This is a genomic window from Aeromonas sp. 603404 (assembly GCF_049171775.1).
Taxonomy (GTDB): domain Bacteria; phylum Pseudomonadota; class Gammaproteobacteria; order Enterobacterales; family Aeromonadaceae; genus Aeromonas; species Aeromonas veronii_A.
On the sequence record NZ_JAAKPE010000011.1, the window covers coordinates 1 to 113,131 of the forward strand.

Genomic DNA, 113,131 nt, shown 5'->3' on the forward strand with positions numbered 1-113,131 from the left:
TTAGAATACCGGCCTGTCACGCCGGGGGTCGCGGGTTCGAGTCCCGTCCGCTCCGCCACTAATTTAAAGGCCTTCCCTGATGGGAAGGCCTTTTTGCTATGGGCGTTTTTTACCCAGTGGCCCACAGATTTGCACGCTTGGCGAACACAAAGCTCGGCCTCACGACCGGGTTTTGATGTTTTTAGCGTGTTAGACAGCCAGTGTTAGCATTTATCTGCCGGAAGATAACCAGACAGCCTGTTCTTATCACTATTTTCTAGTTATATCAGAGCGTTATCAGCTCAATTTACAGCCATTCGAGTGGTGCTATGGCCAACCAACTCAGGCTTTATCTGCATGCTGGCTACAAGGCAGCTCCATATTGCCCCCTCTCTTCTATCTTGGAGGCCAAGCTGCTTGGCTAGGTTGGGAATACCGAGATTGCCGGATTAATCAGGTACCGTTCAAGCAAAGAGGCCTTCCCGACGGGAAAGCCTCTTTGTTTTATCTATCAGCTGATTAGCATCACTCGGTCTATTTATCAGGGCTTCTCTTTGTTGCCAATGCTCAGGCCGAGCTTGATGGAGAGGGCCGCCAGTAACAGCAGCATCATGATCAGGGAGAAGAAGTTGCTGCCAAGCTCCGGGTATTGCACCTTGAGCAGCGCGGAGTGGCCGAAGACACCGATAAAGAAGCAGAGCAGAGTGCAGATGGGGGTGTTGCCCATCATTGGTTCATGGCGATAGTGCTGGAACAGCTGATAGGCCGCCAGCCAGAGGGCAATCAGCGGGAAGAAGGAGAAAGGCACAACCGAGTTGGTCAGTACGGCCAAAGAGGCATCGCCACAGATACCAATCAGCATGGCCATGGCGAGCGGTTTTTTCGGGATCATAAGCTGTTCAGTCATATCGTTCTCCATCCTGTGGTCATGGGTGAGGTTCACGGCGCTTCTGGTTTTGTACCTCGGCGCCCATGGCGATCATCCGCAGTTGGCGAATTGTTCGGTCAGAGAGTGCGCGGCACTCTTCGCTGGTCATGTCGAGTGCATCGGCACCGGCACTGAAGACGATGGTGACCATGGCTTCTGCCTGGATGTAGGCATCTTCCCGTGGTGCTTCGGTGGTGGCTTCCAGATAATCGGTCAGCTCTGCGATAAAGTGCTGGATTTCGCGAGCCACCGCCTGACGAAAGGCGGCCGAGGTGCCGGAGCGTTCCCGTAGCAGCAGCCGGAAGATGTTGGGGTTGTTCTCGACGAACTCCATAAAGGTCTGCACCGAAGTGCTGATGACACTGCCGCCACCGGCAATGCGCTGGCGTGCCTGGCGCATCAGTTGGCGCAGGGTGAGACCTCCTTCGTCAACCAGGGTCAGGCCCAGCTCCTCCATATCGCGAAAGTGGCGATAGAAAGAGGTGGGCGCGATACCCGCTTCACGAGCGACTTCCCGCAGGCTGAGATTGGAGAAACTGCGATTGGCGCACAGTTGGCTGAATGCAGCATCGATCAATGTACGCCGGGTTTTTTCTTTTTGTTGAGCGCGAATACCCACGAAATCAGTCACCTTCAGCTTAACGAGGACAAATGATAACCCGAAGGCGCCTCAGGATCAGGTTTGTATCCTACTTTTTTACCATTGACCGTGAGGAAATCACCATAGAAAATGGCTAACAGCTGTTCGCTGAAAGGATGCAATGAGATGGCCAGACCCCCCATTATTTTCACCAATACCCTGCTGTTCTCCCTCTCCGGGATAGTGGCGTTGATTGTCGTGCCCTGGTACGGCATGAGCCACGGTTACGATCTCTGGCAGTGGGCCAGTTTCCTGTTGTTGTTCTGCCTGAGTGGTCTCTCCATCACCGCAGGCTATCACCGGCTCTGGTCGCACAAGGCCTACAAGGCGCACCTCGCTTTGCAGTGGTTGTTTGCCATCGGCGGTGCGTTGGCGCTACAGAATTCGGCCCTGCACTGGTCGGCCGATCACCGCCGTCACCATCGTCATGTGGATGACAACGATAAAGACCCCTACAGCGCGGGGCGCGGCTTCTGGTATTCCCACATCGGCTGGATGTTGCGGGAGCATCAAGGAGATCGCTATGGCGATTACAGCAATGTGCGTGATCTGCAAAACAACCCGGTGGTCGCGTTTCAGCACCGTCACTATCTGACACTGGTGCTGGCGACCAATCTGGGCCTGCCGCTGCTGCTCGGCCTGTGGCACGGGGACTTGCTCGGCATGTTGCTGTTGGCGGGCGTGCTGAGGATGGTGATGACTCACCACACCACCTTCTTCATCAACTCGCTGGCCCATATCTGGGGCAGTCAGCCCTATACCGATCGCAATACCGCTCGCGATAACGGCATCCTGGCTTTTTTCACCTTTGGCGAGGGGTACCACAACTTTCACCACCTGTTCGAGAATGATTACCGCAACGGCATTCACTGGTGGCAGTTCGATCCGACCAAGTGGTTGATCCGGCTCGCCTCTTGGTGTGGTCTGGCGGGGGATCTCAGATCCTCGCCGGAGGAGCGTATCGAACAAGCCCGGCTGCAGATGCAGCTGAAACGGGCACAAGCCAAGTTGCGCAAGCAGGAAGATCGTGAACTGTGGCAGGCGCTGCTGCAGGAGGAGTACGACAAGCTGAGCCAGCAGTTGCAACACTATTACGCCAGTCGCAAGCGGCTGCTGGAGCTGCGCAAGCGCAAGGCGCTGGCGCGCTATGACCGCCTCAAGCTGCAACTGGAGTACCGGGCCCTGCGGGACGGCTTCATCGCTGGTAAACGCAACTGGAGTCGTTTGCTGGCAGGTATTGCATGATGCCGTCCGATTATCACAGAGACTAAAAGAGAAGACCGCCTGCTGGCGGTCTTCTCTTTTATGATTCAACTCAAGCTAGTTGGCTTGGCTCTGCTGTTGCTGCAACTGATCCAGTGCCTGTAGCTCCTGCTGGCTAAGACCCAGCTGTTCGCAGGCCTGCTCAAAGCTGATCCCCAGATGGCACATCATGATATCGATGGCGGGCAGATAGTTCTTCATAGCTTCTTCCATGGTGATCCTCCAGACCCGTCACTTATGCCCTGAACCACTCGGTGCGGCAATTAGACTTTAGGCTTAGTCTGTCCATTTGATAAGCACCCCTGCCACTGGGGGAGGGAATTTGTTACCCTGCACCATGATAAAAACGGTTGCCGTATGACTGCGAGCAACAGGTGAGGAGCAGGGCATGTTATTGAGTTTCTTGATCATCGCTTCAGGTTGGTGGCACATCCGTGCTGCCTACGGTTCAGACAGCCGCCAGTTCTATATCAGCAAGCCGCTGACCATGCTGCTTATCATCGCGTTGGCGTTCGGCTACCAGAGTTATGACCACGACGGTTCACACGCCTGGATCCTGCTCGGCCTTTGTCTCTCGCTGGCGGGCGATGTGCTGCTGATGCTGCCAAGCGATCGCTTCATTCAGGGGTTGGCGGCATTTCTTGTCGCGCATCTCTGCTATATCGTCGGTTTTGCCCAAGGGCCATTGCTGCTCAATCTGGTGGATGGTTTGCTGCTGTTGCTGATCGCCGGCATGGTATTCGGCCTGTTGTGGGGCAAGCTGGGGGAGATGCGGATCCCGGTCTTCTGCTACATGCTGGTGATCATCGGCATGGCCTGGGTGGCTGCCGGTGCCTGGCACGCCTCTCTCACTGCCGGTTCGGCCGCCGCTCTGGTGGGGGCGCTGATGTTCCTCTTCTCCGACAGTATGCTGGCGCTCGATCGCTTCCGTCGCCCCTTTCCCCACGCCCGCGCCTGGGTGATGAGCAGCTACTTCGCGGCGCAATTCCTGATTGCAGGGTCGCTGGCGGGATAACGCCATGCGGTTGAGTGCAGGCAACAGATAACGAAAAACGGGCTTTGGCCCGTTTTTCGTTTTATGCCCCGGCGGTTTTTCACGCCTCTAGCGGTTCGGCATCCGCTGCCCGTGGGGTGGGGGATTTGAGCAACAACATCAGGCCGCTGGCGATCAGCAGGAAGATCCCCATGATGTAGAACACCTGGTTGTAGGCCATGATGGCCGCTTCCCGGTTGATAGTATTGGCCAGTATGGCGTGGGCTTGCTGCTGGGCTATCTCGGGGCCTGACCCCTGCGCCATCATGCTCTGGGCCAGCTGCAGCAGATAGCTCTGCCCCTCGATACTGCTGGCGGCCAGAGTGCTGCCAATCTGCAGCACATGGGTGCGGGTATCGTTGTCGAGCAGGGTCGCGATGATGGCGATACCGAACGCACCACCGAGGTTGCGCAGCACGTTGAGCAGAGTCGAGGAGGAGGGGATCTCGTCGTGGTTCAGGCTGGCGGTGGCGACCAGGGAGAGCGGCACCATGATGAAGGGCTGCCCCAGCGCCCGCACGATAAGCGACTGGATCAACTGCGGCCCGGCGTAGTCGGCACTCATGTTGACGTTCATAAAGCAGCTGACGGCGAAGATAAGGAAGCCGAAGCTCACCAGATAGCGCGGGTCTATCTTGTGGGTCAGTTTGGGCACCAGCGGTAGCACCAGCAGTTGCGGCAGCCCCATCCACATCAGGACTTCGCCGATCTCCAGCGCGTTGTAGTTGTGGATCTGGGTCATGTAGAGCGGCAGCACATAGATGGAGCCCATCAACGCCATGCCGAGGATCAGATAGGCGAAGCAGGCCAGCGCGAAGCGCGGGTTGTGCAGCAACCGCAGATTGACCAGCGGGTGACGGCGGATCAGCTGGCTGATGACGAAGAACACCAGCGCCACTGCCGAGATGACCGCCAGTCGCACGATGAAACTTGAGCCGAACCAGTCTTCCCGATTGCCCTCTTCCAGTACCACCTCCAGCAGGCCGAGGCCAAGTGCCATGGTGACAATCCCGATGAGGTCTACCCGCTTGATCACGGCCCAGTCCACCGGTTTTTTATCCAGCCCGTGGGCCAGCATGGCCATCACCAGCAGTCCCGGCGGCACGTTGAGATAGAAGATGTAGTGCCACGACATCTGCTCGGTGAGCCAGCCGCCGAGGGTCGGACCGATGGCGGGGGCGAAGGTGGCACAGAGGCCAAACAGCGCCATGCCGGTGGCCCGCTTTTGTAGCGGCAACAGGGTGACGATGAGGGAGAAGGCCATCGGGATCAGCGCCCCGCCGGTGAAGCCCTGCAGCGCCCGGAAGACGATCATGCTGGTGAGGTTCCAGCTGAACGAGCAGAGCACGGAGGCGGCGATAAACGCACTGGTGGTCCAGAGTAGGTAGCGGCGCACGCTCAGCCCCCGGCTCAGCCAGCCGCTCAGGGGGATGGCGATCATCTCCGCCACCAGATAGGAGGTGGAGATCCAGGAGCTTTCGCTCAGGGTGGCCGACAGGGCCCCCTGAATATCCTTCAGGGAGGCATTGGTGATCTGGATATCGAGGATGGCCATGAAGGCGCCGATAAGCCCCCCCATGACCGCGATCCAGTTGCGACGTGGAATGGGTTCCATCAGTTGGCAGCCACCACGGGCTCAGGAGTGCGGGTATCCACGATCACTTCGGTGGAGAGACCCGGCAGCAGCTTGCCTGCCAGCGGGCCTGGCTCGGGGATGCGGATCTTCACCGGTACCCGCTGCACGATTTTGGTGAAGTTGCCGGTAGCATTCTCCGGTGGCAGCAGGGCGAACTTGGCACCGGTGGCCGGGGCCAGGCTGTCGATGATCCCCTCGACCGGTTGATCCGGGTAGGCATCGAGCACCACTTCGACCTTCTGGCCCGGCTGCATATGGGCGAGCTGGGTCTCCTTGAAGTTGGCCTCGACCCACACCTGCTGTAGCGGCACCAGGCTGGCGACCTGCATACCGGACTGGACGTAGAGCCCTTCCCGCAGGCTGCGCTTGCCGATGATGCCGTCGGCCGGTGCCCGCAGTTCGGTGTAGCCGAGCTCCAGCTTGGCCTGCTCCAGTTGTGATTCGCTCAATGCCAGCTTGGCCAGATTCTGTTTGCGCTCGGCATCCAGTACCAGCAGTCGTTCACGTGCCGCCTGCAGGGCGGCTTGGGCCTCCCGGGCTTGCGCCTGATTGACCTGCAGGCCGGCACGCACCTCGTCCAGACTGTCTTGCGAGCTGTAGTGGCGCTGGTTGAGCTGACTGATCCGGTTGACCTGCTGGCTGGCGCGCAGCTGTTCGGCGTTGGCGGAGGCGAGCTTGGCCTCGGCCTGCTGGATCAGGCTCAGTTGTTGGGTGCGGGTGGCGGCCAGATTTTCGGCCGTCGCCTGATTGAGGCGCAGGTCGGCTTCGGCCTCCGCGACCCTGGTTTTGTATTCGCGATCATCGAGACGGGCTATTAGTTGGCCCGCTTTGACCGGCTGGTTGTCGGTGACCAGCACTTCGCGGATATAACCGGGCAGTTTGGAGCTGATCCCGGTCACTTCACTTTGCAGATAGGCGTTGTCGGTGCTTTCAAAATAGCGGCCGTGAAGATACCAGTAACCGGCGAACAGCAGACCGAGCAGCGCCAATATCATGGCTGCCAGCAGGGGAATTTTTTTGTGTTGACTCATTTTTGTGATTCCTGAACTTAAGGGGCGCAGGCTAACACTGGTCAACTGTTTCGATTAGTATTGGTTCACGAGATATACAGTTTCACTGGTGCAACAATGGACCTCAATGCCGCGTTAATTTTGGTTCGTATCGTCGACAAGGGCTCGTTTACGGGGGCCGCCCGCGAGTTGGGGATGACCAAGGCGATGGTCAGCCGCCGCATCGCCGAGCTGGAACAGCGGCTCGGTGTGCGTCTGCTCTATCGCTCCACTCGTCAGCTCACGTTGACCGAGGAGGGGGAGAAGTACTACCTGCACTGCAGCAAGGCGGTCGATGCCCTGACCGAAGCCGAGCTGATGCTGAGCGCCAGCCAGCAGGAGGTGACCGGTACCCTCAAACTGGCGGTGCCTATCGAGACGGGGCAACTGGTGGTCGGGCGCCTGGTCGCCAAGTTTTTGCAGGCCTATCCCGCCTTGCAGGTGGAGCTGGAGCTGACCAATCGAGTGGTGGACCCTATCAGCGAAGGGCTGGATGCGGTGGTGCGGATTGGCGACATGAGCGACTCCAATCTGGCTGCGCGCCGACTCTGGAGCACCGGAAGGTTGCTCTGTGCCAGTCCGGACTATCTGGCCCGCAGCCCGGTCATCGAGCGGCCGGAGGATCTGGCCAACCACGAGCGGGTGACGGTGAGCAGCGGGTTTCTTGCCTCTCACTGGTGCTTCGAGCTGGATGGCAGAGAGGTGCTGGTTGACCCCCCCTCCCGTTTTCGGGTCAATAATATTACCTGTGCCCGGGAGGCTGCGAAGGCGGGGCTGGGGTTGGCTTCGTTACCCGCTATGCTCTGTCAGGATGAGCTGGCCAGCGGCGAATTGGTGATCCTGCTGCCAGAGTGGCAGCAACCCAGGGTGCCGATTTATTTGTTGTTTCCGGAGCGGCAACTGATGCCGCGCAAGTTGCGGGCATTCATCGATTTCATGATTGAGAACGGCGCCGAGTTTGGCATCGACAAGTTGTTGTAAGGGGGAGCTATGGATAACTGGATCAATCTCTATCGCGCCTCACACACCCTGGAGGCGCACGCGTTGAAAGGGGCGCTGGAGGCGGAAGGGGTGCTGGTGCGCCTCAATGGCGAGGGGCTGTCAGGCGCCCTTGGCGAACTGCCGGTCGACATGTTGCAGGTGACCCTGATGGTGCGGGCCGAGGATCGCAGCAAGGCGGGACGGGTCATCGAGCGTTACCAGCAGCGTCAGGGTAACGGCTGGCTGTGCGGCCAGTGCGGGGAGGAGAACGGCGCCAACTTCGACGTCTGCTGGCGCTGTCATCACGATCCCCACGACAGCTGATCTTTCTTCCGCTAGCGCGGCGGGAACTCGATATCTTCCCCTGCGCTGGCATCGTGATAGGTCGCCAGATCCAGCTCGTTTTCGCTGCGGGCGATCAGCACCGACACCAGAATATCCCCCGATACGTTGACCGTGGTGCGTGCCATGTCGAGGATCCGGTCAATGCCTGCAATCAGTGCCACCCCTTCCAGCGGCAAGCCCACCGCCGTCAGGGTCAGGGTCAGCAGCATCAACCCGGTGCCCGGGGTGCCAGCGGTGCCGATACTGGCCAGGGTGGCGATGCTGATGATGGTCAGGTAATCGACCATGTGCAGATCCACCCCGAATGCCTGAGCCACGAACAGCGCAGTCACTCCCTGATAGAGGGCGGTGCCATCCATGTTGATGGTGGCGCCGATGGGCAGCACCTTGGCAGTGATGGCGGGGGAGACTCCCAGCCGCTTCTCGGCGCAGGCCAGACTGATGGGCAGGGTACTGCTGCTCGAGCTGCTGGTAAACGCAACCGCCTGGGCATCAACGATGCTCTTGAAGTAGTGCAAAGGATTGAGCCGTGCCAGCAGGAGCAGCAGGCCGCTGTAGACCCCGAGCACGTGCAGCAGACAGCCGAGGTAGACGGCGCCGATCACCTTGAGCAGCGGCAGCAGCAGGTCGAGGCCGTATTTGCCGGTCATCCAGGCCATCAGGGCGCAGACACCGTAAGGGGCGAGCGCCATCACCATCTGGGTCAGCTTGAACATCCCCTCGGCCAACGAGGTGAAGAAGAGGATGGCGGGGCGGCCACGGCGACCGCTGGCGTTGAGGGCGACCGCCAACGCCACTGCAAAGACGATCACTTGCAGGATCTTGCCATCCACCATCGCCTGTACCGGGTTGCTCGGCACCAGATGGCTCAGCACGCTGGCCAGGGTGGGTTGGGTTGCCACACCGAGTCGCTGATGGGGCCCCATGTCGGCACCCATGCCGGGCTCCAGCAGCCAGCCCATCATCAGGCCGATGCAGATGGCGATGGCGGTCGAGAAGAAGTAGAGACAAATCGCCTTGCTGCCGATGCGGTCGAGGGCCTTGCCCTTGAGCAGCGAGGTGAGGCCGGCGATGACCGAACAGAAAATGAGAGGCACCATCAGCATCTGGATGGTGTTGACGAACAAGACGCCAAGGGGCTTGAGCAGCAGGGCTTGCTCTTCAAAGCCGACGCCCAGACCCACCCCTGTCAGCATGCCGATCAGGATCTTGAGCCAGAGTGGTCGGCGGGTCCAGATCTGCCAGGGCTTGAGAGCCTCTCCATGGAACAGCATGACGCCAATATCCTTATACATTGTCTGCGATGGCCAAAAAGGGGCGCCAGTGTAGCGATCCCTGACGCGGGTTGCCACATTATCGACAAAGCAGTGGCGGTGACCACTCCCCTGACCAGGAAATGCGCAATTTATTGGCCTATATCAAGATCCCTCCGGGCGGGGAGATATTTAATTGGCATTAAATATGTTCATTATTGAGGTGAGAGATGTCGCAATCGGTTCATGGTCACGAAGTGATGGAGATGATGTTGGCACAAGGGGGGCAATTTACCCGTGCCAGCTTGAAACAGGCGATGGCCGAACGGTTCGGTGCCGAAGCCCGTTTTCATACCTGCAGCGCCAGCGAGATGGATGCGGAAGCGCTGATCGACTTTCTGGCTACCCGCGGCAAATTCATCGACTCGGCCGAGGGTTTCCAGACCCGCGCCGACAAGATCTGCAACCACGGTTAATCCCGCTGCGAGCGCATCATGGCGCTCGCTCAATTCTTCGCCCTTTGCTATATTTCGCCCCCTCTCTTTTCCCTATTCAGGGCGTAGCCCGGGCGTTGTATGGATACTTTCTCTGCCGCAGTCATGCTGTTTCTGATCATGGACCCGCTGGGCAACCTGCCGGTCTTCCTCTCTATCCTGCGTCATATCGATCCCAAGCGACGTCGCAAGGTGATGGTGCGCGAGCTGCTCTTCTCGCTGGCCATCATGATGCTGTTCCTGTTCGTCGGTCAGCAGATCCTCGGCTTCCTCAACCTGCGGCAGGAGGCGGTCAGCATTGCGGGGGGGATCATCCTGTTCCTGATCGCCATCAAGATGATCTTCCCGAGTGAGGGGGGCGTGACCGGGCTGGCGGCGGGCGAGGAGCCCTTCCTGGTGCCGATGGCGATCCCGATGATCGCCGGTCCTTCGATCCTCGCCTCTTTGATGCTGCTGGCCAATCAGGAGCCCGCCCGGATGGTGGACTGGTCGCTGGCGCTCTTTATGGCCTGGGCTGCCAGCGCGGTGATCCTGATGTTCTACGAGGTATTCAACAAGCTGCTGGGTGAGCGGGGACTCACTGCGGTGGAGCGGCTGATGGGGATGCTGTTGGTGATGATCTCGGTCCAGATGCTGCTGGATGGGGTACATCACTATCTGGCAGTGACCGGCCAAGGCTGAGTGGGTTACATGTTGAAATGAATGAAACGGGGCTACGCAGAGCCCCGTTCTTTTTTGTTGCCGAGAAGGCGTGCCGTCAGCCGTGAGTGGTCGCTGCGGGTTCCAGTTTGCTCATGATGAGGGAGAGCAGCAATTCCCGCAGCCAGCGGTGGCCCGGATCCTCGCTGTGACGCTGATGCCAGATCAGCAGGTGGGAGATGCTGTCCAACCCGATGGGTAGCGGCAGCTGCAACAGCGGATAGACCTGGGTAGCGTGGCGGGCGTAGAGCCTGGAGAGGGTCACTATCATGTCGGAGTGCATCCCCATCCGCAACGCCGCCTCGAAGGAGGGCACGGTTGCCTCGATACGCCGGTAGAGATCCTGCTCTGCCAGCTTGTGATCCAGCATCCAGCGGTCCCGCCCCTCGCAGTAAGTCTGCACATGGGGATAACTGAGGTAGTGCTCCAGATTCCAGTTGGGCTCCCGCAGCGCGGGGTGGTGCTGCTGCACCAGACAGGTGAGATCATCGACCGCCAGCACTCGCTGACAGATGCTGTCGGGCAGGGTATCGAGTCGATAATCGGAGCTGATGCAGTTCTCCCGCACCGCGAAGGCGATGTCCACCTGTCCCTGACTCATCTCGGTCAGACTGTTCTCGGTCCACTCCTCGTAACGCAAGCGGATCCGTGGTGCCTGCCGCTTCAGCTCGCTCAGGTAGAGCGGGGCAAACAGGGTAAAGGCGCTGTCCATGCTGGCGATGACGAACTCTCGCTCCGAGCTGGCGGGGTCGAACTCGGGCGGCTGGATCAGGTTATCCAGCGACAGCAGGATGGGTTGCAACTGCTGCTGCAGTGCAAGGGCACGGCCGGTGGGTTCCAGCCCGTAGGCAGATCGGATGAAGAGGGGATCATTGAAGGTATCGCGCAGACGGCCGAGGGCTTTACTGACCGCGGACTGGCTCAGATGAAGGCGGCGTGCCGCCTTGCTGCCGTTGCGCTCTTCCAGCAATACCTGCAGGATAATCAGCAAATTGAGGTCGATGCGACCCAGTTGTTCCAGCAGCATGATATGAATCCTCTTCAATTCTAAGATGAATTTATACCATTTGTTTTCATATCTTGGCGATCTTATCCTCGAATGGTCTCAGGTTCGCATGAACCACTGGTACAGGATGTAGCGGTTGAGGGGACATGTAGCACAATCAATATGGCGACCTCAGGGTCGCCCTATTTTTTGGCTATGATTTATTTGCTCACTTGCACCTGCCTTGATTTTGCCCAACAATCCCTGCGCTCTATTTTGATACAAGTAACAGATATCTCTTTGTGAGGGAGTATCCCTATGGGACTCGGTGGAATTCATATCTGGCATATGCTGATCCTCTTGCTGGTCGTTGTGCTGGTCTTCGGCAGCAAGCGTCTTGCCAGTGCAGGTGAGGATCTGGGGACCGCCATCAAAGATTTTCGCAAGGCGATGCGTGACGACGCAAATCATCCGAAATAAGCAGTAGGAGTAGAAAATGTCTGTAGACGAGAAAGTTGAACTGAACGAAACCTGTGACAGCTGCGGCTGTTTTGCCGAGATCGGCACCATCATCGGCGAAGGCGACGATGTGATGGAGCTGGTTATTGAAGCCGCGGCCGAGGCGGATGCCCGCGCCAAGCTGGCTGCCTATGAAGCACTGGCCAAACAGGTCACCGCCGAAGCTCAAGTGAGCAGCGAACTGACCCAGGGCGCCAACGGCGTGATCCTGAAAGCCCGCCTGCAATTCACCTGCACCGCCGAAAAACTGATTTTCGAAATGCGGGCCCGCTCTATCTGAGTTGTCTGATAACGCGGCAGGTTTGCCTGCCGTGTTGACCCTTCTGCTGTGGGTCGGCGTTCTATAGTTACTCTATCCCACAGACGTTTGCCCGGCGCGAGTCGGCCAACAGAAGGCGTAAATATCATGACGCAGCGATGGATCTCTGCCCCCAATCCCACCCTCTATCGTGATCCGTGCTGCCAACAGGCAGCAGGCGTGACCTCAGCACAGGGGCAGCCATCGTGATGCGACGCTGGATTTGGGCTCTGCTGGCCCTCTGCTGTTTTTCCCTGCTGGCGGCTGAGCTCAAGCCGGTGCGTTTGCCCCAACCCGGGGACCTCGAAAGCATTCTGCAAAAGCGCGAACTCAGGGCTCTGGTGGTCTATGAGCGCGGTTTCTATTTTCTCGATCGCGGCACCCAGTACGGCATTCTGGTCAATCAGCTGCAAGGATTCGAGCGCTGGCTGAACAACACCTATCTCGCTAAAGAGAAGGTCAAACTCAAGGTGGTCTACATCCCGGTGCGGCAGGACAAGCTGCTGGACTATCTGACCGAGGGGCGTGGGGATCTGGTGGCGGCGACCATGACGGTGACCCCGACCCGGCGTGAACAGGTGGCCTTCTCCCGGCCTCTCATCTCTTCCATCGAGGAGTGGGTGGTTAGCCAGAACAGCCTGCCCGCCTTCAGCCGCATTACCCAGCTCTCCGGCAGGCGGGTCTGGGTGCGGGCCAGCTCCAGCTACTACGAGAGCTTGCGCCAGCTCAACTGGTTGTTTCGCGAGTTGGGGCTGCCCCCCGTCTATATCGAGACGGTGCCCGAATATCTACAGGATGGCGATCTGCTGGAGATGGTGGCCGCCGGCATTATTCCCCTGACGGTGACCGACAGCTACAAGGGGCGGATCTGGCTGAGTGGCATGATCTCCGGTCTCAAGGCTCACAAGTTGATCCCCCTGCGCAGCAACGGCACCAGTGGCTGGGCGCTGCGCAAGAACAGCCCCGAGCTGCTGAAAGCGGTCAATGGCTATCTGGCGAGCGTCAGCCGCAACAGCCTCTACAGCGACATGACCCTGCGCCGCTTGCTGGTTCGCAGCGATCAGATGAGCAATATCCTGGCGCCGGATCCTATGGGGCGCCTCGCGACCATTCGCAAGGTGCTGGAGAAGTACGCCAATCAATACGATCTCGACTGGCTGATGCTGGCGGCGCTTGGCTACAAGGAGTCCGGCCTCAATCCCAAGGCGCGCTCGCCCAAGGGGGCCGTGGGCCTCATGCAGTTGCTGCCCAGTACGGGGCGGGAAGTCGGCATCAACGGCGCCAGACTCACCACGCTGGAGGGAAATGTGGAGGCCGCCTGCCGCTACATGCGGTTGATCCTCGATACCTACTTCAATGATCCCAAGCTGGATCGGCTCAACCGCCACCTGTTTGCCCTCGCCGCCTACAACGCTGGGCCGAACCGGGTGCAGGCGCTGCGAGGCAAGGCGGAGAAACTGGGACTCGATCCCAACGTCTGGTTCGGTAACGTGGATCAGCTGGTGGCCAACGAAGTCGGACAGGGGCCGATCAACTATGTCGGCACCATCTACAAGTACTACGTGGCCTATCGTTTCAGCCTGCCCCAGATCGAGGGCAAGGCTGCCGCTATCGAAGCGGCTCAGCCCTGAGCCGGTTGACCGGCAGGGTCGCCTGCACGGTCGGCAATTGCCAGCCACCGTCCCTGTGTTGCAAAAACCAGTGAGCAGGGCCGGTGGCCGGGATGAGATCTGGCTGGCTGAGCTGGCCCAGATAGCGCAACATCGGGGTATCATGCAGTTCCATCAGCAACTCCTTTTGAATATGTGAAGAGGCTCGCCAGCGTTATGACACCCGGCCATGACAGCAGGATGACACCATGATCCCCGGATCCTTTGCCCTGATCGACGATCCCCAGCTGGCGCTCAAGGTGCGTTGTCACTGGATCCGCCATGCCCGCGAGCGGATCCAGGCGCAGTACTACAGCTGGGAGGAGGACAGCAGCGGCAAGCTGCTGCTGAGCGAGCTGCTTCACGCCGCCCAGCGTGGCGTCAAGGTACAGCTGCTGGTGGATGATCTCTATGCCGGTGACAACCGCTTTCTGGAGATGGTGGCTCACTACCCGGGGATCGAGGTACGGCTGTTCAACCCCTTCTGGCTGCGGGGCTGGCGCCCGCTGGCACTGCTGCTGGAGGGACTGCTCAGCTTTCGCCGCATCAACCACCGGATGCATAACAAACTGCTGCTGGTGGATGGCAAGCTGGCGCTGATCGGCGGGCGCAACATCGGTGATCGCTACTTCGGTCTGGATCCGCAAGCCCCCTTCGTGGATCTCGATCTCGCCTGTCAGGGGGGACTGTGCCAGCAGATGGTGCAGGGGTTCGAGCAGTTCTGGCACAGCCGCTGGAGTCACCCCATCCGCCATCTGTTGCGCCGCGAGCTGCTGCCCGCCGAAATAGAGGTGGTCAACGACTTCCTGTTCACCATGACGGATCCGGCGGTAGCGACGGTCTACGATCTGCCCGCGGCGCTGTTTGACGAGCGCGATGTGCCGCTGCAATGGCATGAGGGGCGGGCCGAGGTGTGGTTCGACCGTCCCGGCAAGGGGCTTATCTCCCGTCCCACCACTGCCCGTCAGCTCTGGCGCCAGCTGGCTGACAATCCCGGCTCGCTGGGGTTGGTGACCCCTTACCTCATCCTGACCCGCGGGTTCCGGCACCGTCTGGCGCGGCTGCGCCAGCAGGGGATCGCCATCGACATTCTCACCAACTCGCTGGCCAGCACCGATGTGCCACTGGTCTATGGTGCCTATCAGCGTTATCTCGGCTGGTTGCTGCGCCAAGGGATCCGGGTCGCCGAGTTTGACCATGGCCACGGCAGCCTGCACGCCAAGTTGATCCTGCTGGGGGAGGAGCGGGCGCTGTTCGGCAGCCTCAACCTCGATCCTCGCTCACTCTTTCTCAATACCGAACTGATGCTGCATCTGCACTGCCCGCCGATCTGCGAGGCGCTGCGAACGTGGCTGGCTCGCTGGCAGGAGCAGGCCGGTGGATTGCCGCGCAAACCCGAGGGGTGGCCAAGGCGACTGATAGCCCGTCTGAGTGACTGGTTGCCCCTGCGCCGTTGGCTGTAAGGCAGCCATTTTTTGTGCGAGATCTCGCAAAGCCTTGTAAGCCATTGCTGATGCCCTTTGCGGGTGAATAACCATGCATGAATCTATCTTTCTGTTTTATAACAATTTAGTGGTGATGATAAGGCTGTTTTTTGTACTCTGATGTGAATGGAATTAGCATAAAAACGTTTTTTATTTTGTTTTTATGCGTAATATTTCAGTTGCAAGGACAAACACGGCGGCTTGTCTGCCGTGTGGACGAAGGTTGTAACGGGTAGCTGGCCGGTTGCATTGCTGCAATTGGCGCGCACTTAAGATGGGTCGCGAACTATCGGAAAGTGAAACAGAGACCTGGCGTGGCCGGACTCCAATATGGAACATGCTATTTGCGAGGGGGTGACATGGACATGTCACCCCACTTTTTTGGTTCTTTGGCGAGTCTCGAGCCAATGAACGTTGGCCGCCAGGGGGCTGGTAAATAGCCTGACACGATATGGACCACTCTCGACCGCATTGAATCTCGGCAGCCCAGATGAATGTAAAAAGGCCCCCTTGCATTAGCGAGGGGGCCTTTTTATCGGCCTGCGATCAGGGAGATATCAGCCCTTGATGCGCTCGATGCGGCCACCCAGACCCTGCAGCTTCTGCTCGATGTTCTCGTAGCCACGGTCGATGTGGTAGATGCGGTCGACGATGGTGGAGCCTTCGGCGACGAAGCCGGCCAGCACCAGGCTGGCAGAGGCGCGTAGATCGGTCGCCATCACCTGAGCCCCCTTGAGCTGAGCAGTGTCGCGGCAGATGGCCACATTACCCTGCAACTCGATGTCTGCGCCCATCCGTACCAGCTCGGGAACGTGCATGAAGCGGTTCTCGAAGATGGTTTCGGTGATCATGCCGGTACCTTGTGCCACCGCGTTCAGTACGGTGAACTGTGCCTGCATGTCGGTCGGGAAGGCCGGGTAGGGGGCGGTCTTGATGGTGACCGGCTTGAGGGTGCGGCCAGTCATGTCGAGGGTGATCCAGTCTTCACCCTTCTCAATCAGTGCACCAGCCTCTTCCAGCTTGACCAGTACCGCTTCCAGCAGGGTCGGGTCGGTCTTGCGGCAGGTGATCTTGCCGCCGGTGACCGCTGCACCCACCAGGAAGGTACCGGTTTCGATGCGGTCAGGCTGCACGCTGTAGTTGCCGCCGTGCAGACGCTCGACACCGTCGATGGTCAGGGTGTCGGTGCCCGCGCCCTGGATCTTGGCGCCCAGGGTATTGAGGAAGTTGGCCAGATCGACCACTTCCGGCTCGCGTGCGGCGTTTTCGATCACGGTGCGGCCATCAGCCAGGGTTGCGGCCATCATCAGGTTTTCGGTACCGGTCACGGAGACCATATCCATCAGGATGTGAGCGCCTTTCAGGCGGCCATCGACACGGGCCTTGATGTAACCTTCTTCGATGGTGATATTGGCACCCATCAGCTCCAGGCCGTGGACGTGCAGGTTGACCGGACGGGCACCGATGGCGCAGCCGCCGGGCAGGGAGACGTCGGCAGCGCCGAAACGGGCGGCCAGCGGACCCAGCGCCAGAATGGAGGCGCGCATGGTCTTCACCAGCTCGTAGGGAGCGACATGGTTGTTCACCGCACCGGTCAGCACGGTGACGTTGCCGTTGACCTTGGTGGTCGCGCCCAGCATCTCCAGCAGCTTGATGGTGGTGCCCACATCTTTCAGTCGCGGCACGTTGGAGAGGTGTACCTCTTCATCACAGAGCAGGGTCGCGAACAGGATCGGCAGCGCGGCGTTTTTGGCGCCGGAGATGGTCACTTCGCCGTTGAGAGTACAACGACCATCGATTTTGAATTTGTCCATTTTTACTTCGTTACCAAATCAGGAGGGCAATAGGAATTTACGTTCGCGTTTCCACTCGGCGTCGGTGAACGCCTTGATGGAGAGGGCGTGAATGGCGTTGCTGGCGATCTTGTCCATCAGCGGGGCATAGATGGCCTGCTGCTTCTTGACCCGGCTCATGCCGTCAAACATGTCACCGACGGCGATCACTTGGTAGTGACTACCGTCCCCTTTGACATGGACTTCGGACAATGGCAGAGCCTCAAGGAGTATCGCTTCAATTTCAGAGACTTGCATTATGCGTCCTCAGTTGTGAGCGGGGTAGATTGAAACAGCCCAGCCACCCCGTAGAGGTTGGCCAGGGTATAGAAATCACTGGAGGCGCCCACCAGTTGCGGTGTGGCGCCTCGCGCTAATACGGCTTTGGCCCATTTGACCAGCAGGGCCAGTCCGGCAGAGTCGAGGGTGGTGACGCCGCCGAGCTCGAGCTGGTCGTCCTGCCACCATTCGGCGCGGCGTTGCCACAGGTCATTGACCTGTGGCGCCTGCAGCTCACCGCTGAGAGTCATGGTTTGAGTACCAGCGGCTTGGCGTTGTGCTCGCGCAACTGGGCGATCACCGCATCGATGCCGTTCTGGCGGATCAAACCGCCCAGCTCGCTCTGCTTGGCGGAGAGCAGGCTGATCCCCTCTGCCACCATGTCGAAGGCTTTCCACTCGCCGGTCTTGTTGTTCTTGCGCAGCTTGAACTCGAGGAAGATGTCCGGCTTGCCGGCCTCTTTCACGCTGACGTTGACGGCGGTGATATTGCCGCTGGGAGCCTTGCCCGGCTCGACCTTGACGGTCTGCTTGTCAAAATGGGCCAGCGCATCGGCGTAGGAGCTCACCATGTACTCGGTGAACACCTCGACGAAGGCATTGCGCTGCGCTTCGGTGGTCTCTTTAATCTGGTTGCCAAGCACCTTGTAGGCGGCGAAGCGGTTGTCCACATAGGGCAGCAGCTCTTCGCGGATGATCACCCGCAGGTGATCCGGATTGCTTTTCACCTGGGCCTGATCGGCCTTCAGGCGGGCAAAGGTCTGCTTGGCCGCCTGATCCACCAGCGCGTTGGGGTCGGTGGCATCGACTGCGGCCTGGGCAGACAGGGAAAAGAGCATGCTGGTCATCAGACCCAGCAGCAGGGCGATTTTCTTGAACATGATTACTCCTTCTTGCTGTCTGATTTGCTGTCGGAGGATTGGCTGTAGAGGAACTTGCCAATCAGATCTTCCAGCACGATGGCGGATTTGGTGTCTTCAATCAGGTCGCCATCCTTGAGCATCTCGGTGCCCATCTCCTCATCGCTGAAGCCGGGGGCCAGACCGATGTACTGCTCGCCGAGCAGACCGGAGGTGAGGATGGAGAGGGAACTGGTATCGGCGAACTCGCCAGCGCTCTTTTGCATCATCAGGGTCACTTCGGGCACCTGGGTTTTCGGGTCCAGTACGATGTCGCTGACCCGGCCTACCACCACGCCGCCGACCTTGACCGGCGAACGGACTTTCAGGCCGCCGATATTATCGAAATGCGCGCGCAGGGTATAGGTTTCTCCTTCCGGTTTGAAGCTCAAACCGGCCACTTGCAGGGCCAGCGCCAGAATGGCACCGATGCCAGCCAGCATGAAGGTGCCGACCAGGAATTCTACTTTGCTGAACTTCATCTTTACCTTATCCAAACATGACTGCAGTGAGTATAAAATCCAGGCCGAGCACGGCGAGGGATGAGTGGACCACAGTTCGGGTCGTGGCCTGACTGATCCCGGCCGAGGTCGGCTTGGCATCATAGCCGTTAAAGAGCGCAATCCAGGTGACCACTAGGGCGAAAATCAGGCTCTTGATGGCGCCCTGCATGATGTCTTCATGCCAGTCGACGGAGGCCTGCATGGCAGACCAGAAGCCCCCTTCGTCCACGCCGAGCCAGTCCACACCGACCAGCTTGCCGCCGAAGATACCGATCAGGCTGAACATAAAGGCCAGCAGCGGCATGCTGATGACGCCAGCCCAGAAGCGGGGGGCAACCACCCGGCGCAGTGGGTCGACCGCCATCATCTCGAGGCTTGAAAGTTGCTCGGTGGCCTTCATCAGGCCGATTTCAGCGGTCAGGGCCGAACCGGCACGGCCGGCAAACAGCAGCGCAGTGACCACAGGACCCAGCTCCCGCAGCAGGGAGAGGGAGACCAGCGGCCCCAGGCTCTGCTCGGCGCCGAAATCCTTCAATACGTTGTAACCCTGCAGCGAGAGCACCATGCCGATGAACAGGCCGGAGACCAGAATGATGGCCACCGACTGTACGCCCACCACATACAACTGCTGGACAAGCAGCGGGAAGTGCTTGCGCGGCTCGGGTTTGCCCGCCAGCGCATGGAACAACATGATGGTGGCGCGACCGACGGAGCTGATAAACCGCACTCCGACCCGCCCCAGCTTGCTTATTTGACTTATCAACATCAGAGATCCTGTAGCAGATCGCCTGCCGGAAAATGAAACGGAACAGGACCATCGGGCAATCCTTTGAGGAACTGCTCGACTTCGGGATTGTGCTCCTCGCGCAGCTGATCCGGCGTACCGTGCGCCACCACCTTGCGATTGGCAATGATGTAGGCGTAATCGGCGATGCTCAGCACCTCTTTTACATCGTGGGTGACGATGACGGAGGTGATACCGAGGGCATCGTTCAGCTCCTTGATCAGCTTGACAAGCACCGCCATGGTGATGGGGTCCTGCCCGACAAACGGCTCGTCATACATGATGAGGTCGGGGTCAAGGGCGATGGCCCTAGCCAGCGCCGCCCGGCGCGCCATGCCGCCGGAGAGCTCGGAGGGCATCAGTTTCGCCGCGCCGCGCAAGCCCACCGCTTGCAGCTTCATCATGACGATGGTGTGGATCAGCTCCTCCGGCAGGCCGGAGTGCTCCCGCAGCGGGAAGGCCACGTTGTCGTAGACCGTCATGCCGGTAAACAGGGCGCCACTCTGGAACAGCATGCTCATCCGCTTGCGCACTTCATAGAGGCGCGAACGGGAGAGGGTGGGGATGTCTTCCCCGTCAAACAGAATGTGACCGGACTCCGGCTTGAGCTGGCCACCGATCAGCCGCAGCAGGGTGGTTTTACCGATGCCGCTCGGGCCCATGACGGCGGTTACCTTGCCACGAGGAATGGTCAGGTTGATCCCGTCATACAACAGCCGATCTCCGTGACTGAAGGTCAGATCGGAGATGGTGATCAGGTCATTGTTCAAACAATTGTCCATCCGGTGTAAATGAGGTGCGAATTTTATGGGGTAGTCTAGGTCTAAGCAACAGCAAGGAACAACTATTGAACAGGCTGCAAGCCCATTTGCACGACAGTTTTCTGTAACAAAGTGCGTCATCGAGAGCGGGACTTGCCATCCGATTCGCTTATCCGGGCAGACTTTTTTATAATCCCGCAGCTAATTTCGGCCCGGAGCTGTGTCTTTATGTCTGTAAAGCCTGAGAAAGTGTCTGAACTGTTCGATTTTCGTCGCAGTGCCCGCGCGGTGCTGGACACAGAAAAGCAAGCCATTGATGGACTCTATCAGTATCTGAACGACGCCTTCGACAAGGCGTGCGAAATGGTGCTGCGCTGTGGTGGCAAGATAGTGGTCACCGGCATGGGCAAATCGGGCCATATCGGCAGCAAGATCGCCGCCACCCTCGCCAGCACAGGCACACCGGCCTTCTTCCTTCACCCGGGAGAAGCGAGTCACGGCGATCTGGGGATGATCTCCAGTGGCGACCTTATCATCGCTATCTCCAACTCCGGTGAGAGCGATGAAATCCTGGCCCTGCTGCCGGTACTCAAGCGCCGCGGCATTCCGCTCATCTGCATGACCGGTAATCCGGCCTCCACCATGGCCAAAGAGGCCAACGTGCACCTGTGTATCAAGGTGGAGAAAGAGGCCTGCCCGTTGGGTCTGGCACCCACTTCCAGCACCACGGCAACCTTGGTTATGGGCGATGCCCTGGCGGTCGCCCTGCTGGAAGCGCGCGGTTTTACCGCCGATGACTTCGCCCTCTCTCACCCGGGCGGGTCGCTCGGCAAGCGTCTGTTGCTGCGGGTTGGCGACCTGATGCACAGTGGCGAGCTGTTGCCCCGGGTGGGGATAGATGCCACCATCAGCCAGGCGCTGCTGGAAGTGAGCCGCAAGGGGCTCGGTATGACGGCGGTGGTCGATGGCAATGGCCTGCTGGCCGGGCTCTTTACCGACGGCGACCTGCGCCGCATTCTCGACCAGCAGATCGATATCCATCACACCCCCATCAGCCGTGTGATGACGGCCAACTGTGTTACCGTAGGTCCAGAGATGATGGCTGCGGAAGCCGTCAAGCTGATGGAAACGAGAAAAATCAACGGATTACTGGTCGTGGATGAAGAGAAACGCCCGCTCGGCGCCTTCAACATGCACGACCTGCTGAAAGCCGGAGTAATTTGATGCAAAACGTACCGACCCTCTATGGTCCGGTGACGCGCAGCCAGTTCGACAAGGCGGCGCAAATCCGCCTGCTGGTGTGCGATGTGGACGGGGTGCTCTCCAACGGCCTCATCTACATGGGAAACAACGGCGAAGAGCTGAAAACCTTCTGTACCCGCGATGGTGCGGGCATGCGAGCGCTGCTCAATGCCGGGATCGAGATCGCCATCATCACCGGGCGCAACTCCCGAATCGTCAGTGATCGGATGAAAAGCCTGGGGGTGGCTCATGTGGTGCAGGGGGCTGATAAAAAGCTGCCTCACTTCGAAGCGCTGCTGGCCAAGCTGGGGCTGACTGCTGAACAGGCCGCCTATATGGGCGATGACACCATCGATCTGCCGGTGATGGCCGCCTGCGGCCTGGGTATCGCGGTGGCCGATGCCCATCCGCTGGTGCTGAGTCGTGCCGATATGGTGACCCGGCTTGGCGGTGGCATGGGCGCGGTGCGCGAGGTGTGTGACCTCATTTTGCAGGCGCAGGGCCACGACGATTATCAGCACGAGGCCTCGGTATGAGCAGACAGACCCTGTTGTTTGCCCTGCTGTTTCTGGTCGCGCTGGTTGCCTGGCAGTTGGGCAAGGTTGAGCTGGTGCCGGAGAGCGCCGTCAAAATCGAAAACTATCAGCCGGATTTTGTCGCCAAAGATCTGGTGACCACCCGTTTTGATATCAATGGCAAGCGCACCGAGCGGTTGGAGTCGACCTACGCCGAGTATTATCAAATCCTCGAGCAGGCCACCTTCGACAAGCCGGTGGTCTACATGTATGACGATCAGGGTGCCGCCGAGTGGAAGGTGACCGCCGAAACCGGCGTGCTCAACACCGGCGACAACGTCATCCTGCGGGACAAGGTGCATCTGGATGGTCTGCTACCTACCTCTTTCATCTCCACACTGGATACTCCCTATCTGGAGCTGGATCTGGTGACACAGGATGTGCGCAGCAACCGGGAAGTGAACATTCTGGGTCGGGATTTCCAGACCCAAGGGGTTGGCCTCAAGGGCCATCTGGACCGCAAATATTTTGAGTTACTGGATCAAGGCCATGCCATCTATTTCAATGAAAAACGCTAATCTGGCCCTCGCAGCCCTATTGTTGTGTGGTGCGGTGACCGCCAAAGAGTCCGACTTTGCCGAGAAGGTCTACGTCGATGCCGTCAAACAGGTGGCCGAGATGCAGGACAACCGCATCACCTTCGAAGAGGATGTGACCATCAATCAGGGCACCATCCGGATCAAGGCTGACAAGGTGGTAGTGACCCGCTCCGGCGAGAAAGGGGCGGAGGTGATGACTGCCTACGGCAAGCCCGCCACCTTCTTCCAGATCCTGGATAACGGCAAGCCGGTCAATGCCCACGGCAATACCATCCGCTACGAGCTGAAGAACCGTCTGGTGACCATCACCGGCAATGGTCAGCTCAAGCAGGAAGATAGCCAGGTCAATGGCGATCTGATCCGCTACGACATCGTCAAACAGAAGATGATTGCCGAGAGCAAGAGCCCGAGCCAGCGGGTCAAAACCGTGTTCCTGCCGGATCAGGTAGAGAATTTCGACAAGCCCGCCGACCAGAAGAAGCAGGGAAAATAAGCCATGGCAGTGTTAAAAGCAGTGGGCCTGCAGAAGAGCTACAAGCGCCGCATGGTGGTGAGTGACGTCAGCCTTGAAGTGGGCACCGGCCAGATTGTCGGCCTGCTCGGCCCCAACGGGGCGGGCAAGACCACCTCCTTCTACATGATCGTGGGGCTGGTGCAGCGCGATGCCGGTCTCATCACCATCGACGATCAGGACATCAGCCTGCAGCCCATGCATGTGCGGGCGCGCAATGGCATCGGTTACCTGCCGCAGGAGGCCTCCATCTTCCGTCGCCTGTCAGTGTTCGACAACCTGATGGGCGTGATGCAGACCCGCAAGGGGTTGAGTCGCGAGGAGCGTGAGGACAAGGTTCAGCAACTGCTGGAAGAGTTCAATATCACCCACATTCGCGACAACCTGGGTCAGAGCCTCTCCGGCGGTGAGCGCCGTCGGGTAGAGATCGCCCGTGCGCTGGCGGCCGAGCCGCGTTTTATTCTGCTGGATGAACCCTTTGCAGGGGTTGACCCGATTTCTGTGATAGACATCAAGAAGATCATTCAGCATCTGAAAGATAGAGGCCTTGGCGTCTTGATTACCGACCACAACGTCAGAGAGACTCTGGACGTATGTGAGAAGGCCTATATCGTCAGCCACGGCAAGATGATTGCCGAAGGTGCACCGGCTGACATCCTTGCCGATGAGCAGGTCAAGCGCGTCTATTTGGGCGATCAATTCAGTCTATAGTAAGGGGGCATGCCTTCATTTCCTTTGACGAGTGCCTCGCTGAACATAAGGATATCCCGACGTAGATGAAGCCGACATTACAGTTGCGTCTCGGTCAGTCCCTGACCATGACGCCGCAATTACAACAAGCGATTCGTCTGCTCCAGCTCTCCACTCTGGAACTTCAGCAGGAAATTCAGCAAGCGCTCGAAAACAACCCTCTGCTGGAGCAGGAAGAGAGCGAGGCGCAAGAGACCAGTCCGGAAGCGCCGGTCGATGCCAGCCAGCTGGATTCCAGCGATGCCATGGCTCAGGAGCAGATGCCGGACGAGTTGCCGGTGGATACCACCTGGGACGAGGTTTACTCTGCCGGCACCGCCCAGAGCGCGGGCCCCATCCACGATGGGGAAGATAGCGTCTATCAGGGTGAAACCACCGAAAACCTGCAGGATTATCTGCTGTGGCAGATGCGGCTCACACCGTTCAGCGATGTGGATGCCGCCATCGCGCTCGCCATCATCGATGCCATCGACGAATCCGGTTATCTGACCGTTGCGATGGAGGATATCCAGGCTGCCGTCACCAGCGATGACGTAGAGGTGGAACTCGATGAGGTCGAGGCGGTACTCAAGCGGGTGCAGCACTTCGATCCGGTCGGCATTGCTGCCCGTTCTGTGCAGGAGTGTTTGCTCATCCAGCTGGATCAGTATGACCCGCAGACCCCCTGGCTCAACGAGGCCAAAGAGGTGATCCTCGAGCACATGGAGCTGCTCGGCAACCGGGATTACCGCACCCTCGCCCGCAAGACAAAACTCAAAGAGAGCGACCTCAAGGAGGTGCTGGATCTGATCCAGCTGCTGGAGCCACGTCCCGGTAACGGCATCATCCAGAGTGACTCTCAGTACGTGATCCCCGACGTCTCCGTGGTCAAGAAGGGCAGCAAGTGGGTGGTCGAGCTCAATCCCGACTCCGCCCCCCGCATCCGGGTCAACGAGACCTATGCCGCCATGGCCCGCAACGCCCGCAGCAGCACCGACACCCAGTTTATCCGCTCCCATTTGCAGGAAGCCAAGTGGTTCATCAAGAGCCTGGAAAGTCGCAATGACACCCTGCTGAAAGTGGCCAGTTGCATTGTCGAGCAGCAACAGGGCTTTTTCGAGTATGGTGAAGAGGCGATGAAGCCGATGGTGCTCAATGACATCGCCGAAGCGGTAGAGATGCATGAGTCGACCATCTCCCGGGTGACGACCCAGAAGTACATGCATACCCCCCGTGGTATCTTCGAATTGAAGTTTTTTTTCTCCAGCCATGTGAACACCGAAGGAGGAGGAGAGTGCTCATCGACCGCAATTCGCGCGCTCATCAAGAAGCTGGTCACGGCAGAGAATCCTGCCAAGCCGTTAAGTGATAGCAAGATCGCGGATTTGCTGGCCGAACAGGGTATTATGGTGGCGAGACGCACGATCGCTAAGTATCGCGAATCCTTGTTTATCCCACCTTCCAATCAGCGCAAACGCCTGGTTTAGGCAAACAAAAGGATGATGTTATGCAAATTAACCTGACCGGACACCATGTCGAGATCACCGAAGCTCTGCGTGATTATGTGAATAACAAATTTGCCAAACTCGAGCGTCACTTCGACCACATCAACAATGTTCATGTGGTGCTTAGCGTGGAAAAACTGAACCAGATAGCGGAAGCCAAATTGCACGTCAGCGGTGGCGAAGTGTTTGCCAACTCTGAACATGCCGATATGTATGCTGCGATAGACACCTTGCTCGACAAGCTGGACAGGCAGATCATCAAGCACAAAGATAAGTTAAATAAAAAATAACCATGCAACTTGAACACATACTGAGTCGGGACTGCACCAAGAGTGCAGTCCCTTGTACCAGCAAGAAACGCGCCCTCGAAATCATCAGCGAGCTGGCCGCCGAACGCCTTGGCACCTCCCGTCAGGCACTGTTTGAATGCTTGCTGGCCCGCGAAAAAATGGGTAGTACCGGGATCGGTGCCGGTATTGCGATCCCCCACGGTCGCATTGACGATGAGTTCCCGCCAACCGCGATCCTGATGACCTTTGCCGACCCCATTCCTTTCGACTCCATCGACAATCAACCGGTTGACCTGCTGTTTGCCTTGCTGGTGCCGGAAAGCGAGTGCAAGCAGCATCTCAAGACCCTTTCTCTGATGGCTTCCAAGCTGGGTGACAAGGCGGTTTGCCGCCAGTTGCGTCAGGCAACCAGCGACGAAGAGCTCTATCAGATCATGACCTCGGCCTGACAGCAGGCCAAGGATGAGACACCCGTTTTGGCGTGAGGGAACAAGATGCAGTTAATCGTGGTAAGTGGACGTTCGGGCTCCGGTAAAACGGTAGCCCTGCGAGTGCTGGAAGATCTGGGTTACTACTGTGTGGACAACCTGCCGGTCAATCTGCTGCCCCAGCTGATTGTCTCGGTGGAGAGCCAGTATGACAAGCTGGCGGTCAGCATCGACGTGCGCAACCTGCCGAGCGATCCGGAGAAACTGGAAAATCTGCTGGCTCAGGTGCGCAATGAGGGGCGGGTAGAGTTCTCCAGCTTCTTCTTCGACGCCGACAACGGCACCCTGCTCAAGCGCTATGGCGAGAGCCGCCGTTTGCACCCCCTCTCACGCAACAAGCTGTCGCTGGATGAGGCGATTCGGGAGGAGACCCACCTGCTGGCGCCTATCTCCTCGACCGCTGACCTGCGCATCGACACCACCACCCTCAGCATTCACGACCTGAGCGAGCTCATCAAGACCCGGGTACTCGGCAAGAAAGAGAACGAGCTGGTGCTGGTGTTCGAGTCGTTCGGCTTCAAGTACGGCATTCCCAAGGATGCCGACTTCGTGTTCGATGCTCGCTTCCTGCCCAATCCGCACTGGATCCCCGAGCTCAAGCCTTTTACCGGCAAGGATGAGCCGGTCGCCAACTACCTCTCGGCGCAGGCTGACGTGATGCTGTTTACTCAGCAGATCGAAAACATGCTGGCGACCTGGTTGCCCCATCTGGAGCGCAACAATCGCAGCTACCTCACGGTCGGCATCGGTTGCACCGGCGGTCAGCACCGCTCGGTCTTTATTGCAGAACGGCTGGCCAGTGCATTCCGTTTGCTTGGCAAGAACGTGCAGATCCGCCACCGCACTCTCGACAAGAGTGCCCCCCAATCCTGACGGACCAATAGGACGACCCGATGACTGTTTCCGCCTCGGTTGAAGTGAAAAACAAGCTGGGTATTCATGCCAGACCAGCCATGATGCTGTTCGAGCTGGTGCAGGGTTTCGATGCCCACGTGCTGCTGCGCAATGAAGATGGTGTGGAGGCCGATGCTGACAGCATCATCGGCCTGCTGATGCTGGATTCGGCGCAAGGGCGGCAGGTGGAAGTACAGGTTGAGGGCCCCGAAGAGGTCGAGGCCCTAGCCGCCGTGGTGGAGCTGTTCACCTCCGGCTTTAATGAGGAGTAGTCACTCCTCGTTCTTCTTCTATTCCTTTCACTTGTATTCGGTCGCGCTATTGCGGCATGACATGGCTGACTATGTAGTTCCATGGAGAAATGAGAGTTAGGCGCAGCCTAACAGGCTGCAGGCTGATGCAATAGACCGTTGCCGCGTTAGCTGGCCGATGAGACATTGCTGACTCCAGCCCGGTTCTGATAGCGCACATCCTCTTCAATGGTGACCACCACTTCCAGCGGCTTGCCGGAGCGTAACACCGATATGGTCAGCTTGGTGCCGGGGCGGCTCTCGGCGATCTTGTCCAAGGCGGCTCTGGGACCGCTGATGGCTTCGTCGTTGATCTTGAGCAGCACATCCCCTCGTTGCAGACCGCCTTTGGCTGCTGGACCGTAGGGATCCAGACTCTTCACTACCAGACCACGCAGATCGCCGAGATTCATCATCCGCGCGATTATCGGGTTGATCTCGACGCTGGATATCCCAAGGTAGCCGCGAATGACCCTGCCGTTGGTGATCAGCTCATCCATGATCCGCTTCGCCAGCCGGTAGGGGATGGCAAAGCTGATGCCGTAGCTCTCCTGATTGCCGTTGAGGTGATAAGTGGCGGTGTTGATGCCCACCAGATCGCCACGACCGTTGACCAGCGCGCCACCCGAGTTGCCCTCGTTGATGGCGGCATCGGTTTGCAGCAGATCCTGCCGGCCATTGCTGTCCGGCCCCATGCTGGAGAGACCGGTGCGGCCAGTCGCGCTGATGATGCCCTGGGTGATGGTCTGGCCGACGTTGTAGGGATTGCCGATGGCGAGTACTACATCGCCCACTTCTGGCAACCGCTCCGGATCTTGCGGGATTACCGGCAGGTTATCTGACTCGATATAGAGCACGGCAAGGTCGGTAAGCGGGTCTGTGCCGACCAGCTCGGCACTGAAAACCCGGCCATCCTGCAGGGCTACGATGATCTGGTCGGCGTCAGCGATGACGTGGTAGTTGGTCAGCACGTAGCCGCGCTGGGTCATGATGACGCCGGAGCCCAGTCCTTGTGGACGCAGTTCCCCCTGATTGCCCTGGTTGGGAGCAAAGCTGCGGGTGTAGATGTTGACGACGGCGGGGCCGGCCCGATGAGCGGCATAGGAGAAACTCAGTTCTCGGGCATTGGTGATGAGCCCCGGGAGTTGGGCGCCACCGCGAAAATTGGGAAACAGCAGCAACAGCAGCACCGCGACGGTCAATCCAAAACCGACAGACTTGCCCAAGTAACTGACTAAAGGGGAAATTTTCATGTCATTCTCATCCGTACAGGCTGCGGGCAGAGAATAACACTATCGATGGATAAAAATCACCCGCGGCGAAGGCCGCGGGTGATAGAGAGGTTGTTGAACCATCAGGGGGTTAGCGGATCACCAGATAGAGCGAGGAGTCGCCGCGCTGGATATTGAGCGCCAGTACGTCAGGCTTGTTCTTGAGCGCCTTGCTCAGCTCGCCCAAGGTGTTGATGCGCAGACGGTTGACCCCGATGATGATGTCCCCCTTCTGCAGGCCGGAAGCGGCTGCCGGAGAACGGGGATCAATGTCGGCCACGGCGACGCCGGAGACCGGATCGGTAGTGGTGCTCAGCTTGGCCCCTTCCAGTGCCGGATGCAGCGCGCTGGCGCGCACTTCGCTGTCATCGGCCTGCTTCAGGGTCACTTTGGCCGTTTGTGACTTGCCATCGCGGATCAGTCCCAGCTCGACCTGCTTGCCAGCGCCCATGGTGGCGATCTTGGCACGTAGCTCGCCGAAGGAGCGAACCGGCTTGCCATCGATGCTGACGATGATATCGCCCGCCTTGATGCCCGCCTTGTCTGCGGCGGAGTCAGGCATGACCTGGTTGACGAAGGCGCCATCCTTCTTGTTGTAGCCGAAGGTCTTGGCGATGTCTGAGGTGAGTTCGGTACCGGTAATGCCCAGCTGACCGCGACGCACTTCACCGTACTTGACGATCTGCTCGGTCAGATCCCGCACCATGTTGGAGGGGATGGCAAAGCCGATGCCGATGTTGCCGCCGTTCGGGCCCAGAATCGCGGTGTTGATACCGATCAGCTCGCCACGCAGATTGAGCAGGGCACCGCCCGAGTTACCTGAGTTGATGGCCGCATCGGTCTGGATGAAGTTTTCCAGATTCTCGATGTTGAGGCCGCTGCGACCGAGCGCGCTGACGATACCTGAGGTAACGGTCTGACCCAGACCAAACGGGTTGCCGATTGCCAACGCATAGTCACCCACCCGCAGCTCGTCGGAGTCGGCGAACTTGATCTGCACCAGATCCTCGGCCTTGATTTGCAGCAGGGCGATGTCGGACTGCTTATCTTCACCGATCTTCTTGGCCGCATATTCACGACCATCCTTCAGAGTGACCTTGATCTCGTCCGCCTCGTGAACCACGTGGGCGTTGGTGATCACGTAACCCTTCTTGGCATCGACGATGACACCGGAGCCGAGTGCCTGGAACGGCTGCTCGCTCACCTGTTCATCGGGCATATTGGGACCGAAGAAGAAACGGAATTGTTCCGGCAGACGCTGGCGGGTGATCTTCTTGCCGGAGACAGAGATATTAACTACGGCAGGAGTGACCTGTTCGAGAACGGGGGCCAGACTTGGCATCTCCTGATTAGAGCCTAACAGGGAAGGCAGTGCGGCCTGAGCAGGGGCCGCAGACATGGCGATACCGACGCTGAGGGCTAGCACACTGAGCATGGAAAGAGGTTTACGCATATGAAAAACAGCTCCCAGAAAAAGTTGCATTGCAATCGTCAAGGTCAGACCACAGGGCTGGCCAATTAGTTCCGCGAGGAACTAATTTGGTTGTTTGAGCAGTCCGGAAGAGGCGCCGGCATAGTCGCGAGGCGGTACGCCCGGCTCATCTGCTTCTTTGGTTGGGGCTTCTTCTACCAATGATTCACGGAACAGCGGTTCCTGTGCCTTGGCCAGGAATTTGCTCTGCTCGGCCATGTGGCGATAGAGGGTCTGATACTGCTCGGCCAGTTGCTCCATCAGCGCGGCGCTGTCGGCGAAGTGGGTATTGATTTGGCCCTGATAGCTTTCAAGCTCCTTGTGGGCCTTTTTCAGTTCCTGTTCCAGACGGCCGGCATCGCGGCTGCGTACCGAAAAACGGCCGAGAACGATACCGATAATCAAGGCCGCGACAGCCAGCAGGATCCCAGTTAACAGACTCATAGATGCTCCTTGTTACAGCTAAAACAGAGTGGGTTTATGCGGTCGTCATAACCGCCATGCCTTGATGGCACTATACCGTGCGTCCTGAGGCCGTGATACCATTTTGTCCTCGATTCAGGGACTTGGAGAGGCGCTCAAGGATGACACCGCAGCAAAAATACCAGCAGGATCTGCTGCGCCCCGGCTTTGTGGCCGACCCCGCGCAGGGGATGGCCATTAGCAGGCTGGAGCGACTGTATCAGGATTTGCTACGGCGCCCGACTCCGACCAGATCTCGAGGGTTGCTGGGTTGGCTGCAAAAGCCCAAGCAGCCGGAGCCCGTCCTCGGTATCTATATGTGGGGCGGAGTGGGCCGAGGCAAGACCTGGCTGATGGATACCTTTTTCGACAGCCTGCCGGGGACGCGCAAGATGCGCAGCCATTTCCACCGTTTCATGCACCGCATTCACGATGAATTGCAGGGGTTGAGCGGGCAGTCCGATCCCCTCAAACTGGTGGCCAGCAAGCTTGCCAGCGAGACAGACATCATCTGTTTCGACGAATTTTTTGTCTCCGACATCACCGATGCCATGTTGCTGGGCACGCTGTTTCAGGAGCTGTTTGGTCACGGTGTTGTGCTGGTCGCCACTTCAAATATTCCGCCGCAGGATCTTTATCGCAACGGGCTGCAGCGAGCCCGTTTTCTGCCAGCTATCGAGCTGATCGAGCGTCATTGCGAGGTACTTAACGTAGATGGCGGTATCGACTATCGCCTGCGTACGCTGGAACAAGCGGAGATTTATCACTGCCCGCTGGACTTGCAGGCAAAAGCCAATCTTGACCGCTATTTTCAGCAATTAACCGGTGGGCACACGGCTTGCGAGGGGACGTTCGAGGTCAATCATCGTCAGCTGACGTCGCTCGGAATGGGGGAAGGGGTGCTCTATATGGAATTTGAGCAACTTTGCTGTACTCCCCGCTCCCAGAACGACTATATCGAGCTGGCCAGACTGTTCCATACTGTTCTGCTGGCCAATGTGCAGCCAATGGGCACAGGCACGGATGACGCGGCTCGCCGCTTCATTGCCATGGTCGATGAGTTTTATGAACGGCACGTCAAGCTCATCATGTCGGCGGCGGTTCCCATGGCAGAACTCTACGGTGAAGGGCTGCTGAATTTCGAATTCCAACGCTGTCTTTCACGGCTTCAGGAAATGCAATCGCACGAATACCTTGCCAGAGTGCACCTTCCTTAGTCACAATACCGCGCCTGCCAGTCGGATGGGCATCTGCGGCAGGTAGGGCCGGGCGACATTTGCTGGTTTCATGGCAGTGAAATTAGCAGGTGATATTTAAGGCAACTTCACTTATAATCGCCCGGCCCACGTTACAGCTGTCGATAAGACAGCAACACTTTAAGCTTTACTTGTATTCGAAGGGGTACAGGTAGGCCATCGTTTGTTGTTTGTGGGAGAGCCCCCATAAACAATTGGGTCTGTAACAGGTAATTGGGTTTAACTTAATGAAAACTTTCGTTGCCAAGCCAGAAACCGTAAAACGTGACTGGTACATTGTGGACGCAGAAGGTAAAACTCTGGGTCGTATCGCAACCGAGATCGCTGCTCGTCTGCGTGGTAAGCACAAAGCTGAATACACTCCGCACGTTGACACCGGTGATTACATCATCGTTGTAAACGCTGAGAAGGTACGTGTTACCGGTAAGAAAACTACCGACAAAATGTACCACGCTCACTCCGGTTTCCCGGGTGGTATCAAGTCAATCAGCTTCGACAAGCTGATTCAGCGTAAACCGGAAATGGTAATCGAAGCTGCTGTTAAAGGCATGCTGCCGAAAGGTCCTCTGGGCCGTGCCATGTTCCGTAAACTGAAAGTTTACGCAGGCGCCGAGCACGCTCACGCTGCTCAGCAACCTCAAGTACTGGATATCTAATCGGGAACTGGCAACATGGCAGAAAATCAATACTACGGTACCGGCCGTCGCAAAAGCTCCACTGCTCGCGTATTTATCAAAGCGGGTAGCGGTAAGATCGTAATCAACCAGCGCTCCTTGGAGCAGTACTTCGGTCGTCCGACTGCCCGCATGGTAGTTCGTCAGCCGCTGGAACTGGTTGAGATGACCGAGAAACTGGATCTGTACATCACCGTTAACGGTGGTGGCATCTCCGGTCAAGCTGGTGCGATCCGCCACGGTATCACTCGTGCTCTGATGCAGTACGATGAAACCCTGCGTTCCGAACTGCGTAAAGCAGGCTTTGTTACTCGCGATGCCCGTAAGGTTGAGCGTAAGAAAGTCGGTCTGCACAAAGCTCGTAAGCGTCCGCAGTACTCCAAGCGTTAATTCGCTTTCGGTGCTCACTCTTTCGAGTGTCAAAAAAGCCTGGCAACCGCCAGGCTTTTTTTATTAGTAATATTACCGACATCAATGCTAACCACGCGTCACAAAAGACAAAAAATTGTTTCTTTATTGTTTTTATTGCTCACCGCTCTTTCTTGTCAAGTTGTTATCTTTTCTTTAAAATTTCCCCTGTTTTCTGTGGCAATTGTAAATCCAGCTTCCGCCGCTGTTGTCACGGGAAAAATGGGGAACAGGGACACTATAAGAATGTGCGGAGTCCACATGGGAGAGTTTTTGGATGAGCAATGCGCCAGTTGATACCGGTCGCCGCAGATTTCTTACCTGGTCAACGGTTGCCGTTGGTGGGGTAGGAGCTGCGTTTACCGCAGTGCCGTTTATAAAGTCATGGAATCCGAGTGCCAAGGCCAAAGCAGCCGGTGCACCGGTTGAAGTCGATATCAGCAAGTTGGAACCGGGTCAGCTCATCCGTGTCGAGTGGCGTGGCAAACCCGTCTGGGTGGTGAAACGCACCAAGCAGACGCTGGATGCCCTGGCAGCACATGATGACAAGTTGCGGGATCCCTCATCAGAAGAGCCGCAGCAGCCTGACTATGCCCATAACGGGTACAGATCGATCAAGCCCGAAATTTTTGTCGCGGTCGGTATCTGCACCCATCTCGGGTGTTCACCTTCTTATCTGCCTGACAGTTTTGGTGAGCAGGTGCAGGGGGTTGCGTCCGGCTTCTTCTGCCCGTGTCATGGCTCCAAGTTCGATATGGCTGGCCGTGTGTTCCAGGGGGTGCCTGCACCACTGAACCTGGTTATTCCGCCGTATCAATTCATTAACGACACCACCATTCTGGTCGGTGCCGATGGCAAGGAGGCCTGATCATGTTGAGCAAACTGATGGGCTGGATTGACGATCGCTTTCCGCTTACGGCCATGTACAACGACCACATGGCCAAGTATCCGGCTCCGAAGAACCTGAACTTCTGGTATTTCTTCGGTTCGCTGGCCATGTTGGTGCTGGTTAACCAGATCATCACCGGCATCTGGCTGACCATGAACTACAACCCCTCTGCGGAAGGTGCGTTTGCCTCCGTCGAGTACATCATGCGGGATGTGGAGTATGGCTGGCTGCTACGTTACATGCACTCTACCGGTGCCTCTGCCTTCTTCGTGGTGGTCTACCTGCACATGTTCCGAGGTATGATTTACGGCTCTTACCAGAAGCCGCGCGAGCTGCTGTGGATTTTCGGCATGCTGATCTTCCTGGTGCTGATGGCGGAAGCCTTTATGGGCTACTTGCTGCCCTGGGGACAGATGTCATTCTGGGGGGCCCAGGTCATCATTTCGCTGTTTGGTGCCATTCCGGTCATCGGTGACGATCTTACCCTGTGGATCCGTGGTGACTACGTTATCTCTGGTGCGACCCTGAACCGCTTCTTCGCGCTGCACGTCATCGCGTTGCCGCTGGTTTTGGTGATGCTGGTTGCGATGCATATCCTGGCGCTGCACGAAGTGGGCTCCAACAACCCGGATGGCATCGATATCAAGAAGCACAAGGACGAGAACGGCTGGCCGCTGGATGCGGTGGCATTCCATCCTTACTTCACCGTCAAGGATATGATCGGTGTCGCTGGCTTCCTGTTCTTCTTCTGCGCCATCATTTTCTTCAAGCCGGATATGTGGGGTTACTTCCTCGAGAAGCCGAACTTTGAAGTGGCCAACGGCCTGAAGACTCCGGCTCACATCGCGCCTGTGTGGTACTTCACCCCCTTCTACGCGATTCTGCGTGCGGTACCTGACAAGCTGCTTGGCGTCATCATGATGGGCCTCTCTATTGTGGTGTTGTTCCTGCTGCCCTGGCTGGATCGCTGCAAGGTGCGTTCAGTACGCTATCGCAGCAAGCTGCACAAGCTGAACATCGCCCAGTTTGTGGTCTGCTTCATCATTCTGGGGGTGCTGGGTGTACTGCCGTCGACGCCGACTCTGACGCTGGTTGCCCAGATCTGTACCTTGGGTTATTTCGGTTTCTTCGTGCTGTTGTTCTTCTACAGCAAAAACGAACGCACCAAGCCGCTGCCGGAGAGGGTGACATTTAAATGAAAAAAATAATATTTGCAGTGCTGACCCTGCTGCCCTCTCTGGTGTTTGCCGCTGGAGGTGCGGTTGCACTGGACAAGGCCAATTACGATCTGAGTGACAAGGCATCCCTGCAACGCGGAGCTGCCACCTTCATGAATTATTGTGCCGGCTGCCACTCTACCCAGTACCAACGCTACAACCGGGTTGCTGCCGATCTGGAGATCCCTGAGGATCTGATGAAGGAGAACCTCATTTTCACCGACGCCAAAGTGGGTGATCTGATGAAGAGTGCCATGTCCGAGAAGGATGCCGCCAAGTGGTTTGGTGCGCCGCCTCCCGACCTGACTCTGGTTGCCCGAGTACGTGGTGCGGACTGGATTTACACTTATCTGCGTTCTTTTTACGTGGATCCGACCCGTCCGTTTGGTGTGAATAACGTGGTGTTCCCGTCAGTGGGCATGCCCCATGTGCTGGAGCCGCTGCAGGGGACTCCCCGTGCCGAGTTCGCGACTCACATGGTCGATGGCGTCGAGACCCAGCAGGTTGTCAGCATCAAATCTGACGGCAACGGTGAAATGGATGACGAAGAGTATGATAAGACGGTACTGGATCTGGTAAACTTCTTGGTCTACTCGGCTGAACCGGTACAACAGGAGCGTGAACGCATGGGCTTCTGGGTGCTTGGCTTCATCGTGATCTTCTTCATCTTCACTGTGCTGTTGAAGAAGGAATTCTGGCGCGACGTTCACTAAGCGACCAGATCCGGGTAATATAATGCACGGCAATGAAGACCAAGATGCTTCATTGCCGTTTCTGCTTTTTTATGACGGGAGGGTTCAATGGCTGTAGCTGCCAATAAGCGTTCGGTAATGACGCTGTTTTCCGGTGCCAACGATATGTTCAGCCATCAGGTGCGTATTGTCCTGGCGGAGAAGGGTGTTAGTGTGGATATCTGTCAGGTTGACCCAGCCAATCTGCCGGATGAGCTGGCCGAGCTGAACCCGTACAACTCTGTACCGACCCTGGTTGATCGTGAGCTGGCGCTCTACACCTCGCGCATCATCATGGAGTATCTGGATGAGCGCTTCCCGCATCCGCCCCTGATGCCTGTTTACCCGGTTGCCCGCGGTAACAGCCGTCTGATGATGCACCGCATCGAGCTGGACTGGTACTCCCTGGCCGACAAGATCATGGCCGGTACCGATGCTGAAGCGGCACGCAACGAACTGCGTGACAACCTGCTGGCCATCGCGCCGATCTTCGGTGAAATGCCCTATTTCATGAGCGAAGAGTTCGGTCTGGTGGATTGCTACATGGCACCGCTGCTGTGGCGTCTGCCGAGCCTTGGCATCGACCTGACCGGTCGTGGTGCCAAAGAGCTGAAGGCCTACATGGTTCGTCTGTTCGAGCGTGAGTCCTTCCAGGCTTCCCTGACCGAAGCCGAACGCGAGATCCGTGCTGGCGTATGAGCATGGAACCGACAATGACACCGAGCCGCCCGTACTTGTTACGGGCGTTCTTTGACTGGTTGCTGGACAACGATCTGACCCCTCATCTGGTGGTCAACGTCAACATTCCCCATGTGATGGTGCCGATGCAGTTTGCTCAGGACGGGCAAATTGTACTGAATATCGCGCCCCGAGCCGTGATGCAATTTCACATGGATAACGAGGCTATCAGCTTCAGTGCCCGTTTTGGCGGGGTATCCCAGCAGGTCTATATCCCGATGGCGGCCGTGCTGGCTATCCATGCCAGGGAGAACGGCGTGGGCACCATGTTCCCGCCTGAGCCGGGTTACGATATCTGGCTGGAGCAGGCTGAAGCGCCGGTGGAGCCTGAGCCGGAACCGCCGCGTCCAAGCGGTCGTCCGACCCTGAAGGTGATCAAATAAAAAACGCAGCCGATTGGCTGCGTTTTTTTATGTGCGGTCGGGCTTAGTTCTGGGCGAATTCGAAGGCCTTGATCACGCGCTTCACGCCGGTGACATGGCGGGCGATGTTGACTGCCTGCTCTCCCTCCTGGCGAGTCACCAGACCAATCAGGAACACCTCGCCGTTCTCGGTGACCACCTTGACCTTGGTGCTGTCGAAGTTCTTGGTGCCGAACATGTCGGCTTTCACCTTGGAGGTGATCCAGGAGTCATTGCTGCGGGTGGTGAAACTGGCAGGTTGGCCGATGCGCAATTCGTTGTAGACGTGGCGGACCCCTTCGATGCGACTGACAATTTTGCCCGCCTCAATCTTGTAAACGTCAGAAGGTGTCTGGCCGACCAGCAGGACGCGGCCATTGTTGCTGTAGACGCTGATCTTGCTGGCTGCGCTGAGGGGTTTGTTGTCGGCCAGCAGATTGGCCGCTTTCAGCTCGATGGTCTGGTCATCCCACTGCGCGCCCAGGGTTCGGCGATCGCCAGAGGCCTTGGCAGTCCCTGCGGCGCCGCCAACAACCAGGGCTGCGCAGCCTTGCAGCAGCAGGGTGCTAACCAGCAGACCGAGCAGGATAGTGTGCTTTTTCATGGTTTCAATCTTCCTGTTGCGGGAAAAGTGTCTGGTCGATGAGATCACACAGGCAGTGCAGGGTCAACAGGTTCACTTCCAGAATGCGAGGGCGACGGGCGGAGGGAACACGGATCTCCACATCGTTTGGGCCGAGCAGACCTGCCATTTCGCCACCGTCACCCCCGCTCAGCACCACTATGGTCATGTCGCGGGAGAGGGCAGCCTCGGCGGCCTTGATCAGGCTGCGGCTGTGGCCGGAGGTGGTGATGACCACCAGAATGTCGCCAGGCTGGCCCAGCGCGCGGATCTGCTTGGAGTAGACCTCTTCAAAACCGTGGTCGGTGGCGATGGCGCTGATGGTTGCCATGTCCGGGGTCAGGGCCATGCCGGGCAGGGAGGGGCGCTGGGTCTCGTAGCAGTTGACCAGCTCGGAGATAAACAGTTGCGCCAGTGCGGCAGAAGGACCGTTACCGCATGCCAGCACCTTGTGGCCATTGAGCAGGCAGATGGTGATCATCTGGGCTGCAGTATGGATGGCATCCGGCAACGCCTCGGCGGCGGCTATCTTGGTCTGGATGCTTTCGGTGTAGTTCTCTTTGATGCGGTCAGTCATAGGGTCCTCTTAAAATGCGTTCTGGATCCAGGCTGGCTGGTCGCCCTCGAACGCAATCACATCGAATCGGCAGGCCTGATTGGCCTCGTTGATGGCATGTTGCTTCAAATAGTGGCGCGCTGCCAGCATGATCTTGTGCTGTTTGCTGCGGGTGACCGAGCTGGCGGCCCCGCCATGGCTGCCGGTGGCCCGGTAGCGCACCTCAACAAACACCAGGGTCTGGCCCTGGTGCATGATGAGATCTATTTCACCGCCACGACAGCGGTAGTTGCGAGCTACCGGTTGCAGGCCCCTAGCCTGCAACCAGCGTTCAGCGACTTGTTCAAAGTGCTGTCCCTTGCTCGTTGGTGAGGGGAACAGGCTCGGCAACTGCTGGCGTATCCGTTTCCATAGTTCCTTCATTGGAGGGCTCCTCCAGTTGCTGAACGGCGTTCTCGTCGACCAGTTTGCCGTTCTGGTAAGTACCCCAGCTCAGCATCCGCACGATATTGCCCTGGGTATCCACGCTCAGCTGACCGCTCATGCCGGCCTGCTGCATGCCACCCACCTTGCGCATCTGCTGCAGGTTCTCAGCCAGGCTGACGGCATCGTAGCCCATGGCAAACAGACGCAGCAGGTCACCCTGAGTCTGCGGCCAGAGCAGGGCGATCTGCTCGCGCTGTTTCTCGTAGCCACCCAGCAGCAGCGGCATATCGGCGATATGCATGCCGTTGAGCTCGGAGGCGACCTCGGTGGCTGCGCTGTCGTAGCCGCGGGAGCTGGTGTAGATGGGCAGGCTTCCCATCGGATTGACCGAGACATCCACGTAGGGCTTGATCATCCGGGTTTCCAGGCTGTTGGCCACCACATAAACGGCATCGATGCTGCGCGGTGCGGCATCAGAGAGTTGCACTACCTCGCCAGCACGGGCGGTAGAGCGGCCGCTCAGGGCATTCTTGACCATCCCCTGTACTTCGTTGCGGGCACCGAAGGTGGCAACGACTGGCTTATCCTGGCTCAGGGTGGCCCAGCTTTGCTCAAACGCTTTGATACTGCTGTAACCGATCCGACCCTGGGCGGCGATCAGCAGCGGTTTACGGTAGCCCTGGGTGTAAAGGTACTGGGCTGCCTGCGCGGCATCTGCGGCGGCAGAGAGGGAGAAGTAGTAGGTGGTGTCGTTGACGACCGGCTTGTCCAGCTCGTTGAGTGCCAGCACCGGCACGGTCGGATTGGCCTTGAGTAGCTCCTCGACCCGATCTTTCAGCAGCGGGCCGATGATCATGTCTGCCCCTTCCTGAATCGCCTGCTTGTAAAGGTCGCCGGTCGACTTGCTCTGGGTGTCGTAGAAGTTCAGGGTGAATTGCCCCTGATTTTCCTTATAAGACATCAGCATACCATTACGGATGGCTGCGCCCTGCGGCTCCAGATTGCCGGAGAGGGGCAGCAGCACAGCGATCTGTTGCACCGAGGTGCTGGCAGTGGCCGCCAGATCGCCCAATCCTGCCGGCATATCTTTCTGGGCCGGATGGTTGGGGAAGTCACGCTTCCAGCCTGCCAGTTGGCGGGCCAGCAAGTTCGGCTGGGCGCCAAACTCGTTGACCAGTGCCGCCAGTCGTAGCCAGCCGGTGGTCACATCAGGGGCCGGAGCCTCTTCCAGCGCTTGCAGGGTGGAAGGGGTCATGCTTTTGAGCAACGACCAGATTTGCTGATGGTTGGTCGCCTGCTCGCTCTGATTGAGGTAGGGCTCCAGTGCAATCAATGACTTGGCTGCGCCAAACTTGTTATTGATGTCGAGCTGCAGCACTACGCGCTGGCGATACCAATCCTTCTGGGTATCGGCATCCAGCAGCACCTCAGGTTTGCCTTCCAGCAGGATCAGCGCCTGATTGGCGTGGCCTTGCGCCAGCAACAGATGGGCTTGCAGTAGTTGCAACTGCGCCTTCTGAACGGGATCCTTGGCCTGCTTCTGCAATTGCTGGAACAGCGCCGAGGCCGGTTTGGCCTGGCCCAGCGCCAGATAGCTGCGTGCCGCCAGCATCTGCCAGGTAAAGGCCTCGGCCGGCTTGGCGGGATCCACCTGCTCAAGATACCACTGGGCATTCTTGGTCAGATTGGAGAACGCAGAGGGCATGCCTGACTGCCCTGACGGTTGAGTGGGCTCCGACGCACAGGCGGCGAGCAGTACTGCCGCGAGTATGATGCCGAAGAGTCGTGATACACTTAGCTGCTTTGTAACCCGGTTCAAGTTCATTCCCCGACCAGTGTTGAAGTTCCCCATAGTGTAAACGGGCCAATATGGCGACACAATTGTCGGGGCACTCGGAGATCCCATGAGTGACATCCCAACCCTGTATATAGTCCCCACTCCGATCGGCAATCTGGCGGACATCACCCAGCGTGCATTGGACATTTTACGCAGTGTCGATCTGGTGGCCGCCGAAGATACCCGTCATACCGGTATCCTGCTCAGCCACTACCAAATCTCGGTGCCGACCTTCGCCCTGCACGATCACAACGAGCAGCAGAAAGCCGATGTGCTGATCGGCCGGATCAAAGAGGGCAAGAGTGTTGCGCTGGTCTCCGATGCCGGCACCCCGCTCATCAGCGACCCCGGTTATCACTTGGTCACCCGCTGTCGTGAAGCCGGGGTAAAGGTGGTGCCGCTGCCCGGTCCCTGTGCTGCCATCACCGCGCTAAGTGCGGCCGGTCTGCCCACCGATCGCTTTGCCTTTGAAGGCTTCCTGCCCGCCAAGAGCAAGGGGCGTGACGATCGCCTGCAAGCCGTTATTGAAGACACCCGCTCGCTGGTGTTTTACGAATCGCCGCGCCGTGTGCAGGATACAGTAGAAGCGATTGCTCGCATTCTCGGCGAGCGTCAGGTGGTGGTGTGCCGCGAGCTGACCAAGACCTTCGAGTCAATTCATGGTCTGCCTGCCTCTGAAATGCTGGCCTGGCTTGGTGAGGATGACAACCGTTGCCGCGGCGAGATCGTGCTGGTCGTGAGTGGTGCCTCCAAAGATGAAGAGGATCTGCCAGCCGAGGCGATCCGTACTCTGGGTCTGCTGGTGACTGAGCTGCCACTGAAAAAAGCGGCTGCCCTGACCGCCGAGGTCCACGGCGTGAAAAAGAATGCCCTCTACAAATATGGTCTCGAGCACTATTGAGCGGATGAAATAGGCTGGCAGACTGCTTTTTGACCTGTGCAATCCCCCGAACCGTCGAGCATTCAGCATGTAAACGGGGGGCAAAGCGCGATAAATGACTGTAAACGGGAATTGCCGGTTTACCCCGTGCGTATCGCAAGGCTATAATCCGCGCCTCGGAGTTGGCTAGGCAATCGCTGCTTCGTCGTTGTGTCCCTCGGGACAGACGGGCGGAGGGGAGGAAAGTCCGGGCTTCACAGGGCAGGGTGCCAGGTAACGCCTGGGGGGCGTGAGCCTACGACCAGTGCAACAGAGAGCAGACCGCCGATGGCCCGCAAGGGATCAGGTAAGGGTGAAAGGGTGCGGTAAGAGCGCACCGCGCGACTGGCAACAGTTCGTGGCACGGTAAACTCCACCCGAAGCAAGACCAAATAGGCCCCTATTGGCGCGGCCCGCGTTGGGGGCGGGTAGGTTGCTTGAGCCAGCGAGCGATTGCTGGCCTAGAGGAATGATTGCTACCCGGGGCAACCCGGTACAGAACCCGGCTTACAGGCCGACTCCGACCTCATTCCGAAGAGCCCCGCGATTTATCGCGGGGCTCTTTTTTATGCATGAGAAAATATGGCTTCGTTGGCAAGATATTTTCGACCTTGTCATTTTGCATGAAAATATATGTTTTAAATCAATCGAATAGTTTTGTATTTGGCACGATGGCAGCGATAGATGGTGATAGAACCCAGGATGGTTGTTCGCACCCACATATTGTGTGTGTTCTCAGTTCATTCACTTATTTCAATTAATCACCAGAGTTTAACGCCAAATAACTTGTGGAAAATCAACCCACTCAATCCGCAGCATGCAATTGCTGCGTCAATATGTTCCCTCTGCCTCATCTCCTTGCTTGAAAAGCCCCCTGCACGTCCTTAAACTTCAAGGTGGGGAAAAGTGGATCAAAGTGGTTTTTAGAGGGGCAATCTGCCTGCTCACTCACCTTCAGGGACTGCAATTTGTTGCGTGGCGCTCATGCCATCAGCCTGGACAGTAAAGGGCGGCTGGCAATTCCGACCAAATTTCGTGATTGGCTGCGCGATGAAAGCGACGGCCAGCTGGTCTGCACCATCGATATTGCCCATCCCTGTCTGCTGCTTTATCCCCTGAATGAATGGGAAGAGGTCGAGCGCAAGCTCAAGACTCTCTCCAGCATGAATCCGCAAGAGCGCCGTTTGCAGCGCCTGCTGCTGGGACATGCAACTGAATGCGAGCTGGATGGCAATGGCCGTCTGCTGCTCAGTCAGCCACTGCGCAACCATGCGGGGCTGGACAAGAAAATTATGCTGGTGGGCCAGCTCAACAAGTTTGAGTTGTGGGATGAAGCCCGCTGGCAACAACAGGTCAATGACGACATCTTGGGTCTGCCCGGGGACGATTGGGCAAGCTCACCACGACTACAGGATTTCTCTTTATAAATGACCCAAGCCGCTGAACACATCACAGTGCTGCTGCACGAAGCCGTTGAAGGTCTGGCCATCAAGCCGGACGGTGTCTACGTCGACGGTACTTTTGGCCGTGGTGGTCATTCTCGTCTGATCCTGCAGCACCTTGGCCCGAATGGCCGCCTGATCGCCATCGACCGCGACCCGCAGGCGATCGCCGAAGCGGCCAAGATCCAGGATCCCCGCTTCGAAATCGTGCACGGCCCCTTCTCCGGCATCGCCTCCTATCTGGATGAGCGCGGTTTGCTGGGCAAGGTGGATGGCTTCCTGCTGGATCTGGGGGTCTCTTCACCCCAACTGGATGATGCCGAGCGCGGCTTCAGCTTTATGAAAGATGGTCCGCTCGATATGCGGATGGACCCCACTTCCGGCCAGAGCGCCGCCGAGTGGCTTGCCAAGGCCGATGTGGATGATATCGCCTGGGTGCTGAAGACCTTCGGTGAGGAGCGCTTTGCCAAGAAGATCGCCCGCGCCATCGTCCACGACCGGGTGACCGAGCCTTACGTGCGTACCCGTCAGCTGGCTGAGATGATTGCCCGGGTCAATCCGAGCAAGGAGAAGGGCAAGCATGCGGCAACCCGCAGTTTCCAGGCCATCCGCATCTATATCAACAGCGAGCTGGACGAGATCGAAACCGCGCTCAACGGTGCATTGGACGTGCTGGCACCACATGGCCGTCTGTCTGTGATCAGCTTCCACTCGCTGGAAGACCGGCTGGTGAAACACTTCATTCGCAAGCACGAGAAGGGGCCTGAAGTGCCCTACGGCATTCCCTTGACCGAGGCCCAGCTGGCTGGCGGTCGCAAATTGAAGTCGGTCGGCAAGGCGCTCAAGCCTTCTGATCATGAGGTCTCTGAAAACACCCGTTCGCGCAGCTCGGTGCTGCGGGTCGCCGAGCGGCTGGCGGAGTAAGCGATGAGCGAAGTACGTGTCCACCTAGCCAAGGAGATCGTTGCCGATCTCTGGCGGCACAAGCTGCAGATTTTTCTGTCGGTTGCCGTACTGGTGACCGCGTTTGCCGTGATCCTGGTGACCAACATGACCCGTGGCCTCACCGCCAAACAGAATGACCTAATGGCGGAAGAGGATCGCCTCAATATCGAATGGCGCCACCTCTTGCTGGAGCAGGGCACTCTGGCGGAACACTCCCGGGTCGCCACGCTGGCCATGGACAAGTTGCAAATGGGTCGCCCTCTGGTGACCACCGAGAAGGTAATTACTCTGCCATGAAACGGAAGGCTACAGCCAAAACCGCTAAAGCGAACGTTAAAGCGCCATCTATCTATCCGTGGCGCTTCCGCACGCTGGTCGTATTCATCGGCATCGCCTTTGTCGGGCTGATCCTCCGTCTGGCCTGGATCCAGGTGATCAATCCGGATCGTCTGCGTCAGGAGGGGGACATGCGCTCTCTGCGAACCACCTCCACCCAGGCGGTGCGCGGCATGATCACCGATCGCAATGGTGAACAGCTGGCTGTTTCCGTTCCGGTCGAGGCGGTCTGGGCCGATCCCAAGACTGTGCACGAGTCCGGCGCTATCCACAATGAGCGGGCTTGGATGGCGCTCTCAGCAGTCCTCAAAATCGATATCAATACTCTCAAGCAACGTATAGCCAACCCCAGCAAGCGCTTCGTCTATCTGCAGCGTCAGGTAACGCCCGCTGTCTCTGAATACATCAAGGGGCTCAAGCTGGGTGGTGTCTATCTGCGTCCCGAGTCGCGCCGCTTCTATCCGACTGGCGAAATCAGTGCCCACCTGGTGGGGGTAACCAACATCGATGGCAACGGGATCGAGGGGATCGAGCGCAGCTACAACGAGTGGCTGACGGCGACACCGGGCGAGATGCGGGTGCGCAAGGACCGGCAGGGCAGGGTCATCGAGCGTCTTGGTATCGTCAAAGAGGGCAAGAACGCCAACGATCTGCAGCTCAGCATCGATCAGCGGGTGCAAGCATTGGCCTATCGTGCCCTCAAGCGGGCAACCGACGAGAACAAGGCAACGTCCGGCTCCATGGTGATGCTGGATATCAAGACCGGCGAAGTGCTCGCCATGGTCAATACCCCCTCCTATAACCCGAACAACCGCGGCCAGTATCAGAGTTTCCGGGTACGCAACCGGGTGGTGACCGATACCTACGAGCCGGGCTCCACAGTCAAGCCGCTGATTTTGCTAAGTGCCTTGCAGGCGGGTGTCACCAGCTGGAAGGATTTCATTCCCGGTGGCCCGCTCTTTATTGGTGCCAAGCAGATCAAGGACGTCAGTATTCACAAGGCGACCAACCTTTACGATATCCTGCGCTACTCCTCCAACATCGGCATGTCGCGCATCGCGCTACGGATGCCGGCCCAAGAGATGATCAACACCCTCAGTATGTTCGGTTTCGGCATGGATACCGGCAGCGGACTGATGGGCGAGAGCGGTGGTATGTTGCCTCAGCGTCGGCGCTGGTCCGATATCGAGCGGGCGACCCTTTCATTTGGTTATGGTCTGCGGGTTACCCCGCTGCAACTGGCTTCCGCCTACGCCACCTTGGCCAACAAAGGCAAGCGAGTGCCCATCTCCATCGTCAAGGTGACCACGCCGCCCAAGGGTGAGCAGGTGATCGACCACAACAACGCCTCCGCCATGCTGCAGGCGCTGGAGTACGTGGTCGACAACGCTATTCCCAAAGCCAAGATTCCGGGTTATCGGGTCGGTGGCAAGAGTGGTACCGCCAAGGTCGCCGTTGCCGGAGGCTACGGCAAGGATTACATGGCCTGGTTTGCCGGTTTTGCCCCTGCCAGTAATCCCCGTTTCGTCATGGTGGTGGTGATTAACGAGCCAAAAGGCAGTGCTTACTATGGCGGTGCCGTGGCGACCCCGCCGTTTGCAGAGGCCATGGGCGGGGTACTGCAACTCTTCAACATTCGTCCTGACGCGGTGCCCACAGCGGTGCCCGCCAAACTTGCCCGTACGGAGGCTCCTCTTGTCCCGCGCACTTGATGCATTACTGCGCCCCTTCGGTATCCAGGCGCCGGCGCTCACTCTGACCGATATCCAGCTGGATAGTCGGCGGGTTGGCCCCGGCTCGCTCTTCGTGGCTATTTGCGGTCATCAGGTGGATGGCAGACGTTTCATCGAACAGGCGGTTGCTCAGGGAGCGACCGCTGTTGTGTTTGAGGAGGATGGTGAATTTATCCCACCATCGACTCCGGTTCCCTGTATCGGGATGCGGGATCTGCCCGCTCACCTCTCTGCTCTTGCGGGCTATTTCTACGATCAGCCAGCCCAAAAATTGGATCTGGTCGGGATCACCGGCACCAACGGCAAGAGCACTACCGCTTTGCTGGTCGCCAACTGGCGCACCCTGCTGGGTGGTAAGGCCGGGGTGATGGGCACCATCGGCAACGGCCTGTTTGGCCATCTGATCGAAGCGGAAAATACCACTGGCAGCGCCGTGCAGGTACAAGCCAATCTGGCTGCGCTGCAAGAGCAGGGGGCGGATCTGGTGGCGATGGAGGTCTCCAGCCATGGTCTGGTGCAGCACCGTGTCGCCGCGCTGCCCTTTTCCGCCGCTGTCTTTACCAACCTGAGCCGGGATCACCTCGACTACCACGGCACCATGGAAGCCTATGGCGCGGCCAAGGAGCAGCTGCTGCAGCTGGTCGACGAGTCGAATGCGGTGATTAACCGAGATGACGAATTGGGTGCCAAGTGGCTCGAAAAATACCCGGCAGCGGTGGCTTTCAGTGTGAATGGCCCGATTGAACACCATTTTGGCCGTCAATTAACGGCGCAGCAGCTCGATTTTCACCAGCAAGGTTTTCGCGCGCAGATTAACTCCAGCTGGGGGAATGGTGTATTATCCGCCCCCTTGCTCGGGCGCTTCAACGTCAGCAATGTGCTGGCGGCGATGGGCGTAATGCTGGTGCTCGGTTACGACTTCCATGAGCTACTGGCAACTGCCCCGAAATTGCAGCCAGTGACCGGTCGTATGGAGTGTTTCGGCGGTGGTGATACGCCGCTGGCGGTGGTCGATTACGCCCACACCCCTGATGCGCTGGAAAAGGCATTGCAGGCCCTGCGGGTGCACTGCACCGGCCAGCTTTGGTGTCTGATTGGCTGTGGTGGCGACCGCGATCGCGGCAAGCGTCCCATGATGGCCGCCATGGCCGAGCAGTATGCGGATCGCGTGATCCTGACCGACGACAATCCCCGTACCGAGGAGCCGGCCCGGATCATGGCCGACATGGTGGCGGGTCTTCGCGATCCTGCTGCGGTGCAGGTGGAGCACGACCGGGTCAAGGCGATTGCGCTGGCCATCGGTCAGGCGAGCAAGCAGGACATCATCCTGGTGGCCGGTAAGGGCCATGAGGATTATCAGATCATTGGAACCGACAAGCGGCACTACAGCGACCGGGAAACCGTCGCGGCCGCCTTGCACACATTATTGGAGTCATTCAAATGATGACCCTCAGGCTTGCCGAGCTGGCGCAGGTACTCGATGCCCGTCTGATTGGTGACGATGGCGAGATCACCGTTGTCAGTACCGACACCCGCACTTTGGGCGCGGGTGCCCTGTTCGTTGCCCTGCGCGGCGAGCGTTTCGATGCCCACGATTTTTGCGAGCAGGCTGTTCAGGCAGGGGCCTCTGCTCTGCTGGTCGAGCGTGAGCTGCCGCTGGCCATTCCCCAGCTGGTGGTGGCGGACAGCCTTAAGGGGCTGGGCCGACTCGGCAAGCTGGTGCGCGAGCGCATCAATCCGAAAGTGCTGGCCATTACCGGCAGCTGCGGCAAGACCACGGTGAAGGAGATGGCAACTGCCATCCTGCGCAACGAAGGGGAAGTGCTGGCCACCGCTGGCAACTTCAACAATGAGGTGGGCGTGCCGCTCACCCTGCTGCGCCTCGAGCCGCAACACCAGTTTGCGGTGATGGAGCTGGGAGCAAACCACAAGGGCGAAATCGCTTGGACTACCTCGCTGGCCAAGCCCGATGCCGCCATCATCAACAACGTCGCAGCTGCCCATCTTGAGGGCTTCGGCTCTCTTGAGGGGATCTACCACGCCAAGAGCGAAATTTTTGAGGGCTTGAGCGAAGGCGGCACCGCCATCGTCAACGCCGACAACGAATTCTGGCCGAAGTGGCGCGAGCGTGGCATTCGCTGCGCCTTCTCCATCGAGGATCAGAGCCAGCCGTTCCATGCTCGCGATGTGGTTCTCAACGCTCAGGGTTGTGCCGAGTTCGTCATGGTAACCCCGCAGGGTGAGGTGAGCCTGACTCTGGCGATCCCCGGCCGCCATAACGTGGCCAATGCGCTGGCTGCCGCCGCGGGCTGTCTGGCCCTCGGCGCATCCCTCGACTCCGTCAAGGTGGGGCTGGAGCAGATGGCACCGGTCAAGGGACGCTTCTGCGTCCAGCGCTGGGGCGGTCTGACTCTGGTGGATGATACCTACAATGCCAGCGTGGAGTCCGTGCTGGCGGGCATCGATGCCTTGACCGCCATGAGCGGCTTTAAGGTGCTGGTGTTTGGCGACATGCGGGAACTGGGTGAGGAGTCTGCCGAGCAACATGCCCGGGTTGGCCGTCATGCCCGCGAGTGCGGTCTGGATGCCGTGCTGACAGTAGGGGAACATAGTCGCTATACCGCAGATGCCGCGGCTGGCCGACATTTCGATAACAAGGCGTCGTTGTTTGAAGTGCTTGCGCAAATGATAAATACACATCAGGAAATTTCGATTCTGGTCAAGGGTGCCCGTGGCTCCCGCATGGAAGATATCGTCGAGATGGTCAAAGGCCATCAGGAGTCAGCCACATGCTAGTCTGGCTGGCCGAACTGCTCACCCCGCACTTCACCTTCTTCAACGTCTTCTCCTACCTGACGTTTCGCGCCATCCTGTCGATCATTACCGGTCTGGGAGTTGCGCTCTGGATGGGGCCGCGCCTCATTCGTCGCCTGCAGATCCTGAAGTTCGGTCAGGTGATCCGCAACGATGGTCCCGAGTCCCACCTCAGCAAGCGGGGCACTCCGACCATGGGTGGTCTGATGATCATTGCTGCGATTTTCACGTCTGTGCTGCTCTGGTGCCGCCTCGACAACCCCTATGTCTGGCTGGTGCTGTTTGTGCTGGGTGCCTATGGCGCCATCGGCTTTGCCGACGACTACCTTAAGGTGGTGCGCAAGAATACCGACGGCCTGATCGCCCGCTGGAAGTACTTCTGGCAATCCGCCGTTGCGCTGGGAGTGGCTGTATTCCTCTACGCCACGGCCACCCATGATGGTCAGACCCAGCTGGTGGTGCCCTTCCTCAAGGATGTGATGCCGCAACTTGGCCTGATGTTTATCCTGCTCACCTACTTCGTCATTGTTGGTACCTCCAACGCGGTCAACCTGACCGATGGTCTGGATGGCTTGGCCATCATGCCGACCGTGATGGTGGCGGGCGGCTTTGCGTTTATCGCCTGGGCAACCGGCAACGTCAACTTCGCCAGTTACCTGCATATTCCCTATGTTCCCTATACCTCCGAGCTGGTGATCGTCTGTACTGCCATCGTCGGGGCAGGTCTGGGCTTTCTCTGGTTCAACACCTATCCGGCACAGGTCTTCATGGGGGACGTCGGTTCCCTGGCATTGGGCGGCGCGCTCGGCACCATCGCCGTGCTGGTACGCCAGGAGTTCCTGCTGGTGATCATGGGCGGTGTCTTCGTGATGGAGACTGTCTCGGTGATCCTGCAGGTGGGGTCTTACAAGCTGCGCGGCGTGCGGATCTTCCGCATGGCGCCGATCCATCACCACTACGAGAAGAAGGGCTGGCCGGAGCCGCGCGTTATCGTGCGTTTCTGGATCATCACCCTCGTGCTGGTGCTGCTGGGTCTTGCCACCCTGAAGGTGAGGTAAGGCCATGGTCATCGTTATCGGACTCGGCAAAACCGGACTCTCCTGCGTCGACTACTTCCTCGGCCGTGGTGTCACCCCACTGGTGATGGACACTCGCGCCAACCCGCCCGGCAAGGATCAACTACCTGCCGAGGTGGAACTCATTTACGGGCTGGATGGTGAGCGACTCAAACAGGCGCATATGATCGTCGCGAGCCCGGGCATTGCCCTGGCTACCCCTGAATTGAAAGCGGCTGCCGAATGTGGTGTGCAGATCGTCGGCGATATCGAGTTGTTCGTTCGCGAGACCGAGACACCGGTCATCGCCATCACAGGTTCCAATGGCAAGAGCACTGTCACGACCCTGGTGGGTGAGATGATTGCCGAAGCCGGGCTCAAGGTGGGCGTGGGCGGCAATATCGGTACGCCTGCGCTGGAGCTGCTCAAGCAGCCGATGGATCTCTGCGTACTGGAGCTATCCAGCTTCCAGTTGGAGACCACTCACAGCCTGCGTGCTGCCGCCTCTGTGGTGCTGAACCTCTCTGAAGATCACATGGATCGCTATCAGGGTATGGCCGACTACCGTGCCGCCAAGATGGAGATCCATCAGCACTCCAAACACATTCTGGTCAATCGCGACGATCCCCAGACTTTGCCCGATGTGGGTCAGGTGTGGCAGAGCTTCGGTCTTGACTGCAATGGCTATGGCCGCTGCCTGCTGGATGGCCGCTACTGGTTGACCCTGCACGGCGAGCCGCTGCTGGCGGTGGACGAGATGAAGATCGTCGGTGCCCACAATCAGGCCAACGCGCTGGCCGCCATGGCGCTGTGCGATGCGGTCGGCATTCCCCGCGCTGCCCAGCTCACCGTGCTGCGCCGCTTTGAAGGCTTGCCCCACCGTGCCCGTTTCGTGCGCGAAGTGAACGGGGTGCGCTGGATCAACGACTCCAAAGCCACCAACGTGGGAGCTACGCTAGCTGCCGTTGCCGGTGTGCGCGAGTCGGTCAAGGGGCGCCTGTTGCTGCTGGCCGGTGGTCAGGGCAAGGGGCAGGATTTTGGCCCGATCCAGGCGCTGCTGGGCAACCAGATCGATCACATGTACTGCTTCGGTCAGGATGCCGAGGTGCTGCTGGCGCTGGGTGAGCAGACCGAACGGGTGGCCGACCTGGCCGCTGCGGTTGCCAAGGCGGCTGCCGATGCCAAGCCCGGTGACTGGGTGCTGCTGGCGCCAGCCTGTGCCAGCCTCGATCAGTTCAAGTCGTTCGAGGTGCGTGGCGATCGCTTTACCGAGATGGTGATGGCGCTATGAATGCCCTTCGCGCAGCCGCAGGTCTGTTCCAGCGCTGGCTATTGCCGGCGCGCCCTGCCGGCCTCTATGACCGGCAGTTGGTGTTGCTGGCGCTCTCCCTGATGGCGGTCGGGGTGGTGATCGTGGCATCAGCCTCGATCCCGGAGGGGATCTCCCTGGGGGATGATCCCTTCATGTTTGTGAAGCGTCACGCCATGTTTCTGGTGATGGCGCTCGGTATCTCCTGGTTTGTGTTGCAGGTGCCGATGGCGCGCTGGCAGGAGTACAACGGACCCATGCTGTTGCTGGCCATTCTGCTGCTGGTACTGGTGCTGGTGGTCGGGCGCAATGTCAACGGTGCGGTGCGCTGGCTGCCACTGGGCCCCTTCAACCTGCAGCCGGCCGAGTTTGGCAAGCTGGCGCTATTCGTCTATCTGGCCGGTTATCTGGTGCGGCGTCAGAACGAGGTGCGTGAAGCCTGGCTTGGCTTCCTGAAACCCCTGGCAGTATTCGGGGTGCTGGCGATCCTGTTGCTGCTGCAACCGGATCTGGGGTCGACCGTGGTGATGTTCGTCACCTCGTTCGGCATGCTGTTTCTGGCTGGCGCCAAACTGTGGCAGTTCATGATCCTTATCGGTGGCGGTCTTGGCGGGGTGATCATGCTGATCATCGTCGAGCCATACCGGATGCGTCGGGTGACCTCTTTTATGGATCCCTGGGCCGATCCGTTTGGCAGTGGCTACCAGTTGACCCAGTCGCTGATGGCGTTTGGCCGTGGCAGCTGGTTTGGCGAAGGGCTTGGCAACTCCATCCAGAAGATGGAGTACCTGCCGGAAGCGCATACCGACTTCGTGTTTGCGATCCTCGGCGAAGAGCTGGGTTACGTCGGGGTACTGGGCGCCCTGTGTCTCATCTTTGCGTTGGCGATCAAGGCGTTGAAGCTGGGGCATCGCGCCCTGCAAGCCGACCGCCTCTATGATGGCTATCTGGCTATCGGTATCGGCATCTGGTTCAGTTTCCAGACTTTCGTCAACGTTGGCGCAGCCAGCGGCATGATGCCGACCAAGGGGTTGACCCTGCCGCTGGTCAGTTACGGTGGCTCGAGTCTCATCATCATGACAGTGGCGGTGAGCATGTTGATTCGAATCGATTTTGAGTTGCGTCAGGCGACTGCCCAGGCGCGGGTGCGGGAGGTTTAGTGAGCAAGACGCTGTTGGTGATGGCAGGTGGTACCGGGGGGCATGTATTTCCCGGTCTGGCCGTGGCCGATCGACTGAGGGAGCAGGGCTGGACTGTCCACTGGCTGGGGACGGCGGACCGGATGGAGGCGGAGCTGGTGCCCGCCCATGGTTATCCCATCTCCTTCATCGATATTCAGGGGGTGCGTGGCAACGGCATCAAGCGACTGCTGATGGCGCCCTATCGTATCGTCAAATCGATCTTGCAGGCGCGTCAGGTGCTCAAGACCGTTCGCCCTGATGTTGTGCTCGGTATGGGGGGCTTCGCCTCCGGTCCGGGCGGCGTGGCTGCCTGGTTCTCCGGCATCCCGTTGCTGCTCCATGAGCAAAATGCCGCTGCCGGCATGACCAACAAGCTGCTGGCGCGTATTGCCAAGCGGGTGCTGATGGCATTTCCGGGTGCCTTCGCGCCGAGCCGCCGTACCGCCGTGGTAGGCAATCCGGTGCGTCCCGAAGTGGTCGCCCTGCCGGATCCGCAGCTTCGCAGCGAAGCCGAGCCGCTGCATCTGCTGATCGTCGGTGGCAGCCTGGGTGCCCGGGTGCTCAACCAGCAGGTACCCGCTGCGGTGGCGGCGGCTGGTGTGCCTATCGAGGTGCGTCACCAGTGTGGCAAGGGCAATGCCGAGACGGTGTCTGCTGCCTATGCCCAGCACGGCATCAATGCCGAGGTGAGTGAATTTATCAAGGATATGGCCGGCGCCTATGCCTGGGCCGATCTGGTTGTCTGCCGGGCGGGAGCCCTGACGGTATCCGAGGTGGCTGCCGCCGGGGTGGCAGCCATTTTCGTCCCGCTGCCCCATGCAGTGGATGATCACCAGACCCGTAACGCTCTGACTCTGGTCGACGGTGGTGCGGCCGAATTCCTGCCCCAATCCGAGCTGACCACCACCTCGCTGGCGGCGCGCCTCTCCTGGCTGGCCGGCCGCAGGGAGACCCTGTTCAACATGGCTCAGGCCGCCCGTCGCGTTGCCATTACCGATGCGGCCGAGCGGGTTGCCGATGAGTGCAAGCGGCTCGCAACCGGGCAGAGTGGTAAAGATTAATGAGCAAGGTTGCAGTGGTGACACCGTGCAACCTTGTACCTGTATGTATTGATGCCGCTGTGCAGCCGAGCTTTGACGGTACATGGCCTGCGGCAGACTAAAGAGACGATTATGACCAAGGTTGAACTGGCAAAATTGCGTACTGTGATCCCCGAAATGCGCCGCGTGCGTCGCATCCACTTTATCGGCATCGGTGGTGCCGGTATGGGCGGGATCGCCGAAGTGCTTGCCAACGAAGGGTATCAGGTAACGGGTTCGGATCTGGCTCGCAACGCTGTGACTGAACGGTTGGCCGGACTGGGCGCTCACATCTTCGTCGGTCACAGTGCCGAGCATGTCGAGGGGGCCAGCGTGGTCGTGGTCTCCACCGCCATCAAGCAGGACAACCCGGAGCTGCTGGCCGCCCGCGAGCTACGTATTCCGGTGGTTCGTCGCGCCGAGATGCTGGCCGAGCTGATGCGTTTCCGCCACGGTATCGCCATCGCCGGTACCCACGGCAAGACCACCACCACCAGTCTGGTGGCGAGCATCTATGCCGAAGCCGATCGCGACCCGACCTTCGTCATCGGTGGCCTGCTCAACAGTGCCGGCACCAATGCCCGCCTGGGCAGCAGCCGCTACCTGATTGCCGAGGCGGACGAGAGCGACGCCTCTTTCCTACATCTGCAGCCGATGGTCTCTATCGTGACCAACATCGAAGCGGATCACATGGATACCTACGGCGGTGACTTCTCCAGGCTGAAGGCCACCTTCATCGAGTTTCTGCACAATCTGCCCTTCTACGGACTGGCGGTGGTCTGCATCGATGATCCGGTGATCCGTGGCATGTTGCCGGAGATTGCCCGCCCGACCCTGACCTACGGTCTCTCTGAAGACGCTGACGTGCAGGTACTGGATTTTGTCCAGACCAACAACCACAGCCGCTTCCGGGTGCGCCGCAAAGAGGCGGGTGAACTGCAAGTCACCCTTAATTTGCCGGGCATTCACAACGCCTTAAACGCCGCCGCGGCGATAGCTGTCGCGACGGAAGACGGTGTTAGCGATGAGGCCATCATCTCTGCTCTGGCCAAATTTGAAGGGGTTGGTCGTCGCTTCCAGCAGTATGGCGAGTTTGAAACCGGTCGCGGCAAGGCGATGCTGGTGGACGATTATGGACACCACCCGAGCGAAGTGAAGGTCACTATCAATGCCGCCCGTGCCGGTTGGCCCGAGAAGCGTCTGGTGATGGTGTTCCAGCCGCACCGTTATACCCGCACCCGCGACCTCTATGAGGACTTCGCCGATGTGCTCTCCAAGGTAGACGTGCTGGTGATGCTGGAGGTTTATGCTGCCGGCGAGGATCCGATCCCGGGGGCTGACGGTCGTGCGCTGTGCCGCTCCATCCGCTCGCGCGGCAACCTGGAACCCGTCTTCGTCGCTACACCGGATGACGTGCCAGCCGTGCTGGCCGACCTGATTGGCGAGGGGGATTTGGTTCTGACTCAAGGCGCCGGGAACGTCGGGGCACTGGCCCGTCGTCTCGGAGAGATGAAATTGAGCATAGATAGCATGAAATCTGGCGCCTGAGGGCCCAATGAGTATTTTGACCGCCAAGCCGGGGCCTATATAATGGCGAACCGGTCTGTCAAAGGCCGGTTTAGCGCGTTACACGGGGATCGATCGGGTGGAGGCAAGGGCACAGGGGCGCACCAAGGGTGGCTTCATCGCAGGGGTAGCATTTTTCCTGCTGGTGATATGGGGCTGCTACCGGACGGCGCTGGATGTTAAAGGTTGGCTGACAGATGCCAACCGGTTGCCCATGAGCGAGCTGTTGCTGCAGGGGCAACACCAGTATTTGCAAACCGAAGAGCTGCGGATGGCCGTGCTGGATGGCGCCGAGCTGCGCAACTTCTTCGAATTGGACGTCAACGAATTGCAGGCAAGGCTCAATGCCCTGCCATGGGTGGCCTCGGTCTCGGTACGAAAGAAGTGGCCGAACAAGATCAAGATCTACCTCACGGAACAAGATGTGGCGGCGCGCTGGAATGGCAACCGCTTCGTCAACACCAAGGGCAAGGTATTCAGTGCCCCGGATCGGGTCAAGACGCCGCTGTTGCAGCTGTCAGGGCCGGATGACCAGGCTGCCCGGGTGTTGAAAGAGAGTCGGCAGTACGAGTCGCAACTGGCTGCCAAGGGATACAAGTTGCTGGGGGTGAATCTGACCCCCCGCCATGCCTGGGAACTGACCCTGGATGGCAATATCAAGCTGTTTCTGGGTCGCAACGACATTGCGCTCCGGCTGCAGCGGTTTATCGATGCCTTCCCGGTTATCGAACCCCGTGCGCAAGTTGCCTACGTGGATCTTCGATACGACACCGGAATGGCAGTTGGCTGGAAGAAGAGCGAAGAGAAAGTGCATGACCAACACCGCAGATAGGAATTTGATTGTCGGACTGGATATCGGCACAACCAAGGTGGCGGTTCTGGTCGGGGAAGTATTGCCGGACGGTGAGCTGAACGTCATCGGTATGGGCAGTCACGCCTCCCGCGGGATGGAGAAGGGCGGGGTCAACGATCTCGACTCCGTGGTCAAGTCATTGCGCCGTGCGGTGGAAGAGGCCGAGATGATGGCCGACTGCCAGATCAGCTCGGTTTATCTGGGTTTGTCCGGCAAGCATATCGACTGCCGCAACGAGACCGGCATGGTGCCCATCTCCGATGAGGAGGTGACCCAGGAGGATGTGGACAACGTGATCCACACCGCCAAGTCGGTTCGCCTCTCCGACGAGCTGCGTGTGCTGCACGTGCTGCCCCAGGAGTTTGCGATCGACTATCAGGAAGGGATCAAGAATCCGGTCGGCCTCTCCGGCGTGCGGATGGCGGCCAAGGTTCACCTGATCACCTGCCACAACGACATGGCTCGCAACATCGAGAAGTGTGTGGAGAAGGTCGGTTTGCGCGTGGATCAACTGATCTTCTCCGCGCTGGCCTCCAGCTATGCCGTATTGACCGAAGACGAGAAAGAGCTGGGTGTCTGCGTGGTGGATATCGGTGGCGGTACCATGGATATGTCGCTGTTTACCGGCGGTGCCCTGCGCCACACCAAGGTGATCCCGTATGCTGGCAGCACTGTGACCAGCGACATCGCCTACGCCTTCGGCACGCCGCCGCTCGACGCGGAAGCGATCAAGGTGCGTTACGGTTGCGCCCTCGGTCGTCTGGTCAGCAAGGAAGACAATATTGAAGTACCCAGTGTCGGTGGTCGCCCGGCGCGCAGCCTGCAACGGCAGACACTGGCTGAAGTGATTGAGCCCCGTTACACCGAGTTGCTCTCCATGGTGAATGATGAGCTGGTGCGGGTACAAAGCGAGTTGAAAGCGCAGGGGGTCAAGCATCAGCTGGCAGCCGGTGTGGTCTTGACCGGCGGCGCTGCCCAGATTGAAGGTATTGTGGAGTGTGCAGAGCAGATCTTCCAGAGCCAGGTCCGGGTGGGAGAGCCCATGAACATACGTGGTTTGAGTGATTACGTGCAGGCACCGGTGTACTCGACTGCGGTCGGGTTGCTGCAATATGGCCGCACCCATCAAGCCACAGGTAGCAACAAAGAATATGCCGCCAAGGCAAGCGTCGGTGGCCTGGTCAAACGGGTTAGCAACTGGCTGCGTGGCGAGTTCTAAGAATTTTGCTGAGTCAGGCAAATAAAGCGGAGAGACAACATGTTTGAATTTATGGATAGCCACACTGACGAAGCCGTCATTAAAGTGATCGGTGTAGGTGGCGGCGGCGGTAACGCTGTCGAACACATGGTTCGTCAAAATATTGAGGGTGTTGAGTTTATTACCGTCAACACCGACGCCCAGGCACTGCGTAACTCCAGCGCCAACACTACCCTGCAGATCGGCGGTGGCATCACCAAGGGTCTGGGTGCCGGCGCCAATCCGGAAGTGGGTCGTGATGCGGCCATGGAAGATCGCGAAGCGCTGCGTGAGCTGCTGACCGGTTCCGACATGGTGTTCATCGCCGCCGGTATGGGCGGTGGTACCGGTACCGGTGCTGCGCCGATCGTGGCCGAAGTGGCACGCGAGATGGGCATCCTGACCGTTGCTGTGGTGACCAAGCCGTTCTCCTTTGAAGGGAAGAAGCGGATGGGTTTCGCCGCCCACGGTATCGAAGAGCTCTCCAAAAACGTCGACTCCCTGATCACCATCCCCAACGACAAGTTGCTGAAGGTGCTGGGTCGCGGTATCTCCCTGCTGGATGCCTTCAAGGCGGCCAACGATGTACTGCTTGGCGCGGTACAGGGCATTGCCGAGCTGATCACCCGTCCGGGCTTGATCAACGTCGACTTCGCGGACGTGCGTACCGTGATGCGTGAAATGGGTACCGCCATGATGGGTACCGGTTCCGCCTCCGGTGATGACCGTGCCGAAGAAGCGGCCGAGAAAGCCATCTCCAGCCCGCTGCTGGAAGACGTGGATCTGGCTGGTGCCCGTGGCATCCTGGTCAACATCACCGCCGGCATGGACATGACCATCGAAGAGTTCGAAACCGTGGGTAACGCGGTCAAGGCCTTCGCTTCCGAGAACGCCACTGTAGTAGTGGGTACCGTAATCGATCCGGAAATGCACGACGAACTGCGTGTGACTGTGGTTGCTACCGGTATCGGTGCCGAGCGCAAGCCGGACATCACGCTAGTCAAGAGCAGCCAGGTGCAAGAGCGCCCGGTGCGTCAGCCGCTAGTTAGCGACATGATGCAGGGCCGCGTGATGGACGAAGCCCCGGCCAAGGTGGTCAACGCCGAGCCGCAAGCCCGTCGTGAACCGGATTATCTGGATATTCCGGCGTTCCTGCGCAAGCAGGCAGACTGAGTCTCTTATGAGGCGTGTTTGTCTGTTGCTTAAGGAATGTGCTAAGATGGCCTGCCAACGACCATCTGGTCCGGATTTTAAGCTGTTTAGGGTACACCCATGATTAGACAAAGAACCTTGAAAACGAGTGTTCAGGCGACTGGCGTCGGCCTGCATTCGGGCCGGAAAGTCACCATGACATTCCGTCCGGCTCCTGTGAATACAGGGATCGTTTACTTGCGTACCGACCTGAATCCTGTGGTGGAGCTGCCAGCCAATGCCGATCAGGTGCGTGATACCGTGCTCTGTACCGCTCTGGTCAACGAAGCCGGCGTGCGTGTCTCTACCATTGAGCACCTCTCCGCCGCGTTGGCCGGGATGGGGATCGACAACCTCTACGTCGAGGTTGACGCGCCCGAGATCCCGGTAATGGACGGCAGTGCGCATCCCTTTATCTACCTGCTGCAGGAAGTCGGGATCCGTGAGCAAAATGCTGCCAAGCAGTTTGTGCGGATAAAGAAGAGCATCCGGGTTGAAGATGGCGACAAGTGGGCGGAATTCCACCCTTATCGCAACGGCTTCAAGATGGATCTCGAGATCGATTTCCAGCATCCGGTCTTTGAAGGGCGCAACCAGCGTTGTGTACTGGATTTCTCCGGTGCCTCCTTCGTGAAAGAGATCAGCCGCGCCCGTACTTTCGGGTTCATGCGTGATATCGAGTACCTGCGTTCCCAGAACCTGGCGCTGGGCGGAAGCCTGGAAAATGCCGTGGTACTGGATGACTACCGGGTACTGAACGAAGATGGTCTGCGTTACGAGGACGAGTTCGTCAAGCACAAGATGCTGGACGCAATCGGTGACCTCTATATGTGCAACCGCAGCATTATCGGTGAGTTCCGCGCTTACAAGACAGGGCATGCCCTGAACAACAAACTGCTGCGTGCCCTGCTGGCCGAGCAGGAGGCTTGGGAACTGGTGACCTTCGAGGGTGAGGGCGACAAAGCGCCTATCGCTTACTACGATAACGGTCTGGTTCTGGCCTGATAGCTGTGCAACGGAACGTCGGTCCCCTCTCCGCACCGACGTTCCGTCATTTGTTTACTCCATCCTTTAATACCGACTATCTCCCGGTTTTATTTCCCGTGCAGGCCCATGGCCGCACCTGACCGAGCAGACTGATTTCTATGAGCATTACCCTGATCCTCCACGGCAAGCAGCGACGCAGGTTGCACTTACCAAAACAACGTCTGGCATGGGTCGGCGGTATTGTTTTCTCCCTGTTGGCCTTTGGTGGCGGCTGGCTCTGGCAGAGCTGGCAGCAGAAGATGGATGCGCTTGAAGTGGCGCTGGCCATGGCCGAACAGCGTTCCGTAGACCAGAGTGGCGATGAGGCCCGCGAGCAGCTGGCGATGCTGGCAGCCCAGGTGGGCACCATGCAGGGCCAGCTTGGCCGCCTGAATGCCCTTGGTGAACGACTGACCGAGCAGGCCGACCTCGATCCCGAAGAGTTCAATTTCAAAGAGCTGCCCCCGATGGGTGGCCCCTCTTACGATGAAGATCTGGAAGTGAGCCTCAACGAGCTGCAAGCCTCCATGAAACATCTCAGCCAACAGCTCAGCAGTCGTGAAGAGCAGCTGTCGGTACTTGAATCTTTCATCATGAATCACCATATCACCGATGCCGGTTTTATTTCCGGCACGCCGGTCAAGCAGGAGCGAGTCTGGGTCTCGTCCGGCTTTGGCGGACGGGTCGATCCGTTCAACGGGCGTGCCAAGATGCACAAAGGGGTGGATTACCGTGGCAAACCCGGGACCCCCATTCTGGCCACAGGACCCGGCATTGTCAGCTGGGCCGGCCGTCATCCGGAATTTGGCAACATGGTGGAGATTAATCACGGCAATGGTCTGGTCACCCGCTATGCCCACAACTCCAAGTTGCTGGTCGAGGTGGGTACCCTGGTTGATCAGGGGCAGAAGATTGCCTTGATGGGACGCACCGGTCGCGCGACCGGGGTCCATTTGCATTACGAAGTGTTGAAAGATGGTCGTCAGGTAAACCCCGCACGCTTTCTCAGTGCCAGCCGGGGTTAGGTTTTTTTCTTCAGGTTCCAGTGACGGAACGCTTTATATAACCAGAAATAGTTGGTACCCATGATTAGCACACTGCTTACCAAGATTATCGGCAGCCGGAACGACAGAACGCTCAAGGCTTTGCGCAAAATTGTAAAACAGATCAATGCCATGGAGCCGCAGTTCGAGGCTCTCTCGGATGCAGAGCTGCAGGCCAAGACGGCCGAGTACCGTCAGCGTCTGGAGCAGGGCGAGACCCTGGAGCAGCTGCTGCCGGAAGCCTTCGCCACTGTGCGCGAAGCCTCCAAGCGGGTATTTGGCATGCGTCACTTCGACGTGCAGCTGATCGGCGGCATGGTGCTGAACTCCAACCGCATCGCGGAAATGAAGACCGGTGAGGGTAAGACCCTGACCGCGACCCTGCCGGCTTACCTGAATGCCCTGAGCGGCCGCGGCGTCCACGTCGTGACCGTGAACGACTATCTGGCCAAGCGTGACGCCGAGGCAAACCGCCCGCTGTTCTCCTTCCTCGGCATGACCGTGGCGTGCAACGTGCCGGGCATGGATGCGTCCCAGAAGCGTGATGCCTATGCGGCCGACATCACCTACGGTACCAACAACGAATTCGGTTTCGACTACCTGCGCGACAACATGGCGTTCTCGCCCGAGCAGCGCGTCCAGCGTCCGCTCAACTACGCGCTGGTGGATGAGGTGGACTCGGTGCTTATCGACGAAGCCCGTACCCCGCTCATCATCTCCGGCCCGGCGGAAGACAGCTCCGAGCTCTATATTCGCGTCAACAAGCTGATCCCGTTGCTGGTCAAGCAGGACAAGGAAGATACCGAGGAGTACACCGGTGACGGTCACTACACGGTAGACGAGAAGAACCGCCAGGCGCTGCTGACCGAAAACGGCCAGATCTTCGTGGAAGAGCTGCTCAAGAAAGAGGGGCTGCTGGACGAGAACGACTCCCTGTTCTCCGCCACCAACATCAGCCTGTTGCACCACGTCAACGCCGGTCTGCGCGCCCATACCCTGTTTGAGCGCAACGTCGACTACATCGTGCAGAAGGACGAGATCGTCATCGTTGACGAGCATACCGGCCGTACCATGCCGGGTCGTCGCTGGTCCGATGGTCTGCATCAGGCGGTCGAGGCGAAAGAAGGGGTCAAGATCCAGAACGAGAACCAGACTCTGGCTTCCATCACCTTCCAGAACTACTTCCGTCTCTACAACAAACTGGCCGGTATGACCGGTACTGCGGATACCGAAGCCTTTGAATTCCAGCAGATTTATGGCCTGGACACCGTGGTTATCCCGACCAACAAGCCGATGGTGCGCAAAGACATGGGCGATCTGGTCTACCTGACCGCCAACGAGAAGTATGCCGCCATCGTCAAGGACATCCGCGAGTGCGTGGAGCGTGGCCAGCCAGTACTGGTAGGTACCGTTTCCATCGAAAACTCCGAGCTGCTCTCCGGCATTCTCAACAAGGAGAAGATCCCGCATCAGGTGCTGAACGCCAAGTTCCACGCCATGGAGGCGGAGATCGTCGCCCAGGCTGGCCAGACTGGAGCGGTCACCATCGCCACCAACATGGCGGGGCGCGGTACCGACATAGTGCTGGGCGGTAACTGGCAGGCGGAGATCGCCAAGCTGGATAATCCGACCGAGGCACAGGTTGCCGAGCTGAAAGCGGCCTGGCAGGTGCGTCACGATGCGGTGTTGGCTGCAGGTGGCCTGCACATTATAGGTACCGAGCGTCACGAATCCCGTCGTATCGACAACCAGCTGCGCGGCCGTTCCGGTCGTCAGGGTGACCCGGGCTCCTCCCGTTTCTATCTCTCCATGGAAGATACCCTGATGCGGATCTTCGCCTCCGATCGCGTGACCGGCATGATGAAGAAGTTGGGCATGGAAGAGGGCGAGGCCATCGAGCACCCGTGGGTGACCAAGGCGATTGAAAACGCCCAGCGCAAGGTGGAAGGTCGCAACTTCGACATCCGCAAGAGCCTGCTGGAGTTTGATGACGTTGCCAACGACCAGCGCAAGGTGGTTTACGAGCAGCGCAACGAGTTGCTGGATACCAACGACATCTCCGAGACCATTCACGTTATCCGTGATGACGTTTATGGCGCCATCATCGATGAGTACATTCCGCCCCAGTCTCTGGAGGAGATGTGGGATGTACCGGGTCTGGAAGCTCGCCTGAAGTCCGACTTCGCCCTCGACCTGCCGCTGCAGCAGTGGCTGGCAGAAGATGACAAGCTGTATGAAGAGAAGCTGCGCGAGCGCATTCTGGACGAAGCCACCAAGCTCTATGCCCACAAGGAGGAGCTGGTTGGCAAAGAGGTGCTGCGCAACTTCGAGAAAGCGGTGATGCTGCAGACTCTGGATGGCCTCTGGAAAGAGCATCTGGCGGCCATGGATCACCTGCGTCAGGGCATCCATCTGCGCGGCTACGCCCAGAAGAACCCCAAGCAGGAGTACAAGCGCGAATCTTTCGATCTGTTCACCCAGATGCTGGAAACCCTCAAGCGCGACGTGGTCAGCATCCTGAGCCGGGTTCAGGTGCAGGAGCGCGATGTAGAGGCGATGGAAGAGCAGCAGCGCCAGCAGGCCGAGTCTGCCCCCCGTACCTACACCCACGCTGCTGCTGAGAACCAGCTGGCGGACGAAGAGGAAAGTGCTGCCGAGGGTCACACTACCTTCGTGCGCGACGAGCAGAAGATCGGCCGCAACGATCCCTGCCCGTGCGGCTCTGGCAAGAAGTACAAGCATTGCCACGGTCAGTTGACCTGATCGACCCGATGCCATAAAAGGCGGGCCCAGTGCCCGCCTTGCTATTGGTGGCAACAAGCGAACAGAGGTTATTGATGGAACAGAAAAAACGGATCTGGGTGGCCGTTGGCGTCATCGAGAACGAACGGGGTGATATCTTCATTGCCAAGCGCTCTTCCGACCGTCATCAGGGGGATCGCTGGGAGTTTCCCGGTGGCAAGGTGGAGTCCGGTGAGGATCTGCTGACTGCGCTGGATCGGGAGCTGTGGGAGGAGATCGGGATCCGGGTACAGGATTGCTCCCCCTTCATGGAACTGCATCACGACTACCCGGAGAAGCAGGTGCTGCTGGATATCTGGAAGGTAACCCGCTTTAGCGGTGAACCGTTTGGCAAGGAGGGGCAGGAGTGTTTATGGGTGCCGGTCGCCGAACTGCACAACTACCACTTCCCCGATGCCAACGGCCCGATTGTGGCGCGGCTTCAAGGCCTGCTGGCTTGAACCGGTTGCAAAAACAAGCATCAAAAAAGGGCCCATCGGCCCTTTTTTATTTTATAGCGGAGAGTGACCAGGGGCTTATAGCCACTGATCGCCCTCTTCCTGCTCTGGCAGCAGATCCGGGTTGATCTCCCCGGGTATCCGTTTCTCTTCATCAGCCCACTCGCCGAGATCGATCAACTGGCAGCGTTTGCTGCAGAAAGGTCGGAACGGACTCTGCGAGCCCCACTCCACTTCGCTCTGGCAGGTCGGACACTTTACCTTGGTGACCATAAGTACTCCTTAGCAGCAGGCGAGCTGGAATGGCACATCGCCAATCTGCTGCTCGCCCGTAGGCAGGAAGCGCAGGGCAAAACGATTCTTGTGGCCGCTCAGGGTCGGGTAGCAGAACAGATTGCCCGGCAGCTTGATGCGGATCAGCTCGGCGCTTTCGGCGGTGTCCTGGAAGAAGCCGTTGGTCGCCACCTGCTCGCTGAAGCTGCCCGATTCACGCCACAGACGCAGCAACAGGGTGATGGCGTTCATCAGCAGGGTGATGTCGCTAAGCCAGCCCTGCATCTGCTGGTGACGGGTGATGGCCGGGGTTCCGAGCCAGTGGTGCAGCTGGGGCACGTCGAAGGCACACAGACCACCCGGGATGGAGAAGCGCTGGCGAATGGAACCGAGCAGACGATCCTCTTTCAGGCGGGCTCCCGGGCGTGGCGAGTTGAGCAGGTTGCGGGAGAGCTGGCTGCTCTCTTGCTGCATCTGTTTGATCTGCTCCAGATCGACGTCGGGCAGGCTGGCCCAGTGGCTCAGACGTTGGCCGAGACGCTCCAGATCCTTGATAAGGTCAGCGCGCAAGTCACCACGCTCCAGCAGCTCCTGCAGATCGAACAGCCCTTTGAAGAAGGCGATATGGGCCCAGGATTGCTCGCTCTCCAGATTGTCGCGAATTTGGGAAAACAGGGACTCCAGACGCAGGTAGGTCCGGCTTTTTTCATTGAGGGGAAAATCGTAAATCATGCCTAATCCTGGCCAGCCATAAACCGGCCTAGTGTACTCACTGTTGACGGGGTTGTTGAGAGGCAAATGCCAGATATGTCTCGTGCAGTGCCAAAATCCGCGTTTTTATCGCCATTTCGCTGCCATTGGCGTTCTCGATGACATCATCCGCCGCAGCTAGCCGTTCTGTCCGGCTGGCCTGTGCTGCGATGATGGCTCTGGCCTGCTCGGTGCTGACGCCATCACGACGGCAGGTGCGCTCAATCTGGGTCGCTTCGTCCACATCGATCACCAGCACCCGGTCGGCGAGGCCGGTGAGTTTGTTCTCCACCAGCAGCGGCACCACCAGCAGGCAGTAAGGAGAACTGGCTGCGGCACACTGGCGCAGCATTTCACTGCGAATCAGCGGATGGAGCAGTGCATTGAGCCACTCCTTGGCCTGCGGGTCGCTGAAGACCCGCTCGCGCAGGGTGCGACGGTCGAGTTGACCGCTCGGCTCAATCACATCCGGGCCAAAATGGTCGGCGATGGTGGCAAGGGCCGGGGTGCCCGGCTCTACGACCTCGCGGGCGATCACATCGGCATCCACCACCTCGATACCCAGTTCGGCAAACTGATTGGCGATGGTGGTCTTGCCACTGCCGATACCACCGGTAATAGCAACTACAAACATGGGGGGCCTCTTGCTCAAAGCAGGGTAGAGAGATACCAGTTGGTGATGGTATCGCCCCACAGCAGGGCAATCCAGCCCGCGATGACGAGGTAGGGGCCGAAGGGGATGGGCTTGCCCTGATGGTGTTTGTGCAAGGCGATCAGGCTGATGCCGATCACGGCGCCGACCAGGGATGAGAGCAGCAATATGATCGGCAGCGCCTGCCAGCCGAGCCAGGCACCCAGCGCCGCCAGCAGCTTGAAGTCGCCATAGCCCATCCCCTCCTTGCCGGTGAGCAGCTTGAAGGCCCAGTAGAGGCTCCAGAGCACCAGATAGCCGACCATGGCGCCAATCACGGCATCCGCCAGCGGTACGAAGCCACCTGCCAGATTGAACAGCAGACCGCCCCACAGCAGGGGCAGGGTGAGCTGATCTGGCAGCAACATCTTGTCGAGATCGATAAAGGTGAGGGCCACCAATACCCAAGTCAGCAGCAGGGCGGCCAGTGTGCCCCAGCCCGGCGTTATGACCATGGCAACGGCCACCGAGAGCAGGGCGGTCAGCAGCTCTACCAGCGGATAGCGGGCCGAGATGGGCGCCTGACAGTCGCGGCAACGCCCCTTGAGCCAGAGCCAGCTCATCAGCGGAATGTTCTCGATGGCGGTAATGGGGTGACCACAGTGAGGACATGCGGAGCGCGGTACCATCAGGTTGTAGCGCTCTGGTGCGATGGCCTCTTCGTCGGGGGAGAAGTAGCTGCGATACTCGGCCTGCCACTCTCGCTCCAGCATGATGGGCAGGCGGTGGATCACTACGTTGAGGAAACTGCCGATCATCAGGGAAAAGATAAAAACCAGCGAAAAAAAGATCCATGGCAAGCCGTGAGCCAGCTCGAGAAGAAGTGTCATAACCAACCGTCAGTTATTGAATGAGTGAAGGGCATGGCTTTGGCTCCATGCCCTGATGAATCAACCCACCACGTCGCCAAGTTTGAAAATGGGCAGGTACATGGCGATAACCATGCCGCCGACCAGCACCCCGAGCACCACCATGATGAGGGGTTCCAGCAGGCTGGTAAGGCCATCGACCAGGTCGTCCACCTCTTGCTCGAAGATGGTGGCAACCTTGGAGAGCATATCATCGATAGCGCCGGACTCCTCGCCGATCATCACCATCTGGATCACCATGTCTGGGAAGAGATCGACGGTGCGCATTGCCACGTTGATCTGCATACCGGCCACCACCTCGTTGCGAATGGCCATAACGGCGGTGCGATAGACATAGTTGCCGGAGGCACCGGCCGCCGAGATGAGTGCATCCACCAGCGGGATACCGGCCGAGAAAGTGGTTGAGAGTGTGCGGGCAAAGCGGGCCATCGCCGCTTTGTGCAGGATCATACCGACTACCGGGATGGTGAGCACAAACTTGTCGGTATTGTCCCTTACCTTCTGGGAGGCGCGCCAGGCGCGCACATAGAGGAAGATGGCGAGCGCAGCTCCGCCGAAGAAGACATACCACCAGTTCTGCATAAAGCGTGAGATGCCGATGACAAACTGGGTGAACACCGGCAGCTCGGCGCCAAAGCTCTTGAAGATATCCTCGAACTGGGGGATGACGAACAGCAGCAGGATGGAAGTCACCACTATGGCCACCAGAATAACCATGGTGGGATAGAACATGGCCTTCTTGATCTTCGACTTGAGCGCTTCCGACTTTTCTCGATAGGTGGCGATACGGTCGTAGATGGTCTCCAGTGCACCGGATTGCTCCCCCGCCTCAACCAGATCGCAGTAGAGATCGTCAAAATGGCGGGGATGGCGGCGCAACGCCTCCGACATGGGGGTTCCGGTCTCAACATCGGAGGCGATCTCACCCATCAGCTCGCGCATGGCGGCTTTCTCGTGGCTGCGGGCGATGATCTGCAGGCTTTGCACCAGCGGTACGCCAGCGGAGAGCATGGTGGTGATCTGGCGGGAGATAATCGCGATATCCATCGGCTTGATCTTGGCGCCGCCCTTGGAGAAGAGCCCCTGGGATTTTTTGGCCACCTTGGTGACGTTTACCCCCTGCTTGCGCAGCTCCGCCTTGACGGTATTGATGCTGTCAGCCTGCAGCTCGCCGGAGACCTTCTGCCCCTTGCGATTGACCCCGTGCCAGCGGAAGGCGAAGACTTTTTTCGGGGTGTTGTTCTTTTTCGTTAGGGTTGCCATCTTTGCATCCTGCAATTGGGCGGATGGTCAGGGAGCCCCTGAACCATCTGACCTGATAAATATCCTCAAACGGCTTGGCACCATCTGGTCGCTTGCTGGTAGATCATCTTGCTCGCATCTTGGCGAGGTTTAATTGGTGGTGACCCGGTTGACCTCGGCCAGGCTGGTGACACCGAGCCGTGCCTTCTCCAGTCCCGAGGTGCGCAGGGTGCGCATGCCCTCTTTCTGGGCAATCGCCGCAATTTGCAGGGAGTTGGCCCCCTGCATGATCAATTTTGCGATATTTTCCGACATTAGCATGATTTCGTAGATGCCGACTCGCCCCTTGTAGCCACCGGAACACTCCTTGCAACCAACCGGTTTGAACAGTCGCAAGCCGGCTGCCAGCTGCTGCGGGGTAAAACCCAGCTCCAGCAGCTCGGCTTCCGGCACCACCTCCGGCGCCTTGCAGTGGTCGCAAAGCTTGCGGGCCAGCCGCTGGGCCATGATCAGGGTGACCGAAGAGGCAATATTGAAGGCGGGCACCCCCATATTCATCATCCGGGTCAGGGTTTCGGCAGCCGAGTTGGTATGCAGGGTTGAGAGCACCAGGTGGCCGGTTTGTGCCGCCTTTATGGCGATCTCGGCGGTTTCGAGATCCCGTATCTCCCCCACCATCACCACATCCGGATCTTGCCGCAAGAAGGAGCGCAGAGCGCTGGCAAAGGTGAGCCCCGCCTTGGGGTTGACCTGTACCTGGTTGACGCCCGGCAGATTGATCTCCACCGGATCTTCGGCGGTGGAGATGTTTACCTCGGTGGTGTTGAGAATATTGAGGCCGGTATAGAGCGAGACCGTCTTGCCCGAGCCGGTGGGGCCGGTGACCAGTATCATCCCCTGCGGTTTCGAGAGGGCTCGCAGGTACTGTGCCTTCTGGCGGTCGTCAAAGCCAAGCTGCTCGATATTGAGGCGGGCCGCCGAGGAGTCGAGCAGACGGATAACGATCTTCTCCCCCCACATGGTGGGCAGGGTGTTGACCCGCATATCCATCGACTTGTTGCGCGACAGCTTCAATTTGATGCGGCCATCCTGCGGCAGCCGCCGCTCGGCGATATCGAGCCGCGCCATCACCTTGAGGCGGGCAGAGAAGCGGTTGGCCAGATTGACCGGCGGGGTAGCGATTTCGTGCAGAATCCCGTCGATGCGAAAGCGCACCCGATACTTGAATTCGTAAGGCTCGAAGTGCAGGTCGGAGGCGCCGCGCTTGATGGCATCCATCAGGATCTTGTTGATGTACTTGACGATGGGGGCATCGTCATCGGCGGTATTGACGCTCTCGTCCAGCCTGCTGCTCTCGTCGCTTACCTCGAGGTCGGAGATCTCGGCCTCGTCGATATCCTCCATGCCGAGGGCGTCGTTTTCGCTCTCCAGCAGCTTGCCGATCGCGGCGGTAAGCTTATTCTCCTCCACCAGCAGCGCCTCGGTATGAAGGCCGAAACTGAAGCCAAAGTCCTCCAGGGCCGAGACATTGGTCGGATCCGACATGGCGATATAGAGGGTGTGGCCCTGGGTATAGATGGGCAGGACGTGGTGCTTCTCAATCAGTTTCTGATTGAGGTACTTCTGCGGGATCTCGGCCAAATCGAAGGCGGCAAGATCCAGCAGAGGTACCCCATACTCCAGCTCGCAAAAATCGGCGAGCGCCTTGCTGTCGAGGATGTCGTTTTCAATCAGAAAGGTCACAAAGGGTTTGCGCTGGGCCTTGGCCTGGCTCAGATAGCGCTGGGAATCCTCTTCACTGATCAGTGAAGAGGCGGCCAGGCTTAACGCCAGGCCGCTATTAGGGCTAGAGGTCATGTGTTAATTAGCAAACACCTGCTGCAGCGCATGTGCCGGCAGCACCTGATGGATTGGGCGTCCAAACAACATTCCCAGTAGATGTTTCACCAACCAAAATATATGTATAGTTCGTGGATAAATTTTGAGAAGTTGCAGTTATTTGGAATTCAGCACCACCAGTGCCTGCAGCTAACACAACACTTGCTACGTTACCTGCGGCACTTGGTGCGGCAGGGATACCATTGGAGCCAGCTGCTTGACAGTTTGCTGCGTTACCTGTGCTTTGGAAGCACAATTCAACAGCAGTTTTCACTGGTCCAGTTGCAGCTATTACTTCAGAAAACTTTGCCTTTTGTGTGTATGTCTGATACGCCGGCAGCGCGACGGCGGCCAAGATGGCCACGATCGCGACCACGATCATCAATTCAATAAGGGTAAAGCCTGATTGTTTCTTCATTTTGCTGTTCATGGAAAATATCCTTTTATCCTTGGTTCCTGGGAAGTGCCGGTGGAAAATCATCTGCACGTCAGTATCTTATCCGAGCTGTCAGGGGTGGCAACAGAGATTGTCCATTTTGTTAATCACACTTCTTTCATTTAGCAAAAACTTGATGCGTGTCATAAAAGAAGTGGCCTCCTATGACTCTTTCTGTGGCCGGATTAGGGTCCGTCTGTACACTCCTTTGCCGAGGGATCCTGCATAAAGAAAAGGCGCCTCTGGCGCCTTTTGCAAGTTGTTTGTCCGGTTATATCGAGTGTTTGCTCAAGCCTGTGGGGGGCGTCTCACGGTTGGATAAAGCGCATGGAGAGATCGAGTGCCCGCACATGCTTGGTCAGTGCCCCGACCGAGATAAAATCGACGCCGGTGGCGGCAAACTCGGCCAGAGTATCCAGCGTCACATTGCCGGAGACCTCCAGCTTGGCGCGGCCCTGATTGATGGCGACTGCTTCCCGCATCATGGTCACGTCGAAGTTATCGAGCATCACGATATCGGCATTGGCCGCCAGCGCCTGCTCCAGTTCTGCCAGCGATTCCACTTCCACCTCCACCGGTTTGCCCGGATTGAGATGACGAGCCTCATTAATCGCCTCGGCAATACCGCCACAGGCGAGGATGTGGTTCTCCTTAATGAGATAGGCGTCGTAGAGGCCGATGCGGTGGTTTTTGCCGCCGCCACAGGTGACCGCGTACTTCTGGGCGGTGCGTAGCCCAGGAATGGTCTTGCGGGTGTCGAGCAGGCGGCAGTCGGTGCCCTCCAGTTCAGCCACATAGCGAGCGGTGAGGGTGGCGACGCCGGAGAGGGTCTGGACAAAGTTCAGCGCATTGCGCTCGCCGGTCAGCAGCAGGCGGGCAGGGCCGTGGAGGCGGAACAGCTCCTGATTGGGGGAGAGCACCTCCCCATCCTGCACCTTCCACTCCACCTTCACGTCGCCGCCGAGTTGTACGAACACTTCATCCACCCATGGCTGGCCGCAGAACACTCCGGCCTCGCGGGTGATGACCCGGGCGCTGGCCATCCGGTTGGCCGGGATCAGCTGGGCGGTGATATCGGCACTGGCGTCCGGTTGCTCCAGCGTGGTGAGGGCATCGCCCAGATCTTCGAGTAGTGCGGCGCGCACGGCGCGGCTGACATCCTGTTGAAACATGCCTTATTCCTGCAAGGGTCTGAGCAGCAGTTGCCGCTCCTTTTGAACCAGCTCCAGCCGACCGAGGGCGTTCATGCCAACCAGCACTTCGTCACCGTCTGCCGCCGGATTGATAAAGATGGCCAGATCGTACAAGGTCAATGGCCCCATCGCCAGCGTTTCGATGGTGCCGTTGCCGACCCGGATCTGCCCCGCGGCGGTATTGACCTGGCTGCTGCCATGAGCGGTCAGGCCGAGCCGCTCGGCAACCTGCTGCGGGATGGTGATACGGGTGGCGCCGGTATCGAGCAGCAGTTGCACCGGCTGGCCGTTGATGGCACCCTCCAGACGATAGTGGCCGCTCTGGTCGGCCCGCAGCAATAGCTCGCCGCTGGCGGTGACGCTTGGTTGGTTGCGGGAGTGAAAATAGAGGGTCAGCAGGGCCATCAAAGAGAGCCAGGCCAGTAACCACATCCAGCGTGCCGTGTGCTGCATACCCCATCCATATCGAGCGGAAGATGACTCAGCCTAACATACCATTTCCCTTGGATTCAGTGAGTTGGTGCCGGATTGCCTATCAGGTATCTTCGTTTTCTCGCCATTTATCAGCCAACTCGAGTAGCCGATGACTCAACTCGCTTCGCAACCTTCTTTCTCTATCGATGCCGCAGGCTGGTGCCAGCAGGCGCGCCGAGTGCCTTCTCCCCATCACAACGAGCGGGCCGCGCCGGATGATATCTCCCTGCTGGTGGTGCATGGCATCAGCCTGCCGCCGGGGGAGTTTGGTGGCCCCTTTATCGACAATCTCTTTATGGGGCGACTCGACCCTGAGGCTCACCCCTATTTTGCCGGTATCCATCAGCTGCGAGTCTCGGCCCACTGCCTGATCCGCCGTGATGGCGAGCTGGTGCAGTATGTGCCGTTTGGCGCGCGCGCCTGGCATGCGGGAGTATCGAGCTGGCAGGGGAGGGAGGCATGCAATGACTTCTCCATCGGCATCGAGCTGGAAGGGACTGACGAAATCCCCTACACCGAGGCTCAATACCGGGCATTGGCAGGGCTCACTCGAGCTATTTCGGAGCGCTATCCGGCCATCACCCACGAAAAAATTGTCGGCCATTGCGATATCGCGCCAGGGCGCAAGACGGATCCCGGAGCCAGTTTCCAGTGGGATTACTACCGGCAACTACTAAACAGCTAAAGTAAATATTCAAATTTAGTTTGGATTTTAAAATCAATGGCTTGCCTATCTGGCAGGCCATTTTTGTCTCTGGTTGCGCAAATGTTATTTGTGAGCGAAGTCAAGAATATTGGTCAGACCATTTTCTATGAGCTAAATCATGTTTCCCCTGCTTTACCTCTTAAGTGGCAGGGCTGATTCTTGACTCAGATCATCTTTTGAGTGGACTTTTCAAAAGGCCTCTGCTAATTTTCGCCCCATCTATGAAATTGGTAATACCAATTTAACAAAGTAGCCTCATGCCCTATCGCAAGATTACGCAACCCAAGTTGGCCGACTCCATTGTCGCCGAGCTGGAACAGATGATTCTGGAAGGCAGCCTGCAGCCGGGACAGAAATTGCCTCCCGAGCGGGAACTCGCCATCCAGTTTCAGGTATCGCGCCCCTCCCTGCGCGAAGCCATCCAGCGACTGGAAGCGCGCGGATTGCTTTATCGCCGTCAGGGCGGCGGCACTTATGTGCAGAATGCCCTGAGCAAGGGGATCGCCGATCCTCTGTTCGAACTGCTCAGTACCCACCCGGAAGCCCAGTATGACCTGCTGGAGTTTCGCCACGCGCTGGAAGGCATCTGTGCCTACTACGCGGCCTTGCGGGGAACCGGGTCTGATTTCGAGCGTATTCGTCAGGTGCAAACCACTATCGAAGAGGCGGGCCAGCTGGGCTCGCTGGTGGCCGAATCGGCAGCCGTGACCCAGTTCTATCTGGCGGTGGCCGAGGCGTCCCACAACGTGGTGCTGCTGCACCTGCTGCGGGCCATGAGCCCGATGCTCGAACAGAACATTCTGCAGAATAACGAGATTTTGAATCGCCGCCCGGGAGTGGTAGCCAAGATACGTCGCCATCGCGCGAATCTGATCGAGGCTATTCTTTCGGGGGCTCCGGAGCGGGCCAGAACAGCTTGTCATGAGCATCTGGCCTTTATCGAGGACACCTTGTTGGATATGCAGAGGGAAGACAGCCGGATCCAGCGATCCATGCGTCGGATCCGTCAGCAGGAAAACTAATCCCACAAGGCTTTATTGTCGAATGCTTGCGCCCTTCGCCGTGCAATGCCGTGCAATCACAACAAAATAGGAACCAGCCATGTCTGATATCCTGAAGAACGATGTGGACCCGATAGAAACGCTGGAGTGGCTTGCCTCTCTGGAATCCCTGCTGCGTGAAGAGGGTCCCCAACGCGCTCAGTTCATCCTTGAACAGTTGGCCGAGAAAGCCCGCGCAAGCGGTGTGGACGTGGCTGCCAAGGCAAACCGCGATTACATCAACACCATCCCGTCCAGCGAAGAGCCGGACTACCCGGGCGACCTGGAGATGGAGCGCCGCATTCGCGCCATCATCCGCTGGAACGCCATGATGATCGTGCTGCGCGCCTCCAAGAAAGACCTGGACCTGGGCGGTCACATGTCTTCCTTCGCTTCTTCTGCGACCATCTATGATGTCTGCTTCAACCACTTCTTCCGTGCTCGCAACGAGAAGGATGGTGGTGACCTGGTTTACTTCCAGGGTCACATCTCCCCGGGTATCTATGCCCGTGCCTTCGCCGAAGGTCGTCTGACCGAAGAGCAGCTGGACAACTTCCGTCAGGAAGTGGATGGCAAGGGTATCCCTTCCTATCCGCACCCGAAACTGATGCCGGACTTCTGGCAGTTCCCGACCGTCTCCATGGGTCTGGGCCCTATCGCCGCCATCTATCAGGCTCGTTTCCTGAAGTACCTGACCGACCGTGGCATCAAGGATTGCTCCGAGCAGACCGTTTACGCCTTCCTGGGTGACGGCGAGATGGACGAGCCGGAAGCCAAAGGTGCCCTGACCGTTGCCGTGCGTGAAAAGCTCGACAACCTGGTATTTGTGGTTAACTGCAACTTGCAGCGTCTGGATGGTCCGGTTGTCGGTAACGGCAAGGTCATCAACGAGCTGGAAGGCCTGTTCGCTGGCGCCGGTTGGGACGTGACCAAGGTGATCTGGGGTCGCAAGTGGGATGAGCTGCTGAAGAAAGACACTTCCGGCAAGCTGATCCAGCTGATGAACGAGACCGTGGACGGTGACTACCAGACCATGAAGTCCCGCGACGGTGGCTACATCCGCGAGCACTTCTTCAACCGTTATCCGGAAACTGCCGCGCTGGTCAAAGACATGACCGACGAGGAGATCTTCGCTCTGAACCGCGGTGGTCACGATCCTCGCAAACTGTTCGCCGCATTCAACAAGGCGACCCAGACCAAGGGCAAGCCGACCGTTATTCTGGCCAAGACCATCAAGGGTTACGGCATGGGTGAAGCGGCTGAAGGCAAGAACATCGCTCACCAGGTCAAGAAGATGGAGCTGGACTCCGTGCGTCACCTGCGTGACCGCTTCAACCTGCCGGTGGCCGACGAGCAGCTGGCCGATCTGCCGTACCTGAAGATCGAAGAGGGCAGTGAAGAGCACAAGTACCTGCATGCTCGTCGTGCAGCCCTGAAAGGCTATCTGCCGACCCGTCTGCGCGAAAGCACCACCAAGCTGGAAATCCCGGCGCTGGATGCCTTCGGCCCGCTGTTGGGCGAGCAAGCGCGCGAAATCTCCACCACCATGGCGTTCGTGCGTTCCCTGAACGTGATGCTGAAAGACAAGTCCATCGGCAAGCGCATCGTTCCGATCCTCGCTGACGAAGCCCGTACCTTCGGTATGGAAGGTCTGTTCCGCCAGATCGGTATCTACAGCCCGCACGGTCAGCAGTACACCCCGCAAGACCGCGACATCGTCTCCTACTACAAGGAAGACAAGCAGGGTCAGGTTCTGCAAGACGGTATCAACGAGCTGGGCGCCATGTCCTCCTGGCTGGCTGCTGCGACCTCTTACAGCACCAACGATTGCCCGATGATCCCGTTCTACATCTACTACTCCATGTTCGGCTTCCAGCGGATCGGCGACATGGCGTGGGCAGCCGGTGACCAGCAAGCCCGTGGCTTCCTGCTGGGTGCAACCTCCGGTCGTACTACCCTGAACGGCGAAGGTCTGCAGCACGAAGATGGTCACAGCCACATCCTGGCGAACACCATCCCGAACTGCATCTCTTACGACCCGTCCTATGCCTATGAAGTGGCGGTGATCGTACAGGACGGCCTGCGCCGCATGTACGGTGAGAACCCGGAGAACGTGTTCTACTACATCACCACCCTGAACGAGAACTACGCCATGCCGGCCATGCCGGAAGGCGCCGAGGAAGGCATCCGCAAGGGTATCTACAAGCTGGAATCCGTCGCCGGTGCCAAGGCGAAAGTTCAGCTGCTGGGTTGTGGTTCCATCCTGGGTCACGTGCGCAAGGCTGCCCAGATCCTGGCCAGCGAGTACGGCATCGGTTCCGATGTGTTCAGCGTCACCTCCTTCAACGAGCTGGCCCGTGACGGTCAGGACGCGGATCGCTGGAACATGCTGCACCCGACCTCTGAAGCGCGTGTTCCCTACATCGCTCAGGTACTGGGTTCCGAAGCCACCATCGCTGCGACCGACTACATGAAGTCCTTCGCCGATCAGGTTCGCGCCTTCGTTCCGACCGAGAACTACCGCGTGCTGGGTACCGACGGTTACGGCCGTTCCGACAGCCGTGCCAACCTGCGTCGTCACTTCGAAGTGAACGAGTTCTACGTGGTGGTTGCTGCTCTGACCGAACTGGCCAAGCGCGGCGAGGTAGACAAGCAGGTTGTGGCCGACGCCATCGCCAAGTACGGCATCGATGCCGACAAGGTCAACCCGCTGTACGCGTAAGTGGATCAAGGGTCGCGCCGTCATGCGGCGTGACCCTGCCAGGATTTAAAACGGTTAACGCGAGATGTGCGTGGCGGCATCAACCCGTCACGCGGATCGACGCAAGAGGATAAAGCACAATGTCCAAACAGATTATGGTGCCGGATATCGGCGCCGATGAAGTTGAAGTCACCGAGATTATGGTGGCCGTGGGTGACAAGGTCGAGCTGGACCAGTCCATCATCGCGGTAGAAGGCGACAAGGCCTCCATGGAAGTACCGGCCCCGTCTGCCGGTATCGTTAAAGAGATCCTGATCAAGGTAGGCGACAAGGTTGCCACCGGTTCCCAGATCATGATCTTCGAAGCCGAAGGCGCTGCCGCCCCTGCTGAAGTGGCTGCACCGGCTGCCGCTGCTCCGGCCGCCGCACCTGCCGCTGCCGTGCGCAAAGATGTGCACGTACCGGACATCGGTGACGACGAAGTGGACGTGACCGAGATCATGGTTGCCGTGGGCGACATGGTTGAAGCCGACCAGTCCATCATTGCCGTGGAAGGTGACAAGGCCTCCATGGAAGTGCCAGCGCCGTTTGCCGGTCGCGTGGTCGAGATCAAAGTTGCCGCTGGTGCCAAGGTCTCTACCGGTTCTCTGGTGATGGTATTTGAAGTGGCTGGCGCTGCGCCTGCTGCCGTTGCTGCTCCGGCTCAAGCTGCCGCGCCCGTGGCTGCTGCCCCGGTTGCCGCCGCTGCCAAAGAGGTCAATGTACCGGATATCGGTGGCGACGAAGTGGAAGTCACCGAGATCATGGTTGCCGTGGGTGACAAGGTTGAAGCTGACCAGTCCCTGATCGCCGTGGAAGGTGACAAGGCCTCCATGGAAGTGCCTGCGCCGTTCGCCGGTGTGGTCAAAGAGATCAAGGTGAAGGCGGGTGACAAGGTCTCCACCGGTTCCCTGATCATGGTATTCGAAGTGGCTGGCGCTGCTCCTGCCGCCGCGCCGGTTGCTCAAGCTGCCGCCCCGGTCGCTGCAGCCCCTGTTGCCGCTGCTCCGGCTCCGGTTGCTCAGGCTGCTGCCGCTGCGACCGATTTCGTTGCCAACGACGCTTATGTACACGCCTCTCCGGCGGTACGCCGTCTGGCGCGCGAGTTTGGCGTCAACCTGGCCAAGGTGAAGGCCTCCGGTCGCAAGGGCCGCATCGTCAAAGAAGACGTGCAAGCCTACGTGAAGGATGCCATCAAGCGTGCCGAGTCCGCTCCTGCCTCTGCCGGCGTAGCCGGTGGCAACGGTCTGGGCGTACTGCCGTGGCCGAAAGTAGACTTCAGCAAGTTCGGTGATGTGGAAGAGGTCGAGCTGACTCGGATCCAGAAGATCTCCGGTCCGAACCTGCACCGCAACTGGGTCATGATCCCTCATGTCACCCAGTTCGACGAAGCCGATACCACCGAGCTGGAAGCGTTCCGCAAAGAGCAGAACGCGATGCTCGAGAAGCAGAAGGCTGACGTGAAGATCACCCCGCTGGTGTTCATCCTGAAAGCCGCCGCCAAGGCGCTGGAAGCTCACCCGCGCTTCTGCAGCTCCCTGTCCGAAGATGGCAGCAAGCTGATCATGAAGAAGTACATCCACATCGGTGTGGCGGTAGATACCCCCAACGGTCTGGTTGTGCCCGTGGTGCGCGATGTTAACAAGAAGGGCATCATGGAGCTGTCTCGCGATCTGGCCGAGATCTCCAAGAAGGCCCGTGCCGGCAAGCTGACCGCTGCCGACATGCAGGGCGGTTGCTTCACCATCTCCAGCCTGGGTGGCATCGGCGGTACCAGCTTTACCCCGATCGTCAACGCGCCGGAAGTGGCCATCCTCGGTGTTTCCAAGTCCGAGATGAAGCCGAAGTGGAACGGCAAAGAGTTCGCGCCGCGCCTGATGCTGCCGCTGGCTCTGAGCTACGACCACCGCGTGATCGATGGTGCCGATGGGGCTCGCTTCATCACCACCATGAACGGCGTGCTGTCCGACATTCGTCGACTGGTCCTGTAAGTGAGAGGGCGGGCCCAGAGCCTGCCCTTTTTACTTCTCATTTCATTAACATGATCGTAAACTTGCCCCGTTTTTTTCACGGCTGCAGCCACCCGTTTCGGTATAAGACTGCGCTGTCCGGGGATATAAGAACGACAAAGAGGTCATGATGAGTAAAGAAATCAAAACCCAGGTCGTAGTACTGGGTGCTGGCCCTGCCGGTTATTCCGCTGCTTTCCGTGCAGCCGATCTGGGTCTGGATACTATTATCGTCGAGCGTTACTCCACCCTGGGTGGCGTCTGCCTGAACGTGGGCTGCATCCCCTCCAAGGCGCTGCTGCACGTTGCCAAAGTGATTGAAGAAGCCAAGGCGCTGGCCGAGCACGGCATTGTCTTCGGTGCACCGCAGACCGACATCGACAAGATCCGTCTGTGGAAAGAGAAGGTTATCAACCAGCTGACCGGCGGTCTGGCTGGCATGGCCAAGATGCGTAAAGTTCAGGTTGTTAACGGCTTGGGTAAATTTACCGGCCCGAACACGCTCGAAGTGACCGGGGAAGACGGCAAGACTACCGTGACCTTCGACAACGCCATCATCGCGGCCGGTTCCCGTCCGGTGAAGCTGCCGTTCATCCCCCACGATGACCCGCGCGTATGGGACTCTACCGATGCGCTGGAGCTGAAAACCGTTCCCGGCAAACTGCTGGTTATCGGTGGCGGCATCATCGGTCTGGAGATGGGTACCGTTTACTCCTCTCTGGGTTCCGAGATCGACGTGGTGGAATTTGCCGACCAGCTGGTTCCGGCTGCCGACAAAGACATCGTCAAGATCTATACCAAGCGTGTGGCCAAGAAATTCAACATCATGCTGGAGACCAAGGTCACCGCAGTTGAAGCGCGCGAAGACGGCCTGTACGTCTCCTATGAAGGCAAGCACGCCCCGGCCGAGCCGGTTCGTTACGACAACGTGCTGGTTGCCGTAGGCCGTGTGCCGAACGGCAAGATGCTGGATGCCGAGAAGGCAGGCGTTGCCGTGACCGAGCGCGGTTTCATCGAGGTGGACAAGCAGCTGCGTACCAACGTGGCCCACATCCACGCCATCGGTGACATCGTGGGTCAGCCGATGCTGGCACACAAAGGTGTTCACGAAGGTCACGTTGCCGCCGAAGTGATCGCCGGCAAGAAGCACTACTTCGACCCGAAAGTGATCCCGTCCATCGCCTATACCGAGCCAGAGATGGCATGGGTTGGTCTGACCGAGAAGGAAGCCAAGCAACAGGGTCTGAACTTCGAAGTCGCCACCTTCCCGTGGGCTGCTTCCGGCCGCGCCATTGCGTCCGACTGCTCAGACGGTATGACCAAGCTGATCTTCGACAAGGAGAGCGGCCGCGTCATCGGTGGTGCCATCGTGGGTACCAACGGTGGTGAACTGCTGGGTGAAATCGGTCTGGCCATCGAAATGGGTGCGGACGCCGAAGACATCGCGCTGACCATCCACGCTCACCCGACTCTGCACGAGTCCGTGGGTCTGGCTGCCGAAGTGTTCGAAGGCTCCATCACCGACCTGCCGAACGCCAAGGCCAAGAAGAAAAAGTAATCTTCTGCCAGCTTCATGAAAGAGCCGCTCGAATGAGCGGCTTTTTGTTTTTGGGATTTGGCGCAGAGGTTAGCAACGCCCCTTTTTGGCCTGACCGGGCGGGCAGAAGGTGCCATAGCCGCCACTGCTGCCATCCGAGACTCGAATGCGGGTGTCATCGACGCTCACATCCGCCCCGTGTACCCGCACCGGCCCGTTGCTGCAGGCGCTGAGCACTCCTCCCAGCAACACCATCACTATCAGTTTGCCCATAACTCCTCCTCATATTTCCCTGATTATGAGGCATTTCGAGAGCCGCATAACGGCGGTTGAATGGCCGTGCGTCACCGTTTGCCGTGGCTATGACAGAGGGCGCCGCAGCGCCCTCTGGTGAGTCTTCATAAGTGGGATGCAGACTACAACCGGAAGTTGCCAACCAGCTTGTCCAGCTGACCGGAGAGCTGCTGCAGGCTGCGGCTGGACTCGGTCAGCTGGTGGGCGATATCGGCGGTCTCCATGGTGAGCTGGTTGATATCTTCCACGTTGCGGTTGATCTCGCCGACTACACTAGACTGCTCCTCGGTGGCGGTGGCGACCTGGATATTCATGTCGTTGATCTGGGTGATGTGGGCGGTGATCTGTCCGAGGGCGGCGTTGGCCTCATCGGCCTGGCTCACCACCTCCAGACTCTGGTTGCGCCCCTGTGCCATGGCGCTGACGGCGCGGGCACTCTGCTCCTGCAAGCGGTTGATCATCCCCTGGATCTCGGCAGTCGATGCGGCGGAGCGGTTGGCCAGATTGCGCACTTCATCTGCCACCACGGCGAAACCGCGACCCTGTTCACCGGCGCGAGCAGCCTCGATAGCAGCGTTCAATGCCAGCAGGTTGGTCTGCTCCGAGATGCTGCGGATGGTTTCGAGGATGCTACCGATGGAGTCGGTCTGGCTCGCCAGCGACTCGATAACCCCTGCCACCTGCTCAATCTCGCCGGAGAGGTCGACGATGCCGTGGCGCGCCTGCGCTACCACTACTGCCCCTGCATCGGCCTGATCGTTGGCCTGTCTGGCTACTTCGGCTGCCAGCGAAGCGTTACCGGCGATCTCGCTCACCGTGGCCCCCATTTCGTGGATGGCGGTGGCCACCTGTACGGTGCGATCGCGCTGGGCAGTACAGTTGTGCTGGGTCAGCTGTGCCTTGTTGGCCACCTCGTTGGCGGTGGCCGCGAGCTGGCGGGAGTTCTCTGCCACCTGCTCGATGGAGCCGTGGATCTTGGCGACGAAGTTGTTGAAGCCGGTGGCGACCTGACTCAGTTCGTCACGTCCTTCCACCTTGAGGCGCTGGGTGAGATCCCCATCGCCGCTGCCCAGCTCCTTGAACAGGCGGGCCAGCTCGTTGAGCGGGCGGCTGACCGAACCTGCCAGCAGCATCCCCATCAGCCCCATGACCAGCGCAATCACCAGCGAGATCATCAGGATCTCGTTGCGGGTCTGATCCAGCTCGGCATAGATCTCGGCTTCTGGCACCTGGGCCACCAGATACCAGTCGAGCAGCGGGATATAGCTACTGGCCAGTACCATGGGCTCGCCATTGACTTCGGCGTTGATAACGGCAAAGGGACGTTTGGCCAGCAGGCTGCCGGTATCACCGCTGGCAATGTTGCCAAGGGTGTCACGCTCGATGCGGTTGGCCTCGGGGTGCAGCTTCACCTTGCCGCTGCCATCGACCATAAAGACGATGCCGCTCTCTTCCAGCCGGAAGTTGGAGACCATGGTCACCATGGTGTCGAGGGATTTGGCAAAGCCGGCCAGCCCGCGCCCGTTGAGCTGCTGGAAGTTGACGAACAGCTTCACCTCGCCGTTGCTCTCGCGGAAGATGCTGAGGGTCATCTCCTTCTGGCTCTTGGTGTAGTCATAGAACCAGGCATCTTGCGTGGGGGTCAGGTTGCGCAGAAAGCCATCCTGGTTGTAGTAGGCGGCACTCTGGCGATCGGCGAAGGAGGCAGTCACCAGACCATACTGGTTGGCCACATCCTTGAGCTGGTTGATGAGGATTGGCTCCTGCTCTTTGGGCATGCCCCGCTCCACCCAGTCGAGGATGAAGCGGTCGGTGGCCAGTTGGCGGGCGGCCTGGGCGATGCCGTGGAGATCCTGTTCAATCTCCTTGCTGATCCGCTGGGTCAGGTTGGGGAGCTCCTGCTCGAACATCCGGTTTTCGATCAGTTGCTGGGCCGAGCGTTGGCTGAAGTAGCCTACCAGCAGGCAGGAGACGACCACGGCCAGGGTGACCGTGGCCAGTATTTTCTGTTTAAGAGTGAGGGTTGCCAGCATAAAGGTGCTCAAAAGGTTGAGATTGACGACGCTCATATTAGCGGCAGCGCGGCGGTACCCATGAGGCTTGCAGCCCTTTATTTGCGGATTACGTTTGCGCTCACAGGGGCGGCGGCGTGCCCCTTCGCCATGCAGCACAGGCGGGATGCGGATTGACGGTTGCGCTAACTGCCGGGCCCCTTATAGTAGAGGCCATCCTTGGTGACTGACCCTCTGAATAATATGGAAAATATGATGCGCAGCTTAGGTGCGGGATGGACCCGTCTGCTTTTGGTGATGTTGGCGGCGATGCCGCTGCTGGCTGTGGCGGCACAGGGGGAGCGCCCGAAGATTGCGGTGGTGCTCAGTGGTGGCGGCGCCAAGGGCTCGGCCCATATCGGCATTCTCAAGGTGCTGGAGCAGAAGCGGATTCCGGTCGACATCATAGTCGGCACCAGCATGGGCTCTTATGTGGCGGGGATGTACGCCATGGGGCTCAGTGCCGAGGAGGTGGAGCGCACTACCCTGGCCATCGACTGGAACAAGGGCTATCAGGACAAGGTGGGCCGCGACGAGCTGTCGTTGCGTAAAAAGCAGCAGAACGAGCAGTATCAGCTGCGCACCGATATCGGGGTGAATGGCGACACCACCCAGCTGCCGGACGGTTTTTTCCAGGGCCAATCCATGGCCAGCCTGCTGCGGGGGGCCACCTCCAACCTGCCGGTACAGGAGAGCTTCGACGATCTCCCCATTCCCTACCGCGCCATGGCGACCGACATGGAGACGGTCACCCCCTTTGTGCTGGATCACGGCAGCCTGGCCAAGGCAATGCAGGCCTCCATGTCTATTCCCGGTGCCCTCAAGCCGGTGGAGTGGGAGGGGCACATCCTGGCGGACGGCGGTAGCGTTAACAACATGCCGGTGGATGTCGCCAAGGCAATGGGGGCCGACGTGGTGATCGCGGTGGATATCGGTGCCAAGCTGCGTACCCGTGAATCACTCAAGTCAGGGTTGGCGATGATCGACCAGCTCACCACCTACATGACCCAGGTGGGTACCGACAAGCAGAAGGCGCTGATGGGGCCGAAAGACATACTGATCGCTCCCGAGTTTGGCGATATGGGGATCGCCGACTTTGCCCGCATGCCGGAGGGGATCAAAATGGGTGAGGCGGCGGCGTACAAGGCGTCGCTGCAACTCGATAAGCTGTCGCTCACCAAGGCGCAGTACAACGCCTATCGCAACCAGAAGCTGAGCCGCCGTGCCGAGCGAAGTGGTCAACCCGCCTACTTCATCGACAAGGTGGAGATCATCAACAAGTCGCGCCTCTCCGACGAGACGGTGCACGCCATGCTGAAGGTTCGGCCGGACAAGATCCAGACCAACGAGAGTCTGGAGGCTGGCATTCGCCGCCTCTATGCGCTGGAGTCGTTTGACCGCATCACCTATGAAGTGGAGGAGCGCGATGGGGAGAACGTGCTGGTAGTGGATGCCAGCGAGAAGAACTGGGGGCCTGGTTACCTCAACTTCCAGTTCGGTTTCACCGATGACTTCGAGAATACCTCCAACTACAACGTCGGCATGTCCTACACCCTCACCAACGTCAACGAGTGGGGGGCCGAGTGGTTGACCGAGGCATCACTGGGCACGGCCAAACATATCAAGACCGACTTCTATACACCGCTGGAGCCCTCCCAGACCTTCTATGGCGAGGCGAGCCTGGCCTATGACCAGACCCAGAGAAGCCTCTTTAATCCGGATCCGGACGAACCGATATTTACCTATCTCGATACCGAGTACTCCTTCTTCAGCGCCGATCTGGCGGTCGGCTGGAATCGTCAGCCCTGGAGCCGCCTGTCTATGGGGCTGGAAGGGCAGACGGGCAGTATCGAGATCAAAAACTTCAAAGAGCTGCAAGGGGATGCCACGGCGTGGGGCCCCTATGTCCGCTTTGAACACGACAATCTGGATAGCCGCTATTTCCCCTATCAGGGGGTGAAGTGGGATATGAAACTGGGCCACTCCCACGTCAGTGTGGATGGACTCGAGTCGGCAGATGGCCGCAGTGAAGGCTGGAATTATCAACTCTCCATGATCAAGCCCTGGTCATGGGACAGGCACAGCCTCAACCTGATCCTCGAAGGGGGTGGCTCGGGCAGTGAAGAGGTGGTGCCACTGCATATTCAGGATCTGGGCGGGCTGTTCCGCCTCTCAGGTTTCCAGCGCTACCAGCTGAGCGGTCGCTACAGCCTGTTTGGTGGCCTGCGTTACATCTATCGGGTGGCAGACAATGACTTCGGTGCCCTCAAGATGCCGCTCTATCTGGGCGGATCTCTGGAGCAGGGCGGGGTCTGGAACAAGGGGGAGGATATCAGTCTGGAGAGCTCGTTTACCGCCGGGTCGCTTTATGTCGGGGTGGAGAGCTTCCTCGGCCCTGTGTTCCTCGGCTACGGCATGGCGGAGGGGGGCAATGACGTCTTCTATCTGCAATTGGGTAGTACGTTCGAATAATGCCGAAATGATGCCAATTTGTTAACTCTGATTGATGGCGTTCAATTAATTATCAAAAAATACCAGCATGTTTAATTGGTTACGATTTTGTGGTGAATAAGTAAACAGGGTTTGGATTTTAATTAGTCGTTAAAACTTATATAGTGGGGAGCACCCTACGGGGTGTCCCGCAAGGACGATCGCCGCGAGCGTGGGCGAACCCCAAAAAAAGACCAAAGAGGAATTAGTCGTGCTTGAAACATACCGTAAACACGTCGCAGAACGTGCCGCCGAAGGCGTGGTTGCCAAACCTCTGGATGCAGAGCAGGTCGCCGCCCTGGTTGAGCTGCTCAAGAACCCGCCCGCTGGCGAAGAAGACTTTCTGAAAGAGCTGTTGTCCTCCCGTATTCCCCCCGGTGTTGATGAAGCGGCCTATGTCAAAGCCGGTTTCCTCACCGCCGTCGCCAAGGGCGAAGCCCACTCTCCCATCCTGACTGCCGCCGAAGCTGTCGAGCTGCTGGGCACCATGCAGGGTGGTTACAACATTCAACCGCTGATCGACCTGCTGGATCACGCCACTCTGGCGCCGCTTGCCGCCAAGGGGCTCTCCCACACCCTGCTGATGTTTGACTCTTTCCACGACGTGGAAGAGAAGGCCAAGGCGGGCAATGTCCACGCCAAACAGGTGATGCAGTCCTGGGCTGATGCCGAGTGGTTCCTCTCCCGCCCAGAACTGGCCGAGAAGATCACTGTCACCGTGTTCAAGGTGACCGGCGAAACCAACACCGACGACCTCTCGCCGGCACCGGACGCCTGGTCCCGCCCGGACATTCCGCTGCACGCGCTGGCGATGCTGAAAAACGCTCGTCCCGGCATTACCCCGGACAAGGATGGCGCCGTCGGCCCCATCAAGACCATCGATGCCCTGAAAGAGAAAGGCTTCCCGCTGGCCTATGTGGGTGACGTGGTCGGTACCGGCTCTTCCCGTAAATCCGCCACCAACTCGGTGCTCTGGTTTATGGGCGACGACATTCCGTTCGTGCCGAACAAGCGCGCTGGCGGTGTCTGTCTGGGTGGCAAGATTGCCCCGATCTTCTTCAACACCATGGAAGATGCCGGCGCCCTGCCCATCGAAGTGGACGTCTCCAAGCTGGAAATGGGCGATGTGATCGACATCTACCCCTATGCCGGCAAGATCTGCAAACACGGCACCGAACAGGTGCTGGCGCAGTTTGAACTGAAAACCGACGTGCTGATCGACGAAGTGCGCGCCGGTGGCCGTATTCCGCTGATCATCGGTCGCGGACTCACTGACAAGGCCCGCGAAGCGCTGGGTCTGCCGTTCTCCACCGTATTCCGTCGCCCGCAGCCGGTGGCCGATACCGGTAAAGGCTTCACCCTGGCCCAGAAGATGGTGGGCAAGGCGTGCGGCGTGAAGGGCATTCGCCCAGGCACTTACTGCGAGCCCAAGATGACCACGGTCGGCTCTCAGGACACCACGGGCCCGATGACCCGCGACGAGCTCAAAGATCTGGCCTGTCTCGGCTTCTCCGCCGATCTGACCATGCAGTCCTTCTGCCACACCGCAGCTTATCCCAAGCCCATCGACGTACAGACCCACCACACCCTGCCGGACTTCATCATGAATCGCGGCGGTGTCTCTCTGCGTCCGGGTGACGGCGTCATCCACTCCTGGCTGAACCGCATGCTGCTGCCGGATACCGTGGGTACCGGTGGTGACTCCCACACCCGTTTTCCCATCGGTATCTCCTTCCCGGCGGGCTCCGGTCTGGTGGCCTTCGCCGCCGCCACCGGCGTGATGCCGCTGGACATGCCGGAATCCGTGCTGGTGCGCTTCAAGGGCGAGCTGCAACCGGGCATCACCCTGCGTGATCTGGTCCATGCCATCCCCTATGCCGCCATCCAGAAAGGGCTGCTGACCGTCGAGAAAGCAGGCAAGAAGAACATCTTCTCCGGCCGCATCCTCGAGATCGAAGGCCTGCCGACCCTGAAGGTAGAGCAGGCGTTCGAACTGGCTGACGCCAGCGCCGAGCGCTCTGCCGCCGGTTGCACCATCAAGCTGGATAAAGAGCCGATCATCGAGTATCTGAAGTCCAACATCGTGATGCTGAAATGGATGCTCTCCGAAGGCTACGGTGACGTGCGCACCATCACCCGTCGCATCAAGGGGATGGAAGAGTGGCTGGCCAACCCGACCCTGATGGAAGCGGACAAGGATGCCGAGTACGCCGAAATCATCGAGATCGATCTGGCCACCATCAAGGAGCCAATCCTCTGTGCGCCGAACGATCCGGACGATGCCCGTCTGCTGAGCGACGTGGCTGGCGACAAGATCGACGAGGTGTTCATCGGTTCCTGCATGACCAACATCGGTCACTTCCGTGCCGCCGGCAAACTGCTCGAGAAGTATCAGGGCGAGCTGCCGACCCGCATGTGGATCGCGCCGCCCACCAAGATGGACAAGGATCAGCTGACCGAAGAGGGCTACTACGGCATCTTTGGTCGCGTCGGTGCCCGCATCGAGATCCCGGGTTGCTCCCTCTGCATGGGCAACCAGGCGCGGGTAGCGGAAGGGGCCTCGGTGGTCTCCACTTCCACCCGTAACTTCCCGAACCGTCTGGGTAAAGGTGCCAACGTCTATCTGGCTTCTGCGGAGCTGGCCGCCGTTGCCGCCATCCTCGGCAAGATCCCGACTGTGGCGGAGTACCTGCAGTACGCCAAGGCGCTGGATGCCACTGCGGCAGATACTTACCGCTACCTCAACTTCAACGAGATCGCCTCCTACACCAAGAAGGCTGATGCGGTGATCCTGCAGCAAGCCGTTTAACGGAGTTCTTGCGCAATTTGCGCGATAAGAAGCCAATAATGCCGCGTATTTACGCGGCATTATTTATTTGTGTGTTATTCACCGTCTTTTTTGAAGATTGTTTGCACGATCCTTGCTAGAGAGATCCAACCACCTGTTTGGTGGTTCGTTTTATAAACGCTTTGGGTTATGTTGTTCGGTTATGTGCGGTAATGATGAGGCATCGTTATCGAGGGAAAGTGGATATCTGTTCACTGGGTGCTTGCGTTGGCAGGCCTGACGAATTGCGGCGTGGTTCTTTATGTTTCTGTTCAGGATCGATCTCTCCCGAACCGGGTTACGCTTCGGCGGTGCCTTGCTGGTCTTTACCCTGCCGCTGCTGGTGGGAGCTTGGCTCATCCACAGCAATTATGTGCAGGAGCTGAAAGCGGAATCCAGCGCCTCGGCCCACAAGGCCAGAACCCTGATGGAGTCGATGCTGGATCATGCGGAGCAGGCCAACCGCTCTGTGCTGCCTCTGGTGAAGGCTCCCTGTCGCGACAACCTGCTGGTGCTGCGCAAGAAGGTCGCCATCGAGCCTTTCCTACGTTCGGTCAATCTGGTGCGAAACGGCATCATCAATTGCACCTCGCTGTTTGGTGAAGCCAATGATGCCGATGACGGCTCCATCTACACCGGCCGCAAGCTGCTGCTGATGAGTGGCAACCGGGTGCGGCAAAATCACCCGCTGCTGGTAGTGCGCACCGAGCAGGGCAAGGATGCCGCCTTGAGCGCCATCGACAGTACCCAGCTCAGCTTCATGCTCTCCATGAGCGGAAAATCCAGTGCGCTCTATCTGCAGGTGGGGTCTGCCTGGCTCAATGAGTCGGGCCGCTATCTGAGCGAGGCGCCCACCCTCCATCGCGGGATCAGCCAGGCCCTCACCTCATCCCATTATCCTTTCACCATCCATGCCGGTTATGCCATGCCGGTCTACTGGAAGTCGCTGTGGGCCGCGCGGCATGTGGCGCTGTCGTGGCTGGCGGTTTCCTCGCTTTTGCTGGCCTGGCTGGTGTGGTGGGTGCTGGGGCGGCCCGGCTCGCCAACAGATGAGTTGCGACGAGCCCTGCGGGCCAGGGAGTTTGTTCCCTATCTGCAGCCGCTGATTGCCAGCCACGACGGCAAGATGATGGGCGCCGAGGTGCTGATGCGCTGGGAACATGTCAATGAAGGGGTGATCCGGCCCGATCTCTTTATTCCGCAAGCAGAGGAGTCGGGACTGATCGTCCCCATGACCACCCATATCATGAAGCAGGTGGCGACACGGTTGAACCGCTCTCAGGAGCAGTTGCCCGACGGGTTTCATATCAGCTTCAACATCAGTGCCGCCCATTGCCACGATTTTGCCCTGCTGGCCGAGTGCCGCGCCTTCCTCGGGCATTTCCTCCCCGGCAAGGTGGTACTGGTGCTGGAGCTGACCGAGCGGGAGCTGTTGATGTCAGATCCCCAGACCCTCTCCCTGTTCCGCCAGCTGGACGAGATGGGGGTCAAACTTGCTATCGACGACTTTGGCACCGGCCACTCCAGCCTGGCTTACCTGCAGCAGTTTCATGTGGATTACCTCAAGATCGACAAATCCTTTATCGCCCGCATCGGTACCGAGTCGCTCTCGGAGCATATTGTGGATAACGTGATCGATCTGGCGACCCGGCTCGGTCTGGCGCTGGTGGCGGAAGGGGTGGAGAGCGAGCGTCAGGCTGACTACCTCAGGGCCAAGGGGGTCGACTATCTGCAGGGGTACCTGTTTGCCCGCCCCATGCCGCTGCGCCAGTTCTGCGAGGAGCTGCTGCCGGAAGAGGCTCAGACCCGCCAGCCAGATGGGGTACGAGGCATCCCGAACGCCACCTGATCTATCGGTGACAGACGGGCGGCCACGTTCCCCTCTGGCAGGGTAGGGAAGTGCTCTCTCCCTATCCCCCCTCGAGTGCAGGGGCTTGTTTTTCATGCCTTGCGGCTCGCTTTTCGGTAGAATCAGCGCTCATTTTGACGTCAGTAAAAGATGAGGCGCGGTATGACGGTTCAGTTCCAGGCATTTCACAGCATCAAGGCGATCGGTAATCGGGAGGTGCTGTTCAACTGGTCGAGAACCAATCCCCTCGGGGCGCTGGATCAGGTGTGGCGCCCGAAAAGCCGCGACGAGCTGCAAGCGCTGCTGCGGGAACACCCCGAACGCAAGCTGCGCCTTATCGGCTCCGGCCTCTCCTTCGAACCCATCCACAGCGTCTATGCCGAGGGCAGTCAGGCGCTGCTGGTGGACTTGCACCACCTGCGCGGCCAGCTGGCCAAAACCGCCGATACCGTGACCTATCAGGCGGGTACGCCGCTCGATACCGTTTATGCCGAGCTGATCGCCATGGAGCGGATGCTGCCCGCATCCCCGGGCGTTATCGGCATCCAGACCCTGGGCGGCGCCCTCAGCACCGGTACCCACGGTCAGGGGCTGCACCAGTCTGCCCTCTGCGATGCGGTGGAGGCGATGACGGTGATGCTGGCCAGTGGCGACATCATCCTGGTGGATCGCACCGACCCGCGCTTCGGTGCCTTCGTGATGGGGATGGGGATGCTCGGCATCCTGCTCGACGTCACCCTGCGCACCGTGTCCAACCGCATTATGCGCTGCACCAAGTTCACCACCGATTACCCCTTCCTGCTGGAGCACAACGAGCGGCTCAACCACGAGCATGGCTTTGTGAAGAGCTGGTGGTTTGCCTGGACCGGCGAGAGTCACATCTGGCTGGTGGACCCTGCCTCCGATGAGGAGGTGGCCCGTTATCGCGCCGGTGGTAGCGAGCCGCTGCTGCTGGATGGCGATATCGACGCCCGCATGAACGCTGCTCTTAATGCCACTATCGACGCCACCATGCAGAAGATGGCCAAAGACACCAAGGATGAGGCGCTGGCTGGCGAGCACTTCGAGACGGTGCGCCGCTTCAAGGATGCCTCCGATCTGGTGGGCAACGTCTACCAAATTCTCTGCAAGGGGATCCCGGCACCTCAGATCAACTGTGAGGTGGCGGTGCCGCTTCATCGCATGAACGAGGCGCTGGAGACCCTGCAGGCCTGGCAGCAGGCCAATCCGGGCGTGCTGCACTATCCCTTTATCCTGCGTTGTACCGGCCCTTCCGAGGCTTGGCTTAGCGCCGCTTATGGCCAGTCGGTCTGCTGGATCGGTTTTCTGGTCTATCTGGCGGCGGACGGCACCTTCGTTAACGGTTCCATGGAGCAGATGCGCGAGCTGCAGCAACTGCTGGTGCCGCTCGGCGGCATTCCCCATTTCGGCAAACATCTGGCGATGGATCTCTACGACTTCCCGGCCCTGCTGCCGCGCTGGAACGACTTCGTGGCGTTGAAAGCCGAGCTCGACCCCCACGGCCGCTTTGAAAACCGCTGGCTCAGCGACCTGTTTGCCAACCGGTAAGGATCTGACATGACCGATATGCAAGATACCCGTATCCCTGTGACCCTGCTGACCGGCTTTCTCGGCAGCGGCAAGACCACCTTGCTCAACCACTGGGTCAAGCAGCCGGAGCTTGGCGAGTGCGCCGTGCTGATCAACGAGTTCGGCTCGGTGGGGCTGGATCACCATCTGGTGCAGCAGGTGGATGAGCAGGTGATGCTGCTCGACTCCGGCTGCATCTGCTGCTCGGTGCAGGGTTCTTTGGTGGAGGCGTTGCAGGGGCTCTTTATGAAGGCCATCCAGCGCAAGATCAAACCGTTCAAGCGGCTGATTATCGAGACCACCGGTCTGGCAGATCCGGCCCCCGTGCTTTTTACCCTGCGCGAAGAGGGCTTTATCGCCCAGCGCTACCGCTTCGATGGCACTGTCACCGTGGTGGATGCCGGTCATATCGAGCAGCAGTTGGCGGTCCAGTATGAAGCGGTGAAACAGGTAGCGCTGGCGGATCTGCTGGTGGTGAGCAAAGGCGATCTGGTGGATGACGAGCAGCTGGCGCGGGTCGAAGCCCAGCTGGCGGCACTCAATCCGGCGGCCCCGATCGAGCGGGTGACCAATGGTGAACTGTCGCCAGCGGTGCTGGAGAAGCTCGGCGCCTACAACGAAGCGGCGGGGCGCGATGTGCGCCAGCTGCTTGCCTGGCTGCGCACCGAATCCCCCAAGCAGGGGCTGGCGTCACCGATGCAGCCGAAGATGCAACCGTTCGCCGCCAAGGTGGGCACGGCTGCGCCCACCCACTTCGAGCACGGCAACATCGAGAGTTTCTCTTTGCGCATCGGCGAGCCGCTCAAGCCCTCTCGTTTACTGGCCGCCATCGATGCGGTGCAGGCGCAGTATGGCGATGCCCTGCTGCGTCTCAAGGGGATCTTGCAGCTGGAAGGGGAGAGCCAGCCGGTGGTGATCCACGGCGTCCACGGCCAGCTCTATCCGCTGCAGGCATTGGGTGACTGGCCGGAGGGCAAGGCCCAGTCCCGACTGGTGTTTATCGTGAAAAGTCAGGACAAGGCCGGTATCGAGCAACTCTTTATGGCGACCCTCAAGGCCCCCGAGCCCACTCTGGAAGAGCGGCTCAAAGCCATGCTGGGTCAGCCCGACAACTGATCTTGCGCGTTGCAGTTCTCCTGCACCGGGTCAGGACGGCGACGGTTGAACAGCACAAACGCCACCGGCACAAAGTAAAACGAGAGCAGGGTCGCCAGCGCTGTGCCACCGGCGATGGCGATGGCAAAGGGTGGCCAGAAGCCGCCGCCCCCCAGCAATAGCGGGATGAAGCCGCCCACCGTGGTGATGGTGGTCGAGACGATGTGGCGGCTGCAACCGGCCACCAGGTCACGGATCTGCGGCAGATTGCCCTGTTGTGCCAGCGGGTCTGCCCTCAGCTCAGCCAGAATGACGATGGCGGCGTTGATGGCCAGCCCCATCAGTCCCAGCAGGGCGATGATCACCGTAAACCCGAAGGGGTACCCCAGCAGCCAGACCCACAGCAGCCCGAGTCCCGCCGACTGGATCGCCACCAGGGTGACGATGCCCGCCAGCCGGAACGAGTTGAAGCTGAGCACCAGCACGGCCACCAGCAGCACGGCGACCAGGCTGACATGGGCCATCAGATTGCCCACCGATTCATCCCGCTTGGCGGCTTCCCCGCCAAACTCCAGTCGATAGCCCGGTGGCAACGCCAGCGCCTTGGCGGCCAGCCTCTCTTTGACCTGCTCAAGCACAGTTTGCGGCAGTACGCCGACCGCCAGATAGGCCTCCAGCACATTGACCCGCTCACCATCCCGACGGCTGATCTCCCCCCAGCTTGGCAGCAGCTCGGGAGTGGCCAGTGCCCGCAAGGTGAGATTGGCAGCCCCTTGCTGGCCGGTGCCGGTGAGCGATAGCGGCACATTGAGCAGCGCATCCGGATCCTGACGCAAGGGCTCGGCCAGTCGCACTCGAACCGGGATTGACTCGGTGCCTTCCAGCACAGTGCCACCCAACCTGCCATCCAGTGCGCCCGCCAGCCGGGAGGCAACATCGGTCAGGCTCATGCCTGCCAGTCGGGCGGCCTCCTCATCGACCTGCAACCAGAGTTTGGGTGCCCCGGCCTGCAAGGTGGCGCGGGTCTGCACCACAGCCGGGGTATTGGCGAGCAGACTGCGCAGCTCCTCTCCCAGACGGTGCAGCTGTTCGAGGTCGGGGCCAAACAGCCGCAGTTCGACCGGGGCATTGAAAGGCGGCCCCTGTTCCAGCTTGCGCACCAGGATCTGCGCTTCGGGAAATGTTGCATCGAGCCGCTGCTGCAGTTGTGGAATGAGCCGCTCGGCAGCATCGGCATCCTGCAGGGTGATCATCCCCTGGGCGTAATCGGCCCGCCCCTGTTTTCTGGGCACCAGGTTGTAGTAGAAGCTGGGGGCGTTGTCGCCCACCACCCAATCCTGGCGAACCAGCTCGGGGAGGCTGGCCAGCTCGGCGGAGATCCTCAGTGCCAGCTCGCGAGTGCGCGCCAGGCTCGCCTGCGGGGAGAGGCTGGCCTCGATGTGGATCATGTCCCGGTCGGCAGGGGGAAAGAACTGTTCGGTGAGGCGGCCCGCCACCCAGAAACCGAGCAGGGGCAGCAGACTGACCAGCAGCAGGGTCCGCCAGGGGTGAGCCAGCGCCATGGCGATGCTCTGCTGGAAACGGGCGCTCACCCGGGGCAGGTGCAAGCCATCCTGATACCAGCGTCCCCCCTGGTCACTGCCAATCCAGCGGGCTGCGAGGCCAGCCACCAGGGTGTGGGCGATGAGGTAGGATCCCAGCAGCGAGCAGATCACCGCCCAGGCGATGCCGCCGACAAACTCGCCCGCCGGGCCCGGCATCAGAATGATCGGCATAAAGGCGAGCATGGTGGTGAGGGTGGAGCCCAGCAGTGGCAGCCAGAGGTGGCCGATGGCTTCCAGTGCGGCGGCACTCATGGCCATGCCGTGGCGGCGCTGATACTGCACCCGATCCGCCATGACGATGGCGTTGTCCACCATGATCCCGAGCGCCACCACCAGACCGGTGACCGACATCTGGTGAATGGGCAGATTGATCAGGTTCATGCAGGCGAATGAGAACGCCACGGTAAGCGGCAGCGACAGGGCCACGATAATGGCGGCCTTGACCCCCAAGGTCACCAGCAGCACGGCCACTATGATGAGAAAACCCTGCACAATGTTGATGAGCAGGGTGTCGAGCCGCTGATCGGTATAACGCTGCTGATCGAAGCTGGTGACGAGGCCGATATTATCCGGCAAGTCCTGTTGCAGCTGGGCCAGCATGGTATCGACCCGTGCCGACCAGAGGTCGATGCGGTGATCCTGTGCCATGCGCAGGCCGACCACCACCGCCCGCTCACCATTGGCAAAGGCCAGCTGGCTCTCCGGCTGGTGCAGGGTACGCCGTACCTCGGCCAGATCGCCAAGGCGCAGGGTCTGGCCCTGCTCGCCGGTACGCAGCGGGATCTGGCGGATCCGCTCCAGGGTATCGAGGGCGCCGCGGATCTCCACCTGAAAGCGATTGTGGCTGCCCTGCAGCTCCCCGGCGGCCACTTTGGCATCGGCACCACTCAGCGCCTGGGCAAGCTGTTCGCCACTCATGCCGCTGGCACTGAGGGCGAGGGGATCGAACCGTACCTCGATCTCCTCCTGCGGTGCCCCGACCCGCTCGACGTATTCGGTACCCGGCAGCTGGCGAGCCCGGCGTTCCAGCTCGGCGCTGTAGCGGGCGAGGCGATCCAGCTGCGGCTGGCCCGGCCCGCGCCAGACCACATTGACCAGCCGGGTGAAGGGGTAGCCTTTCTCGTCATCCAGCTTGGGGGCACTGGCGCCGGCTGGCAGTCCGGCGGCAAGATCTGCCAGCCGGTCACGGACTCTGGACCAGACAGGCTCGACATCGCTGACCTCATCCTTGAGCTCCAGATTGATGATGGAGAGACCGGGGCGAGAGCTCGACTCGATCAGCTTGATCTCGCTCTGGGCCCGCAGCCGGTTCTCGATGGGCTCGCTCACCAGCGCTTCCACCCGTTCGGCGCTGGCCCCGGGGAAGTGGGTAACCACGCTGGCAAAACGGCTGGTGAGCTGGGGATCTTCGGTTCTGGGCAGGGTCTGCAATGCCGCAAAGGCGGCCGTCAGCAGCAGTGCGACCGTCAACAGCAGCAGTCGGCCATTCTCGATAAACGGGCGGATCATGACTGTGGCTCCGGATGCGCCGCCTGATGATCCACGCTGGTTGTCAGGGTGGCCTGCTGGCCCGGCACCAGTTTATGCAGGCCATCGGTCACCAGCTGTTCTTGTCCGTTCAGGGCACCACTGATCCAGGCCCGCTCGCCATCTTGCTGCAGCAGGGTGACGTCCCGACTGACCACTCGGGGTGGCGTTTCGTCGTTGAGCAGGTAGAGGGTCCAGCTGCCGCGCAATCCCTGGGTCAGTGCGGTGAGCGGCACTTCGTAAGCGCGGGTGGGCTCGCGGGTCTGATGCAACAGGGTGATCAGTTGCCCCTCTGCCAGTTGTTCGCCGCCCCGGATCAGCTGGAAGCGGGCGGTGCGGGTGTGGGTCTGCCCGTCCACTTGTACCCCCAGATTAAGCAGGCGCCCCTCCAGTGATTGCTCCCCGCTTTGCAGGGGGTAGTGTTGGCCGACGATCAGGGACTCGGCCTGTTTCACCGGCACGCCGATATCGGCCTCCCACTGGCCGCTGCGGGTCAGGGAGAAGAGAGGCTGGCCTGCGGCTACCACGGCCCCCAATGCCTGCTCGCGGCTGACTACGATTCCGTTGAAGGGGGCGCGCAGCTGTGATTTCTCCTGTTTGACCCGGTTGGCTTCGAGGGCGGCGGCCAGCTGGTTGGCGCTTGCCTCCAGCATGCGGACTTTGCCTTGCTGTTCATCCAGCGCCTGACGGGAGCTGAACTGCTGCTGGCGCAGGGCGGTGAGTCGATCGAGCGTCTGCCGGGCAAGGGTCAGCTCGGCCTCGTTCTGGGCGGCCCGGGCGGCCAGCTCTTTGGCTTCCACTGCCAGCAGCCGGGTGTCCAGTGTGGCGAGCAGTTCGCCGGCCGCGACCGGCTCTCCGCGTCCCTTGTGCAGAGTGGCGATCCGCCCTGCCAGCTCGAAGCCTATCTGGCTGTGCTCGGGGGCGATCACCCGGCCATTGAAGCGGTGCAGCACCGGGTAGTGATCGCTGGCTTGCAGCGGCTGGGCGATCACCCGGGTCAGGGCGGGTGTTTCTTCTGACTCAGTGACCGGGCTGCAGCCACTCAGTAACAGCGCCAGCAGGATTAAGCAAAGTGTCATGACATCATCCTCTGGTTGACATAACATCAAATCATACCGGTGAGTCTAGTTTTTCGAAACTAGACTGTCCAGTTTGATTGTGGAGGAAAAATGAACATTTCACCCCGTAGTCAGCAGAAGCGGGCTGCGATCCTCGATGCTGCCGGGCGGCTCTTCTGTCAGCACGGTCTGCATCTGGTCAGCATGGACATGGTGGCCAGTGAAGCGGGCGTCTCCAAGCAGACGGTCTACAGCCATTTTGCCAACAAGGAGTCGCTGTTTGCCGAAGCGGTGGGCAGCAAGTGCGTCAGCAGCGAGCTGATGCCGGAGGTGTTGCTGCGTGGCAACAATGTGCGGGAGAGCCTGATTGCCTTTGGTCGCAGCTTTCGCAAGTTGATCCTGAGCGATGATGCCATCAATATCTTTCGCACCTGCATCAGCTGCAACGATGCCCAGCTGGCCACCCTTTTTTTCGAGGCGGGCCCGCTCTATGTGACCGAGATGCTGTCCAACTGGCTGGAGCAGCAGAAGCAGCAAGGCCTGCTGTGCCATCAAGACAGCGAACAGGCCGCCTTGCAGCTGTTGCTGATGTGGCAGGGCAAGGAGCGCATGCTCCGTGAGCTGGGTCTGCCGCTGACCCAGAGCGCTGCCGAGCAGGATGCCTGGACCCTGAGTTGTGTCGATCTCTTCCTGACCGCCGCCGCTCCCCCGCAAAAATAATGGAGGTGGCAATGAGCCACACAGTGACAGATGCCCAGCGTAAATGGCTGCCCCTGCTGGCGGCGGTCGGTTTCTTTATGCAGGCGCTGGATGGCACCATTCTCAACACCGCCCTGCCCAGCATGGCCGAGACCTTGGGAGAGAGCCCGCTGCAGATGCAGTCGGTGATCATTGCCTACATGCTGACGGTGGCGCTGCTGATCCCGGCCTCCGGCTGGCTGGCAGACAGATTCGGTACCCGCCGCATCTATCTGGCCGCCATCTCGCTCTTTACCCTCGGCTCGCTCGCCTGCGCCGCCTCCAATTCGCTCTCCATGCTGGTGGTCGCCCGGGTACTTCAGGGGATTGGCGGTGCGCTGCTGATGCCGGTGGGACGGTTGGCGGTGCTGCGGGTTTATGACAAGCACGAGCTGCTGCGGGTGATGTCGTTTGTCACCATCCCGGGGCTGCTCGGCCCGCTGATGGGGCCGGCGCTCGGTGGCTGGCTGGTGGAAGTGGCGAGCTGGCACTGGGTGTTTCTCATCAACCTGCCGGTGGGGCTGCTCGGCTTTATCGCCAGCTGGCACTTTATGCCGGAGCTGCGGCAGCAGACCGCCCGGTTCGACTGGCAGGGATTTGTGATGTTCAGCGTCGGCATGGTGCTGGTGTCGGTCGGCTTGCAGGGGCTGGGGGAGCACAGCATCTCCACCGGTTGGGCGCTGTTTGCACTGATCTTCGGCTTGGCGGCGATGGCGAGCTACTGGCTCTATGCCGCCAATGCACAGCAGCCGCTCTTTAGCCTGAACTTATTCAAGACCACCACCTTTGCCATCGGCATCTGGGGCAACCTGTTTGCCCGCCTCGGCAGCGGCGCCATGCCCTTCCTCACCCCGCTGTTTCTGCAACTGGGGCTCGGTTTCTCCCCGAGCAAGGCGGGGATGACCATGATCCCCACCGTGATTGGCGCCATGCTGACCAAGACGCTGGTTAACAAGCTTATTCCGAAGGTGGGCTATCGCCGCATTCTGATCGGCAACACCCTGTTGCTGGGGGCGATGATCGCCAGCTTCTACTTTATCGACAACCAGCTCCCCTACGGGGTCTTGCTGGGCTGGCTGGCGATCTTCGGCGCCATCAACTCGCTGCAGTTCTCCGCCATGAACACTCTCACGCTGCAAGATCTCAGCCCGACCCTGGCCAGCAGTGGCAACGGTCTGCTCTCGGTAGTGATGCAACTCTCCATGAGTTTGGGGGTGGCGATTGCCGCCAGCCTGCTCGGGCTCTTCTCGGCGGGCACCTCAGCGGGCACCTTAGTGGCCGAGGGTCAGTGGCTGGCCGGGTTCCACCTTACCTACCTCTGTGTCGGGTTGCTCTCCATGCTGGCGGCGCTGATCTTCGCCCAGCTGGCGCGCGATGGGGCTACGCCGTCGGCGCGGGCAGATAGCTGACCTCGCAGGGGAGCTGCGCCAGCAGTTCGGCCAGATGCTCGGTCGCCAGCAGAAAGGTCTGCTCCGGGTGGCCCGGAGTCCAGGTGAAGGCGGTGTGGTTGAGCAGTTGCGGATCCACCAGTAGCGGAATATCGGCGCGGGGCAGGAAGGGGCAGACCGCTCCCGGCAGGCAGCCAATCTCCGCCTGCATCTCTTCGGCGGTGCAGATGGAGGGCTTGGCACCGAGTGCGGCCTTGACCGCCTTGTTGTCGAGCCGCCCGTCCCTGTGGGTCAGCAGCAGAGCGAAGCGGCCATCCTTGAACTTGAGAAACAGGGTCTTGCTGAACTCAGCCTGCCAGCCGAGGCGGGCCTTGACCTTCTCGTCGGTGGCGTAGTCGAGGATGGGTTCATGCTCATAGCGCTGGTGGGGCAGTTCGGCCAGCAGCTGGCAGTTGAAGTGGTGAATGGTATCGAGTGGCATGGGGTTCTCCTGTAGTGGGCGCTATCCTGCCAGCCTCACAGGGGCAGGCCCAATGACACTTTCTTATCCGTGATAAGCAACCCTGTCTGTGCAAACAACAAGGGCGCCGTGAGGCGCCCTTGCGGATCAGTGATGCTGCAATTCGCACGCTTCCCAGTGAAAGGGAATGGGGCACAGCTGCTGGGAGGCCTTGTCATAGGCTTGCCACAGCTCGCCCATGGTGCGGCCATCGACGGGGTGGCGCAGTTTGGGGGCCAGCTCGGCCAGTGGCCAGAGCACGAAGGCGTTGGTGAGCACTTCACCACGCGGCAGCACCAGCGGGGTGTCGCAGACCAGATCGCCATAGAGCAGCAGATCGAGATCCAGGGTGCGCGGGGCGAACTTCTTGGCATCCGGCTCGCGGCCGTGGGCGAACTCCATGGCCCGCAGTCGCTGGCAGACGGTGGTCAGCGGCAGATCGGTCTCGGCAGCCGCCACCAGGTTGTAGAAGGGGCGGCCGTTGAAGCCGACTGCCTCGCTCTCGAATACCCGGGAGACCCGCAGCTCGCCAAACTCGGCGTGCAGGGCATCGAGCCCGGCGCGAATATGGCGCTCTCGCTCGATGTTGGAGCCGAGGCTGATATAGATGGTGGTCATCAGTTGCTGCTCGCAGTTGGTGTGCGATGGCGCAGGATCTCGACGCCGACCCCGGCGGCATTGGGCACGGCGCCCGGCTTGGTGAGGGTCACCTTGACCCACTGTACCCGCTCGTCGGCGAGCACCAGCATGGCAACCTGCTCGGCCATGGTCTCGACCAGCTCGACCACTTTGCCGCTGACATGCTCGCAAATCTTGTTGGAGAGGTCGGCATAATCCAGTGCCAGATTGATGTCGTCGGTTGCTGCCGCGGGGCGGTTATCGAACCCCATCTCGAGGTCAAAACGGAGCTTTTGGCGAATGCCCTTCTCCCACTCATATACACCTATGGTGGTCAAAACTTCGAGTCCGCGAATAAACACCTTGTCCATGACTGTACTTCTTCTTTACTCTTGATGGGCTGTGATGACAGCGCAGGGATGCTGGCCGGGCAACAGGCTTGCCGAGGCGCTCTGGGTGGGCATGGGCCCATGCCAGCGTATGTGGCCCGCATCATACCCCATTCATATCGTGGTAAAAACGACCAAGATGACGGCCCTGACGATTTTGATGATTATTCTGGCCTACCTGGGTGGTTCACTATCCAGTGCTGTGCTGGTCTCTCGCTGCACCGGTCTGCCCGACCCGCGGGATCATGGCTCCCACAATCCGGGGGCAACCAATGTGCTGCGCCTCGGTGGCCGGATGGCGGCGCTGGTGGTGCTGCTGCTCGATGTGCTCAAGGGCACTGTGCCCGTCTATCTCGCCTGGTATCTGCAGATCAAACCCGTCTACCTCGGCTTTATCGGGGTCGCCGCCTGTCTCGGCCATATGTACCCCCTCTTCTTTCATTTTCGTGGTGGCAAGGGGGTAGCGACGGCGCTCGGTACCATGCTGCCCATCGGCTTCACCATGGGGGGCGCCGTGATTGGCACCTGGCTGCTGGTGCTGCTGGTGAGCGGCTACTCCTCGCTGGCCTCCATCATTACCGTGCTGCTGACGCCGCTCTTTACCTATCTACTCAAACCCGAATATACCCTGCCAGTCTCGCTGCTCTCCTGCCTCATTCTGATCCGCCATCACGAGAACATCTCCCGCCTGCTTAAGGGGGAAGAACCCAGAGTCTGGGGGCGAAAACGTGCTGCCAGTGCCAAGGAAGTGGCAGAAATAGCTAATGTTGCGCAAAAAAGAGACGAACGAGACAAAAAGTGAAATTTCCCGTTGACCATCCGCCTTAAAATCCGTTTAATAGCGCCCACGCCCAGATAGCTCAGTCGGTAGAGCAGGGGATTGAAAATCCCCGTGTCGGCGGTTCGATTCCGTCTCTGGGCACCAAATTTTGGTGCCATGAAATAAAAATTTGTTCATGCACAATGGTTTAAAGTGTGCCGGCTTAGCTCAGTAGGTAGAGCAACTGACTTGTAATCAGTAGGTCACCAGTTCGATTCCGGTAGCCGGCACCATTTGCCCAGATAGCTCAGTCGGTAGAGCAGGGGATTGAAAATCCCCGTGTCGGCGGTTCGATTCCGTCTCTGGGCACCACTAATAATTCCTCCTTAGCTCAGTCGGTAGAGCGACGGACTGTTAATCCGCAGGTCGCTGGTTCGAGCCCAGCAGGAGGAGCCAAACCGAAAAGCCCTTGTCGCAAGACAAGGGCTTTTTTTCTTTGGTTCAATACCGATTTTTACCATAACAACCATCACACACGCACAGAATGACGGCAGGATAGATATGGAAAATCAAGTAGTTATAGAGTCAAAGGGGCGACTGGCCACCATCCGCGAGTGGCTTGAGCCCGTGCTGGTGCTGCTGATCCTGGGCAGCCTGTTTGGCTACCTCGGCAGCCAGATGGGCCTCTCCGCCATGGTCAACACCCTGTTCAATACCGCTCACCAGCTGTTGCTCAATACCGTGCTCTTCATCATGGGGATCACCGTACTTTCCGGCGCCCTCAGCCAGCTGCTGAGCGAATTCGGGGTGATCCGCCTGCTGGAGGTTCTGTTGGCACCCCTGATGAAGCCGGTGTTCCGCTTGCCGGGACGTACCGCGCTGGCGGCGCTGATGACCTTCTTCTCCGATAACCCGGCGGTGATCAGCCTTGCCAAGGACAGCCGCTTTCGCAAGGGCTTCACTCCGTGGCAACTGGTGTCTCTGACCAACTTCGGGACCGCCTTCGGTATGGGCCTGATCGTGGTCACCTTTATGGCCACCCTGCAACTGCCGGGCGGGGAGTCCACCGCCAGCGCGGCGCTGATCGGTCTGCTCGGTGCTCTGGTTGGCTCGGTGGTCTCTACCCGACTGATGCAGCGAATGATCCGTCCGCTGGTGGGTGAGGTGCTGGATGATGAGCCGACGGATGCCAAGGGGCACAAGGTCGGGGTCAGCAAAGAGGCGGCTCCGGGCTGGCTGCGGATCCTCAACTCGTTGCTCGATGGCGGCAAATCCGGCGTGGAGCTGGGGATGGCGGTGATCCCGGGCGTGCTGATCATCAGCACCTTCGTCATGCTGCTCACCTTCGGCCCGGGGGAGAAGGGCTATACCGGTGAAGCCTTCCAGGGGGTTGCCTTGCTGCCGGTATTGGCTGCCAAGGCTGGCTGGCTGTTTGACCTGCTATTCGGCTTCCAGCAGCCGGAGCTGGTCGCCTTCCCGGCTACCTCGCTCGGCGCAGTGGGTGCCGCCATGTCGCTGGTGCCCCCCTTTATCGCCAAGGGGTGGATCACCGGTAACGAGGTCGCGGTGTTTACCGCCATGGGGATGTGCTGGAGCGGCTTTTTGAGCACCCACACCGCCATGCTTGATGCCCTCGGCTATCGCCATCTCACTTCCCGCGCCATTGTCGCCCACACCGTCGGCGGCTTGTTCGCCGGGGTTGCGGCGCACCAGCTTTATATGCTGCTGGGCTGAGCAGAGTGAAAAGAGAGAGGGGCGCTGCGGCGCCCCTTTCTGTATCTATCGGTGACGAGTTGGCTCGTCCTTCGGTTTACTCAACATCGCCGATCAGGCTCTGTGCGATCACCGCTTCCGGCATCATCTCCCGCAGCCCGGCGATCAGTTTTTCCCCCGCCTCATGCAGCGCAGCCAGCGGCATCTCGGGCAGGCTCTCCAGAATGAACCACATCTGGCCCGAATCGACACTCAATCGGGTGCGTACACCCTGCCGCCAGTTCCAGCGCCGACAGGTGACCCCCTTGTCATCCCGCCAGACGACCTCGCCGGGCTCCACTGGTTCGTGGGTCGGCTCGCCCCCCTTCATGGTATCGAACCGCTCGCTGCCATCGGCCACCACCAGTCGCGGCAGTCCCTCATAGGCAAGCAGGTTTTCGCCCCCCACCGGAATGGCGTAACGGATACTGATGGCGTTGTAGAGATCGACCACGGGATCGATGGCGGGCAGGTTGCCATCGCGGGCGACCCGTTTTCTCAGAGCTTCGGCGGAACAGGGAGTCCGCTGCGGCTTGGCGCCGAACTTTCTGAATAGATCGCCCCAGGCGGCGAGATGCGCCTCTGCCCACGGCACATCGGCAGTCAGCATGGCGGTGCAGGCTTCATCAAGGGCGCGTGCCCCCACGTTCGGGTCAACCACGGCTGCGGCCTGCACCGTGATGCTCAGAGCGCGAAAGCTGGGAGCCAACTGGCTGACTTCGGGGGAGATATAGGGGGTGATCAGGGACATAGCGACTCCATAAAACGAACGAGGCTGGGAGAAGGCGGTTGCCGGCCAGCATAGCGGCAACGGCAAATCCGGTTTGAGAGCCATCTTGCGCGAACATTTTAGATAAGAAAATTTACATGATCTTAATAGCCATAAGTTTCATGAATGAAAAATGATGTGTTCAAGGAGATGGCGGGCATGTACCGGTATATAGCGAAGAGTAGCCCTGCGGTTTCCGGTTCGTTGCGGCAATACCCCTTTGCCGCCTTGATCTGCAGCGGCAGCCGCTGGCCGTCCGGCTCTCTTGTGATGCCCTCAGTTGTCATGCCCAAGCACGAGGCGGTCACTCAAATCGCTTGATTGCTCAATGAGTTGGCTATGGCTGGCGTTTTTTCATCGTTCTGGCCCCGCTTATGCATTTCTCTTGGCAACACCATCAAGGGTCGTTGTCGCGGAGAGATATCATGATCAGCAGCCTGCTTCCCCTTGCCTCGATCGCCCTCAAGCTGGGCAGCCAGCTGCTTGGCAGCAGTAGCAAACCCCAGCCCGTGCAGCCTGCCGTACAGGAGGAGCACCTAGCCCCGACCGTCCAGAGCCTGTTCCAGCGACTTGGTATCAAGGATGCCGATAGCGAACAGAACCGCTCGGCCATCAACCACTTTATGGGGGAGCTGATGCAGACCCTGGGGCAGGAGAATGGTGGCCAATCCCTCACGGCTGCCATCGACAGCGCCCGCAATCAGCTGGCGAGCGGCACCCAGAGTACACGCCTCGATGCGCTGCAAAGCGAGCTCGATACCCTCAAGGATTCCCTCGGTGCCAGCCATCTCAACCTCGATCAGCTGCTCGGCGCCTTTAAACAGACCCTGCCCAATGGCAAGGGAGATGGGGTTGGCAAACTGCTAAATGCCAGCGCGTGAACGGCGGTGAGCAATAAAAAACGGCAACCTTGGGTTGCCGTTTTGCTTTCTAGTTCGAATGACAAGCAGGTTGGTTTAAGCCGCCCGTTTGGCCAGCCACTGTTCGGCGGCAGTCAGGGCTGCTTCTACCTGCTCCCGGGCAACGCCGCCTTTGGCAACCCGTTTGGCCAGTGTCGCTTCCAGTTCCAGATTGGGGTAGACGTCGAACTCGATTACCGGGCTGAAGCGCTGGAACTCGCCGATGGAGAGCTCCTCCAGCGGTTTGCCCACGCTGATGGCAAAGACCACGGTTTCACCGACGATATGGTGCGCCTCACGGAATGGAATCCCCTTGGCCACCAGATAGTCCGCCAGCTCGGTGGCGTTGGCGTAGCCGCCCTGCGCCGCCGCCATGGTGCGCTCACCATTCACCCTCAGATCGATCAGCACCAGCGCCGCCATATCGAGGCAGTCGTGCCAGGTATCGAGGGCATCAAACAGCCCTTCCTTGTCTTCCTGCATGTCCTTGTTGTAGGCCAGCGGCAGCGCCTTGAGGCTCATCAGCATGCCCATCTGGGCGCCGACCACCCGGCCAGTCTTGCCGCGGATCAGCTCCAGCGCATCCGGGTTCTTCTTCTGCGGCATTAGCGACGAGCCGGAGGTGACCGCATCGGAGAGCTCGACAAAGCCCGCCTCGCCGGTGTTGTAGAAGATAAGGTCTTCGGCAAAGCGCGACAGGTGGGTCATGGAGAGGGACGCCACGTGCATCAGCTCCACCACGTGATCCCGATCGGAGACCGAGTCCAGACTGTTGCGGGTGGCGCCGCTAAAGCCCATGTCCAGCGCCAGCGCTTCGCGGTCGATGGCATAGGCGGTGCCCGCCAGCGCGCCGCAGCCGAGCGGGCTGGTGTCGAGGCGCTTGAGCGCATCCTGCAGCCGGGAGTAATCCCGCTCCAGCATCTCCACATAGGCCAGTGCCCAGTGGGCGTAGGTGACCGGCTGGGCCCGCTGCAGGTGGGTGTAACCGGGCAACACGGCCGCCTGATTGGCACGGGCGGAGGCGACCAGCCCCTGCTGCAGAGCTGTGATGGAGCCGAGCAGCAGCTCGCCCTGGGCCTTGCACCAGAGTTTCAGGTCGGTGGCGACCTGATCGTTGCGAGAGCGGCCGGTGTGCAGCTTTTTGCCGAGATCGCCGACGGCGGCAATCAGCTGGCTCTCGACCCAGGAGTGGATATCTTCGGCATCCGAGCTCAGGATCTGCTGGGGATCCTGCTGCACCGAGGCGAGCAGCACCTCCATCGCCTGTTGCAGTTTGCCCTGCTCATCGGCGGTCAACACCCCCACCTTCACCAGCGCTTTGGCCCAGGCCATGGAGCCCTGAATATCCTGCTCCGCCAGCCGGTAATCGAACCGCAGCGAATCGTTGAACTGCTTGAACCGGCTATCGGCTCCCTGACTGAAGCGTCCACCCCAAAGTGCCATACTGCTCTCCTTGAATGCGTTGTCGGTAGGCGTTTGCGCCTGCCGTACTCGCGCGGCCCCTTGGCCTGCGCGCAGAAATCTTGCCCTGTATTTTTCTGCATAACAGTGCGGTGGTGATCGGTGCTGCTATCGTTGGTCACGTCACATCAAGCAACTGAGAATCGCTCCCCTCTCCCTCTGGGAGAGGGCTAGGGTGAGGGCAATTCCCCTCATCCCCAGCCCTTCTCCCGCAAGGGGAGAAGGGAGCGGAACGCTGTTCTGTCGAACCACGTGGGATAACCTGTCAGCGCTAAATGGTTAGCCAGCTGTTGTTACATCTAATCCCGATCGGTTCCCTCTCCCTTTGGGAGAGGGTTAGGGTGAGGGCAATTCCCCTCATCCCCGACCCTTCTCCCCTTGTTTTTCAAGTACGCGGGAGAAGGGAGATAAATATTTCAGCATCTGATTCAAACCGCCCCTGTTATCTCACAGAAGCGGCCCGAGCGCTGCCGCTCTTGTCACAGCTCACCGGTTATCCTTCCCCCGCTTACAGACGAAGGAATCAGGTCGCCGCTTATAAGTGAGGGGGCCAAGCCCCCTCACCGGTTTTCTGCGGCTTGAACCCTCGAGGCTTAACCGTGGGTGTGGTCGCCACCGATGGCCTGATGCTGCTCCTTCATGGCGCGGATCCGGCTGGCCAGGGTGTAGAGACGGATAAAGCCTTCGGCATGGCTCTGGTCATACACTTCGTCGGCGCCGAAGGTGGCGAAATCTTCGGAGTAGAGGCTGTTCGGCGACTTCTTCTGCACCGCGGTGACCTGACCCTTGTACATCTTCAGCACCACTTCACCGTCCAGATCTTCGGCAATGGCGTTGGCAGAGGCGAGGATCGCCTTGCACAGCGGGGTGAACCAGCGGCCGTCATAGACCAGATGGGAGAACTCGGCACCCAGCTTCTCCCGCCAGGCGCGGGTCGGGCGATCCAGTACCAGCTCTTCCACGGCGCGCAGCGCGGCGACCATCACGGTACCGCCCGGGGTCTCGTAGCAGCCGCGGGACTTCATCCCTACCATCCGGTTTTCGGTGATGTCGATGCGGCCCACGCCGTGCTTGCCGGCACGCTCGTTCAGGGTCATCAGGATCTGGTGCGGGCTGAGCGGCTGATCGTCAACGGCCACCACTTCACCCTGCGCCACGGTCAGCTTGACGTACTCCGGCTGATCCGGTGCCTGCTCAGCCGGTACGGTCCACTGCCAGACCGCTTCGGAGGGCTCGTTCCAGGTGCTCTCCAGCTCGCCACCCTCGGTGGAGATGTGCCAGGCGTTGGCGTCGCGGCTGTAGATCTTCTTCAGGGTCGCCTTGCAGGGGATGTTGCGGGTCTCCAGATAGGAGAGCAGATCTTCCCGGGAGCGCATGTCCCAGATCCGCCACGGGGCGATCACTTTCAGCTGGGGTGCCAGCGCGGCGACCGCACCTTCGAAACGCACCTGATCGTTGCCCTTGCCGGTGCAACCGTGGGAGATAGCATCGGCCCCTTCCGCCAGCGCCGCTTCGACCATCGCCTTGGCGATCACCGGACGGGCCATGGAGGTGCCCAGCAGATAGGTGCCCTCATAGACGGCGCCGGTCTTCAGAGTCGGGTAGACGTACTCTTTGACGAACTCTTCCCGCAGATCCTTGATGATGCACTTGGTGGCACCGGAGGCGATGGCCTTCTGCTCGATCCCTTCCAGATCGTCGCGCTCCTGACCGACGTCGGCCACGAAGGCGATGATTTCGGCGTCATAGTGCTCTTTCAGCCAGGGAATGATGGCCGAGGTATCCAGTCCACCCGAGTAAGCCAGTACGATCTTGTTGATTCCGCTCATGTTATTTCTCTCCGTGATGATTCGATGATGATTCAATAAAAGTGTCGCGATTCAGGTTGAGTACCGCGTTACTTGCCACCCAGAAGGGTCAGCAACACGGCGTTCTGGATATGCATCCGGTTTTCGGCCTCGTCCATGATGAGGGAGGCGGGGCCATCCATCACCTGCGAGGTGATCTCCAGCTCCCGGTGCGCCGGTTGGCAGTGCAGCACGTGCTGGATGCCGGTGCGGTCGAGCAGGGCCTGATTGATCTGGTAAGGCATAAAGAGGTCTTTGACCTGCTCCATCGGGGTGTTGTCGCCCATGGAGACCCAGGTATCTGTGTAGGCCACGTCGAACCCTTCGATATCTGCCACGTCATCGCTGATGTGGATGGTCGCCCCTGACTTGGTCGCCAGAGCCTGCGCCTGCAGGAAGATCTGGGTATCCGGGCCGTGGCCTTTCGGGCAGATCAGGGTGACGTCGGTGCCGAGGGTCGCCCCCAGCAGCAGCAGAGAGTGGCTGACGTTGTTGCCATCACCGAGGTAGGCAAGCTTCACCTTCGACAGATCGTCGTAGTGCTCGGCAATGGTCATAAAGTCGGCCAGCCCCTGACAGGGGTGATAGAGGTTGCACAGGCTGTTCACTACCGGTACTGTGCCGTGCGCTGCCAGCTCGACCAGAGTCTGGTGATCGAACACCCGGGCGACGATGGCATCACACCAGCGGGACAGGTTGGCGGCGAAATCCTTCACCGACTCCCGCTTGCCCAGCGCGCCGTTCTGCTGATCCAGATAGACGCTGTGGCCGCCCAGCTTGGCGATGCCGATGTCGAAGGTGACCCGGGTACGCAGGGAGGGCTTCTCGAACAGGGTCACCACGCTCTTGCCGGCCAGCGCCTGGCTGTACTTCTTCGGGTCGGCCTTGACCGCTTTGCCCAGCGCAATCAGCGCTTCAATCTGGGCTTTGTTCAGATCACTGTCTTTCAGAAGATGTTGCATCGGATGTTCCTTGTTCCGGTGGAGATCAAATAGCTACCTGGGTGCCGACGGCGCCGCCAGCCAGCAGCTTGAGCAGCTGATCCGGGTAACGCCAGCTGGCGACACAGACCGGCTTGCCGAGGGTCTGGGCGGCGTGCAGGGCCGCTTCTACCTTGACCGCCATGCCATCGCGGATCACCCCTTTCTCCATCAGATCCAGCGCGGTCAGCTTGTCGAGCTGGGGCACCAGCTTGCCCTTGCCATCGAGGATGCCGCTCACGTCGGAGAGCATCACCAGATCGGCACCGAGCGCCTCGGCAATGGCGGTGGCCGCCTGATCCGCGTTGACGTTCATCAGCTGCCCCTCGGCGGTGATGCCGATGGAGCTCACCACCGGCAGGAAGCCCTGACCGAGGATGCCTGCTACCAGCGCCGGGTTGCCCGGCTTGCACTCGCCGACTGCGCCGAGATCCGGGTCGAGCTGGGTCACCTGACACAGGCCGCCATCTGCCAGACAGAGCCCCACCGCCGGAATACCGGTGGCGATCGCCTTGGCCATCATCTGCTTGTTGGCAGTCCCCGCCAGCGCCCCGGCAATAAAGGGGATCTGCTCGAAAGGGGTCACCCGCAGGCCATTCTTCTTGGTGGAGGTAAGACCCAGCCCCTTGAGCAGGTCATCCACCAGACAGCCACCGCCGTGTACCAGCACCAGCGGACGGTGCTGATCGTCGAGAAAGGTTTTGAGGGTGGCGAACAGGGCGGTCAGCGCCTCGTCGTTCTCGATAAGGGCGCCGCCCAGCTTGATTACCAACGTCTGTTTGTCCATGTTCGAGATCCTTCCTAAGTCCTTAAATCAGGCCGGTGGCCGGTTCAAATCCAAATTTGATATTTATGCACTGCATGGCTTGCGAGGCAGCGCCCTTGAGCAGGTTGTCGATGGCAGAGACCACCACCAGCATGTTGCCCTGCTGTTGCCAGGCGATATCGCAGTAAGGGGTGTTTGCCACACCGCGAATAGAGGGCATCTGGCCGGTGAGGCGCACCAGCGGCTTGCCTTCATAAGCCTTGAGGAAGGCCTGATCCACCTGAGTGGGGGTTACGCCGTCCGCCAGCTGCACATAGATGGTGGCCAGAATGCCGCGCACATAGTTGCCAAGGTGGGGCTGGAACAGCACCTCCTTGCCGAGGTGATGGCTGATCTCCGGCTGGTGTCTGTGATTGAAGGTGCCGTAAGGGTTAAGGCTCACTTCGCAGAAGCTGGTATTGATGGCCGCCTTGCGCCCGGCGCCGGAGACCCCGGAGACGGCGTTGATGATGGGCTGCCACCCCTTGGCAATCAGGCCATCCTGCTGCAGCGGCTTGAGGGCGCACAGCGATGCGGTCGGGTAGCAACCGGGCACGGCTACCAGCTGGGCGCTGGCGATGGCATCGGCATTCCACTCCGCCAGGCCATAGACGGCCTGATCCAGCCACTGTTCGCTGTCGTGGGTGAAGCCGTAGAAGCGGTCGTAAAAGCCCTGATCCTTGACCCGGAAGGCGCCGGAGAGATCGAACACTGGCAGCCCCTTGGCGAGAAACTTGGGCGCCAGCTCGGCGCTCACCTCGTGGGCGGTGGCCAGCAGCACCAGATCGGCCTGGGTCAGGATCCGGGTCATGCCGTCGTCGTCCAGCGGCAGCAGAGGCTGATCGAGGGCGCCGACCCACTGGGGATGCAGGGAAGAGAAGCGCTTGTGGGCATCCTGACTGCCGGCGGAGACATAGAGGCCGAACAGTTTGAGTTGTGGATGGTTCTGTACCAGTGCGGCCAGTTCGGCTCCCGCGTAGCCACTGGCACCGACGATAACGGTGTTAAGCATGTTGAATATTCCAAGTCAGAGTTCGAGATTCACAGCATGACGCTGCAGTGCACAAGGGTGTTCGAGCGCCCCTTTGCACAAGTGCGGAGGGGCAATTCAGGCGGGTGTGTGTCGTCGGTTATAGATCAGGTGACAGAACATTAACTTTCCCTTACAACTAGAAGCCTTTGTTGATGAGCCAGATATTCAGGTAAAATTACAGAATATTCATGCACTCACTTTGCATTTGTATTTTCTAACAGAAACATTCCGGGGACGCAAGGAGGAGCTGATGGCCAATCTGGATTTTTTTTCACTTTATAAGAATATTATTGCGATTCCCTCTATCAGCAGCACGGATCCCAAGTGGGATCAGAGCAACGAGGCGGTGATCCGGCTGCTGGCCGACTGGTTCGGTCAGCTCGGTTTTCAGTGCGAGGTGACGGCACTCCCCGACCTGCCGGGCAAGTTCAATCTGGTGGCTACGATCGGTCAGGGGGAGGGGGGTCTGCTGCTGGCAGGTCACACAGATACTGTGCCGTTCGATGAGGGGGGCTGGAGCAAGGATCCCTTCAAGGTGACGGAAGAGGGCAACCGCCTCTATGGCCTCGGCACCATCGACATGAAGGGCTTCTTCGCCTTTATCGTCGAGGCGCTCAAAGAGATCGATCTCACCAAGCTGACCAAGCCGCTGCGCATTCTCGCCACTGCCGATGAAGAGACCACCATGGCGGGGGCCCGCGCCATCGCCGCGGCGGCCGAGCTGAAACCCGACTATGCCGTGATTGGCGAGCCGACCGGACTGGTGCCGGTGGTGGCCCACAAGGGACACATGTCGGAGGCGATCCGCATTACCGGCAAGAGCGGTCACAGCTCGGATCCCGCCAACGGCGTCAACGCCATGGAGATCATGCACAAGGCGATGGGGCAGGTGCTGCGCTTGCAGCAGGATCTGAAAGATCGCTACGCCGACCACCGCTTTGCCGTGCCGCAGCCGACCCTTAACCTGGGTTACATCCAGGGCGGCGACAGCCCGAACCGCATCTGCGGCTGCTGCGAGCTGCATATCGACCTGCGACCCACCCCGCAGGTGGGGCCGGATGAGCTGATGGGGATGCTCAAAGAGGCGCTGTCGCCCATCGAGATCCACCAGCCGGGCTGCCTGCATCTGCAACATCTGCATGAACCCATTCCTGCCTACGCCTGCGCCGACGACTCTGTGCTGGTGCACGAAGCTGAGAAGGCGAGCGGTCGCGCCGCCGAGTCGGTCAACTACTGCACCGAGGCGCCGTTTATCCAGCAGCTTGGCTGCGAGACCATAGTGATGGGCCCAGGTCATATCACCCAGGCGCACCAGCCGGATGAGTATCTGGACCTCTCCTTCGTCAAGCCGACCACCGCGGTGTTGCAACACCTGATCAGACGTTTTTGCCTGTAGCGGCGACGGTGAAAGGGGCGTAAAAACTGTAAGTAAGTTACATAACAAGCCGGTTGTGGAGTGGTGATGGAAATACATGTTCTGAATCGGCCTGTTATTTGACCTTGCGCAGACAATCTGGGTAGATTGTCACCCTAAGATGACGGAGCATATGTTGTAATCGCACAACAATAAGTGAGGTCGTCTCGCACCCCGGATGGGTGTCAGGCACCAACAAGATAAGGATGTGGAATGAACGAAAAGTACGCCGCACTACGCGCCAACGTAGGCATGCTGGGTCAGCTGCTGGGTAAATCCATCAAGGATCATCAGGGTCAGGCCTTTCTCGACAAGATCGAAACCATTCGCCAATTGGCCAAGTCCTCCCGCAAGGGCAATGAATCAGACCGGGAACGTCTGCTCGATACCCTGCGCACCCTGAGCGATGATGAACTGCTGCCGGTGGCCCGCGCCTTCAGCCAGTTCCTTAATCTGGCCAACGTGGCGGAACAGTTCCACACCATCTCCCGTCGCTGTGAAGAGCAGGTCTGCACCCCGGATCCGCTGGAGCAGATGTTCGACAAGCTGAAAGCCTCCAACCTGTCGCAAGAGGCCATCATTGCGGCCGTGCGCGAGCTGGATATCGATCTGGTGCTGACCGCTCACCCCACCGAGGTGACCCGTCGCACCCTGATCCACAAGCACGTACAGCTCAACGACTGCCTCGAGGCGCTGGAGCTTTCCGACCTGCTGCCCCGCGAGCGGGACAAGATCCTCAATCGCATCGAGCAGCTCATCAATCAGGCGTGGCACACCAATGAGATCCGCGAACAGCGCCCGACACCGGTCGACGAGGCCAAGTGGGGCTTCGCCGTGGTGGAGAACAGCCTGTGGCCTGCCATCCCCGAATTCATGCGCAATCTGGACGAGCGTCTGCAACACCATCTGGGTGTGCGGCTGCCGCTGGATGCCGCGCCGGTCAAGTTCACCTCGTGGATGGGCGGTGACCGAGACGGCAACCCCTTCGTCACCGCCAAGGTGACTGCCGAAGTGCTGGAGCTGGGCCGCTGGATGGCGGTGAGCCTGTTCTACAAAGACATCAAGGAGCTTACCTCCGAGCTCTCCATGTCCGACTGTACCGACGCAGTGCGCGCTCGCGTTGGCGATCACCCCGAGCCCTACCGTGCGCTGGTGCGCGAGCTGCGTGAAGCGCTGCGCGAAACCAAGGAGCATCTCACCGCCAAGGTGCAGGGCCAGGCGAGCGAGAGCCAGGATCTGGTCAAGACCACCGCCCAGCTGCGCGAGCCGCTGGAGCTCTGCTACCACTCATTGCACGCTTGCGGCATGGGCAACATCGCCGATGGCATGCTGCTGGACGTGCTGCGCAAGGTCGCCTGTTTCGGCATCCATCTGGTCAAGCTGGATATCCGTCAGGATGGCGAGCGTCACGGGCTGGTCTTCTCCGAGCTGACCCGCTATCTGGGTCTGGGTGACTACGCCGAGTGGAGCGAAGATGACAAGCAGGCTTTCCTGCTCAACGAACTGAATTCTCGCCGCCCGCTCATTCCTCACGACTGGGAGCCGAGCGCCGAGGTGCGCGAGACGCTGGATACCTGTCAGGTTATCGCCGAGCACGACCCCGATGCGTTTGGCATCTACATCATCTCCATGGCCGGTGCGCCGTCCGACGTGCTGTCGGTGCAACTGCTGCTCAAAGAGGCTGGTTGCAAGTTCCGCATGCCGGTCGCCCCGCTGTTTGAAACCCAGGATGACCTGATGGCAGGCACCGCCGTGATGGAGCGTCTGCTCTCGGTGGACTGGTATCGCGGCTACATTCAGGGCCGTCAGTACGTAATGATCGGCTACTCCGACTCCGCCAAGGATGCGGGCATGATGGCCGCTGGCTGGGCCCAGTACGCCGCCATGGAGTCGCTGGTGGGGCTTGCCGAAGCCAACAATATCCGCCTCACCCTGTTCCATGGCCGTGGCGGTACCGTCGGTCGTGGTGGTGCGCCTGCCCATCAAGCCATCCTCTCCCAGCCGCCGGGATCCCTGCGCGGCGGTCTGCGTACCACCGAACAGGGGGAGATGATCCGCTTCAAGTTCGGTCTGCCGAAAGTGGCGATCAAGAGTCTGGAGCTCTACACCAGCGCCGTGCTGGAAGGGAACCTGCTGCCACCGCCCAAGCCGAAAGAGTGCTGGCGCGAGGTGATGGAACAGCTGGCCGCCGACTCCTGCGAGCACTACCGCAGTATCGTGCGCGGTCATCCGGACTTCGTCCCTTACTTCCGTGCCGCCACCCCGGAGATGGAG

The 113,131-nt window shown here is 59.5% G+C and carries 108 protein-coding genes, 4 tRNA genes and 1 other RNA gene (1 of these 113 cut by a window edge); 69 read left to right on the forward strand and 44 right to left on the reverse strand.

Features of this window, described 5'->3' with window-relative positions; genetic code table 11:
* Positions 1-520: 520 nt before the first annotated feature.
* Positions 521-886, reverse strand: a complete 366-nt coding sequence (locus G5306_RS14425; protein WP_421313051.1) for a YijD family membrane protein — start codon at positions 884-886, stop codon at positions 521-523.
* 19 nt (positions 887-905) lie between these two features.
* Positions 906-1,526 (reverse strand): HTH-type transcriptional repressor FabR, encoded by a 621-nt coding sequence (fabR, locus tag G5306_RS14430; RefSeq protein ID WP_005339921.1) that lies wholly within the window; start codon positions 1,524-1,526, stop codon positions 906-908.
* 147 nt (positions 1,527-1,673) lie between these two features.
* Here fabR and G5306_RS14435 point away from each other — a divergent pair, with 147 nt between their 5' ends.
* On the forward strand, positions 1,674-2,792 hold the full coding sequence (locus G5306_RS14435) for a fatty acid desaturase (RefSeq protein ID WP_421209480.1): 1,119 nt from the start codon (positions 1,674-1,676) through the stop codon (positions 2,790-2,792).
* Between the two features lie 75 nt (positions 2,793-2,867).
* Here the strand turns inward: G5306_RS14435 and G5306_RS14440 are convergent, their stop codons facing one another.
* Positions 2,868-3,023 carry a hypothetical protein gene (locus tag G5306_RS14440; RefSeq protein ID WP_421313052.1) on the reverse strand — a complete coding sequence of 52 codons (156 nt, stop codon included), beginning with the start codon at positions 3,021-3,023 and terminating at the stop codon, positions 2,868-2,870.
* 175 nt (positions 3,024-3,198) lie between these two features.
* On the opposite strand from G5306_RS14440, the gene G5306_RS14445 reads away from it, so the two are divergent.
* Entirely contained in the window at positions 3,199-3,825 is a 627-nt protein-coding gene (locus G5306_RS14445; RefSeq protein ID WP_005348507.1) for a lysoplasmalogenase, read from the forward strand.
* A gap of 79 nt (positions 3,826-3,904) precedes the next feature.
* Here G5306_RS14445 and G5306_RS14450 read toward each other — a convergent pair whose 3' ends face one another.
* Together G5306_RS14450 and G5306_RS14455 are read right to left on the reverse strand one after the other, a co-directional pair.
* Positions 3,905-5,458: a DHA2 family efflux MFS transporter permease subunit gene (locus G5306_RS14450; RefSeq protein ID WP_421209478.1), complete on the reverse strand. Its 1,554-nt coding sequence runs from the start codon at positions 5,456-5,458 to the stop codon at positions 3,905-3,907.
* Positions 5,458-6,510 carry an HlyD family secretion protein gene (locus tag G5306_RS14455; protein WP_421313053.1) on the reverse strand — a complete coding sequence of 351 codons (1,053 nt, stop codon included), beginning with the start codon at positions 6,508-6,510 and terminating at the stop codon, positions 5,458-5,460. The genes G5306_RS14450 and G5306_RS14455 overlap by 1 nt, the downstream gene beginning before the upstream one ends.
* A 96-nt stretch (positions 6,511-6,606) precedes the next feature.
* Between G5306_RS14455 and G5306_RS14460 the strand changes: the two genes are divergently transcribed.
* On the forward strand, positions 6,607-7,509 hold the full coding sequence (locus G5306_RS14460; RefSeq protein WP_019444678.1) for a LysR family transcriptional regulator: 903 nt from the start codon (positions 6,607-6,609) through the stop codon (positions 7,507-7,509).
* 9 nt (positions 7,510-7,518) lie between these two features.
* The gene (locus G5306_RS14465) at positions 7,519-7,833 is read left to right on the forward strand and encodes a DUF2007 domain-containing protein (protein WP_005339933.1); all 315 of its coding nucleotides are present in this window, start codon (positions 7,519-7,521) and stop codon (positions 7,831-7,833) included.
* 11 nt (positions 7,834-7,844) lie between these two features.
* Here G5306_RS14465 and G5306_RS14470 read toward each other — a convergent pair whose 3' ends face one another.
* Positions 7,845-9,128: a dicarboxylate/amino acid:cation symporter gene (locus G5306_RS14470; RefSeq protein ID WP_421313054.1), complete on the reverse strand. Its 1,284-nt coding sequence runs from the start codon at positions 9,126-9,128 to the stop codon at positions 7,845-7,847.
* 209 nt (positions 9,129-9,337) lie between these two features.
* Here G5306_RS14470 and G5306_RS14475 point away from each other — a divergent pair, with 209 nt between their 5' ends.
* Together G5306_RS14475 and G5306_RS14480 are read left to right on the forward strand one after the other, a co-directional pair.
* On the forward strand, positions 9,338-9,583 hold the full coding sequence (locus G5306_RS14475) for a YecH family metal-binding protein (protein ID WP_421313055.1): 246 nt from the start codon (positions 9,338-9,340) through the stop codon (positions 9,581-9,583).
* Between the two features lie 99 nt (positions 9,584-9,682).
* Complete coding sequence (locus G5306_RS14480) at positions 9,683-10,282, forward strand: YhgN family NAAT transporter (protein ID WP_041202392.1); 600 nt, start codon at positions 9,683-9,685, stop codon at positions 10,280-10,282.
* 76 nt (positions 10,283-10,358) lie between these two features.
* Here the strand turns inward: G5306_RS14480 and G5306_RS14485 are convergent, their stop codons facing one another.
* Positions 10,359-11,327, reverse strand: coding sequence for a LysR family transcriptional regulator (locus G5306_RS14485; RefSeq protein ID WP_005357635.1), 969 nt, complete (start codon positions 11,325-11,327; stop codon positions 10,359-10,361).
* 276 nt (positions 11,328-11,603) lie between these two features.
* Here G5306_RS14485 and tatA point away from each other — a divergent pair, with 276 nt between their 5' ends.
* The 3 genes from tatA to G5306_RS14500 all read left to right on the forward strand — a co-directional run bounded on the left by tatA (position 11,604) and on the right by G5306_RS14500 (position 13,733).
* Entirely contained in the window at positions 11,604-11,765 is a 162-nt protein-coding gene (gene tatA / locus G5306_RS14490) for a twin-arginine translocase TatA/TatE family subunit (RefSeq protein ID WP_005339944.1), read from the forward strand.
* 16 nt (positions 11,766-11,781) lie between these two features.
* Entirely contained in the window at positions 11,782-12,084 is a 303-nt protein-coding gene (locus G5306_RS14495; protein WP_101531245.1) for a YfcZ/YiiS family protein, read from the forward strand.
* 227 nt (positions 12,085-12,311) lie between these two features.
* Positions 12,312-13,733, forward strand: coding sequence for a transglycosylase SLT domain-containing protein (locus G5306_RS14500; RefSeq protein WP_227341810.1), 1,422 nt, complete (start codon positions 12,312-12,314; stop codon positions 13,731-13,733).
* Here the strand turns inward: G5306_RS14500 and G5306_RS14505 are convergent.
* Complete coding sequence (locus G5306_RS14505) at positions 13,711-13,887, reverse strand: hypothetical protein (RefSeq protein ID WP_005339947.1); 177 nt, start codon at positions 13,885-13,887, stop codon at positions 13,711-13,713. The two genes, G5306_RS14500 and G5306_RS14505, sit on opposite strands and share 23 nt — an antisense overlap.
* 73 nt (positions 13,888-13,960) lie before the next feature.
* Here G5306_RS14505 and G5306_RS14510 point away from each other — a divergent pair, with 73 nt between their 5' ends.
* Positions 13,961-15,214 (forward strand): phospholipase D-like domain-containing protein, encoded by a 1,254-nt coding sequence (locus G5306_RS14510; RefSeq protein ID WP_421313056.1) that lies wholly within the window; start codon positions 13,961-13,963, stop codon positions 15,212-15,214.
* Between the two features lie 578 nt (positions 15,215-15,792).
* Here the strand turns inward: G5306_RS14510 and murA are convergent.
* From murA to mlaF, 7 genes are read right to left on the reverse strand one after another with little or no spacing between them, the layout of a single operon-like run.
* Complete coding sequence (gene murA, locus G5306_RS14515) at positions 15,793-17,049, reverse strand: UDP-N-acetylglucosamine 1-carboxyvinyltransferase (RefSeq protein WP_216952223.1); 1,257 nt, start codon at positions 17,047-17,049, stop codon at positions 15,793-15,795.
* 18 nt (positions 17,050-17,067) lie between these two features.
* Positions 17,068-17,325: a BolA family iron metabolism protein IbaG gene (gene ibaG, locus G5306_RS14520; protein ID WP_005306001.1), complete on the reverse strand. Its 258-nt coding sequence runs from the start codon at positions 17,323-17,325 to the stop codon at positions 17,068-17,070.
* The gene (locus G5306_RS14525; protein ID WP_005336352.1) at positions 17,325-17,597 is read right to left on the reverse strand and encodes an STAS domain-containing protein; all 273 of its coding nucleotides are present in this window, start codon (positions 17,595-17,597) and stop codon (positions 17,325-17,327) included. Before G5306_RS14525 ends, ibaG begins: the two co-directional genes overlap by 1 nt.
* Complete coding sequence (locus G5306_RS14530; protein ID WP_005336350.1) at positions 17,594-18,226, reverse strand: MlaC/ttg2D family ABC transporter substrate-binding protein; 633 nt, start codon at positions 18,224-18,226, stop codon at positions 17,594-17,596. Before G5306_RS14530 ends, G5306_RS14525 begins: the two co-directional genes overlap by 4 nt.
* Positions 18,227-18,228: 2 nt before the next feature.
* Positions 18,229-18,726, reverse strand: a complete 498-nt coding sequence (gene mlaD / locus G5306_RS14535; RefSeq protein ID WP_005336348.1) for an outer membrane lipid asymmetry maintenance protein MlaD — start codon at positions 18,724-18,726, stop codon at positions 18,229-18,231.
* A 7-nt stretch (positions 18,727-18,733) separates the two neighbouring features.
* Positions 18,734-19,513 carry a lipid asymmetry maintenance ABC transporter permease subunit MlaE gene (gene mlaE / locus G5306_RS14540; RefSeq protein WP_005336345.1) on the reverse strand — a complete coding sequence of 260 codons (780 nt, stop codon included), beginning with the start codon at positions 19,511-19,513 and terminating at the stop codon, positions 18,734-18,736.
* Positions 19,513-20,313, reverse strand: a complete 801-nt coding sequence (gene mlaF / locus G5306_RS14545; protein ID WP_005336343.1) for a phospholipid ABC transporter ATP-binding protein MlaF — start codon at positions 20,311-20,313, stop codon at positions 19,513-19,515. The genes mlaE and mlaF overlap by 1 nt, the downstream gene beginning before the upstream one ends.
* Before the next feature lie 207 nt (positions 20,314-20,520).
* Here mlaF and G5306_RS14550 point away from each other — a divergent pair, with 207 nt between their 5' ends.
* The 10 genes from G5306_RS14550 to npr all read left to right on the forward strand — a co-directional run bounded on the left by G5306_RS14550 (position 20,521) and on the right by npr (position 27,337).
* Entirely contained in the window at positions 20,521-21,516 is a 996-nt protein-coding gene (locus G5306_RS14550; RefSeq protein WP_058057518.1) for a KpsF/GutQ family sugar-phosphate isomerase, read from the forward strand.
* Positions 21,516-22,070 carry a 3-deoxy-manno-octulosonate-8-phosphatase KdsC gene (kdsC, locus tag G5306_RS14555; RefSeq protein WP_149151982.1) on the forward strand — a complete coding sequence of 185 codons (555 nt, stop codon included), beginning with the start codon at positions 21,516-21,518 and terminating at the stop codon, positions 22,068-22,070. The genes G5306_RS14550 and kdsC overlap by 1 nt, the downstream gene beginning before the upstream one ends.
* The gene (gene lptC, locus G5306_RS14560) at positions 22,067-22,627 is read left to right on the forward strand and encodes an LPS export ABC transporter periplasmic protein LptC (protein WP_005336338.1); all 561 of its coding nucleotides are present in this window, start codon (positions 22,067-22,069) and stop codon (positions 22,625-22,627) included. Before kdsC ends, lptC begins: the two co-directional genes overlap by 4 nt.
* Positions 22,614-23,141, forward strand: a complete 528-nt coding sequence (gene lptA, locus G5306_RS14565) for a lipopolysaccharide transport periplasmic protein LptA (protein WP_040068817.1) — start codon at positions 22,614-22,616, stop codon at positions 23,139-23,141. Before lptC ends, lptA begins: the two co-directional genes overlap by 14 nt.
* Positions 23,142-23,144: 3 nt before the next feature.
* Positions 23,145-23,870: an LPS export ABC transporter ATP-binding protein gene (lptB, locus tag G5306_RS14570; RefSeq protein ID WP_005336333.1), complete on the forward strand. Its 726-nt coding sequence runs from the start codon at positions 23,145-23,147 to the stop codon at positions 23,868-23,870.
* Between the two features lie 65 nt (positions 23,871-23,935).
* On the forward strand, positions 23,936-25,375 hold the full coding sequence (locus tag G5306_RS14575; protein WP_201938916.1) for an RNA polymerase factor sigma-54: 1,440 nt from the start codon (positions 23,936-23,938) through the stop codon (positions 25,373-25,375).
* Between the two features lie 20 nt (positions 25,376-25,395).
* Positions 25,396-25,683 (forward strand): ribosome hibernation promoting factor, encoded by a 288-nt coding sequence (hpf, locus tag G5306_RS14580; protein WP_005336323.1) that lies wholly within the window; start codon positions 25,396-25,398, stop codon positions 25,681-25,683.
* Between the two features lie 2 nt (positions 25,684-25,685).
* Complete coding sequence (ptsN, locus tag G5306_RS14585) at positions 25,686-26,132, forward strand: PTS IIA-like nitrogen regulatory protein PtsN (RefSeq protein WP_005336322.1); 447 nt, start codon at positions 25,686-25,688, stop codon at positions 26,130-26,132.
* Positions 26,133-26,177: 45 nt separating this feature from the next.
* A complete protein-coding gene (gene rapZ / locus G5306_RS14590; protein WP_005336320.1) occupies positions 26,178-27,044 on the forward strand; it encodes an RNase adapter RapZ in 867 nt (288 codons plus the stop codon).
* Between the two features lie 20 nt (positions 27,045-27,064).
* On the forward strand, positions 27,065-27,337 hold the full coding sequence (gene npr, locus G5306_RS14595) for a PTS phosphocarrier protein NPr (protein WP_005336318.1): 273 nt from the start codon (positions 27,065-27,067) through the stop codon (positions 27,335-27,337).
* 146 nt (positions 27,338-27,483) lie between these two features.
* Here the strand turns inward: npr and degS are convergent, their stop codons facing one another.
* The 3 genes from degS to G5306_RS14610 all read right to left on the reverse strand — a co-directional run bounded on the left by degS (position 27,484) and on the right by G5306_RS14610 (position 30,541).
* Entirely contained in the window at positions 27,484-28,608 is a 1,125-nt protein-coding gene (gene degS / locus G5306_RS14600; protein WP_421209467.1) for an outer membrane-stress sensor serine endopeptidase DegS, read from the reverse strand.
* A gap of 109 nt (positions 28,609-28,717) precedes the next feature.
* The gene (locus G5306_RS14605; protein WP_216952220.1) at positions 28,718-30,079 is read right to left on the reverse strand and encodes a Do family serine endopeptidase; all 1,362 of its coding nucleotides are present in this window, start codon (positions 30,077-30,079) and stop codon (positions 28,718-28,720) included.
* A gap of 81 nt (positions 30,080-30,160) precedes the next feature.
* The gene (locus tag G5306_RS14610; protein WP_216952219.1) at positions 30,161-30,541 is read right to left on the reverse strand and encodes a YhcB family protein; all 381 of its coding nucleotides are present in this window, start codon (positions 30,539-30,541) and stop codon (positions 30,161-30,163) included.
* A 140-nt stretch (positions 30,542-30,681) separates the two neighbouring features.
* Between G5306_RS14610 and zapE the strand changes: the two genes are divergently transcribed.
* From zapE to G5306_RS14650, 8 genes are all read left to right on the forward strand, one after another.
* Positions 30,682-31,776, forward strand: a complete 1,095-nt coding sequence (zapE, locus tag G5306_RS14615) for a cell division protein ZapE (RefSeq protein ID WP_421209466.1) — start codon at positions 30,682-30,684, stop codon at positions 31,774-31,776.
* A 266-nt stretch (positions 31,777-32,042) separates the two neighbouring features.
* A complete protein-coding gene (gene rplM / locus G5306_RS14620; protein ID WP_005341737.1) occupies positions 32,043-32,471 on the forward strand; it encodes a 50S ribosomal protein L13 in 429 nt (142 codons plus the stop codon).
* Between the two features lie 15 nt (positions 32,472-32,486).
* The gene (gene rpsI / locus G5306_RS14625; protein WP_005336286.1) at positions 32,487-32,879 is read left to right on the forward strand and encodes a 30S ribosomal protein S9; all 393 of its coding nucleotides are present in this window, start codon (positions 32,487-32,489) and stop codon (positions 32,877-32,879) included.
* 295 nt (positions 32,880-33,174) lie between these two features.
* Positions 33,175-33,765 (forward strand): ubiquinol-cytochrome c reductase iron-sulfur subunit, encoded by a 591-nt coding sequence (gene petA, locus G5306_RS14630; protein WP_216952217.1) that lies wholly within the window; start codon positions 33,175-33,177, stop codon positions 33,763-33,765.
* A 2-nt stretch (positions 33,766-33,767) separates the two neighbouring features.
* Entirely contained in the window at positions 33,768-34,985 is a 1,218-nt protein-coding gene (locus tag G5306_RS14635; RefSeq protein WP_005341735.1) for a cytochrome b, read from the forward strand.
* On the forward strand, positions 34,982-35,716 hold the full coding sequence (locus G5306_RS14640) for a cytochrome c1 (protein WP_201938939.1): 735 nt from the start codon (positions 34,982-34,984) through the stop codon (positions 35,714-35,716). The genes G5306_RS14635 and G5306_RS14640 overlap by 4 nt, the downstream gene beginning before the upstream one ends.
* An 87-nt stretch (positions 35,717-35,803) precedes the next feature.
* On the forward strand, positions 35,804-36,433 hold the full coding sequence (gene sspA, locus G5306_RS14645; RefSeq protein ID WP_005336279.1) for a stringent starvation protein SspA: 630 nt from the start codon (positions 35,804-35,806) through the stop codon (positions 36,431-36,433).
* Positions 36,430-36,855, forward strand: coding sequence for a ClpXP protease specificity-enhancing factor (locus G5306_RS14650; protein WP_005336278.1), 426 nt, complete (start codon positions 36,430-36,432; stop codon positions 36,853-36,855). Before sspA ends, G5306_RS14650 begins: the two co-directional genes overlap by 4 nt.
* Before the next feature lie 43 nt (positions 36,856-36,898).
* On the opposite strand, the gene dolP is transcribed toward G5306_RS14650, so the two are convergent.
* From dolP to G5306_RS14670, 4 genes are read right to left on the reverse strand one after another with little or no spacing between them, the layout of a single operon-like run.
* On the reverse strand, positions 36,899-37,477 hold the full coding sequence (gene dolP, locus G5306_RS14655) for a division/outer membrane stress-associated lipid-binding lipoprotein (protein ID WP_005336277.1): 579 nt from the start codon (positions 37,475-37,477) through the stop codon (positions 36,899-36,901).
* Between the two features lie 4 nt (positions 37,478-37,481).
* Positions 37,482-38,072: a D-sedoheptulose-7-phosphate isomerase gene (locus G5306_RS14660; protein WP_118854505.1), complete on the reverse strand. Its 591-nt coding sequence runs from the start codon at positions 38,070-38,072 to the stop codon at positions 37,482-37,484.
* 9 nt (positions 38,073-38,081) lie between these two features.
* Positions 38,082-38,474 (reverse strand): YraN family protein, encoded by a 393-nt coding sequence (locus G5306_RS14665; RefSeq protein ID WP_058057529.1) that lies wholly within the window; start codon positions 38,472-38,474, stop codon positions 38,082-38,084.
* Positions 38,395-40,182: a penicillin-binding protein activator gene (locus tag G5306_RS14670; RefSeq protein ID WP_421313057.1), complete on the reverse strand. Its 1,788-nt coding sequence runs from the start codon at positions 40,180-40,182 to the stop codon at positions 38,395-38,397. Before G5306_RS14670 ends, G5306_RS14665 begins: the two co-directional genes overlap by 80 nt.
* 199 nt (positions 40,183-40,381) lie before the next feature.
* On the opposite strand from G5306_RS14670, the gene rsmI reads away from it, so the two are divergent.
* The 20 genes from rsmI (at position 40,382) to mutT (ending at position 63,285) form a co-directional block, all read left to right on the forward strand.
* A complete protein-coding gene (gene rsmI / locus G5306_RS14675) occupies positions 40,382-41,215 on the forward strand; it encodes a 16S rRNA (cytidine(1402)-2'-O)-methyltransferase (RefSeq protein ID WP_042079676.1) in 834 nt (277 codons plus the stop codon).
* A 157-nt stretch (positions 41,216-41,372) separates the two neighbouring features.
* An RNA gene (gene rnpB, locus G5306_RS14680) (RNase P RNA component class A) lies at positions 41,373-41,759 on the forward strand.
* 442 nt (positions 41,760-42,201) lie between these two features.
* Positions 42,202-42,660 carry a division/cell wall cluster transcriptional repressor MraZ gene (gene mraZ / locus G5306_RS14685; RefSeq protein WP_013723406.1) on the forward strand — a complete coding sequence of 153 codons (459 nt, stop codon included), beginning with the start codon at positions 42,202-42,204 and terminating at the stop codon, positions 42,658-42,660.
* Positions 42,661-43,599 carry a 16S rRNA (cytosine(1402)-N(4))-methyltransferase RsmH gene (gene rsmH / locus G5306_RS14690; RefSeq protein WP_421206666.1) on the forward strand — a complete coding sequence of 313 codons (939 nt, stop codon included), beginning with the start codon at positions 42,661-42,663 and terminating at the stop codon, positions 43,597-43,599. It begins immediately after the preceding gene.
* A 3-nt stretch (positions 43,600-43,602) separates the two neighbouring features.
* Positions 43,603-43,917: a cell division protein FtsL gene (gene ftsL, locus G5306_RS14695; protein ID WP_216952213.1), complete on the forward strand. Its 315-nt coding sequence runs from the start codon at positions 43,603-43,605 to the stop codon at positions 43,915-43,917.
* The gene (locus G5306_RS14700; RefSeq protein WP_216952212.1) at positions 43,914-45,668 is read left to right on the forward strand and encodes a penicillin-binding transpeptidase domain-containing protein; all 1,755 of its coding nucleotides are present in this window, start codon (positions 43,914-43,916) and stop codon (positions 45,666-45,668) included. Before ftsL ends, G5306_RS14700 begins: the two co-directional genes overlap by 4 nt.
* A complete protein-coding gene (gene murE / locus G5306_RS14705) occupies positions 45,652-47,133 on the forward strand; it encodes a UDP-N-acetylmuramoyl-L-alanyl-D-glutamate--2,6-diaminopimelate ligase (protein ID WP_216952211.1) in 1,482 nt (493 codons plus the stop codon). Before G5306_RS14700 ends, murE begins: the two co-directional genes overlap by 17 nt.
* Positions 47,130-48,485, forward strand: a complete 1,356-nt coding sequence (locus G5306_RS14710) for a UDP-N-acetylmuramoyl-tripeptide--D-alanyl-D-alanine ligase (RefSeq protein ID WP_421206669.1) — start codon at positions 47,130-47,132, stop codon at positions 48,483-48,485. The genes murE and G5306_RS14710 overlap by 4 nt, the downstream gene beginning before the upstream one ends.
* Positions 48,479-49,561 carry a phospho-N-acetylmuramoyl-pentapeptide-transferase gene (gene mraY / locus G5306_RS14715; RefSeq protein WP_005341701.1) on the forward strand — a complete coding sequence of 361 codons (1,083 nt, stop codon included), beginning with the start codon at positions 48,479-48,481 and terminating at the stop codon, positions 49,559-49,561. Before G5306_RS14710 ends, mraY begins: the two co-directional genes overlap by 7 nt.
* A gap of 4 nt (positions 49,562-49,565) precedes the next feature.
* Positions 49,566-50,849, forward strand: a complete 1,284-nt coding sequence (gene murD, locus G5306_RS14720) for a UDP-N-acetylmuramoyl-L-alanine--D-glutamate ligase (RefSeq protein WP_216979978.1) — start codon at positions 49,566-49,568, stop codon at positions 50,847-50,849.
* A complete protein-coding gene (ftsW, locus tag G5306_RS14725; protein WP_005341699.1) occupies positions 50,846-52,027 on the forward strand; it encodes a cell division protein FtsW in 1,182 nt (393 codons plus the stop codon). Before murD ends, ftsW begins: the two co-directional genes overlap by 4 nt.
* Positions 52,027-53,109: an undecaprenyldiphospho-muramoylpentapeptide beta-N-acetylglucosaminyltransferase gene (gene murG / locus G5306_RS14730; RefSeq protein WP_421313058.1), complete on the forward strand. Its 1,083-nt coding sequence runs from the start codon at positions 52,027-52,029 to the stop codon at positions 53,107-53,109. The genes ftsW and murG overlap by 1 nt, the downstream gene beginning before the upstream one ends.
* A 111-nt stretch (positions 53,110-53,220) precedes the next feature.
* Positions 53,221-54,675, forward strand: a complete 1,455-nt coding sequence (murC, locus tag G5306_RS14735; RefSeq protein WP_421313059.1) for a UDP-N-acetylmuramate--L-alanine ligase — start codon at positions 53,221-53,223, stop codon at positions 54,673-54,675.
* 97 nt (positions 54,676-54,772) lie between these two features.
* Entirely contained in the window at positions 54,773-55,525 is a 753-nt protein-coding gene (locus G5306_RS14740; protein ID WP_005336149.1) for a cell division protein FtsQ/DivIB, read from the forward strand.
* Complete coding sequence (ftsA, locus tag G5306_RS14745) at positions 55,506-56,765, forward strand: cell division protein FtsA (protein ID WP_005336148.1); 1,260 nt, start codon at positions 55,506-55,508, stop codon at positions 56,763-56,765. Before G5306_RS14740 ends, ftsA begins: the two co-directional genes overlap by 20 nt.
* Positions 56,766-56,804: 39 nt before the next feature.
* The gene (gene ftsZ / locus G5306_RS14750; RefSeq protein WP_005336147.1) at positions 56,805-57,956 is read left to right on the forward strand and encodes a cell division protein FtsZ; all 1,152 of its coding nucleotides are present in this window, start codon (positions 56,805-56,807) and stop codon (positions 57,954-57,956) included.
* A 99-nt stretch (positions 57,957-58,055) separates the two neighbouring features.
* Positions 58,056-58,979, forward strand: coding sequence for a UDP-3-O-acyl-N-acetylglucosamine deacetylase (gene lpxC, locus G5306_RS14755; protein ID WP_005336146.1), 924 nt, complete (start codon positions 58,056-58,058; stop codon positions 58,977-58,979).
* Between the two features lie 140 nt (positions 58,980-59,119).
* Positions 59,120-60,025: a peptidoglycan DD-metalloendopeptidase family protein gene (locus G5306_RS14760; protein ID WP_421313060.1), complete on the forward strand. Its 906-nt coding sequence runs from the start codon at positions 59,120-59,122 to the stop codon at positions 60,023-60,025.
* A gap of 60 nt (positions 60,026-60,085) precedes the next feature.
* Positions 60,086-62,806 carry a preprotein translocase subunit SecA gene (gene secA, locus G5306_RS14765; RefSeq protein ID WP_421313061.1) on the forward strand — a complete coding sequence of 907 codons (2,721 nt, stop codon included), beginning with the start codon at positions 60,086-60,088 and terminating at the stop codon, positions 62,804-62,806.
* Between the two features lie 74 nt (positions 62,807-62,880).
* Positions 62,881-63,285, forward strand: coding sequence for an 8-oxo-dGTP diphosphatase MutT (gene mutT / locus G5306_RS14770; RefSeq protein WP_421313062.1), 405 nt, complete (start codon positions 62,881-62,883; stop codon positions 63,283-63,285).
* Positions 63,286-63,360: 75 nt separating this feature from the next.
* On the opposite strand, the gene yacG is transcribed toward mutT, so the two are convergent.
* The 9 genes from yacG to G5306_RS14815 all read right to left on the reverse strand — a co-directional run bounded on the left by yacG (position 63,361) and on the right by G5306_RS14815 (position 71,067).
* Complete coding sequence (yacG, locus tag G5306_RS14775; protein ID WP_216952204.1) at positions 63,361-63,555, reverse strand: DNA gyrase inhibitor YacG; 195 nt, start codon at positions 63,553-63,555, stop codon at positions 63,361-63,363.
* Positions 63,556-63,564: 9 nt separating this feature from the next.
* Positions 63,565-64,287 (reverse strand): cell division protein ZapD, encoded by a 723-nt coding sequence (gene zapD, locus G5306_RS14780; protein ID WP_216952203.1) that lies wholly within the window; start codon positions 64,285-64,287, stop codon positions 63,565-63,567.
* Positions 64,288-64,324: 37 nt separating this feature from the next.
* Positions 64,325-64,939, reverse strand: a complete 615-nt coding sequence (gene coaE, locus G5306_RS14785; protein ID WP_421313063.1) for a dephospho-CoA kinase — start codon at positions 64,937-64,939, stop codon at positions 64,325-64,327.
* Positions 64,940-64,953: 14 nt separating this feature from the next.
* Positions 64,954-65,826: a prepilin peptidase gene (locus tag G5306_RS14790; protein WP_421313064.1), complete on the reverse strand. Its 873-nt coding sequence runs from the start codon at positions 65,824-65,826 to the stop codon at positions 64,954-64,956.
* 60 nt (positions 65,827-65,886) lie between these two features.
* On the reverse strand, positions 65,887-67,128 hold the full coding sequence (locus G5306_RS14795) for a type II secretion system F family protein (RefSeq protein ID WP_227341827.1): 1,242 nt from the start codon (positions 67,126-67,128) through the stop codon (positions 65,887-65,889).
* Positions 67,129-67,257: 129 nt separating this feature from the next.
* Positions 67,258-68,964, reverse strand: coding sequence for a PilB family type IVa pilus assembly ATPase TapB (gene tapB, locus G5306_RS14800; RefSeq protein WP_216952199.1), 1,707 nt, complete (start codon positions 68,962-68,964; stop codon positions 67,258-67,260).
* Between the two features lie 7 nt (positions 68,965-68,971).
* A complete protein-coding gene (tapA, locus tag G5306_RS14805) occupies positions 68,972-69,415 on the reverse strand; it encodes a type IVa pilus major pilin TapA (protein WP_421236042.1) in 444 nt (147 codons plus the stop codon).
* Between the two features lie 314 nt (positions 69,416-69,729).
* On the reverse strand, positions 69,730-70,593 hold the full coding sequence (nadC, locus tag G5306_RS14810; protein WP_421313065.1) for a carboxylating nicotinate-nucleotide diphosphorylase: 864 nt from the start codon (positions 70,591-70,593) through the stop codon (positions 69,730-69,732).
* A gap of 3 nt (positions 70,594-70,596) precedes the next feature.
* Entirely contained in the window at positions 70,597-71,067 is a 471-nt protein-coding gene (locus tag G5306_RS14815) for a retropepsin-like aspartic protease family protein (RefSeq protein ID WP_421313066.1), read from the reverse strand.
* 130 nt (positions 71,068-71,197) lie between these two features.
* Here G5306_RS14815 and ampD point away from each other — a divergent pair, with 130 nt between their 5' ends.
* The 5 genes from ampD to lpdA all read left to right on the forward strand — a co-directional run bounded on the left by ampD (position 71,198) and on the right by lpdA (position 79,141).
* Positions 71,198-71,773: a 1,6-anhydro-N-acetylmuramyl-L-alanine amidase AmpD gene (gene ampD, locus G5306_RS14820; RefSeq protein ID WP_421313067.1), complete on the forward strand. Its 576-nt coding sequence runs from the start codon at positions 71,198-71,200 to the stop codon at positions 71,771-71,773.
* Positions 71,774-72,051: 278 nt separating this feature from the next.
* Positions 72,052-72,816: a pyruvate dehydrogenase complex transcriptional repressor PdhR gene (gene pdhR / locus G5306_RS14825; RefSeq protein ID WP_005336127.1), complete on the forward strand. Its 765-nt coding sequence runs from the start codon at positions 72,052-72,054 to the stop codon at positions 72,814-72,816.
* A 79-nt stretch (positions 72,817-72,895) separates the two neighbouring features.
* Complete coding sequence (gene aceE / locus G5306_RS14830; protein ID WP_421313068.1) at positions 72,896-75,556, forward strand: pyruvate dehydrogenase (acetyl-transferring), homodimeric type; 2,661 nt, start codon at positions 72,896-72,898, stop codon at positions 75,554-75,556.
* 119 nt (positions 75,557-75,675) lie between these two features.
* Positions 75,676-77,565, forward strand: a complete 1,890-nt coding sequence (aceF, locus tag G5306_RS14835) for a pyruvate dehydrogenase complex dihydrolipoyllysine-residue acetyltransferase (RefSeq protein WP_204419767.1) — start codon at positions 75,676-75,678, stop codon at positions 77,563-77,565.
* 148 nt (positions 77,566-77,713) lie between these two features.
* Complete coding sequence (gene lpdA, locus G5306_RS14840) at positions 77,714-79,141, forward strand: dihydrolipoyl dehydrogenase (RefSeq protein WP_005341659.1); 1,428 nt, start codon at positions 77,714-77,716, stop codon at positions 79,139-79,141.
* Between the two features lie 69 nt (positions 79,142-79,210).
* Here the strand turns inward: lpdA and G5306_RS14845 are convergent, their stop codons facing one another.
* Together G5306_RS14845 and G5306_RS14850 are read right to left on the reverse strand one after the other, a co-directional pair.
* Positions 79,211-79,393, reverse strand: coding sequence for a hypothetical protein (locus G5306_RS14845; RefSeq protein WP_128834316.1), 183 nt, complete (start codon positions 79,391-79,393; stop codon positions 79,211-79,213).
* A gap of 143 nt (positions 79,394-79,536) precedes the next feature.
* Positions 79,537-81,447 (reverse strand): methyl-accepting chemotaxis protein, encoded by a 1,911-nt coding sequence (locus G5306_RS14850; protein ID WP_421313069.1) that lies wholly within the window; start codon positions 81,445-81,447, stop codon positions 79,537-79,539.
* A gap of 234 nt (positions 81,448-81,681) precedes the next feature.
* On the opposite strand from G5306_RS14850, the gene G5306_RS14855 reads away from it, so the two are divergent.
* The 5 genes from G5306_RS14855 to G5306_RS14875 all read left to right on the forward strand — a co-directional run bounded on the left by G5306_RS14855 (position 81,682) and on the right by G5306_RS14875 (position 91,337).
* Positions 81,682-83,937, forward strand: a complete 2,256-nt coding sequence (locus G5306_RS14855; protein ID WP_421313070.1) for a patatin-like phospholipase family protein — start codon at positions 81,682-81,684, stop codon at positions 83,935-83,937.
* Between the two features lie 229 nt (positions 83,938-84,166).
* Positions 84,167-86,764, forward strand: a complete 2,598-nt coding sequence (gene acnB, locus G5306_RS14860; RefSeq protein WP_005355080.1) for a bifunctional aconitate hydratase 2/2-methylisocitrate dehydratase — start codon at positions 84,167-84,169, stop codon at positions 86,762-86,764.
* Between the two features lie 280 nt (positions 86,765-87,044).
* Positions 87,045-88,631, forward strand: a complete 1,587-nt coding sequence (locus tag G5306_RS14865; RefSeq protein WP_021231269.1) for an EAL domain-containing protein — start codon at positions 87,045-87,047, stop codon at positions 88,629-88,631.
* 162 nt (positions 88,632-88,793) lie between these two features.
* On the forward strand, positions 88,794-90,200 hold the full coding sequence (locus tag G5306_RS14870; RefSeq protein ID WP_421276349.1) for a D-arabinono-1,4-lactone oxidase: 1,407 nt from the start codon (positions 88,794-88,796) through the stop codon (positions 90,198-90,200).
* A 9-nt stretch (positions 90,201-90,209) separates the two neighbouring features.
* Complete coding sequence (locus tag G5306_RS14875; protein ID WP_421313071.1) at positions 90,210-91,337, forward strand: CobW family GTP-binding protein; 1,128 nt, start codon at positions 90,210-90,212, stop codon at positions 91,335-91,337.
* Here the strand turns inward: G5306_RS14875 and G5306_RS14880 are convergent.
* The gene (locus tag G5306_RS14880; RefSeq protein ID WP_421313072.1) at positions 91,322-94,429 is read right to left on the reverse strand and encodes an efflux RND transporter permease subunit; all 3,108 of its coding nucleotides are present in this window, start codon (positions 94,427-94,429) and stop codon (positions 91,322-91,324) included. The genes G5306_RS14875 and G5306_RS14880 overlap by 16 nt on opposite strands.
* The gene (locus G5306_RS14885) at positions 94,426-95,526 is read right to left on the reverse strand and encodes an efflux RND transporter periplasmic adaptor subunit (RefSeq protein ID WP_421313073.1); all 1,101 of its coding nucleotides are present in this window, start codon (positions 95,524-95,526) and stop codon (positions 94,426-94,428) included. The genes G5306_RS14880 and G5306_RS14885 overlap by 4 nt, the downstream gene beginning before the upstream one ends.
* Positions 95,527-95,616: 90 nt before the next feature.
* Between G5306_RS14885 and G5306_RS14890 the strand changes: the two genes are divergently transcribed.
* Together G5306_RS14890 and mdtD are read left to right on the forward strand one after the other, a co-directional pair.
* Positions 95,617-96,225: a TetR/AcrR family transcriptional regulator gene (locus tag G5306_RS14890; protein ID WP_005355070.1), complete on the forward strand. Its 609-nt coding sequence runs from the start codon at positions 95,617-95,619 to the stop codon at positions 96,223-96,225.
* A gap of 11 nt (positions 96,226-96,236) precedes the next feature.
* Positions 96,237-97,652 carry a multidrug transporter subunit MdtD gene (gene mdtD / locus G5306_RS14895; RefSeq protein WP_421172494.1) on the forward strand — a complete coding sequence of 472 codons (1,416 nt, stop codon included), beginning with the start codon at positions 96,237-96,239 and terminating at the stop codon, positions 97,650-97,652.
* Here the strand turns inward: mdtD and G5306_RS14900 are convergent.
* From G5306_RS14900 to folB, 3 genes are all read right to left on the reverse strand, one after another.
* Positions 97,624-98,112 (reverse strand): YbaK/EbsC family protein, encoded by a 489-nt coding sequence (locus tag G5306_RS14900; RefSeq protein WP_421313074.1) that lies wholly within the window; start codon positions 98,110-98,112, stop codon positions 97,624-97,626. The genes mdtD and G5306_RS14900 overlap by 29 nt on opposite strands.
* 126 nt (positions 98,113-98,238) lie before the next feature.
* Complete coding sequence (gene folK / locus G5306_RS14905) at positions 98,239-98,748, reverse strand: 2-amino-4-hydroxy-6-hydroxymethyldihydropteridine diphosphokinase (protein ID WP_107684303.1); 510 nt, start codon at positions 98,746-98,748, stop codon at positions 98,239-98,241.
* Entirely contained in the window at positions 98,748-99,119 is a 372-nt protein-coding gene (folB, locus tag G5306_RS14910; protein WP_069528750.1) for a dihydroneopterin aldolase, read from the reverse strand. Before folB ends, folK begins: the two co-directional genes overlap by 1 nt.
* A 157-nt stretch (positions 99,120-99,276) precedes the next feature.
* On the opposite strand from folB, the gene plsY reads away from it, so the two are divergent.
* The 6 genes from plsY (at position 99,277) to G5306_RS14940 (ending at position 101,631) form a co-directional block, all read left to right on the forward strand.
* Complete coding sequence (plsY, locus tag G5306_RS14915) at positions 99,277-99,939, forward strand: glycerol-3-phosphate 1-O-acyltransferase PlsY (RefSeq protein WP_421276345.1); 663 nt, start codon at positions 99,277-99,279, stop codon at positions 99,937-99,939.
* 47 nt (positions 99,940-99,986) lie between these two features.
* Positions 99,987-100,062, forward strand: a tRNA-Phe gene (locus G5306_RS14920).
* A gap of 52 nt (positions 100,063-100,114) precedes the next feature.
* Positions 100,115-100,190 (forward strand) — tRNA-Thr (locus G5306_RS14925).
* 3 nt (positions 100,191-100,193) lie between these two features.
* A tRNA-Phe gene (locus G5306_RS14930) sits at positions 100,194-100,269 on the forward strand.
* Positions 100,270-100,277: 8 nt separating this feature from the next.
* Positions 100,278-100,353: transfer RNA gene (locus tag G5306_RS14935), tRNA-Asn, on the forward strand.
* A gap of 105 nt (positions 100,354-100,458) precedes the next feature.
* Entirely contained in the window at positions 100,459-101,631 is a 1,173-nt protein-coding gene (locus G5306_RS14940; protein ID WP_421313075.1) for a nucleoside recognition domain-containing protein, read from the forward strand.
* 76 nt (positions 101,632-101,707) lie between these two features.
* Here G5306_RS14940 and G5306_RS14945 read toward each other — a convergent pair whose 3' ends face one another.
* Entirely contained in the window at positions 101,708-102,400 is a 693-nt protein-coding gene (locus G5306_RS14945; RefSeq protein WP_323949613.1) for a B3/4 domain-containing protein, read from the reverse strand.
* A 443-nt stretch (positions 102,401-102,843) separates the two neighbouring features.
* Between G5306_RS14945 and G5306_RS14950 the strand changes: the two genes are divergently transcribed.
* The gene (locus tag G5306_RS14950; RefSeq protein ID WP_201938577.1) at positions 102,844-103,299 is read left to right on the forward strand and encodes a hypothetical protein; all 456 of its coding nucleotides are present in this window, start codon (positions 102,844-102,846) and stop codon (positions 103,297-103,299) included.
* A gap of 75 nt (positions 103,300-103,374) precedes the next feature.
* On the opposite strand, the gene argH is transcribed toward G5306_RS14950, so the two are convergent.
* The 5 genes from argH to argC all read right to left on the reverse strand — a co-directional run bounded on the left by argH (position 103,375) and on the right by argC (position 109,422).
* Positions 103,375-104,760, reverse strand: coding sequence for an argininosuccinate lyase (gene argH / locus G5306_RS14955; RefSeq protein WP_421313076.1), 1,386 nt, complete (start codon positions 104,758-104,760; stop codon positions 103,375-103,377).
* Between the two features lie 611 nt (positions 104,761-105,371).
* Positions 105,372-106,607 (reverse strand): argininosuccinate synthase, encoded by a 1,236-nt coding sequence (locus G5306_RS14960; protein ID WP_033115910.1) that lies wholly within the window; start codon positions 106,605-106,607, stop codon positions 105,372-105,374.
* 68 nt (positions 106,608-106,675) lie between these two features.
* On the reverse strand, positions 106,676-107,587 hold the full coding sequence (locus G5306_RS14965; RefSeq protein WP_201938571.1) for an ornithine carbamoyltransferase: 912 nt from the start codon (positions 107,585-107,587) through the stop codon (positions 106,676-106,678).
* 25 nt (positions 107,588-107,612) lie between these two features.
* Positions 107,613-108,392 (reverse strand): acetylglutamate kinase, encoded by a 780-nt coding sequence (argB, locus tag G5306_RS14970; protein WP_033115912.1) that lies wholly within the window; start codon positions 108,390-108,392, stop codon positions 107,613-107,615.
* A 22-nt stretch (positions 108,393-108,414) separates the two neighbouring features.
* The gene (gene argC, locus G5306_RS14975; protein ID WP_421313077.1) at positions 108,415-109,422 is read right to left on the reverse strand and encodes an N-acetyl-gamma-glutamyl-phosphate reductase; all 1,008 of its coding nucleotides are present in this window, start codon (positions 109,420-109,422) and stop codon (positions 108,415-108,417) included.
* Positions 109,423-109,693: 271 nt separating this feature from the next.
* Here argC and argE point away from each other — a divergent pair, with 271 nt between their 5' ends.
* Together argE and ppc are read left to right on the forward strand one after the other, a co-directional pair.
* The gene (argE, locus tag G5306_RS14980; protein ID WP_421313078.1) at positions 109,694-110,839 is read left to right on the forward strand and encodes an acetylornithine deacetylase; all 1,146 of its coding nucleotides are present in this window, start codon (positions 109,694-109,696) and stop codon (positions 110,837-110,839) included.
* A 231-nt stretch (positions 110,840-111,070) separates the two neighbouring features.
* On the forward strand, positions 111,071-113,131 hold the 5' portion of the coding sequence (gene ppc / locus G5306_RS14985) for a phosphoenolpyruvate carboxylase (RefSeq protein WP_118854538.1). The gene runs 573 nt beyond the window's last position; only the first 2,061 of its 2,634 coding nucleotides appear in the window; its start codon is at positions 111,071-111,073; its stop codon lies beyond the right edge, outside the window.

Bases quoted from the DNA above. Each gene is read 5' to 3' on its own strand.
- G5306_RS14845 (WP_128834316.1), bottom strand. From the start codon at position 79,393: ATGGGCAAACTGATAGTGATGGTGTTGCTGGGAGGAGTGCTCAGCGCC.
- G5306_RS14875 (WP_421313071.1), top strand. From the start codon at position 90,210: ATGACCGATATGCAAGATACCCGTATCCCTGTGACCCTGCTGACCGGC.
- ftsL (WP_216952213.1), top strand. From the start codon at position 43,603: ATGAGCGAAGTACGTGTCCACCTAGCCAAGGAGATCGTTGCCGATCTC.
- G5306_RS14550 (WP_058057518.1), top strand. From the start codon at position 20,521: ATGTCTGTAAAGCCTGAGAAAGTGTCTGAACTGTTCGATTTTCGTCGC.
- G5306_RS14575 (WP_201938916.1), top strand. From the start codon at position 23,936: ATGAAGCCGACATTACAGTTGCGTCTCGGTCAGTCCCTGACCATGACG.
- lptC (WP_005336338.1), top strand. From the start codon at position 22,067: ATGAGCAGACAGACCCTGTTGTTTGCCCTGCTGTTTCTGGTCGCGCTG.
- argC (WP_421313077.1), bottom strand. From the start codon at position 109,422: ATGCTTAACACCGTTATCGTCGGTGCCAGTGGCTACGCGGGAGCCGAA.
- lpxC (WP_005336146.1), top strand. From the start codon at position 58,056: ATGATTAGACAAAGAACCTTGAAAACGAGTGTTCAGGCGACTGGCGTC.
- G5306_RS14710 (WP_421206669.1), top strand. From the start codon at position 47,130: ATGATGACCCTCAGGCTTGCCGAGCTGGCGCAGGTACTCGATGCCCGT.
- plsY (WP_421276345.1), top strand. From the start codon at position 99,277: ATGACGGCCCTGACGATTTTGATGATTATTCTGGCCTACCTGGGTGGT.
- tapB (WP_216952199.1), bottom strand. From the start codon at position 68,964: ATGACCTCTAGCCCTAATAGCGGCCTGGCGTTAAGCCTGGCCGCCTCT.
- hpf (WP_005336323.1), top strand. From the start codon at position 25,396: ATGCAAATTAACCTGACCGGACACCATGTCGAGATCACCGAAGCTCTG.
- G5306_RS14635 (WP_005341735.1), top strand. From the start codon at position 33,768: ATGTTGAGCAAACTGATGGGCTGGATTGACGATCGCTTTCCGCTTACG.
- G5306_RS14815 (WP_421313066.1), bottom strand. From the start codon at position 71,067: ATGCAGCACACGGCACGCTGGATGTGGTTACTGGCCTGGCTCTCTTTG.
- murA (WP_216952223.1), bottom strand. From the start codon at position 17,049: ATGGACAAATTCAAAATCGATGGTCGTTGTACTCTCAACGGCGAAGTG.
- nadC (WP_421313065.1), bottom strand. From the start codon at position 70,593: ATGTTTCAACAGGATGTCAGCCGCGCCGTGCGCGCCGCACTACTCGAA.
- zapD (WP_216952203.1), bottom strand. From the start codon at position 64,287: ATGATTTACGATTTTCCCCTCAATGAAAAAAGCCGGACCTACCTGCGT.
- tapA (WP_421236042.1), bottom strand. From the start codon at position 69,415: ATGAACAGCAAAATGAAGAAACAATCAGGCTTTACCCTTATTGAATTG.
- G5306_RS14500 (WP_227341810.1), top strand. From the start codon at position 12,312: ATGCGACGCTGGATTTGGGCTCTGCTGGCCCTCTGCTGTTTTTCCCTG.
- G5306_RS14445 (WP_005348507.1), top strand. From the start codon at position 3,199: ATGTTATTGAGTTTCTTGATCATCGCTTCAGGTTGGTGGCACATCCGT.
- G5306_RS14510 (WP_421313056.1), top strand. From the start codon at position 13,961: ATGATCCCCGGATCCTTTGCCCTGATCGACGATCCCCAGCTGGCGCTC.
- G5306_RS14965 (WP_201938571.1), bottom strand. From the start codon at position 107,587: ATGCAACATCTTCTGAAAGACAGTGATCTGAACAAAGCCCAGATTGAA.
- G5306_RS14865 (WP_021231269.1), top strand. From the start codon at position 87,045: ATGTTTCTGTTCAGGATCGATCTCTCCCGAACCGGGTTACGCTTCGGC.
- rapZ (WP_005336320.1), top strand. From the start codon at position 26,178: ATGCAGTTAATCGTGGTAAGTGGACGTTCGGGCTCCGGTAAAACGGTA.
- lpdA (WP_005341659.1), top strand. From the start codon at position 77,714: ATGAGTAAAGAAATCAAAACCCAGGTCGTAGTACTGGGTGCTGGCCCT.
- G5306_RS14640 (WP_201938939.1), top strand. From the start codon at position 34,982: ATGAAAAAAATAATATTTGCAGTGCTGACCCTGCTGCCCTCTCTGGTG.
- rplM (WP_005341737.1), top strand. From the start codon at position 32,043: ATGAAAACTTTCGTTGCCAAGCCAGAAACCGTAAAACGTGACTGGTAC.
- G5306_RS14460 (WP_019444678.1), top strand. From the start codon at position 6,607: ATGGACCTCAATGCCGCGTTAATTTTGGTTCGTATCGTCGACAAGGGC.
- G5306_RS14960 (WP_033115910.1), bottom strand. From the start codon at position 106,607: ATGAGCGGAATCAACAAGATCGTACTGGCTTACTCGGGTGGACTGGAT.
- folB (WP_069528750.1), bottom strand. From the start codon at position 99,119: ATGGACAAGGTGTTTATTCGCGGACTCGAAGTTTTGACCACCATAGGT.
- G5306_RS14855 (WP_421313070.1), top strand. From the start codon at position 81,682: ATGCGCAGCTTAGGTGCGGGATGGACCCGTCTGCTTTTGGTGATGTTG.
- rsmH (WP_421206666.1), top strand. From the start codon at position 42,661: ATGACCCAAGCCGCTGAACACATCACAGTGCTGCTGCACGAAGCCGTT.
- ibaG (WP_005306001.1), bottom strand. From the start codon at position 17,325: ATGCAAGTCTCTGAAATTGAAGCGATACTCCTTGAGGCTCTGCCATTG.
- G5306_RS14880 (WP_421313072.1), bottom strand. From the start codon at position 94,429: ATGATCCGCCCGTTTATCGAGAATGGCCGACTGCTGCTGTTGACGGTC.
- sspA (WP_005336279.1), top strand. From the start codon at position 35,804: ATGGCTGTAGCTGCCAATAAGCGTTCGGTAATGACGCTGTTTTCCGGT.
- G5306_RS14900 (WP_421313074.1), bottom strand. From the start codon at position 98,112: ATGCCACTCGATACCATTCACCACTTCAACTGCCAGCTGCTGGCCGAA.
- G5306_RS14660 (WP_118854505.1), bottom strand. From the start codon at position 38,072: ATGACTGACCGCATCAAAGAGAACTACACCGAAAGCATCCAGACCAAG.
- G5306_RS14440 (WP_421313052.1), bottom strand. From the start codon at position 3,023: ATGGAAGAAGCTATGAAGAACTATCTGCCCGCCATCGATATCATGATG.
- aceF (WP_204419767.1), top strand. From the start codon at position 75,676: ATGTCCAAACAGATTATGGTGCCGGATATCGGCGCCGATGAAGTTGAA.
- G5306_RS14610 (WP_216952219.1), bottom strand. From the start codon at position 30,541: ATGAGTCTGTTAACTGGGATCCTGCTGGCTGTCGCGGCCTTGATTATC.
- rpsI (WP_005336286.1), top strand. From the start codon at position 32,487: ATGGCAGAAAATCAATACTACGGTACCGGCCGTCGCAAAAGCTCCACT.
- lptB (WP_005336333.1), top strand. From the start codon at position 23,145: ATGGCAGTGTTAAAAGCAGTGGGCCTGCAGAAGAGCTACAAGCGCCGC.
- G5306_RS14525 (WP_005336352.1), bottom strand. From the start codon at position 17,597: ATGACTCTCAGCGGTGAGCTGCAGGCGCCACAGGTCAATGACCTGTGG.
- G5306_RS14950 (WP_201938577.1), top strand. From the start codon at position 102,844: ATGATCAGCAGCCTGCTTCCCCTTGCCTCGATCGCCCTCAAGCTGGGC.
- G5306_RS14890 (WP_005355070.1), top strand. From the start codon at position 95,617: ATGAACATTTCACCCCGTAGTCAGCAGAAGCGGGCTGCGATCCTCGAT.
- secA (WP_421313061.1), top strand. From the start codon at position 60,086: ATGATTAGCACACTGCTTACCAAGATTATCGGCAGCCGGAACGACAGA.
- G5306_RS14945 (WP_323949613.1), bottom strand. From the start codon at position 102,400: ATGTCCCTGATCACCCCCTATATCTCCCCCGAAGTCAGCCAGTTGGCT.
- G5306_RS14650 (WP_005336278.1), top strand. From the start codon at position 36,430: ATGAGCATGGAACCGACAATGACACCGAGCCGCCCGTACTTGTTACGG.
- mlaE (WP_005336345.1), bottom strand. From the start codon at position 19,513: ATGTTGATAAGTCAAATAAGCAAGCTGGGGCGGGTCGGAGTGCGGTTT.
- ftsW (WP_005341699.1), top strand. From the start codon at position 50,846: ATGAATGCCCTTCGCGCAGCCGCAGGTCTGTTCCAGCGCTGGCTATTG.
- G5306_RS14885 (WP_421313073.1), bottom strand. From the start codon at position 95,526: ATGACACTTTGCTTAATCCTGCTGGCGCTGTTACTGAGTGGCTGCAGC.
- G5306_RS14605 (WP_216952220.1), bottom strand. From the start codon at position 30,079: ATGCGTAAACCTCTTTCCATGCTCAGTGTGCTAGCCCTCAGCGTCGGT.
- G5306_RS14450 (WP_421209478.1), bottom strand. From the start codon at position 5,458: ATGGAACCCATTCCACGTCGCAACTGGATCGCGGTCATGGGGGGGCTT.
- folK (WP_107684303.1), bottom strand. From the start codon at position 98,748: ATGACCACCATCTATATCAGCCTCGGCTCCAACATCGAGCGAGAGCGC.
- G5306_RS14475 (WP_421313055.1), top strand. From the start codon at position 9,338: ATGTCGCAATCGGTTCATGGTCACGAAGTGATGGAGATGATGTTGGCA.
- tatA (WP_005339944.1), top strand. From the start codon at position 11,604: ATGGGACTCGGTGGAATTCATATCTGGCATATGCTGATCCTCTTGCTG.
- lptA (WP_040068817.1), top strand. From the start codon at position 22,614: ATGAAAAACGCTAATCTGGCCCTCGCAGCCCTATTGTTGTGTGGTGCG.
- G5306_RS14455 (WP_421313053.1), bottom strand. From the start codon at position 6,510: ATGAGTCAACACAAAAAAATTCCCCTGCTGGCAGCCATGATATTGGCG.
- petA (WP_216952217.1), top strand. From the start codon at position 33,175: ATGAGCAATGCGCCAGTTGATACCGGTCGCCGCAGATTTCTTACCTGG.
- G5306_RS14425 (WP_421313051.1), bottom strand. From the start codon at position 886: ATGACTGAACAGCTTATGATCCCGAAAAAACCGCTCGCCATGGCCATG.
- G5306_RS14700 (WP_216952212.1), top strand. From the start codon at position 43,914: ATGAAACGGAAGGCTACAGCCAAAACCGCTAAAGCGAACGTTAAAGCG.
- G5306_RS14480 (WP_041202392.1), top strand. From the start codon at position 9,683: ATGGATACTTTCTCTGCCGCAGTCATGCTGTTTCTGATCATGGACCCG.
- mutT (WP_421313062.1), top strand. From the start codon at position 62,881: ATGGAACAGAAAAAACGGATCTGGGTGGCCGTTGGCGTCATCGAGAAC.
- G5306_RS14795 (WP_227341827.1), bottom strand. From the start codon at position 67,128: ATGGCAACCCTAACGAAAAAGAACAACACCCCGAAAAAAGTCTTCGCC.
- G5306_RS14505 (WP_005339947.1), bottom strand. From the start codon at position 13,887: ATGGAACTGCATGATACCCCGATGTTGCGCTATCTGGGCCAGCTCAGC.
- pdhR (WP_005336127.1), top strand. From the start codon at position 72,052: ATGCCCTATCGCAAGATTACGCAACCCAAGTTGGCCGACTCCATTGTC.
- G5306_RS14470 (WP_421313054.1), bottom strand. From the start codon at position 9,128: ATGCTGTTCCATGGAGAGGCTCTCAAGCCCTGGCAGATCTGGACCCGC.
- argH (WP_421313076.1), bottom strand. From the start codon at position 104,760: ATGGCACTTTGGGGTGGACGCTTCAGTCAGGGAGCCGATAGCCGGTTC.
- rsmI (WP_042079676.1), top strand. From the start codon at position 40,382: ATGAGTGACATCCCAACCCTGTATATAGTCCCCACTCCGATCGGCAAT.
- mlaD (WP_005336348.1), bottom strand. From the start codon at position 18,726: ATGAAGTTCAGCAAAGTAGAATTCCTGGTCGGCACCTTCATGCTGGCT.
- mdtD (WP_421172494.1), top strand. From the start codon at position 96,237: ATGAGCCACACAGTGACAGATGCCCAGCGTAAATGGCTGCCCCTGCTG.
- G5306_RS14435 (WP_421209480.1), top strand. From the start codon at position 1,674: ATGGCCAGACCCCCCATTATTTTCACCAATACCCTGCTGTTCTCCCTC.
- G5306_RS14850 (WP_421313069.1), bottom strand. From the start codon at position 81,447: ATGCTGGCAACCCTCACTCTTAAACAGAAAATACTGGCCACGGTCACC.
- yacG (WP_216952204.1), bottom strand. From the start codon at position 63,555: ATGGTCACCAAGGTAAAGTGTCCGACCTGCCAGAGCGAAGTGGAGTGG.
- ftsZ (WP_005336147.1), top strand. From the start codon at position 56,805: ATGTTTGAATTTATGGATAGCCACACTGACGAAGCCGTCATTAAAGTG.
- murD (WP_216979978.1), top strand. From the start codon at position 49,566: ATGGTCATCGTTATCGGACTCGGCAAAACCGGACTCTCCTGCGTCGAC.
- ptsN (WP_005336322.1), top strand. From the start codon at position 25,686: ATGCAACTTGAACACATACTGAGTCGGGACTGCACCAAGAGTGCAGTC.
- degS (WP_421209467.1), bottom strand. From the start codon at position 28,608: ATGAAAATTTCCCCTTTAGTCAGTTACTTGGGCAAGTCTGTCGGTTTT.
- G5306_RS14760 (WP_421313060.1), top strand. From the start codon at position 59,120: ATGAGCATTACCCTGATCCTCCACGGCAAGCAGCGACGCAGGTTGCAC.
- aceE (WP_421313068.1), top strand. From the start codon at position 72,896: ATGTCTGATATCCTGAAGAACGATGTGGACCCGATAGAAACGCTGGAG.
- G5306_RS14530 (WP_005336350.1), bottom strand. From the start codon at position 18,226: ATGTTCAAGAAAATCGCCCTGCTGCTGGGTCTGATGACCAGCATGCTC.
- G5306_RS14670 (WP_421313057.1), bottom strand. From the start codon at position 40,182: ATGCCCTCTGCGTTCTCCAATCTGACCAAGAATGCCCAGTGGTATCTT.
- mlaF (WP_005336343.1), bottom strand. From the start codon at position 20,313: ATGGACAATTGTTTGAACAATGACCTGATCACCATCTCCGATCTGACC.
- G5306_RS14790 (WP_421313064.1), bottom strand. From the start codon at position 65,826: ATGACACTTCTTCTCGAGCTGGCTCACGGCTTGCCATGGATCTTTTTT.
- coaE (WP_421313063.1), bottom strand. From the start codon at position 64,939: ATGTTTGTAGTTGCTATTACCGGTGGTATCGGCAGTGGCAAGACCACC.
- kdsC (WP_149151982.1), top strand. From the start codon at position 21,516: ATGCAAAACGTACCGACCCTCTATGGTCCGGTGACGCGCAGCCAGTTC.
- npr (WP_005336318.1), top strand. From the start codon at position 27,065: ATGACTGTTTCCGCCTCGGTTGAAGTGAAAAACAAGCTGGGTATTCAT.
- G5306_RS14485 (WP_005357635.1), bottom strand. From the start codon at position 11,327: ATGCTGCTGGAACAACTGGGTCGCATCGACCTCAATTTGCTGATTATC.
- ftsA (WP_005336148.1), top strand. From the start codon at position 55,506: ATGACCAACACCGCAGATAGGAATTTGATTGTCGGACTGGATATCGGC.
- G5306_RS14940 (WP_421313075.1), top strand. From the start codon at position 100,459: ATGGAAAATCAAGTAGTTATAGAGTCAAAGGGGCGACTGGCCACCATC.
- zapE (WP_421209466.1), top strand. From the start codon at position 30,682: ATGACACCGCAGCAAAAATACCAGCAGGATCTGCTGCGCCCCGGCTTT.
- murC (WP_421313059.1), top strand. From the start codon at position 53,221: ATGACCAAGGTTGAACTGGCAAAATTGCGTACTGTGATCCCCGAAATG.
- argE (WP_421313078.1), top strand. From the start codon at position 109,694: ATGGCCAATCTGGATTTTTTTTCACTTTATAAGAATATTATTGCGATT.
- mraY (WP_005341701.1), top strand. From the start codon at position 48,479: ATGCTAGTCTGGCTGGCCGAACTGCTCACCCCGCACTTCACCTTCTTC.
- ampD (WP_421313067.1), top strand. From the start codon at position 71,198: ATGACTCAACTCGCTTCGCAACCTTCTTTCTCTATCGATGCCGCAGGC.
- argB (WP_033115912.1), bottom strand. From the start codon at position 108,392: ATGGACAAACAGACGTTGGTAATCAAGCTGGGCGGCGCCCTTATCGAG.
- dolP (WP_005336277.1), bottom strand. From the start codon at position 37,477: ATGAAAAAGCACACTATCCTGCTCGGTCTGCTGGTTAGCACCCTGCTG.
- G5306_RS14465 (WP_005339933.1), top strand. From the start codon at position 7,519: ATGGATAACTGGATCAATCTCTATCGCGCCTCACACACCCTGGAGGCG.
- G5306_RS14870 (WP_421276349.1), top strand. From the start codon at position 88,794: ATGACGGTTCAGTTCCAGGCATTTCACAGCATCAAGGCGATCGGTAAT.
- G5306_RS14495 (WP_101531245.1), top strand. From the start codon at position 11,782: ATGTCTGTAGACGAGAAAGTTGAACTGAACGAAACCTGTGACAGCTGC.
- G5306_RS14665 (WP_058057529.1), bottom strand. From the start codon at position 38,474: ATGAAGGAACTATGGAAACGGATACGCCAGCAGTTGCCGAGCCTGTTC.